102 protein-coding genes and 6 pseudogenes (1 of these 108 running past the window's edge) are annotated in these 115,343 nt (G+C 71.2%); 61 read left to right on the forward strand and 47 right to left on the reverse strand.

Going from position 1 to position 115,343, the window contains the following annotated elements:
- Positions 1–4: 4 nt before the first annotated feature.
- On the reverse strand, positions 5–817 hold the full coding sequence (locus B207_RS36800) for a transposase family protein (RefSeq protein ID WP_018635919.1): 813 nt from the start codon (positions 815–817) through the stop codon (positions 5–7).
- Positions 818–1,067: 250 nt separating this feature from the next.
- On the opposite strand from B207_RS36800, the pseudogene B207_RS33365 reads away from it, so the two are divergent.
- From B207_RS33365 to B207_RS38180, 24 genes and pseudogenes are all read left to right on the forward strand, one after another.
- A pseudogene (locus B207_RS33365) lies at positions 1,068–1,484 on the forward strand (DNA-binding response regulator); the annotation flags it as partial.
- Positions 1,481–3,205 carry a sensor histidine kinase gene (locus B207_RS38170; RefSeq protein ID WP_230204954.1) on the forward strand — a complete coding sequence of 575 codons (1,725 nt, stop codon included), beginning with the start codon at positions 1,481–1,483 and terminating at the stop codon, positions 3,203–3,205. The pseudogene B207_RS33365 and the gene B207_RS38170, both read left to right, overlap by 4 nt.
- Positions 3,144–4,142: a TolB family protein gene (locus B207_RS41275; RefSeq protein ID WP_230204955.1), complete on the forward strand. Its 999-nt coding sequence runs from the start codon at positions 3,144–3,146 to the stop codon at positions 4,140–4,142. Before B207_RS38170 ends, B207_RS41275 begins: the two co-directional genes overlap by 62 nt.
- Before the next feature lie 21 nt (positions 4,143–4,163).
- Positions 4,164–4,679, forward strand: a complete 516-nt coding sequence (locus tag B207_RS41280; RefSeq protein ID WP_018636426.1) for a hypothetical protein — start codon at positions 4,164–4,166, stop codon at positions 4,677–4,679.
- Between the two features lie 165 nt (positions 4,680–4,844).
- The gene (locus B207_RS0110205; RefSeq protein ID WP_018636427.1) at positions 4,845–5,660 is read left to right on the forward strand and encodes a mycofactocin-coupled SDR family oxidoreductase; all 816 of its coding nucleotides are present in this window, start codon (positions 4,845–4,847) and stop codon (positions 5,658–5,660) included.
- 138 nt (positions 5,661–5,798) lie between these two features.
- The gene (gene mftA / locus B207_RS33380; protein WP_018636428.1) at positions 5,799–6,026 is read left to right on the forward strand and encodes a mycofactocin precursor MftA; all 228 of its coding nucleotides are present in this window, start codon (positions 5,799–5,801) and stop codon (positions 6,024–6,026) included.
- A 7-nt stretch (positions 6,027–6,033) separates the two neighbouring features.
- Complete coding sequence (gene mftB / locus B207_RS0110215) at positions 6,034–6,348, forward strand: mycofactocin biosynthesis chaperone MftB (protein ID WP_018636429.1); 315 nt, start codon at positions 6,034–6,036, stop codon at positions 6,346–6,348.
- A complete protein-coding gene (mftC, locus tag B207_RS0110220) occupies positions 6,345–7,670 on the forward strand; it encodes a mycofactocin radical SAM maturase (RefSeq protein ID WP_018636430.1) in 1,326 nt (441 codons plus the stop codon). The genes mftB and mftC overlap by 4 nt, the downstream gene beginning before the upstream one ends.
- A 49-nt stretch (positions 7,671–7,719) precedes the next feature.
- The gene (gene mftD / locus B207_RS0110225) at positions 7,720–8,925 is read left to right on the forward strand and encodes a pre-mycofactocin synthase MftD (protein ID WP_026310907.1); all 1,206 of its coding nucleotides are present in this window, start codon (positions 7,720–7,722) and stop codon (positions 8,923–8,925) included.
- Complete coding sequence (gene mftE / locus B207_RS0110230; RefSeq protein WP_026310908.1) at positions 8,922–9,722, forward strand: mycofactocin biosynthesis peptidyl-dipeptidase MftE; 801 nt, start codon at positions 8,922–8,924, stop codon at positions 9,720–9,722. Before mftD ends, mftE begins: the two co-directional genes overlap by 4 nt.
- Complete coding sequence (locus B207_RS0110235) at positions 9,719–10,537, forward strand: mycofactocin-coupled SDR family oxidoreductase (protein WP_018636433.1); 819 nt, start codon at positions 9,719–9,721, stop codon at positions 10,535–10,537. Before mftE ends, B207_RS0110235 begins: the two co-directional genes overlap by 4 nt.
- Positions 10,534–12,045, forward strand: coding sequence for a mycofactocin biosynthesis glycosyltransferase MftF (mftF, locus tag B207_RS0110240; protein WP_018636434.1), 1,512 nt, complete (start codon positions 10,534–10,536; stop codon positions 12,043–12,045). Before B207_RS0110235 ends, mftF begins: the two co-directional genes overlap by 4 nt.
- Before the next feature lie 39 nt (positions 12,046–12,084).
- Complete coding sequence (mftR, locus tag B207_RS0110245; RefSeq protein WP_018636435.1) at positions 12,085–12,687, forward strand: mycofactocin system transcriptional regulator; 603 nt, start codon at positions 12,085–12,087, stop codon at positions 12,685–12,687.
- A gap of 297 nt (positions 12,688–12,984) precedes the next feature.
- Positions 12,985–13,860 (forward strand): FAD binding domain-containing protein, encoded by an 876-nt coding sequence (locus B207_RS0110250; protein WP_018636436.1) that lies wholly within the window; start codon positions 12,985–12,987, stop codon positions 13,858–13,860.
- The gene (locus B207_RS0110255) at positions 13,853–14,323 is read left to right on the forward strand and encodes a (2Fe-2S)-binding protein (RefSeq protein WP_018636437.1); all 471 of its coding nucleotides are present in this window, start codon (positions 13,853–13,855) and stop codon (positions 14,321–14,323) included. Before B207_RS0110250 ends, B207_RS0110255 begins: the two co-directional genes overlap by 8 nt.
- Positions 14,320–14,490, forward strand: coding sequence for a hypothetical protein (locus B207_RS39660; RefSeq protein ID WP_154675260.1), 171 nt, complete (start codon positions 14,320–14,322; stop codon positions 14,488–14,490). Before B207_RS0110255 ends, B207_RS39660 begins: the two co-directional genes overlap by 4 nt.
- Positions 14,491–14,504: 14 nt before the next feature.
- Positions 14,505–15,296 (forward strand): SRPBCC family protein, encoded by a 792-nt coding sequence (locus B207_RS0110260; protein ID WP_018636438.1) that lies wholly within the window; start codon positions 14,505–14,507, stop codon positions 15,294–15,296.
- Positions 15,297–15,349: 53 nt separating this feature from the next.
- Positions 15,350–16,246 (forward strand): AAA family ATPase, encoded by an 897-nt coding sequence (locus tag B207_RS0110265; protein ID WP_018636439.1) that lies wholly within the window; start codon positions 15,350–15,352, stop codon positions 16,244–16,246.
- A 3-nt stretch (positions 16,247–16,249) separates the two neighbouring features.
- Positions 16,250–17,389: a vWA domain-containing protein gene (locus B207_RS0110270; protein ID WP_018636440.1), complete on the forward strand. Its 1,140-nt coding sequence runs from the start codon at positions 16,250–16,252 to the stop codon at positions 17,387–17,389.
- Entirely contained in the window at positions 17,382–18,584 is a 1,203-nt protein-coding gene (locus B207_RS0110275) for an XdhC family protein (protein ID WP_018636441.1), read from the forward strand. The genes B207_RS0110270 and B207_RS0110275 overlap by 8 nt, the downstream gene beginning before the upstream one ends.
- The gene (locus B207_RS0110280) at positions 18,581–20,914 is read left to right on the forward strand and encodes a xanthine dehydrogenase family protein molybdopterin-binding subunit (RefSeq protein WP_018636442.1); all 2,334 of its coding nucleotides are present in this window, start codon (positions 18,581–18,583) and stop codon (positions 20,912–20,914) included. Before B207_RS0110275 ends, B207_RS0110280 begins: the two co-directional genes overlap by 4 nt.
- Positions 20,915–20,945: 31 nt before the next feature.
- On the forward strand, positions 20,946–21,806 hold the full coding sequence (locus tag B207_RS0110285; protein WP_018636443.1) for a nitroreductase family protein: 861 nt from the start codon (positions 20,946–20,948) through the stop codon (positions 21,804–21,806).
- 33 nt (positions 21,807–21,839) lie between these two features.
- Positions 21,840–21,986, forward strand: a pseudogene (locus B207_RS42800) (PPOX class F420-dependent oxidoreductase); the annotation flags it as partial.
- A 199-nt stretch (positions 21,987–22,185) separates the two neighbouring features.
- Positions 22,186–22,338: an SDR family oxidoreductase gene (locus tag B207_RS38180; RefSeq protein ID WP_018636444.1), complete on the forward strand. Its 153-nt coding sequence runs from the start codon at positions 22,186–22,188 to the stop codon at positions 22,336–22,338.
- Positions 22,339–22,441: 103 nt separating this feature from the next.
- On the opposite strand, the gene B207_RS0110295 is transcribed toward B207_RS38180, so the two are convergent.
- The 3 genes from B207_RS0110295 to B207_RS0110305 form a co-directional block, all read right to left on the reverse strand.
- Positions 22,442–23,062, reverse strand: coding sequence for a YdeI/OmpD-associated family protein (locus B207_RS0110295; protein ID WP_018636445.1), 621 nt, complete (start codon positions 23,060–23,062; stop codon positions 22,442–22,444).
- 102 nt (positions 23,063–23,164) lie between these two features.
- Entirely contained in the window at positions 23,165–23,788 is a 624-nt protein-coding gene (locus B207_RS0110300; RefSeq protein WP_195905272.1) for a permease, read from the reverse strand.
- 65 nt (positions 23,789–23,853) lie between these two features.
- Positions 23,854–24,516: a TetR/AcrR family transcriptional regulator gene (locus B207_RS0110305; RefSeq protein WP_018636449.1), complete on the reverse strand. Its 663-nt coding sequence runs from the start codon at positions 24,514–24,516 to the stop codon at positions 23,854–23,856.
- A 296-nt stretch (positions 24,517–24,812) separates the two neighbouring features.
- Here B207_RS0110305 and B207_RS33385 point away from each other — a divergent pair, with 296 nt between their 5' ends.
- The 5 genes from B207_RS33385 (at position 24,813) to B207_RS0110330 (ending at position 32,034) form a co-directional block, all read left to right on the forward strand.
- Positions 24,813–27,041, forward strand: a complete 2,229-nt coding sequence (locus tag B207_RS33385) for a PKD domain-containing protein (protein WP_230204957.1) — start codon at positions 24,813–24,815, stop codon at positions 27,039–27,041.
- Positions 27,042–27,351: 310 nt separating this feature from the next.
- Positions 27,352–28,398 (forward strand): NAD(P)H-dependent amine dehydrogenase family protein, encoded by a 1,047-nt coding sequence (locus tag B207_RS0110315; protein ID WP_018636453.1) that lies wholly within the window; start codon positions 27,352–27,354, stop codon positions 28,396–28,398.
- 114 nt (positions 28,399–28,512) lie between these two features.
- Positions 28,513–28,785, forward strand: a complete 273-nt coding sequence (locus B207_RS0110320) for a DUF6059 family protein (RefSeq protein ID WP_154675261.1) — start codon at positions 28,513–28,515, stop codon at positions 28,783–28,785.
- 87 nt (positions 28,786–28,872) lie between these two features.
- The gene (locus tag B207_RS0110325; protein ID WP_026310909.1) at positions 28,873–31,095 is read left to right on the forward strand and encodes a WD40 repeat domain-containing serine/threonine protein kinase; all 2,223 of its coding nucleotides are present in this window, start codon (positions 28,873–28,875) and stop codon (positions 31,093–31,095) included.
- Between the two features lie 66 nt (positions 31,096–31,161).
- A complete protein-coding gene (locus tag B207_RS0110330) occupies positions 31,162–32,034 on the forward strand; it encodes an NAD(P)H-binding protein (RefSeq protein ID WP_018636457.1) in 873 nt (290 codons plus the stop codon).
- A 3-nt stretch (positions 32,035–32,037) separates the two neighbouring features.
- Here the strand turns inward: B207_RS0110330 and B207_RS33390 are convergent, their stop codons facing one another.
- A complete protein-coding gene (locus B207_RS33390; protein WP_018636458.1) occupies positions 32,038–34,062 on the reverse strand; it encodes a prolyl oligopeptidase family serine peptidase in 2,025 nt (674 codons plus the stop codon).
- A gap of 85 nt (positions 34,063–34,147) precedes the next feature.
- Positions 34,148–35,086, reverse strand: coding sequence for an oxidoreductase (locus B207_RS0110340; RefSeq protein WP_018636459.1), 939 nt, complete (start codon positions 35,084–35,086; stop codon positions 34,148–34,150).
- A gap of 811 nt (positions 35,087–35,897) precedes the next feature.
- Between B207_RS0110340 and B207_RS0110345 the strand changes: the two genes are divergently transcribed.
- The 4 genes from B207_RS0110345 (at position 35,898) to B207_RS36805 (ending at position 40,226) form a co-directional block, all read left to right on the forward strand.
- Positions 35,898–37,481, forward strand: a complete 1,584-nt coding sequence (locus B207_RS0110345) for an ABC transporter substrate-binding protein (RefSeq protein ID WP_026310911.1) — start codon at positions 35,898–35,900, stop codon at positions 37,479–37,481.
- Between the two features lie 130 nt (positions 37,482–37,611).
- A complete protein-coding gene (locus B207_RS0110350; protein WP_230204960.1) occupies positions 37,612–37,926 on the forward strand; it encodes a DNA glycosylase AlkZ-like family protein in 315 nt (104 codons plus the stop codon).
- A 116-nt stretch (positions 37,927–38,042) separates the two neighbouring features.
- The gene (locus tag B207_RS0110355; RefSeq protein WP_195905273.1) at positions 38,043–38,639 is read left to right on the forward strand and encodes a hypothetical protein; all 597 of its coding nucleotides are present in this window, start codon (positions 38,043–38,045) and stop codon (positions 38,637–38,639) included.
- 51 nt (positions 38,640–38,690) lie between these two features.
- Entirely contained in the window at positions 38,691–40,226 is a 1,536-nt protein-coding gene (locus tag B207_RS36805; RefSeq protein ID WP_154675262.1) for a TIR domain-containing protein, read from the forward strand.
- A gap of 86 nt (positions 40,227–40,312) precedes the next feature.
- Here B207_RS36805 and B207_RS0110365 read toward each other — a convergent pair whose 3' ends face one another.
- Complete coding sequence (locus B207_RS0110365) at positions 40,313–41,503, reverse strand: cytochrome P450 (protein ID WP_018636464.1); 1,191 nt, start codon at positions 41,501–41,503, stop codon at positions 40,313–40,315.
- A 200-nt stretch (positions 41,504–41,703) separates the two neighbouring features.
- Between B207_RS0110365 and B207_RS0110375 the strand changes: the two genes are divergently transcribed.
- Together B207_RS0110375 and B207_RS0110380 are read left to right on the forward strand one after the other, a co-directional pair.
- Positions 41,704–42,486, forward strand: coding sequence for a neutral zinc metallopeptidase (locus tag B207_RS0110375; protein WP_018636465.1), 783 nt, complete (start codon positions 41,704–41,706; stop codon positions 42,484–42,486).
- Positions 42,487–42,561: 75 nt separating this feature from the next.
- Positions 42,562–43,239 (forward strand): uracil-DNA glycosylase, encoded by a 678-nt coding sequence (locus B207_RS0110380; RefSeq protein WP_018636466.1) that lies wholly within the window; start codon positions 42,562–42,564, stop codon positions 43,237–43,239.
- Positions 43,240–43,313: 74 nt separating this feature from the next.
- On the opposite strand, the gene B207_RS0110385 is transcribed toward B207_RS0110380, so the two are convergent.
- The 4 genes from B207_RS0110385 to B207_RS0110400 all read right to left on the reverse strand — a co-directional run bounded on the left by B207_RS0110385 (position 43,314) and on the right by B207_RS0110400 (position 47,660).
- Complete coding sequence (locus B207_RS0110385) at positions 43,314–44,510, reverse strand: ABC transporter ATP-binding protein (RefSeq protein WP_018636467.1); 1,197 nt, start codon at positions 44,508–44,510, stop codon at positions 43,314–43,316.
- Between the two features lie 8 nt (positions 44,511–44,518).
- The gene (locus tag B207_RS0110390; RefSeq protein ID WP_018636468.1) at positions 44,519–45,433 is read right to left on the reverse strand and encodes a carbohydrate ABC transporter permease; all 915 of its coding nucleotides are present in this window, start codon (positions 45,431–45,433) and stop codon (positions 44,519–44,521) included.
- Positions 45,433–46,308 (reverse strand): carbohydrate ABC transporter permease, encoded by an 876-nt coding sequence (locus tag B207_RS0110395; protein ID WP_035740474.1) that lies wholly within the window; start codon positions 46,306–46,308, stop codon positions 45,433–45,435. Before B207_RS0110395 ends, B207_RS0110390 begins: the two co-directional genes overlap by 1 nt.
- A 104-nt stretch (positions 46,309–46,412) precedes the next feature.
- Positions 46,413–47,660: an ABC transporter substrate-binding protein gene (locus B207_RS0110400; RefSeq protein WP_018636470.1), complete on the reverse strand. Its 1,248-nt coding sequence runs from the start codon at positions 47,658–47,660 to the stop codon at positions 46,413–46,415.
- Between the two features lie 620 nt (positions 47,661–48,280).
- On the opposite strand from B207_RS0110400, the gene B207_RS0110405 reads away from it, so the two are divergent.
- Positions 48,281–49,558 (forward strand): MFS transporter, encoded by a 1,278-nt coding sequence (locus B207_RS0110405; protein ID WP_018636471.1) that lies wholly within the window; start codon positions 48,281–48,283, stop codon positions 49,556–49,558.
- 57 nt (positions 49,559–49,615) lie between these two features.
- Here the strand turns inward: B207_RS0110405 and B207_RS0110410 are convergent, their stop codons facing one another.
- The 3 genes from B207_RS0110410 to B207_RS0110420 all read right to left on the reverse strand — a co-directional run bounded on the left by B207_RS0110410 (position 49,616) and on the right by B207_RS0110420 (position 52,098).
- The gene (locus tag B207_RS0110410) at positions 49,616–50,023 is read right to left on the reverse strand and encodes a hypothetical protein (RefSeq protein ID WP_018636472.1); all 408 of its coding nucleotides are present in this window, start codon (positions 50,021–50,023) and stop codon (positions 49,616–49,618) included.
- 141 nt (positions 50,024–50,164) lie between these two features.
- Positions 50,165–51,532: a PQQ-dependent sugar dehydrogenase gene (locus tag B207_RS0110415; protein ID WP_018636473.1), complete on the reverse strand. Its 1,368-nt coding sequence runs from the start codon at positions 51,530–51,532 to the stop codon at positions 50,165–50,167.
- A gap of 161 nt (positions 51,533–51,693) precedes the next feature.
- The gene (locus tag B207_RS0110420; protein WP_018636474.1) at positions 51,694–52,098 is read right to left on the reverse strand and encodes an SgcJ/EcaC family oxidoreductase; all 405 of its coding nucleotides are present in this window, start codon (positions 52,096–52,098) and stop codon (positions 51,694–51,696) included.
- Positions 52,099–52,363: 265 nt separating this feature from the next.
- On the opposite strand from B207_RS0110420, the pseudogene B207_RS41285 reads away from it, so the two are divergent.
- Positions 52,364–52,513, forward strand: a pseudogene (locus B207_RS41285) (MscL family protein); the annotation flags it as partial.
- A gap of 111 nt (positions 52,514–52,624) precedes the next feature.
- On the opposite strand, the gene B207_RS0110425 reads toward B207_RS41285, so the two are convergent.
- The 4 genes from B207_RS0110425 to B207_RS0110440 form a co-directional block, all read right to left on the reverse strand.
- Positions 52,625–54,166: an alpha/beta hydrolase domain-containing protein gene (locus tag B207_RS0110425; RefSeq protein WP_026310912.1), complete on the reverse strand. Its 1,542-nt coding sequence runs from the start codon at positions 54,164–54,166 to the stop codon at positions 52,625–52,627.
- A 230-nt stretch (positions 54,167–54,396) separates the two neighbouring features.
- Positions 54,397–55,149: an AraC family transcriptional regulator gene (locus B207_RS0110430; RefSeq protein WP_018636476.1), complete on the reverse strand. Its 753-nt coding sequence runs from the start codon at positions 55,147–55,149 to the stop codon at positions 54,397–54,399.
- A 62-nt stretch (positions 55,150–55,211) separates the two neighbouring features.
- Entirely contained in the window at positions 55,212–55,514 is a 303-nt protein-coding gene (locus B207_RS0110435) for a putative quinol monooxygenase (protein WP_018636477.1), read from the reverse strand.
- 204 nt (positions 55,515–55,718) lie between these two features.
- Positions 55,719–56,636, reverse strand: coding sequence for a glycoside hydrolase family 5 protein (locus B207_RS0110440; protein WP_195905275.1), 918 nt, complete (start codon positions 56,634–56,636; stop codon positions 55,719–55,721).
- A 1-nt stretch (position 56,637) separates the two neighbouring features.
- On the opposite strand from B207_RS0110440, the gene B207_RS40585 reads away from it, so the two are divergent.
- The 3 genes from B207_RS40585 (at position 56,638) to B207_RS0110455 (ending at position 60,537) form a co-directional block, all read left to right on the forward strand.
- A complete protein-coding gene (locus tag B207_RS40585; protein ID WP_195905276.1) occupies positions 56,638–56,976 on the forward strand; it encodes a hypothetical protein in 339 nt (112 codons plus the stop codon).
- 512 nt (positions 56,977–57,488) lie between these two features.
- Complete coding sequence (locus B207_RS0110450) at positions 57,489–59,546, forward strand: NAD(+) synthase (protein WP_018636480.1); 2,058 nt, start codon at positions 57,489–57,491, stop codon at positions 59,544–59,546.
- A 100-nt stretch (positions 59,547–59,646) separates the two neighbouring features.
- Complete coding sequence (locus B207_RS0110455; RefSeq protein WP_018636481.1) at positions 59,647–60,537, forward strand: helix-turn-helix transcriptional regulator; 891 nt, start codon at positions 59,647–59,649, stop codon at positions 60,535–60,537.
- A 46-nt stretch (positions 60,538–60,583) separates the two neighbouring features.
- Here the strand turns inward: B207_RS0110455 and B207_RS0110460 are convergent, their stop codons facing one another.
- The 6 genes from B207_RS0110460 to B207_RS0110485 all read right to left on the reverse strand — a co-directional run bounded on the left by B207_RS0110460 (position 60,584) and on the right by B207_RS0110485 (position 67,015).
- Positions 60,584–61,792 (reverse strand): aldo/keto reductase, encoded by a 1,209-nt coding sequence (locus B207_RS0110460; protein ID WP_018636482.1) that lies wholly within the window; start codon positions 61,790–61,792, stop codon positions 60,584–60,586.
- Between the two features lie 210 nt (positions 61,793–62,002).
- Positions 62,003–63,106, reverse strand: coding sequence for a VWA domain-containing protein (locus B207_RS0110465; protein ID WP_018636483.1), 1,104 nt, complete (start codon positions 63,104–63,106; stop codon positions 62,003–62,005).
- Positions 63,106–64,146 carry a VWA domain-containing protein gene (locus B207_RS0110470; RefSeq protein WP_018636484.1) on the reverse strand — a complete coding sequence of 347 codons (1,041 nt, stop codon included), beginning with the start codon at positions 64,144–64,146 and terminating at the stop codon, positions 63,106–63,108. Before B207_RS0110470 ends, B207_RS0110465 begins: the two co-directional genes overlap by 1 nt.
- Positions 64,143–65,030, reverse strand: a complete 888-nt coding sequence (locus B207_RS0110475; protein ID WP_018636485.1) for a DUF58 domain-containing protein — start codon at positions 65,028–65,030, stop codon at positions 64,143–64,145. Before B207_RS0110475 ends, B207_RS0110470 begins: the two co-directional genes overlap by 4 nt.
- Positions 65,030–66,154, reverse strand: coding sequence for an AAA family ATPase (locus B207_RS0110480; protein WP_018636486.1), 1,125 nt, complete (start codon positions 66,152–66,154; stop codon positions 65,030–65,032). The genes B207_RS0110475 and B207_RS0110480 overlap by 1 nt, the downstream gene beginning before the upstream one ends.
- Before the next feature lie 54 nt (positions 66,155–66,208).
- On the reverse strand, positions 66,209–67,015 hold the full coding sequence (locus B207_RS0110485) for a S1C family serine protease (protein ID WP_018636487.1): 807 nt from the start codon (positions 67,013–67,015) through the stop codon (positions 66,209–66,211).
- 227 nt (positions 67,016–67,242) lie between these two features.
- Between B207_RS0110485 and B207_RS0110490 the strand changes: the two genes are divergently transcribed.
- Entirely contained in the window at positions 67,243–68,214 is a 972-nt protein-coding gene (locus B207_RS0110490; RefSeq protein WP_026310913.1) for an aldo/keto reductase, read from the forward strand.
- Positions 68,215–68,269: 55 nt separating this feature from the next.
- A complete protein-coding gene (locus tag B207_RS0110495; protein WP_026310914.1) occupies positions 68,270–69,307 on the forward strand; it encodes an alcohol dehydrogenase catalytic domain-containing protein in 1,038 nt (345 codons plus the stop codon).
- A 154-nt stretch (positions 69,308–69,461) separates the two neighbouring features.
- Here B207_RS0110495 and B207_RS41290 read toward each other — a convergent pair whose 3' ends face one another.
- The 5 genes and pseudogenes from B207_RS41290 to B207_RS42810 form a co-directional block, all read right to left on the reverse strand.
- Positions 69,462–69,839: an SDR family oxidoreductase gene (locus B207_RS41290; protein ID WP_230204962.1), complete on the reverse strand. Its 378-nt coding sequence runs from the start codon at positions 69,837–69,839 to the stop codon at positions 69,462–69,464.
- Positions 69,840–69,862: 23 nt separating this feature from the next.
- A pseudogene (locus tag B207_RS41295) lies at positions 69,863–70,411 on the reverse strand (SDR family NAD(P)-dependent oxidoreductase); the annotation flags it as partial.
- Positions 70,408–70,821: an amidohydrolase family protein gene (locus B207_RS0110505; RefSeq protein WP_018636492.1), complete on the reverse strand. Its 414-nt coding sequence runs from the start codon at positions 70,819–70,821 to the stop codon at positions 70,408–70,410. The gene B207_RS0110505 and the pseudogene B207_RS41295, both read right to left, overlap by 4 nt.
- 113 nt (positions 70,822–70,934) lie before the next feature.
- Entirely contained in the window at positions 70,935–71,258 is a 324-nt protein-coding gene (locus B207_RS42805) for a class I SAM-dependent methyltransferase (protein ID WP_084692091.1), read from the reverse strand.
- Between the two features lie 29 nt (positions 71,259–71,287).
- A pseudogene (locus tag B207_RS42810) lies at positions 71,288–71,368 on the reverse strand (integrase); the annotation flags it as partial.
- A 335-nt stretch (positions 71,369–71,703) separates the two neighbouring features.
- On the opposite strand from B207_RS42810, the gene B207_RS33410 reads away from it, so the two are divergent.
- Positions 71,704–72,642 carry a bile acid:sodium symporter family protein gene (locus B207_RS33410; protein ID WP_018636494.1) on the forward strand — a complete coding sequence of 313 codons (939 nt, stop codon included), beginning with the start codon at positions 71,704–71,706 and terminating at the stop codon, positions 72,640–72,642.
- 9 nt (positions 72,643–72,651) lie between these two features.
- On the opposite strand, the gene B207_RS0110520 is transcribed toward B207_RS33410, so the two are convergent.
- Both B207_RS0110520 and B207_RS0110525 read right to left on the reverse strand, forming a co-directional pair.
- On the reverse strand, positions 72,652–75,852 hold the full coding sequence (locus tag B207_RS0110520; protein WP_026310915.1) for a BTAD domain-containing putative transcriptional regulator: 3,201 nt from the start codon (positions 75,850–75,852) through the stop codon (positions 72,652–72,654).
- A gap of 199 nt (positions 75,853–76,051) precedes the next feature.
- On the reverse strand, positions 76,052–76,750 hold the full coding sequence (locus B207_RS0110525; RefSeq protein WP_018636496.1) for an alpha/beta fold hydrolase: 699 nt from the start codon (positions 76,748–76,750) through the stop codon (positions 76,052–76,054).
- 318 nt (positions 76,751–77,068) lie between these two features.
- Here B207_RS0110525 and B207_RS0110530 point away from each other — a divergent pair, with 318 nt between their 5' ends.
- The gene (locus B207_RS0110530; RefSeq protein WP_018636497.1) at positions 77,069–79,315 is read left to right on the forward strand and encodes an MMPL family transporter; all 2,247 of its coding nucleotides are present in this window, start codon (positions 77,069–77,071) and stop codon (positions 79,313–79,315) included.
- Positions 79,316–79,417: 102 nt separating this feature from the next.
- A complete protein-coding gene (locus B207_RS0110535) occupies positions 79,418–82,738 on the forward strand; it encodes an ATP-binding protein (RefSeq protein ID WP_051102486.1) in 3,321 nt (1,106 codons plus the stop codon).
- A gap of 49 nt (positions 82,739–82,787) precedes the next feature.
- Here the strand turns inward: B207_RS0110535 and B207_RS0110540 are convergent, their stop codons facing one another.
- The gene (locus tag B207_RS0110540; protein ID WP_154675264.1) at positions 82,788–83,003 is read right to left on the reverse strand and encodes a 2TM domain-containing protein; all 216 of its coding nucleotides are present in this window, start codon (positions 83,001–83,003) and stop codon (positions 82,788–82,790) included.
- A 157-nt stretch (positions 83,004–83,160) separates the two neighbouring features.
- On the opposite strand from B207_RS0110540, the gene B207_RS0110545 reads away from it, so the two are divergent.
- Together B207_RS0110545 and B207_RS0110550 are read left to right on the forward strand one after the other, a co-directional pair.
- Positions 83,161–83,955, forward strand: coding sequence for an alpha/beta fold hydrolase (locus tag B207_RS0110545; RefSeq protein ID WP_026310917.1), 795 nt, complete (start codon positions 83,161–83,163; stop codon positions 83,953–83,955).
- 50 nt (positions 83,956–84,005) lie between these two features.
- Positions 84,006–85,247 carry an MFS transporter gene (locus B207_RS0110550; protein ID WP_018636501.1) on the forward strand — a complete coding sequence of 414 codons (1,242 nt, stop codon included), beginning with the start codon at positions 84,006–84,008 and terminating at the stop codon, positions 85,245–85,247.
- Between the two features lie 105 nt (positions 85,248–85,352).
- Here the strand turns inward: B207_RS0110550 and B207_RS0110555 are convergent, their stop codons facing one another.
- Together B207_RS0110555 and B207_RS40590 are read right to left on the reverse strand one after the other, a co-directional pair.
- Positions 85,353–87,227 (reverse strand): acetate--CoA ligase family protein, encoded by a 1,875-nt coding sequence (locus B207_RS0110555; RefSeq protein ID WP_018636502.1) that lies wholly within the window; start codon positions 87,225–87,227, stop codon positions 85,353–85,355.
- Positions 87,228–87,592: 365 nt separating this feature from the next.
- Positions 87,593–87,886 (reverse strand): hypothetical protein, encoded by a 294-nt coding sequence (locus tag B207_RS40590; protein WP_018636503.1) that lies wholly within the window; start codon positions 87,884–87,886, stop codon positions 87,593–87,595.
- A 175-nt stretch (positions 87,887–88,061) separates the two neighbouring features.
- Here B207_RS40590 and B207_RS0110565 point away from each other — a divergent pair, with 175 nt between their 5' ends.
- The 3 genes from B207_RS0110565 to B207_RS33415 all read left to right on the forward strand — a co-directional run bounded on the left by B207_RS0110565 (position 88,062) and on the right by B207_RS33415 (position 91,142).
- Complete coding sequence (locus tag B207_RS0110565; RefSeq protein WP_018636504.1) at positions 88,062–88,751, forward strand: response regulator transcription factor; 690 nt, start codon at positions 88,062–88,064, stop codon at positions 88,749–88,751.
- A 7-nt stretch (positions 88,752–88,758) separates the two neighbouring features.
- A complete protein-coding gene (locus B207_RS0110570; protein WP_018636505.1) occupies positions 88,759–90,252 on the forward strand; it encodes a sensor histidine kinase in 1,494 nt (497 codons plus the stop codon).
- Positions 90,253–90,407: 155 nt separating this feature from the next.
- Positions 90,408–91,142, forward strand: a complete 735-nt coding sequence (locus B207_RS33415) for a phosphatase PAP2 family protein (RefSeq protein WP_154675272.1) — start codon at positions 90,408–90,410, stop codon at positions 91,140–91,142.
- 24 nt (positions 91,143–91,166) lie between these two features.
- On the opposite strand, the gene B207_RS0110580 is transcribed toward B207_RS33415, so the two are convergent.
- The 6 genes from B207_RS0110580 to B207_RS0110605 all read right to left on the reverse strand — a co-directional run bounded on the left by B207_RS0110580 (position 91,167) and on the right by B207_RS0110605 (position 97,380).
- Entirely contained in the window at positions 91,167–92,216 is a 1,050-nt protein-coding gene (locus B207_RS0110580) for an aldo/keto reductase (protein WP_018636507.1), read from the reverse strand.
- Positions 92,217–92,236: 20 nt separating this feature from the next.
- A complete protein-coding gene (locus B207_RS0110585) occupies positions 92,237–93,424 on the reverse strand; it encodes a cytochrome P450 (protein WP_018636508.1) in 1,188 nt (395 codons plus the stop codon).
- On the reverse strand, positions 93,421–94,683 hold the full coding sequence (locus B207_RS0110590) for an amidohydrolase family protein (protein ID WP_018636509.1): 1,263 nt from the start codon (positions 94,681–94,683) through the stop codon (positions 93,421–93,423). Before B207_RS0110590 ends, B207_RS0110585 begins: the two co-directional genes overlap by 4 nt.
- Before the next feature lie 82 nt (positions 94,684–94,765).
- A complete protein-coding gene (locus tag B207_RS0110595; RefSeq protein WP_018636510.1) occupies positions 94,766–95,218 on the reverse strand; it encodes a pyridoxamine 5'-phosphate oxidase family protein in 453 nt (150 codons plus the stop codon).
- Positions 95,219–95,303: 85 nt separating this feature from the next.
- A complete protein-coding gene (locus B207_RS0110600; protein ID WP_018636511.1) occupies positions 95,304–96,128 on the reverse strand; it encodes an SDR family oxidoreductase in 825 nt (274 codons plus the stop codon).
- Positions 96,129–96,162: 34 nt separating this feature from the next.
- Positions 96,163–97,380 (reverse strand): CaiB/BaiF CoA transferase family protein, encoded by a 1,218-nt coding sequence (locus B207_RS0110605; RefSeq protein ID WP_018636512.1) that lies wholly within the window; start codon positions 97,378–97,380, stop codon positions 96,163–96,165.
- A 251-nt stretch (positions 97,381–97,631) separates the two neighbouring features.
- On the opposite strand from B207_RS0110605, the gene B207_RS0110610 reads away from it, so the two are divergent.
- Entirely contained in the window at positions 97,632–98,384 is a 753-nt protein-coding gene (locus B207_RS0110610; protein ID WP_407671400.1) for a TetR/AcrR family transcriptional regulator, read from the forward strand.
- 7 nt (positions 98,385–98,391) lie between these two features.
- On the opposite strand, the gene B207_RS0110615 is transcribed toward B207_RS0110610, so the two are convergent.
- On the reverse strand, positions 98,392–99,111 hold the full coding sequence (locus B207_RS0110615) for an alpha/beta fold hydrolase (protein ID WP_018636514.1): 720 nt from the start codon (positions 99,109–99,111) through the stop codon (positions 98,392–98,394).
- 163 nt (positions 99,112–99,274) lie between these two features.
- Here B207_RS0110615 and B207_RS0110620 point away from each other — a divergent pair, with 163 nt between their 5' ends.
- A complete protein-coding gene (locus B207_RS0110620) occupies positions 99,275–99,928 on the forward strand; it encodes a TetR family transcriptional regulator (protein ID WP_018636515.1) in 654 nt (217 codons plus the stop codon).
- A 166-nt stretch (positions 99,929–100,094) separates the two neighbouring features.
- On the forward strand, positions 100,095–100,805 hold the full coding sequence (locus B207_RS0110625; protein WP_018636516.1) for an alpha/beta fold hydrolase: 711 nt from the start codon (positions 100,095–100,097) through the stop codon (positions 100,803–100,805).
- 791 nt (positions 100,806–101,596) lie between these two features.
- Here the strand turns inward: B207_RS0110625 and B207_RS0110630 are convergent.
- Entirely contained in the window at positions 101,597–102,853 is a 1,257-nt protein-coding gene (locus tag B207_RS0110630; protein ID WP_018636517.1) for an ROK family protein, read from the reverse strand.
- Between the two features lie 67 nt (positions 102,854–102,920).
- Between B207_RS0110630 and xylA the strand changes: the two genes are divergently transcribed.
- The 3 genes from xylA (at position 102,921) to B207_RS0110645 (ending at position 106,079) form a co-directional block, all read left to right on the forward strand.
- Complete coding sequence (gene xylA / locus B207_RS33420; RefSeq protein ID WP_018636518.1) at positions 102,921–104,165, forward strand: xylose isomerase; 1,245 nt, start codon at positions 102,921–102,923, stop codon at positions 104,163–104,165.
- Positions 104,166–104,179: 14 nt separating this feature from the next.
- Positions 104,180–105,637, forward strand: coding sequence for a xylulokinase (xylB, locus tag B207_RS0110640; protein WP_018636519.1), 1,458 nt, complete (start codon positions 104,180–104,182; stop codon positions 105,635–105,637).
- A gap of 211 nt (positions 105,638–105,848) precedes the next feature.
- Positions 105,849–106,079, forward strand: coding sequence for a hypothetical protein (locus B207_RS0110645; RefSeq protein WP_018636520.1), 231 nt, complete (start codon positions 105,849–105,851; stop codon positions 106,077–106,079).
- 28 nt (positions 106,080–106,107) lie between these two features.
- Here the strand turns inward: B207_RS0110645 and B207_RS0110650 are convergent, their stop codons facing one another.
- Together B207_RS0110650 and B207_RS33425 are read right to left on the reverse strand one after the other, a co-directional pair.
- Positions 106,108–106,290: a hypothetical protein gene (locus B207_RS0110650; RefSeq protein ID WP_018636521.1), complete on the reverse strand. Its 183-nt coding sequence runs from the start codon at positions 106,288–106,290 to the stop codon at positions 106,108–106,110.
- A gap of 21 nt (positions 106,291–106,311) precedes the next feature.
- The gene (locus tag B207_RS33425) at positions 106,312–106,836 is read right to left on the reverse strand and encodes an SRPBCC family protein (protein WP_018636522.1); all 525 of its coding nucleotides are present in this window, start codon (positions 106,834–106,836) and stop codon (positions 106,312–106,314) included.
- A gap of 521 nt (positions 106,837–107,357) precedes the next feature.
- Here B207_RS33425 and B207_RS0110660 point away from each other — a divergent pair.
- On the forward strand, positions 107,358–108,044 hold the full coding sequence (locus B207_RS0110660; protein WP_018636523.1) for a TetR/AcrR family transcriptional regulator: 687 nt from the start codon (positions 107,358–107,360) through the stop codon (positions 108,042–108,044).
- 413 nt (positions 108,045–108,457) lie between these two features.
- Complete coding sequence (locus tag B207_RS0110665) at positions 108,458–109,372, forward strand: ABC transporter ATP-binding protein (protein ID WP_018636524.1); 915 nt, start codon at positions 108,458–108,460, stop codon at positions 109,370–109,372.
- Between the two features lie 64 nt (positions 109,373–109,436).
- On the opposite strand, the gene B207_RS33430 is transcribed toward B207_RS0110665, so the two are convergent.
- The 3 genes from B207_RS33430 to B207_RS0110680 form a co-directional block, all read right to left on the reverse strand.
- Positions 109,437–110,216 (reverse strand): TetR/AcrR family transcriptional regulator C-terminal domain-containing protein, encoded by a 780-nt coding sequence (locus B207_RS33430; RefSeq protein ID WP_018636525.1) that lies wholly within the window; start codon positions 110,214–110,216, stop codon positions 109,437–109,439.
- A 198-nt stretch (positions 110,217–110,414) separates the two neighbouring features.
- Complete coding sequence (locus tag B207_RS0110675; RefSeq protein ID WP_018636526.1) at positions 110,415–111,647, reverse strand: ABC transporter substrate-binding protein; 1,233 nt, start codon at positions 111,645–111,647, stop codon at positions 110,415–110,417.
- Between the two features lie 511 nt (positions 111,648–112,158).
- On the reverse strand, positions 112,159–112,740 hold the full coding sequence (locus B207_RS0110680; RefSeq protein WP_018636527.1) for a TetR/AcrR family transcriptional regulator: 582 nt from the start codon (positions 112,738–112,740) through the stop codon (positions 112,159–112,161).
- Between the two features lie 145 nt (positions 112,741–112,885).
- Between B207_RS0110680 and B207_RS33435 the strand changes: the two are divergent.
- From B207_RS33435 to B207_RS0110695, 3 genes and pseudogenes are all read left to right on the forward strand, one after another.
- Positions 112,886–114,078: pseudogene (locus B207_RS33435) on the forward strand (acyl-CoA dehydrogenase family protein).
- Positions 114,075–115,106 (forward strand): phosphotransferase family protein, encoded by a 1,032-nt coding sequence (locus tag B207_RS0110690; RefSeq protein ID WP_018636528.1) that lies wholly within the window; start codon positions 114,075–114,077, stop codon positions 115,104–115,106. Before B207_RS33435 ends, B207_RS0110690 begins: the two are co-directional and overlap by 4 nt.
- On the forward strand, positions 115,103–115,343 hold the 5' end (the start) of the coding sequence (locus tag B207_RS0110695) for an SDR family NAD(P)-dependent oxidoreductase (protein ID WP_018636529.1). Its footprint extends 533 nt past the window's final position; only the first 241 of its 774 coding nucleotides appear in the window; it begins with the start codon at positions 115,103–115,105; its stop codon lies beyond the right edge, outside the window. Before B207_RS0110690 ends, B207_RS0110695 begins: the two co-directional genes overlap by 4 nt.

The following is a 115,343-nucleotide window of genomic DNA, read 5'->3' on the forward strand; positions in this document are numbered from 1 at the left end:
GAAGTTATTCAGAAACTCTCTTGATCCTCTCGAAGCTCAGTATTCGTTCGGATTGCTGTTCGTTGATTTTCTGGAGGCCGACGGCAGCCTGGACGTCGGCATCGATGCGACCGAGTTCGCTGCGGTGGCGGGTGGTGAGGATCCGCCAGTTCTTCGTGTGGGCGACTCCCCATTCGGCGGCGACCCGGACGGACGCGAACGCGGTGTTGAGCTGCTTCTGCCAGCCGGGCAGGGGTGTTCCGGGCTTCTTTTTCAGCGGGGTGTGGAGGGTGGGTTCGCCTTCGTAGCCGAGGTCGGTCAGGCAGCCACCGGAACGGTGTACCACCCGTGTCCAGCCGGCTTCACGGAAGCAGTGCACATCATGCCAGCTTCCCGGGAAGGCACGGCTGGCTCCGAGGAGCCGCCCGTGCAGGTCGACGGCGAGTTGGACGTTGACGCCGTGGCGGCGGTGCTTGCCGGACAGAAGATCGTCGCGATGGTGCCAGGCGAACGTCGGGATCAGAGTCCCGTCGATCAGGCAGACCAGGCCCTTGACCTGCCGGGACAGGGCCTCGGTGGTGGTGCCGAGAGCGTCGGAGAGGAAGGTGACCATGATCTGGTGGTAGGTCCAGGCGGTACTGATCCCGATCCCGAAGTCCTCCGCGAGTTCCTGGTAGGTGGCGTTGCGCCGCAGCCGGCACAGGGCCAGCCGCAGAGCACCGACCAGATCGAGACCGCGGGGACGGCCCTGGGCACGATGCCAGTCGGGGAAGTGTCTCTCGGCCATCGCGACGACGACGTCGGCGGCTTTCAGGCTCAGCCCGGGAAGTCGATACACTGGGAGCACCCTCTTCGTGGTCGATGTGTTTTCTTTGGTAAGACTCACATGCCACGAAGGGGGCCTCTCATGCCGGTACCGGGCGCGAGCTCCAGAAATCCTGGACGGAACGCGTAAGGATTTCCGGTTCGTTGCCGCCAGGGGGTTTCTGTCCGGGTTGCCCGTTTCCTGTTCCGGCGGAATTTTGGGCAGGGTCTGATCGAACCAGCTGATTATCGCATGCGAAACCGACTATTCCGAGTTTCGGAAAAACTCCAACGTCTCCGAACGGGTGGAAGGGCTGATGCTCGGGGCGGACGACTATCTCCCGAAGCCCTTCGACATGCGGGAGCTGGTGGCACGGCTGCGGGCCCTCGGCCGGCGAACCCAGCGCGCGGCGCCGCCGGTGCTGCGATGGCGGGACATCGTGTTGGACGCGAGCCACCGAACGGCCCTGCGCGGCGACCGCGACCTCCGTCTCACCAACCGCGAGTTCGCGCTGCTCGAAACGCTGATGCTCGCGGACGGAGCCGTCCTCAGCGCGGAGCAGCTCATGGAGAGTGTGTGGGACGACCGGCTAGATCCGTTCAGCAACGCGGTCCGCGTCACCGTGCTGACCCTGCGCCGTAAACTTGGCGATCCGCCGGCCATCATGAACATTCCCTCCGCCGGATACCGTCTGAAATGAAGATCAGAACTCGGATCACCGCTATGATCTCCGCCGCGCTGGTCGTCGCCGGATCATCAACCCTGGTAGTCGACACGATCGCGCTCAGGCATGTCGAGTACCCGTCCGTCTACTCCCTCAACAGCGCGCTGCTGGATGAGCTGAGCATTTCGCAGTCAACCGTGGTCCAGCACATTCGGCAGCATCCGGAGGAGCTTTTCGCCTCGCAGTTCGCCGAACAACCGCTGCCGGATGGCAGGACGGTCGGCGAGGTGGCGCGCACCATCCAGCAACGCCCCATGGACGATGCACTCGCGAGCGCGCGGCGCTGGTCGTTCGTCGGTCTGGCCGCCGTGCTCGTGGGGGCGGTGGGAGCCGCCTGGGTGTTGGCGGGAAGCATCCTTCGGCCGATCCGGAGGATGACCGTCCGCGCACGATCGGCGTCCGTGTCGGACCTCGGGACGCGTGTGTCGGCCGGTGGTCCGAACGACGAGATCAGGGAACTCGCCGACACCTTCGACTCGATGCTCGATCGGCTCGCCCTGGCGTTCGACGCACAGCGCCGCTTCGCCTCCCAGGTCGCGCACGAGCTTCGCACGCCGCTGGCCACCACCCGGACCGAGATCGCGATGCTGCTCGACGACACGACCGACCGTGACACCGTCCGCCGGCTGGAGGCGGTCCGCGACGCCGTCGACCGCGGTGAGCGCCTCGTGGCGCGGCTGCTCGTGCTCTCCCGCGTCGACCTGCGCGCGCTCGAGAAGTCGAGGTTCGCGCTCGACGAGCTTGTCGGCAACGTCCTGGGCCGGGTCGTCGAGGGGCCGGCGTTCGCCAGGCTGCGCGTCGACGTGGACCTGCGGACCACCGAGGTCGCCTGCGACCGCGCGCTGGTGGAGAGCCTCGTGCAGAACCTGCTGGACAACAGTGCCCGGCACAACCGGGCGGCCGACGGGTGGGTACGGGTCGAGGTCGCACCCGACCCGGAGAGCGGCACAGCACGGCTGGTCGTCGCCAACTCGGTCGCCGCCCCGACCGAATCCTTCAGCCGGCCGCCCGGCCAGGACGCCGGCCCTGCGCCCTCCCCTCCCGGCGGGGCCAGCGGGCCCGGCGAGGCCGACAGCGACGCCCCCAGCAGGCCCGGGACAGGGCTGTCGATCGTGAACGCGGTGCTGCGTGCCCATGGCGGCGCCATCGCATGGACCCGCTGCCCCGGCGAGGTCACGGCCCACATCACGATTCCCGCCGTGCGGGCAACGGAGGTCGCAGTGGTTACTCGGCTGCCTGGCCGCGGTCCTGGTGGCGGTTCCGGCGTGTTCGGACTCGCAACCGGACAGGCCGGCCGACACCGGGAGGCCGGCCGGCGGGGTTCCCGCACCGCCGGCGCCGGAGCCGATCTCCGTCCGGGAGCTGCCACTGCCGCCGGTCGCACCCGGCACCGATCCGGGTGCGTGCACGGCTGCCGCCAACCCGCGCCGCACAGGATGCATCAGCAGGAGCGAGGGCTTCCAGTCGGGCGGCTACCTGCCGGACGGCGCTTATGTCACAGCCCGGGTCTCCTTCGCCGGCGCACCCGCCGCGCCCGACCCCGCGAGCATCTACAGCGGCGATCAGTTGATCATCGTGCGGACCGACGGGAGGACCTTCCCCAACGGGGACGCCTGGAAGTGCGTGACCTGCGGGGTGCCTGCGGCGAACGCGGTCGGCACCAACGAGGCGAAGGACTACCCCCAGCCGTTCCGTGACGGGAAGCGGGTGCTCCTCGGCACCAACATCGTCGACTGCGGGGACCATCAGCTCACCGACGAGGCCTGTACCCCGGCCGAGACGCACATCTATCCCATCCGGTGGAACAACACCGCCGACGACTCCGGCAAGGGCGGGAGCCTCCGCGAGCTCCGGATCCATCCGGACGACGTCCACCTGGGCTTCAGCAGCTTCACCATCGGGAACGGGCGGTTCGGCCAGTTCTCCTATCTCGGGCGTCTGGAGTTCAACCCGACGCCGGCCACCGGCACCCCCACGGGCCCGCGTTACGACGTGGTCGCCGTGAGCCGGTTGTTCGACCCGGCCGACACCCAGCCGATGTCCGTCGACCCGAAGGACCCGGCCCGGCTGGTCTACGAACGCGAGGCGCTGTCCGTCGGTGAGCTGCGCGGTTTCAGCGCGGACGGCCGGGAGGTCACCTACATCGGGTATCCCGAGGAGTCGTCCAACATCGACGTGTTCGCCGCCGATCTGAGCACGGGCAAGGTCCGCCGGCTGACCTCGAATCCGGAGTACGTCGACCCGATCGACCTCTCCCCCGACGGCGCGTGGAGCGTGGCCATGGACACCCGCGGCTCCGACCGCCAGATGTTCGTGGCCGGGATGCGCGGTATCCCGCCGATCACGGACATGATCACCACCAGTGCGACCTCGTCGACCCGCAACAACGGGCCGCGGCGGTTCTTCCAACCGATTCTCATCGACAGTTTCGGCGACCGCGGCGACTACCAGGGCCAGCGGATCAACGCCGCCGGCGACGGCAGCCCGGGCAGCGTCAACGACCCGAACTGGAACGGCATGGCCGATCCGAAGTGGTCACCTGACGGCACCGGCATCGTCTACTGGCAGGCACTGGCCATCCCGCCCGCCTGCGGCGGGGAGAACCCGCTGCGGTGCGAGACGTCCACCGCGTAGGGCGGCCGGACCTACCGCCTGATGATCGCCGAGCTGACCAGCCGGACACCCGCCCCGGCGCCGACGGTCGCGCCGATCTCGGACGACGTCCCGTGGGGGGTGGAGTACGAGCCGGGCAGCGCGATCCCGGCCCGGCCGCACGTGCCGGCGGGGACGTACACGCTGGCCGGTGGCAGCGGCGGCTCGGCGACGGTGGTGGTCACCGAGAGCTCCGACCGGATCGCGGTCGAAACCGTCGTCGTCACCTACACGGACTTCACCGACGACGGCGTCAGCACCCTGAACGGCACCGAGAAGGTGACGGTAACCATCCCAGCGCTGACCACCTCCAAGGTCGACTGGTACTCCGACCTCACCCAGACCGTCCGCGCCGCGGACGGGTCCACGACGACGAACACGAAGACGAAGACGAAGACGACGAGTCCGGACGGATTCCACCTCACCATCGACGTCCTGACCAACATCTTCGACGCCACCGGCACGCTCACGACCACCCTCGACGGCAGGGCCTACCGGCAGCCGGCGAACCGGACGTAGCGACCGGACTTCCGCGACGTGACATGCCCAAATCATTGAACTAGTGTTCAAACACCAGCGTACTGGGACGCTTCCCCCTTCCGGCAGTGGCCGGGGGAGGCGGTCACGGCGTGGGGGGCGGTGATGCGCTCCTCCCGCATCACGGGCACCAGCCGAGGAGATCCAGTGGGAAAGCTTGACGGCAAGATCGCGTTCATCACCGGGGCGGCTCGCGGCCAGGGCCGCAGCCACGCGATCCGTTTAGCCCAGGAGGGCGCGGACATCATCGCGGTCGACATCTGCGCCCAGATTGCCTCGGTGCCCTACCCGATGTCCACCCCGGAGGACCTGGCGCAGACCGTGAAGGAGGTGGAGAGCCTGGGCCGGCGGATCGTCGCCAGGCAGGCCGACGTCCGCGACCTCCCCGCCCTGCAGCAGGTCTTCGACGACGGCACCGCCGAGCTGGGGCCGGTCGACATCGTCCTGGCGAACGCCGGCATCGGGCCCGGCGGAATGGCCACGGAGGACGACCAGTGGGCCGACGTCATCAGCGTCAACCTCACCGGCGTCTGGAACACCGGCCGGGTGGCGATCCCGTCGATGGTCGAGCGCAACCAGGGCGGTGCGATCGTGCTGACCAGCTCCACGGGCGGCCTGATCGGTGTGGGCCTTCCCTCCGCGGGATTCCAGGGCTACACCGCCGCCAAGCACGGCGTCGTCGGGCTGATGCGGTCGTGGGCCAACTACCTGGCCCCGTACAGCATCCGGGTCAACAGCGTCGCCCCGACCACGGTGAAGACACCCATGGCCGCCAACGGAGACCTGTCGGTCATCACGGCGGGGTCGCCGGAGCTCGCCCGGGTGCTGGCCAACGCGATGCCGGTCGACGCGGTTGATCCGGTCGACGTCTCCAACGCCATCCTGTGGCTGGTGTCGGAGGACGCCCGGTACGTCACCGGCACGGTCGTCCCGGTGGACGCCGGTCAGCTGAACAAGCGCTGACCCGCGCGGAGGGGCCCGTACCGGCGGCACAGACCGCTGGTACGGGCTCGCCGCAGCGCGGGGACCGACAGCGGCGTCGAGGGGTCACCGACCGAGTTCGTCGCGACCTAACACTTTATTTTGGCGCTCGGTGCCAATATGGTGATTCGCACGGTCCCCGGCTTCCCGACCGCGGCGGCCACGACGTCCGCGGCGGCGGGAGACGACGAAGGAGACATCGTGCAGACACCGATCACACCCGCGGTCGCAGGGCAGTCCGGCGGGGCCACCGACCTCGGGATCGATGACACGACCGCGCAGGCTCCGCTCGAGGAGGACGCGCTGATCGAGGAGGTCTCGATCGACGGCATGTGCGGCGTCTACTGACACCGCCGTGCTGCCGGGCGCTGCCGCCGACCAGGTGGACACGATCCTCGACGAGGCGTGGGAGCTGTCACGGGTGGTGGCCCTGCGCCCCGAGCCGTTCGGGGCACTCGCCTACCACTTCGACAACCGCCGACTGATCTTTCTCAAACGCCCGGAACTGGTCGAGGTCGTGCGCGGTCTGGGCGCCGCGCCGGACGTGCGGACCGCGCTGACCAGGGCGGGTGTACCCGCGGGCCAGTGGGCCGCCTACGCCCGCGCGCTGCGCGGCCTCGCCGACGCCGATGTGATCCGTCATCGCGAGACCCCGGGAGAGGCCCGATGACCACCCTGACCGACGCTCCGGCGGGCGGGACGTCCAGTCCCGCCGCCGTCTCCCTGGTGCAGCGGTTCGAGCGCGGACTGGACGCGCCGATCTGTCTGACCTGGGAGCTGACCTACGCCTGCAACCTGTCGTGTGTGCACTGCCTGTCGTCCTCCGGTCGTCGTGACCCACGCGAGCTGAGCACCGCGCAGTGCGAGGCGATCATCGACGAGCTCCAGGCGATGCAGGTCTTCTACGTCAACATCGGCGGCGGGGAACCGACCGTCCGCCCGGATTTCTGGCACCTGCTGCAGTACGCGGTCGACCGCCATGTGGGCGTGAAGTTCTCCACGAACGGCGTGCGCCTCGACCGGGCGCGGGCCCGGCAGCTGGCCCGCACCGACTACGTGGACGTCCAGGTGTCGCTGGACGGCGCCACCGCGGAGGTCAACGACCGGGTGCGGGGCCGGGGATCGTTCGCGATGGCCCTGCGGGCGCTGGACAACCTGGCCGAGGCCGGGTTCCGGGACGCGAAGGTGTCCGTCGTGGTGACCCGGGAGAACGCCGGCCAGCTCGACCAGTTCCAGCGCATCGCCGACGACCACGGTGCGACGCTGCGGCTCACCCGGCTGCGCCCCTCCGGGCGCGGGGCGGACGTCTGGGACGAGCTGCACCCGACCGCGCGGCAGCAGCGGGACCTCTACGACTGGCTGGTGGGGGCGGGCGAGAAGGTCCTGACCGGGGACTCCTTCTTCCACCTGGCCGGCTTCGGCGAGAAGCTGCCCGGCCTGAACCTGTGCGGGGCGGGGCGGGTGGTCTGCCTCATCGACCCGGTGGGTGACGTCTACGCCTGCCCGTTCACCATTCACGAGACCTTCCGGGCCGGCAACGTCGTCGCCGACGGCGGCTTCGCCCCGGTGTGGCGCACCAGCGAGCTGTTCCGGGAGCTGCGCGAGCCGCAGAGCGGCGGTGCCTGCGCGTCCTGCGGGTTCTACGACTCCTGCCGGGGCGGCTGTATGGCGGCCAAGTTCTTCACCGGCCTGCCGCTGGACGGCCCGGACCCGGAGTGTGTGCAGGGCTACGGGCAGCAGGCCCTGGCCGATCCCGGGCGCACCGTGCCGGCGGCGGACCACGACCACTCGCACCGCACCGGCCGCAGGGCGCGGTCCGCCGGCGAGCCGGTACTGCTCCAGATCGGCCCCCCGCCGACCGCGGGGGCGGCTGCGCCGATGGCGGGGGCGGCTGCGCCGATGGCGGGGGCGGCTGCGCCGATGGCAGTGATGGCACCGCCGGTCCCGGCGTGCGCCGAGAACCCGTTGGCGGGCTTCACACCCACGGGCTGAGACGTGATCGGACGCGGCTGCTCCCACAGCGGAGCGCCGCGAGAGGTGGATGATGAGCAACTCATGGTTCGAGTCGGTCGCCGAGGCACAGCGCCGGGCCCGCCGACGGCTGCCGACGTCGGTGTACAGCGCGTTGCTGGCCGGCTCGGAGGCCGGTGTGTCCTACCGGGACAACACCGGGGCGTTCGAGGAGCTCGGCTTCGCCCCGCATGTGGCGGGGCTGTCGCCCAAGCGTGACCTGCAGACCACGGTGCTGGGTCAGCCGATCTCCCTGCCGGTGGTCATCTCGCCGACCGGGGTCCAGGCGGTGCACCCCGACGGCGAGGTGGCGGTCGCCCGGGCGGCTGCCGCCCGCGGCACGGCGATGGGCCTGTCCTCCTTCGCCAGCAAGCCGATCGACCAGGTCATCGCGGCCAATCCACAGACCTTCTTCCAGATCTACTGGATGGGCTCCCGGGACTGGATGATCCGGCGGATGGAGCACGCCCGCCAGGCCGGCGCGGTCGGCCTGATCGTCACGCTGGACTGGTCCTTCTCCCACAGCCGGGACTGGGGCAGCCCGTGGATCCCCGAACGGCTCGACCTGAGAACCATGGCCAGGCTGGCGCCGCAGGGCATCACCCGGCCGCGCTGGCTGTTCGAGTACCTGCGCACCGGGCACCTGCCCGACCTGAGCGTGCCGAACCTGGCCGAACCCGGCGAGCAGGCCCCGGTCTTCTTCGGCGCGTACGGCGAGTGGATGCAGACACCGCCGGCGAGCTGGGAGGACATCGCCTGGCTGCGGGAGCAGTGGGACGGGCCGTTCATGCTCAAGGGCATCTCCCGGGTCGACGACGCCCGCCGCGCGGTCGACGCCGGGGTCAGCGCGATCTCGGTCTCCAACCACGGCGGCAACAACCTCGACGGCACCCCCGCCCCGATCCGGGCCCTGCCGGCCGTCGTGGGCGCGGTCGGCACCGAGATCGAAGTGCTCATGGACGGCGGGATCCGCCGGGGCAGTGACGTCGTGAAGGCACTCGCCCTCGGGGCGCGGGCGGTCATGATCGGCCGCGCGTACCTGTGGGGGCTGGCCGCCGGCGGGCAGGCCGGCGTCGAGAACGTCCTGGACGTCCTGCGCAACGGGATCGATTCGACGCTGCTGGCGCTCGGGCGTTCCTCGGTCCACGAGCTGACCCCGGACGACGTCCTGGTGCCCGCGGGCTTCACGCGGACGCTCGGCTCGCTCGGCTCGCTCGGCTCCGCGGCCGGGCGATGACAGCCAGGCCACCGGCGCCCCCGGGTCTGGCGGAACGCCCCTGGCCGCTCGTCCCCCGCAGGCCGCTGCTCCTCGTCCCGGTGGGGGCCGTCGAGCAGCACGGGCCCCACCTGCCGCTGGCCACCGACACCACGCTCGCCGTCGCGGTGACCGAGGGCGCGGCGCAGCGTCTGCACGACCGGCGTCCCGACGAACCGGTACTGGTCGCGCCCGCGATCGCGTACACGGCCAGCGGGGAACACCAGTCGTTCCCGGGCACGATCTCCATCGGTGGCCAGGCCCTGCACCTGATGCTGGTGGAACTGGTCCGTTCCGCGGCCACGTGGTGCGGACGGGTCGTGTTCGTCAACGCGCACGGCGGCAACCTGCGTTACCTCTCCGCGGCCGTCGCCCAGCTGCGCCGCGAGCAGCACGACGTCGCGTGGGTGCCGTGCGGAACCGGAACCGGAACAGGAACCGGGGCCGGGGCCGGCACAGGAACCGGGGCCGGCGACGCGCACGCGGGGTTCACCGAGACCTCGCTGATGCTGCATCTGGCTCCGCACCAGGTGGACATGACCAGGGCGGCCGCGGGCAACACCGCGGGCCTCCCCGAGCTGCTGCCGGCCATCAGGACGGGCGGGGTGGCCGCCGTCTCGCCGTCCGGGGTGCTCGGCGACCCCACCGCCGCCACCGCCCGCGACGGGGAACGCCTCCTGGATCGCATGATCACAGAGGTCTGCGAACTGGTGCACGGCGGGGCCGTCGACACCGACGGCCGTCTCCGCGCGCCCCTGCCCGCGGCGGCGCCGGTATGAGCCCGCCGGTCGAGCCGGGCCGCGTCGCGCTGGTGACCGGGGCGGCCCGCGGGATCGGCGCGGCGACCGTCCGCGTGCTGTGCCGGCAGGGGTACCGCGTCGTCGCCGTCGACAGCTGTGCGGGGGAGGCCGCGGAGGCGGACCTGCCGGGTGTCGCGTACCCGCTGGCCGACAAGGACCAGTTACAGGCGCTGTGCGACGACCATCCCGGCCAGGTGGTCGCGGTCGTGGCCGACGTGCGCGACCGTGCGGCGATCGATACCGCCGCGGCCACCGCGGTCGAGCGCTTCGGCCGGCTGGACGCCGCCGTGGCCGCGGCGGCCGTCATCGTCGGGGGCCGCCCGCTCTGGGAGACACCGGCCGCCCACCTGCAGACGCTGTGGGACGTCGACGTCGCGGGCGTCTGGAACACCGCCGCGGCCACCGTGCCCCTCATGCTCGGCGGCCCGGACCCCGCCGGCTGCCGGTTCGTCGCCGTCGCCTCGGCCGCCGGCGCACGCGGCCTGTTCCACCTGACCGCCTACTGCACGGCCAAGCACGCCGTGGTCGGCCTGGTGCGGGGCCTGGCAGCGGACCTCGTCAACACCGGCGTCACCGCCGTGGCCGTCGCCCCCGGCTCGACCCGCACCTCGATGCTGGACGCCACGGCGTCGCTGTACGAGCTGGCGGACGTCGAGACCTTCGCCTCCTCCCAGCTCACCGGCAGGCTGATCGAGCCGGCCGAGATCGCCGAGACCATCGCCTTCTGCTGCTCCCCCGCCGGGGGCGTCCTGACCGGCTCCGTGGTCAGTGCCGAGGGCGGCTTCCGCGGATGAGCCCCCACCAGCCTCCCGGCCCCACCGTCGGACACGGATCCACCGTCGGACACGGCCTCGTCGTCGAGCTCGGCCGCGACGTCCGCGTGTACGACGGCGGCCGGACGCTGGTCGGCGGCGCACCGCCGCGGCTGCTGCGGCTGCGGGAAAGAGCCGCGCAGCGCCTGGTCGACCGCCAGGTCCACGTGGTCGACGACCTGTCCGCGAAGCTCGCCGACCGACTGCTCGCCTGCGGTGCCGCCACCCCGGTGCTGAGCGCGCTGCCACCGGCCGACCCGTCCCAGCTGACGGTGGTGGTTCCCGTCCACGATCGCGAGCGGGCCCTGGACCGGCTGCTGGCAGGCCTCGGCGGCGGCCTGCGGGTGGTCGTCGTCGACGACCACTCGCGCGACCCCGCGGCCATCGCCCGGGTGGCGGTACGGCACGGCGCCGAGGTGGTGGCGCTCCCCCACAACCGTGGCCCGGCCGGTGCCCGCAACGCGGGGCTGGCGGCGGTCGCCACCCCGCTCGTCGCCTTCGTGGACTCCGACGTCGTCGTCGCCGCGGACAGCCTCGTGCTGCTGGCGCGGCACCTCCACCTCCCCCGCGTCGCCGCTGTCACGCCCCGGATCCTGGGTCTTCCCACCACCGGGAGACCCAACTGGATCTCCCGCTACGAGAACGCCCGCTCGTCACTCGACGCCGGCCCGGACGCCGCGCTGGTGCACCCGCACTCCCGCGTCGGCTGGGTTCCCGGTGCCTGCCTGGTGGCCCGGGTCGACGCCCTCGGCGACGGCTTCACCGACAGCATGCGCGTCGCCGAGGATGTCGACCTGGTCTGGCGACTGGTCGCGCAGGAACGGCAGGTCCGGTACGAGCCCGCCGTCACCGCCTGGCACGACCACCGGACCCGGCCAGCAGCCTGGCTGAACCGCAAGGCCTTCTACGGGACGGGCGCGCAGCAGCTGGCCCGCCGGCACGGCGCCGCCGTGGCACCCGCGGTGCTCACTCCCCTGGCCGGTGTCACGGCCGCGGTGCTGCTGGCTCAGCGGCGGTGGTCGGTCCCCGCGGCTCTCACGCTGGTCGCGGTGATGTGTGCCCGGCTCACCCGCGTGCTGCCCCGCGACGGTGACCGCGCGCGGCTGACCGCCGACCTCGCCGGCCGCGGTCTGGCCGCCACCGCCAGCCAGACCAGCGCGCTCCTGCTCCGCCACTGGTGGCCGCTGAGCCTCCCCGGCGCCCTGGTCTCCCGCCGCCTGCGCCGTGCGGTCCTGACCGCGGCGGTCCTCGACGGCCTCCTCGACTACCACCGGTCCGCTCCCGCGCTGGACCCGGCGCGCTTCGTCCTGGCCCGCCGCCTCGACGACCTCGCCTACGGCGCGGGCCTGTGGGCCGGCGCGCTCAGAGGCCGCTCGCCCCGCCCCCTGCTCCCCTCGTCCCCGCCGCGCCGCGACCGGGCGCCGGCACGCCGCGACCGGCGACCGGGACGTGACGGGAACGCTCCCGCGAGGGGAGGCACCGGACCCTGACAGCCCGCCGCCCGGCCGGGTCAGTAGATTTCGAGGTCTATGGCCGACCTGCCGAGGCGCCCGAAGGGCCGCCCACCCGTCACCGATCACGGCGCGATCGAGCGGGCGGCATTCGCCGCTTTCGCCGAACGCGGCTTCGACGCCACCACCCTGGATGCGATAGCCCAGGCCGCCGGTATCGGAAGGAGGACCCTACTCAGGTACTACCCGTCCAAGAATGATATTCCGTGGGGCCGGTTCGACGAGAGTCTCGCCGGGCTTCAGGCCTCCCTGGAGGCGATGCCGCATGACATCCCGGTGTTCGAAGCGGTACACCGGGCGGTGCTCGCGTTCAACCTGTTCCCGACCGAGGCCATTGCCCAGCACCGGCAGCGAATGATCCTGCTGCTCAGGACGCCCGCCCTGCAGGCGCATTCGGCGCTGAAATACCGGCAGTGGCGTGAGGTCATAGCCTCCTACGTCGCTGCGCGGCACGCCGTGGACCCCGGCGACCTGCTGCCGCGTACGGTGGGCCAGGTAACACTGGCGCTGGCTCTCTCCGCCTACGAGCAGTGGCTCGACCACGAGGACGGAACGATCGGAGATTTTCTCGACGAGGCACTGTCCGGGCTTCGGCTGTACTTCGCCGACCAGCGTCCCTGACGCGTGTACGTACGGGCGGGCCATCGATAGGCGGTACGCGGATCATATGCTGACGCCCGTGCGGATCTGTGCTAAAACGAGTGTTCAGCAGGCCGGTTCGGACTTCCCGTCCACTGATAAACACGACGCCCGAGAGCGTCGGTACGAGCACGTTGACGCGAACACGAAGGGGCGCGGGAACGCGATGTTACGGTGGCCCAGGCAGGATGCAGGCAATCACCTCGGGCGCACACAGGTGCGGCTCGGCTGGAGGGGCGCGGGCGGCGCCGCTCCCGGTGTTCCGGAGAGGTCGCTCCCGTGAAACCGGCGCCGTTCGCCTACCACGCGCCAGCCAGCCTCGACGAGGCTGTCGCGCTGCTCGCCGAGCACGGCGACGGTGCCAAGGTCCTCGCCGGCGGGCAGAGCCTCGTTCCCATGCTCGCCCTGCGCCTCGCGGTCTTTGATCATCTGATCGATCTCGGGCGCATACCGGAGCTGCGGGGTCTCGAGCACCGGGGCAACACGATCCGTCTCGGCGCCGGTACCACCCACGCGGCAGTCGGCTCGTCCGCCGAGGTCGCCGAGGCGGTCCCGCTGCTGAGCCGGGCGACACCCTTCATCGGTCATTTCCAGATCCGCAACCGCGGCACGATCGGCGGTGCGATCGCCCACGCGGACCCGGCTGCCGAGTATCCGGCAGTCGCGCTGGCGCTGGAGGCGGAGCTGGAGACGGTGTCGCCCCGCGGGCAGCGCACCATCCCCGCGGCCGACTTCTTCACCGGCACCTGGACGACGGCGCTCGCCGACGACGAGATCCTGACCGGCGTCACCTTCCCGGTCTGGGGCGGCCGCAGCGGGCATGCGATCGAGGAGCTCGCCCGGCGCCACGGTGACTTCGCCGTCGCGGGCGCGACCGTCGCCCTGGAACTCGACGACGACGGGCGCGTCAGGCGGTGCGCGATCGGTCTGCTCGGCCTCGGCTCGACACCGGAACGCGCCACCGCCGCGGAGGCGACCGCCACCGGCACGGCCATCGCCGACGTCGACGCCCAGGGCGTCGGCGAGGCGGCGATGGCCGCCCTCAGGTCCGTCCCGGCCGACCTCCACGGGTCGGCCGACTACCGCAGGCGCGTCGGCGCCGCGATGGTGGCCCGTGCCTGGCGGCGCGCGGCGCAGGAGGCTCTCCATGAATGAGATCGAGATCGAGACGCGCGTCAACGGCCTCGCGCGCCGCGGGCGGGTCGAACCACGACTGACGCTGGCCGACTACCTGCGGGAGCACTGCCACCTCACCGGGACACACCTCGGGTGCGAGCACGGGGTGTGCGGGGCGTGCACGGTCCTGCTGGACGGCGCGGCGGTACGGGCCTGCCTCGTCCTCGCGGTGCAGGCGGACGGCGCCGAGGTCACCACGATCGAGGGGCTGGGTGAGCCTGACGCGCTGTCGCCCGTGCAGGAGGCGTTCCGCGATCACCACGGCCTGCAGTGCGGCTTCTGCACGCCGGGCTTCGTCGTCTCGGTGACCGCGTTCCTCCGTGACAACCCCGACCCGTCCGACGACGAGATCCGCGCCGGCCTGTCCGGCAACATCTGCCGCTGCACGGGCTATCAGGGGATCATGAAGGCCGTGCGGGCCGCGGCGCGCAGCACGCCGTGACCACTCTCGGGCCGTCGGCGGCGCACCCGGGCCCGGGTGCGCCCGGGCTGGCACAGCTGCCCGCGGCCCGGGCCGCGGACCCCGGCCGCGGCCGTTCTCCCCACGACGACCTCTACCGGGCCCCGAGGCAGCGGCGGGCCCGCCGCGCCCGGGTTCGCATTCTCTAGGAGACGGATCATCCATGGAACTGACCAACGAGTTCCGCGTCGCCGCCAGCCCCGCCACCACCTGGGCGGTTCTCACCGACCTCGAACGCATCGCACCCTGCATGCCGGGCGCGCAGCTCCTGGAGGTCGCCGGCGAGGAGTACCGCGGTGCCGTGAAGGTCAAGGTGGGCCCGATCACCGCCCAGTACAGGGGAACAGCGACCTTCCTCGAACGTGACGAGGCGGCGCACCGCGCGGTCCTCAAGGCCGACGGCAAGGAGACCCGCGGCCAGGGCAACGCGTCGGCCACCATCACCGTCACCCTCGCCCCCGACGGCGACGGCACGAAGGCCGTCGTGCTGACCGACCTGCACATCACCGGCAAGGTCGCCCAGTTCGGCCGCGGTGTGATCGCCGACGTCAGCGCCAGCCTGCTGGGCCGCTTCGTCGACTCCCTCGAGTCAACCGTGCTCAGGGGCGACGACGACACCGCTCCGCCCGCCCCCGAGCCCGTGCCGGCGGCCGTGGAGACCTCCGCGGCGGCTCCGGCCGCGTCCGCTCCCGGAGTCGCTGCGGCTCCCTCGGCCGGATCCGCTGCGGCTCCCGCCGCCGTTCCCGCCGCCGCCGTCGTCGACCCGGCCGGAGCCGCGGCGCCAGCGAAGCCGGTGACGCGTGTCATCAACCAGCCGGTGGCCGAGCCCGTCGACCTGCTCGGCACGGCCGGGGCGCCGGTGCTGAAGCACTTCGCCCCGCTGTTCGCCGCCTTCCTGGCGGGGTGGCTGCTGAACACTCTGCTGCGCGGTGCACGGCAGCGGCTCTGCGGCTAGAGATCCCGCTCCGTCCGCGTTCCTGCACGAGTTGAGCGGTGGTAGCTCCCGTCATGTCGTTCCCCGACTTCGCCGATCCGACCGCCGTGGCGGACGCCCTCGAAGCGGCCGGCTATCTGCCGAGCCCGGGGATCGCCACCGCGGTGTTCCTCGCGATGAGGATGCACCGGCCGTTGTTCGTGGAGGGCGACCCGGGAGTCGGCAAGACCGCCCTGGCGCACGCGCTGACGGAGATCTGCGGCGTCCGGCTCCTGCGCCTGCAGTGCTACGAGGGCATCGACGCCAGCCAGGCGCTCTACGACTGGGACTTCCCACGGCAGATCCTGCACCTGCGCGCCGCGGGCTCCGACCCCACCGCCGGCGCTGGCGGTGCCGGTGACCGGGGGGATCTCGAGGCGTCCCTGTACGACCGGCGGTTCCTGATCGCCAGGCCGATCCTGCTCGCTCTCGAGCAGAGCCCCGCCGTCCTGCTCATCGACGAGATCGACCGCGCCGACGACGAGTTCGAGGCGTTCCTGCTGGAGGTGCTGGCCGAGAACGCCGTGACGGTGCCGGAGCTCGGCACCATCACGGCGGACGTCCCCCCGCTGACCGTGATCACCTCGAACCGCACCCGCGAGGTGCACGACGCGCTCAAGCGTCGCTGCCTCTACCTGTGGCTCGCGCACCCCGACTTCGACCGGGAGGTCGCGATCGTGCGGTCACGGGTACCCGACGCGGCGGTACGGCTCGTCGCCGACGTCGCCCGGACCGCGGGCCGGCTCCGCACGGCCGACCTCCTCAAGCCACCCGGCGTGGCCGAGACGATCGACTGGGCGCACGCTCTGCACACCCTCGGCGCCAGCCGCCTGGACGAGGAGGCGGCGCGGGCCACCCTCGGCGCGGTGGTGAAGTACCGCGAGGACTTCGTCCGGGTGGAGCGCAGCCTCGGCGAGTTACTCGGAGGCTGAGCCATGAACCTGGACCACGCCCCGACGCCACCCGACCCGGTGGTCGCCCTGACCGGCTTCGCCCGCATGCTGCGCGCCCAGGGTGTCCCGGCCGACACCAGCCGGCTGGCCGCCGCGGTCGAGGCGGTCGCGCACCTCGACGCGACGGATCCCACGGCGGTGTACTGGGCCGGCCGGCTGACCCTGTGCGCCGAGCCGGACGACCTGGCTCGGTACGACACCCTGTTCGAGGAGTGGTTCGGCCCGGCCGCGCGCGCCGGCGGCCCCCCGACCCCGCCACCACCTCCGCCGGCGCGGGCCGGTGCGGTCCGCGCGGCGCGCGCGTCGTCCCAGACCCCGCCGGGCCACGACGCCCTGGGGGAGGAGGACGAGCTGGCGGTCGCCGCCAGCGAGGCCGAACGCCTGCGCCACAAGGACGTCACGCAGCTCACCACGGCGGAGCGGGCCGAGGTGAACCGGCTCGTCGCACTGCTCGCTCCCCGGGCGGGGGTGCGCCGCACCCACCGCTGGCAGCCCGGCCGCGGCCGGCGCCTCGACCTACGGCGGACGGTGCGCGGCATGGTCCGCGGCGGCGAGCCCCTGCGGCTGCCCACACTGCGCCGCCGGGTGCGTGCCCGCCGGCTGGTCCTGCTCATCGACGTCAGCGGTTCGATGGCCCCCTACGCGGACCTGATGCTGCGCTTCGCCCACGCGGCGGTGCGGGTGCGACCCGCCGGCACCGAGGTGTTCACCGTCGGTACCCGGCTGACCCGGCTGACCCCGCACCTGCGCCTGCGCGATCCGCAGGAGGCCCTCGACGCGGCCGGCAGAGCCATCCCGGACTGGAGCGGCGGCACCAGGCTCGGTGAGTCCCTGCGAGCGATGCTGGACCTGTGGGGTCAGCGCGGCGCCACCCGGCAGGCCGTCACCGTGCTCGTCTCGGACGGGTGGGAGCGTGGTGACGTGACCCTGCTCGGCGAGCAGACCGCCCGGCTCTCCCGGCTCTCCCACCGGGTCCTGTGGGTGAACCCGCACCGGGGGCGGGAAGGGTTCGCACCGGTCGCGGCCGGGATGGCGGCCGCCCTCCCCCATGTCGACGAGCTGCTGGCCGGGCACACGTTCGACGCACTCCAGGAACTGGCAGAGGTGATCCTCCATGCGTGATGTGCTCGAGGAGCTCCATCGGTGGTGGTCGGCCGGTGAGACGGTCGGCCTGGCCACCGTCGTGGGCACCTGGAAGTCCGCGCCGCGCCAGCCGGGCGCCGCGATGCTCGTCGCCCCCGACGGCACCGCCGCGGGCAGTGTCTCCGGCGGATGCGTCGAGGGCGACGTCTACGAACTCGCCGGCTCGTGCCGGACGACCGCCGCCCCGCAGCTGCGGCGCTACGGCGTCAGCGACGACGACGCGTTCTCCGTCGGCCTCACCTGCGGCGGGATCATCGACGTCTTCGTCGAACCCGTGAGCCAGCAGACCTTCCCCGACCTGGGTGAGATCGTCGACGACATCCGGGCCGGACGTCCGGTGGCGGTGGCGACCCTCGTCAGCGGGGTCGCCGACAGCCCGGTCGGGGCCCGGCTCGTCGTGCGGCCCGACACCGTCGCGGGCTCACTCGGCGGGCCCCGTCTCGACGACGCCGTCCGCGACGACGCCCGCGGCCTGCTGGAGCGGGGAACCACCGCGGTCCTGCGCTACGGCCCGCGCGGGGAACGGCGCGGCACCGACGTCGCCGTCTTCGTCGCCGCCTACGCACCGCGCCCGCGGATGATCGTGTTCGGCGCGATCGACTTCGCCGCCGCGGTGGCCCGCATCGGCACCTTCCTGGGCTACCGGGTCACCGTCTGCGACGCGCGGGCGACCTTCGCGACGCGGGCGCGGTTCCCCGATGCCGACGAGGTCGTCGTCGAGTGGCCGCACCGGTACCTCACCCGCACCGAGGTCGACGAACGCACCGTCGTGTGCGTCCTCACCCACGACCCGAAGTTCGACGTCCCGCTGCTCGAGGTGGCGCTGAGAATGCCGCTGGCCTACCTCGGTGCGATGGGATCGCGGCGCACGAACGACGACCGCCTCGCCCGCCTGCGGAAACGCGGGTTCACCACGGCGGACCTCGCCCGGCTGCGCGCCCCCATCGGCCTCGACATCGGCGGCCGAACCCCGGAGGAAACCGCCGTCTCCATCGCGGCGGAGATCATCGCGTCCCGCTGGGGCGGGTCGGGTGCGCAGCTGAGCTCCGTCTCGGGCCCCATCCACCACGATCCTGTGACCGGCCCCGACCCTGGGACCGGCTCCGCTGTGACCGACTCCGATGCTGTGACCGACTCCGATCTCGAACTACTGCCACTGTGGAGGAAAGCATGACGGATGTCGCCGTCACGACGGCCGCTGCCCGTTACACCGGTGCCCGGGTACGGCGAGTCGAGGACCCGCGGCTGCTGACCGGGCAGGGCACGTTCGTCGACGACATCACGCGGCCCGGGATGCTGCACGCGTGCTTCGTGCGCAGCCCGTTCGCCCGGGCGCGCATCGTCGGCATCGACACGTCGGCGGCGCTCGCGCTCGACGGGGTCCATGCCGTGTTCGTCGCCTCGGACCTCAATCCCGGCGTCCACGAGCAGTGGCACGCAGTCGTCGGGCGCGACGTCCCGGACACCCCGCGGCCCGCTCTCGCCGAGGGCGAGGTGCGTTTCGTCGGCGATCCCGTCGCGCTCGTGGTCGCGGTCAACCGCTACGTCGCCGAGGACGCGATGGAACTCGTCGACGTCGACTACGACCCGCTGCCCGCGGTCGCGAACTACGAGCAGGCGCAGGCCTCCAGTGAGCGCGTGCACGAGGCCTACGCCAACAACGTCGCCGGAGAACTGCGCGGGGCGCCGCCGGACGAGATCGACGAGGTCTGCCGGACCGCCGCCCATGTCGAGACCGGGACCGTCTACCAGCAGGCGTACGCCCCGGTACCGATGGAGACCCGGGGCATCGTCGTGGAGTGGTCGGGCGGGGAGCTCACGATCTGGGCGACGTCGCAGGCGCCGCACGAGCTGCGGGCGTTCGCCGGGCGGCTGCTCGGCATGCCGGAGCACCGCGTCCGGGTCATCATGCGGGACGCCGGTGGCGGCTTCGGGCAGAAGGTCCAGGCGCTGCGCGAGGACATGTGCATCCTGCTCGCCGCGAAGAAGGTGCCGGCGGCGCTGAAGTGGATCGAGGACCGGCGCGAGAACCTCATGGCCGGCAACATGGCCCGCCATGAACACGGCCTGGCGCGCATGGCCTTCGACGCGGACGGCACCATTCTCGCCGCGCAGATCGACCATGTGCAGGACGTCGGGGCGTACCCGACGCCGTGGCCGGTGGGCACCTCGGTGGCGGTCTGTCTGATGTTCCCCGGCCCGTACCGCGTGCCGCTCGCGACCTGGTCGACGACGTCGGTGTTCTCGAACACGCTGGGCCGCGGCGCGTACCGCGGGCCGTGGCAGTACGAGTCGGTCGCCCGGGAGGTGCTGCTCGACAACGCGGCCCGGCACATGGGCATCGACCCGATCGAGCTGCGCCGGCGCAACTTCCTCGCCCGCGCCGACATGCCGCACGTGAACCCCTGCGGGATGCCCTACGACCACATGTCGCCCCGCGAGGTGTTCGAGGAGGCACTGACGCTGCTCGACTACGACGCCTTCCGCCGCGAGCAGGCCGAGGCCCGCGCGAACGGGCGCTACATCGGCGTCGGCACCTGCAGCTACGTCGAGCCGACCACCGCCGGCATGCCGTACTACGCGACCGAGGGCGCGACCATCCGCATCGAGCCGACCGGCGCCGTCAACGTGTACGTCGCCGGCGGCTCGACCGGCAACAGCCTGGAGACCACCGCCGTCCAGGTGGCGGCCGACGTGCTCGGTGTGGACATCGACGACGTGAACAGCATCCAGGGCGACACCGCCGTCACGCCCTTCGGCGGCGGCACCGGCGGCAGCCGCAGCGGCTCGATGATCGTCGGTGCGGTCGGGTCGACGGCGGAGATCCTGCGCGAACGCATCATCGCGATCGCCGCGCACCGGCTGGAGGCAGCGGTCGACGACATCGAGCTCGGGAACGGCCGGGCGACCGTGCGCGGCACCCCGACGGTCGGCCTGTCGATCGCCGAGATCGCGAACATCGCGTACTTCGAGTCCGGCAGCCTGCCGCCCGGTGTGCAGCCGGGGCTGGAGGCGAGCGGCCGGCACCAGGCGCAGGCCCCGATGCTCTGGGCGAACGCCACGCACGTGTGCACCTGCGAGGTCGACACCGTGACCGGGGTCGTCACGTTCCTGCGCTACATCGTCAGTGAGGACTGCGGGCCGCGGATCAACCCGAACATCGTCGAGGGCCAGATCGACGGCGGCACCGTGCAGGGCATCGGCGGTGCCCTCTACGAGGACCTCGCCTACGACGACGACGGCAACCCGGTCGCGACCACCTTCATCGACTACCTGCTGCCCACGATCGCCGAGGTTCCCGAGATCGAGCACGTCCACCTGGAGACGCCGGGCCCGGGGCCCGGCGGCCACAAGGGCGTCGGTGAGGGCGGCGCGATCGGCGCGCCCCCCGCCGTCATCAACGCGGTGGCCGACGCGCTCGCCCCGTTCGGTGTCACCATCACCCACCTGCCGCTCACCCCGGCCTCCATCGTCACGCTCCTCGACGGTCGGACGGCCCCGTAGCCTGGCGGCGGCGAGCAGGAGGGTCTGATCGATGACCAGGCGGGAGACGGACGTGGCGCAGGAGGCCGACGCCGGTGAGGTGAGCGCCGGTGAGGTGAGCGCCGGTGAGGTGAGCGCCGGCGGGGAGGGCGGTACCGCGGAGACGACCTGGGCGGCACCGCTTCCGGCGGACACGGTGGGCCTGCTGGAAGGGCTGACGACCACGCGGGCCATCCGCCGGTACACCGACGAACCGGTGCCGCGCCAGGCGTTACGGGCCATGCTGTTCGCCGCCACCCGGGCGCCGAGCGGCTCCAACCGGCAGCCGTTCCGGTTCATCGTGCTGACGGACGGCCCGAAGGCTGCCGCGGCGAAAGCGTTGATCGGGCAGGCCGCCCGGCGGGTCTGGAACGGAAAACGCCAGGCGGACGGATACGACAGCGGCTCAGGGAGACAGACCGACTCGCCCAAGGCCCGGACGGCGCGCGCGATGCAGCAGTTCGTCGACGAGTTCGAGCGGATCCCGGTGGTCGTTCTCCCGTGCCTGGTCCGGTACCGCGACCCGACGCCGTCCGAAGGTGCCTCGGTGTATCCGGCCTGTCAGAACCTGCTGCTCGCCGCCCGCGCGCTCGGTTACGGCGGCGCGTTCACCGGCTGGAACTTCGCCGTCGACGCCGAGCTGAGAGACCTGTTGGGAGTGCCGGCCAACACCTTCGTCGCCGGCACGATCACGCTGGGCAGGCCGGCGGGCCGGCACGGCCCGGTGCGCCGGCGCCCGCTGGCGGAACTCGTGTACGAGGACGAGTGGGGCGGGGTGGCGGACTGGGCGCTCGACCCGCCCGGAACGGAACACACCTCGGCGGGCCCGCCCCGGCCGGCAACGCCCGCACGGCGCGGCGAAGGGCCGCGGTGACGACACCGACCGCAGGGGGAGGATCTCGATCCCATGTCGTTCACGGACCAGGAAATCGCGTACCTGCGATCGCAGCCGGTTGCGCGACTCGCGACTCTTTCCTCCACTGAACAGCCCGATGGGGTCCCCTCGCCTTCGAATTCGACGGGACCTACCCTCTGGGTGGGAGGTTCCGGCCCCCTCCGGCGGGCGAGTCAGCCTGCGCGGCGGGAACCGCAGCGGCCCCAACGGCCGGCGGCAGGGCAAGGACGGCCGCGAGCAGAACACGGCCCGGGCGGGGAAAAAGGCGCATCAGTACTCCGCATCGGCAGATGTCGGACGGAATCTGGCGCCGGGCCTGCATGTCACGGACACCATCCGCCAGGAGTTCACCCCGCAGATGATCGAGGGCCACCGGCACCACCAGTTCCTCGATCTGGAGGGCAACGAGCAGGACATCGTCGACGCGATGCTCTACCTCTGCTCGGCGAAGGCGCGTTTCGTCACCGGCGAGACGATGCGCGTCACCGCCGGCTATGCGAGCTCCCTCTGACTCGACCTGCGCCCTCGAGACCGAGCACGCTCGTGCGAGAGCCGTCAGTGCCGTCAGTGCCGTCAGGTCCCAGCGCCGTGGCCGAGAGCGGTGTTCGTCCCGGTCACTGGGGGTGCAGCGGCTCCCCGCGTTCGAGCATCGCGACGAGTTTCGCCAGGCGGTTCACCCGACTGGACGGACTCGGCGCTGCCAGGATCCGATGCAGAACGGCGTAGCGGTCTCGGCGGTTCAGTTCCGCGAACGCCGACCCGGCAGCCGGTGACGCGGCCAGTGCGGCAGCCAGGTCGTCGGGCACCGTCGCCGTGGCCGCTCCGGCGTAGGCCCGATCCCATCGTCCGTCCGCCTTCGCGCGGTCGATCTCGGCGTGCCCGCGGGGACGCATCCGACCCTCCTCGATCAGGCGCGCCACAAGTCCGGTGTTCCGCAGGGACCACAGCGAGTTCCTGCGGCGTGGGGTGAACCGCAGGCGGAAGGTCGCCGCGTCGACGCTCTTCTTCTGTCCGTCGATCCATCCGCTGCACAGCGCCTCATGCAGGGCGAGCTCGTAACTCAGCGACGTCGGAGAGGTGGTGCCCTTCTTCGCCAGCAGCAGCCACACCCCGTCGGAGACGGCCTCGTTCACGTCCAGCCAGGCCCGCCACGCCGCGACATCGGCAACTGTCAGTATCTCGGGCTGGGCACCGGTGCGCGGCTCCGCCCCGGCCGTCCCGTCGCCCTCGCCCATGACTTCCAGCCTACAAAGCCCGACCTGAGCGGAGGCGGGACAGCGCCGCAGCATAGGCGGTCGGATCGGCCAGTGCCCTGTCGACCTGAATTCGGCACGGGATCAGGGCAGGGGGTGGCCGTGGGCGGCGAGTTGCTCGCGGACAATGTCGCGAACGCGCTGCGCGTGGCGCTCGAGCCGTCCTCGGGGTACGTCGTCGAGCTGTGGTGGGGCGTTCGGGGTCGGCGGCCGACGCTCGGGAAAGGTGATCGGCAGCCGGCGGGTCCGCAGGTTCGCCCGCCGCCATCGGCGGTAGTCCCCGAACCGGGTCGGGGCGTCGTCCAGTGTGACGGGCGGGCCGCCGCGGCGCGGGCGCTGGACCACGACACCCGCCCACCGTTCCCGGTCGCCGCTTTCGGGGTCCGACGTGTTGGCCCACGTCGCGTGGACAACCTCGGACCAGGCGATGCGACGCCGGGACCAGGGACGGGTGACGACGAGCTGCGCGGGCTCGAAGCGGATCGACGTGCCCCACCACAGCAGCGGGGTGAGAAGCAGCCACCCGACCGCCGCGATCCCCGCCCCGGCGTCGCCCGACAGGTCCAGGGTCAGGGCCAGTACCGTTCCGACCAGGACAGCGGGCAGGAGTGCGACGCCGAACGCCTCGGTGAACTGCCCGGGCAGCGCCCGCACCGTCACGGTGGGCGCCGGTGGGTCGTCGGATGACGGATCATGCGCCGCGCTCACCGGCCCAGTGTGGCCGTGGCGGCCGCGCGGCCGCTGTCGAGCAGCGGACACCGCCTCACGGAGGCTCAGAGGCCGGTCGTCGGCTCCAGCATGGCCCGGGTCGCATCCATCCAGTTCTGGCCGGAGAGCCTGCGGAACGCGCTGACGAGGGTGGCTCCGAGATCGAAGTCCCGGGCGATGAGCCACTGGGCAGCAAGCCCGTCCCAGGTGGCGACGAACTGCCGGGCGACCTCGACCGGATCGAGGCCGGGGTGGGCCTGCCCGCTGCGTTGACGGTCGGCGACCAGCCGCGCGTAGGTCTCGACGGCGATCTGCCGGTGACGGCCGAGGAAGTCCTCCGCGGGATGGCCGGGGATCGCGGCGAGGCCGCCGAGCACGACGCGTAGACGCATCACCGGCTCCCTCGCGAGCGCGGCCTGGACATGGGCGCCGAGCGCGTCGAGGTCGAGCCCGGGCAGGCCGGCGTCGGGCGGCACTCCGTTGCGTTCGGCCTCGGCGACGGCCAGCTCGTTGTCCCGCTCGACGGCGGCGACGAGGAGGTGATCCTTGCTCGGGTAGTGGTAGAGGACGGTGGCCTCGCTGGCGCCGGCGCGCCGGGCGACGTCGGCGATCGTCACCTGCGAGTGCCCCTTCTCCAGGACGAGGTCGAGGACCGCCTGCGCGATCTCGCGCCGGCGGCCGGTCGTCCGGGCGTAGCGACCACGGGCGCGGCCGGCTGTCGATGCCATGCAAGGAGCATCTCTCATGCCGAGTTCGAGTGAACATGAAACATCGTGACGCTGTATGCCCGAAATGCTCTATTTAACCAGATTTGACTCCTTGCGATGCGCCAATTTCTTATGATTCACTCAGTTTTCGCATCGAACGAAGATCGTCAAGGGCGGCACTGGTCCGCCACACCGCTGATCGCGGCCAGGGGCACGGGCGGGCCACGAGTCGCGAGGCCACCCGCTGCCGGCAGGCAGTCCGTCCGGACGCCACCGAGACGCGCCGAGAAGGCGCCCGAAACGAAGGAAGCATGCTGATGGCGCTGTTCGCTCCAGCACCCGGCGGTACGGAGCGGGGCACCGCCTCGCCACCAGAGAGGCGGAGGCCAGGGGGCGCCGTCGGCGCCAGTCGCCGGCGCCAGCTGCTGGTCGGACCGGCGATCGTGCTCATCGCCGGAGTGCTCGCGACCGCCTGCACCTCCGGAGGGGAACCCGACGCGAACGATCCGGCCGCGGCCGCTCAGCGGACCTGGAAGACCGACGTCGGCAGCCCTTTACAGATCGGCGCGACGCCCCTGGCCGGCAGGCCGTGTACAGCCAGGGAGGACGGAACTCCCGTGGTCACCGGCTCATGCATCGACCCGAAGCTGAACCAGCCCTACGTCGACAAGGACGAGCGCCGGTCGGTCACCGATCCGGACACGAAGGTCACGGTCGGCTTTCGGTACGTGCACGGCGGATTCCGCGGAACGGAGGCGACGTTCGCCTTCTACTTCCCGCAGCGGTACGCGGGCCGCTTCTTCCAGTACACCTATCCGACTCTGACCACCGACGAGGCCGGGGCCCAGACAATAGCCTTCGCTCTCTCCAACGGCGCGTATCTCGTGCGCACGAACAACGCCGGCGGCCTGCCGAAGGCAGCGGAGCTGGGAGGCTACCGCGCCAACGCGGCGGCGGCGGCCTTCTCACGGGTCGTGGCGGCCCAGGTGTACGCCGACTCGGCCCGCCCCCGCGGATACATCTACGGCGCAAGCGGCGGTGCCTACCAGACCATCGGCGCGCTGGAGAACACCGAGGGCGTGTGGGACGGTGGCGTTCCCATGGTGCCGGGTACACCCAACGCCATTCCGAGCAGCATGACCGCGCAGCTGCTGGCGCTGCGCGTTCTGCGTGACAAGCTTCCCCAGATAGTGGACGCGCTGGAACCCGGCGGCAGCGGCGACCCCTATGCGGGCCTCGACGAGGAGCAGCAGTCGGTACTCCGCGAGGTCACCCGCATCGGGCTGCCGCTCCGCGGCTGGTGGGACCACGCCGAGATGGACGGCGGGGCCTTCTACGCGGTGGCCGGTGGCGTCCGGATCCTCGACCCCACCTATGTCGACGACTTCTGGACGAAGCCCGGCTACGCCGGCACCGATCCCACGTCGTCGGTCAGCGCCGCGCGGATCCGCCACGACGAGGAGGTCACCGGTCTCGTCGGGGACCCGCCGACGGGGCTGCGGCTCTCGGGTGTGCCAGCCGGTGACCTGACCGGGGCGGACCTTGTCATCACCAGCGGCACGGCAGCCGGCGCATCCGTTCTGGTCGGCGGCGTGAACGGTACCGAGGTGACCTTCCGGAGCGACGCGGATCCTGGCACGACCGGCTCGATCAGGCCCGGCGACCACGTGCGCCTGGACAACTCCTGGGATCTCGCGCTGCAGTACTACCAGCGCCACCAGGTGCCGTCGCAGGACATGTACGGCTGGAACCAGTACCGCGGCGCCGATGCCACGCCGCTGTACCCCCAGCGGCCCATGCTGGCCGGGCCGACGTTCGCCCAGGCCGCGAGTGGTGCGGTGCCGACCGGCACGTTCCACGGAAAAATGATCATGATCGCCTCCACGCTGGACGTCGAGGCGTTTCCCTGGCCCGCGGACTGGTATCGCACACAGGCACAGAACACACTCGGCGCGGAGCTGAACAACAACTACCGCCTGTGGTATGTGGACAACGCCGTGCACAGCTCGCCCCGCGATGCCGCCGCCGGGACGCATGTCGTCAGCTACGGCGGTGAGTCCCAGCAGGCGCTTCTCGATCTGGATTCCTGGGTCACCACCGGAACAGCGCCGCCGGCCACCAGCGGTTACACCGTCGACGGCGATGCGCAGGTACATCTGGCACCCGACGCCCACAACCGCCTGGGTGTACAGCCGGTCGTTGACCTGACCGTCAGCCGGGTCGGAACCCGCGATGTCAGGCCACCGGCGGTTCGCGTCGACGCGAAGGCCGGCGAGCCCGTTGTTCTCTCCGCGACGGCGACGGTACCCCCGGGCGGAGGAAAGATCGTGCGGGTCGAATGGGACTTCGACGGCAGGGGTGGTTACCCGGAACAGTCCGCGGTCGACAGCGCCGCGGAGTCGGTACGGACGACCACGACACATACCTTCGCCGGAAGCGGCACCTATTTCCCGGTGGTCCGGGTGACCTCCGCACGCAACGGTGACGGGAAGGCACCCTACGGACTCGTCCAGAACATCGCCCGCGTCCGGGTAGTGGTCGAATAACCAACCTTTTCGGCAGCAGCCGCTGCCGGGACATCCGCCGGCAGGCCTGCTGGGGGATGTCCCGGCAGGCCTGCCGGAGGGCGGACCGCAGACGGATCGCAGCAGGACGAACCTCGACACATCCGCACAGCCAGGCCGGACGCGCTCCCGTGGGTGCCGGCCCGCCCCAGAACGCACCGGCTCACCGGCCCGCCGGCCGGCCGTCAGCCAGCCAGGACCCAGGCTTTGCGGAACCCCTTCCCGACCTACGCCTCGCCGTTATACAACTGTTTAGCAGCAGGGTGCACCAGGCGAGAGGACGGGCAGGCGTATGGAAAAGCTCCGCGTCATCCAGTGGACCACCGGCAAGGTCGGCAAGCTGGCCTTACGGGCGATACTCGACGACCCGCGATTAGACCTTGTCGGTGTATACGCCTGGTCACCGGACAAGGTCGGCACCGACGCGGGAACGCTGTGCGGCCGGCCACCGTGCGGCGTCGCGGCGACCGATGATGTCGACGCCCTGATCGCGCTCAAGGCGGACACCGTCATCTACACGCCTTTCATGGCCGATCTCGACCATGCCCTGCGGCTGCTTGAAGCGGGTGTGGATGTGGTCAGCACCAACCTCTTCTTCAACGTCGGCGGAGTCAAGGGCGAGACGAAGGAGCGGCTGGAGGCGGCCTGCGCAAGCGGGGGCAGCTCGCTCTACATCACGGGCATCAGCCCCGGGTGGATCAACACGATGGTGACGGCCATGACCGGCGTGTGCCGGGACGTCCGGAAGATCTCCATCCTGGAGTCGGCCGACTGCTCCGTCTACGAGTCGAAGGAGACCTGGGAGGCCATGGGCATCTCCCGCACCGGCACCACACCAGAGATCGCCGAGATGGCGAAGCTGTGGATGATGCCGGCGGAGGAGGCCGTGCAGCGCATGGCGCACGCCCTGGAGTACACGCTCGACGACATCGAGTTCTTCCTCGCCTACGCCACCGCCTCGCAGACGGTCGACCTGGGCTACATGACCATCGAGAAGGACACGAACGCCGCGGTGGAGGTCGGCTGGAACGGCAGGCTGGATGGCAACACCATCATTCAGATGAAGTTCCGCTGGTACCTGACCAAGCATCTGAACGAGGGCTGGGAGTTCAGCGACGACCAGTACCGTGTGCTCATCGACGGCGAGCCCGGGATCGACACCCGGATCCGCTTCCTTCCGCCCGACCACTGGGGCAACCACGAGTGGGACACCATGACCGCCCTGCCCGCGGTCAACGCCGCCTTCAACGTCAGGGACGCGAGACCCGGAATCCTGCACCTGGCCGACGTGGGCCTGCCCCGCGCGCCAGCCGGTCAGTGGCACGCCGCGCGGGAGTGAAGCCCGGCGGGGCGGTGTGACGGATCATCGGCGCCGGGGGCCCGACGGCGTGCCCCCGGCCGGCGTTTCTCGCCACGCAAGTCTCCCATAAGCACCACCCCTGAGCATCTCTGCATGACCACTGGGATGCGGCGTCTGCTGGCAGCGATCGGCCGTGAGCTCGACGCCATCGGAGCGATGACGGCTTACGCCTACACCGGCGTCCGGTACGAACTACCGGCGCGAGACCGGCCCACGCCTCGGACTCCTCCCCGTCATCCCGAGCAGGTCCGCCCGGACCTGCCCGCGTCACCTGTCGAACAGCTGCTCTGGCGCCAGCTCTCCGACCTTGCCGAGCCGCCCTCCGCCGCCCGCACCCGTGACGGGAGGCGACGGCTGGCTGGCTAGAGTTTGGCGCCATGCGCTGGCAGAGAGGCGGACCGGAGCCGGTCACGCGCGATTGTCGCCCACGTCTCGGCGAGGAGACCCCGGGCCATGTTTCTTGACCGGGCGCGAGTGGCGGCGGCGCTGCCCGGCTACGACCTGGGTGACGAGATCGGGGCGGGATCCTTCGGGCTGGTGCTGGCTGGCTGGCATCGCGGCCTGCAACGCGAAGTAGCGATCAAGGTGCTGGCCGCCGGCGGGCCCCACCGGTCCTTCGGCTCCAGCGAGGCGCGAATCACCGCCAGCCTCGACCATCCGCACATCGTCCGTGTCCACGACTCCGCCCACACCCATGATCTCGATGTGATCGTCATGGAGATGCTCGCCGGCGGGAGTCTTTCCCACCGGCAGGCGGGCATGGGGCAGGAGGAGTTCTGCGCGGTCGGCCTGGCGGTCGCCGGGGCCCTGGCATACGCCCATGCGCGTGGAGTTCTGCATCGTGACATCAAGCCCGACAATGTGATGTTCGACTTTGCCGGGCAGGTGAAGGTGGTGGATTTCGGGATCGCGAAGCGGGTGTTCGGGTCGGCGGGCACCGCGAGCGCGGTCATCGGTACTCCGCTGTTCATGGCGCCCGAGCAGATCGCGCGCGGCCGGCTTGGATCAGCCACGGATCTGTACGCGTTGGGCATGATGCTCTACCTGTTGCTGGCCGGCAGGTCCCCCTTCGAGGGAGACCTGGCCGAACCAGTGCCCGGCGAACGCCCGGCACCTCCGTCCGATCGCGGCCTTCGACGCCCGGCTGGAGTCCCGCCGGCGGTCGCCGACGTGATTCTGCGGGCACTGGCGACGGACCCGAAGTCCCGGCCACCGTCCGCAAGGGCGTTCGCGATCGATCTCGCCGAGGCGGCCGCGGACAGCTACGGAACGGGCTGGCTCGGCAAGTCGGGAATCCGAGTCCAGTTGGACGACGACGTCCGGGCTGCCGCAGAGGGCCGCTTCGTCCCCCCGACCGCCGTGGCGGCGGCCCCAGCCGCGGTCGCGGATTTTCCCGCAGCGATCGAGAGCGATGACGGGTCGGCTCCGTCCCGGGTAGGACGGCGGCGGGCCACCCGGCTCGGGCAGCCCACGCGCTCACACCGCCGCTCCACCCGGCCACGTCTGCACCGGCGTGGCGTCGCCGCCGCCACCGCGCTGCTGCTCCCGCTCGCCGCCGTCCTTCTCATCGCCGCCGCTGATCAGGACGCAGGGGGCCCCGCGTCCTGTCACGCAGGGGGCCCCGCACCCGGTCAGGGCACGGCGAGCACCACACCCAGTCAGGACACGAGGGACACCACACCCAGTCAGGACACGGCGAGCACCGCGTCCCGCCAGACAGGTCTTCTGACGGGCCACACCGACTGGGTGACGTCGGTGGCCTTCTCCCCGAACAAGCGCATACTTGCCAGCGGTGCTCTGGACAGGACAGTACGGCTGTGGGATGTGAGTGATCCGTCCCATGCGCACCAGGTCGGCGCCCCTCTGCGCGGACACAGCTGCGGGGTCACCGCGGTGGCGTTCTCCCCCGACGGGCTGACCGTGGCCTCAGTCGCCAAGGACGGCACAGTACGCCTGTGGGATGTCACGGACCCGTCCCATGCTCATTCTCTCGGCGCCCCGTTGGCGGGGGACGCGAAATCTCTGCACGCGGTGGCGTTCGTGTCGCACGCCGGTCGCGCCACAGATCGTCAGGTCATGGCTGTCGGCGGCGCCGACGGCACGGTGCAGCTGTGGGATGTTACCGACCGGGAGGACCCTGATCCGCTCGGTGAGCCCCTCCCTGCGCATGAGGACCTGGTGTTCTCGGTCGCGCTGTCCTCGGAGGGAAGAACCCTGGCCACCGGCAGTCTGGACGGTAGCGCGAAGCTGTGGGACGTGCGCGATCCGGCTCGTCCTCTCCCACACGGCGCGCTACCGGAAGGTCATGACGGCGTCTACACGCTGGTGTTCTCAAGGGATGCCCGGACGCTCGCCACCGGGGGGAAGGACGCACTCGTCCGCCTGTGGAATGTGACAAACTCCGCCAGACCACAGCCTTGGGGGCGACCGCTGACCGGTCACACCGGCATTGTCTGGGCGGTGGCCATCTCTCCGAACGACCACACTCTGGCGAGCGCGGCCGGCGACGGGACTGTGCGGCTGTGGGACATCACCGACCCCGCTGATCCCGACCCTCTCGGGCCGGCACTGACCGGGCACTCCCACTTCGTTGCGTCACTCGCGTTCTCCCCGGACGGGCACACCGTCGCCAGCGGTAGCTGGGACAGGAGCATCCGCCTGTGGGAGGTGCCGTAGCTCCGACCGGATGAGCGCCGCGGTGACGCCTGGCTCCCAGGGGACCGGTCGGCGAGGATGGCCGCCATGACCAATATCGCGGGTTCGACCGACCATCCCCCGTCCGCCAACGAGACAACAGCAGGCGCAGTTCTCGTGCTCGGCGGGACAGGGAAGACCGGCCGGCGGGTGGCGGCGAGGCTGAGCGCTCGTGGGTTACCGGTCCGCATCGGCTCCCGGTCCGGCACACCGCCGTTCGACTGGACCGATCCGGCGACGTGGGCAGCCGCGGTGGCGGGGATCGAGGCGATGTACGTCGTCTATTCGCCGGATCTCTCGTTTCCCGCGGCGGCTCCGGCGGTCCGTTCCGTCTGCGAGACGGCGGTCCGGGCCGGGGTGCGCCGCGTCGTGCTGCTGTCACAGCGCGGTGAGGACGCGGTGCTGCCCAGCGAACGTGCCGTCCAGGAGTCGGGCGCGGCGTGGACGATCCTGCGGGTGAGCTGGTTCGACCAGAACTTCAGCGAGGACTACCTGGACGGCGCTGTCCGACGCGGCGAGGTCGCCCTGCCCGCGGGCACGGTGGCAGAGCCGTTCATCGACGCCGACGATATCGCCGACGTCGCGGTCGCCGCCCTCACCTCGGACCAGCACTCAGGCCGGATCTACGACCTCACCGGCCCCCGTCTGCTCACCTTCGCCGACGCCACGGCGGAAATCAGCCGCGCCGCGGACCGGGAGATCACCTACCGCCCCCTCACCACCGAGGCCTACGCGGCGGGTCTGGCCGCCGCGGGCATCCCGGCGGACTACGTCACCCTCGTCACCGAGCTGATCTGCCACGGCCTGGACGGGCGCAACTCCTACACCACCGACGACGTCCAGCACGTTCTCGGACGTCCCGCGACGGACTTCACCGACTACGTCCGGACCACCGCGGCCACCGGCATCTGGAGCACCTGACCGCTACTCGGCCACAGCCGGGGCGGGACCGAGGGTGCGCCAGAGGAACTCGTAGATCAGGGCCGACCGGTGGGCGGCCTGTTCGTTGTCGGCTGCGCCGCCGTGACCACCTTCGATGTTCTCGTAGTAGCGGACGTCGTAGCCGAACTCGCGAAGCCGTGCGACCATCTTGCGCGCGTGCCCGGGATGGACGCGGTCATCCCGGGTCGAGGTGGTGATGAACACCGGCGGGTAGGGCCGTCCGGGCTGGGCGTTCTGGTACGGGGAGTACTCGCTGATGGACGCCCAGGCAGCCGGGTCGTCGGGGTCCCCGTACTCGGCGATCCACGAGGCTCCGGCGAGCAGCTGGTGGTAGCGGCGCATGTCGAGCAGCGGTACCGAGGAGACGACGGCGCCGAACAGTTCCGGATAGCGGGTCAGCATCACGCCGGTGAGCAGGCCGCCGTTGGAGCCGCCCTCGACGCCGAGCCTGGCCGGGGTGGTGACGCCACGGTCGACGAGGTCCCCGGCGACGGCGGCGAAGTCCTCGTAGGCGCGCAGCCGGTTCTCCCGGAGGGCCGCCTGGTGCCACTTCGGCCCGTACTCGCCGCCACCGCGGATGTTGGCGACGACGTAGGTACCGCCGCGGGCCAGCCAGGCGCGCCCCACGGTGGCGCTGTAGCCGGGTGTCAGCGACACCTCGAAACCGCCGTACCCGTAGAGCAGCGTCGGCCCGGGTTCTCCGGTGCCGATGGCGAAGTAGGGGATGCGGGTTCCGTCGGCCGACACGGCGAAATGCTGGCTGACGGCAAGGCCCTCGGCCGGGAAGAAGGCCCTCGCCTGTCTGAGGATCTCGGGCTCCGCGCCGATGTCTCCGCGGTACAGCGACGCCGGCTGGAGGTAGCCGCTGACGTTGAGGTAGTACTCGTCGTCGACGTCGGGGTTGGTGTCGAAGATGTCGGCGGAGCCGGTGTCCGGGAGGTCGGCCAGCGGCGCCGACGTCCATCCCTGCGCTGTCGGAGTGCGCACGGTCAGCCGGCTCTTCACGTCCTGCAGCGTGGCGACGATCAGATGGTGGCGGGTCCAGGCGTGGCCGGCGAGCGAGGTGCGCTCGTCCGGTTCGAAGAGGACTGTGAGCTCCCGTCGCCCGGCGAGAAAGGCGTCGAAGTCGGCGGCGAGCAGGGCGCCGGCCGGGTAGGTGTCCTCGCCGATGACCCACTCCGACCGGGTGACGATGAGCAGCCATTCCCGGTGGACCGAGGTGTACGCGTCGTCCGGGACGTCGAGACGGACCAGCCCGGTCGGGGTACGCAGGTACGTCTCGTCGCGGTAGAAGTCGACGCTGCGGTGGACGAAGTCGCGGGCGAAGCCCTCGGTCGGGTCGTGGTAGGCGCCGACCGAGACGTCGTCCGGCTCGCCCTCGAACACGGTGACGGCATCCTCTGGCGGAGTGCCACGCTGCCACTCCCGGACGACCCGCGGATAGCCGGACGACGTCAGGGAGCCCTCACCGAAGTCGGTGCCGACGTAGATCCGGTCCTCGTCGATCCAGCCGACCATGCTCTTGGCCTCGGGCAGGAGGAAGCCGTCGTCCACGAACGCCTTGGCGACCAGGTCGAACTCGCGGATCACCCCGGCGTCAGCACCACCGCGGGAAAGCTCGACCAGCGCCAGCCGGTGGTCGGGGCGCAGCACCTGCGCGCCGTGCCACACCCAGTTCTCGTCCTCGCGGTCGGCGAGCGCGTCGACGTCGAGCACGATCTCCCAGTCCGGGGCGGCCTCCCGGTAGGACGCCAGCGTCGTGCGACGCCACAGGCCACGCGGATGGGCCGTGTCCCGCCAGAAGTTGTAGAGATATCCGCCCCGCGTGACCGGATAGGGAATCCGGTCGTCCGCGTCGAGCACCTCGCGGATCTCGTCGCGCAGCGCGGTGAAGGTGCCGGAACGGGTCAGCTCGGCGAACGCCTCGGCGTTGCGCTCCCGCACCCAGGCGAGCGCGGCGTCCCCGCCGACATCCTCGAGCCAGCGGTACGGATCATCGTCGGTCACCCGTCAAGTCTGCCTCATGGCGGACCCCGCCCCCGTCGCCGCTGCAGCGGCGACGGGGGAGCCCGAAGACCGATCTGGGCACGCCTCAGAGCGAGTAGGTCACTCCGGTCAGCCGCTCCGAGTGCTCCCACAGGCGCTCGGCGGTCTCGGTGCTGCGTGACGCGGTGCTCGGCCTGACCAGGACGGGCGGGCCGGTCATCTTGAGCAGGCCACGCGGGCCGTAGTACTCGCCGCCCTTCGACGCCGGGTCGGTCGCCGCGCGCAGGGTGGGCAGGGCGCCCATGTGCGCGGAGTGCACGATCGGGTTGGGGATACGGTCGGCCACCCGCTTGAGCCTTCGCCTGACCGGGCCGACGGACGGCAGGATCTCCGTGTTCGCGCCACCGGGGTGGGCGGCGAGGGATCGGGCCGAGGAACCCGCCGCCTCCAGGCGGCGCTGCAGGTCGAACGCGAAGAGCAGGTTCGCGAGCTTCGAGCGTGCGTAGCCCCGCAACGGCCGGTAGCCCTCCGCGAAGTGGAGATCGTCGAAGTCGATCTTCCCCATGCGGTGCGCGTTGCTGCCGACCGTGATGATCCGCCCGGCCTCCGCGGCCAGAACGGCGTCCAGGACGATCCCGGTGAAGGCGAAGTGGCCGAGGTAGTTGACTCCGAAATGCAGCTCGAAGCCGTCCGCGGTCAGGCCGTAGGGCAGTAAGGTCACGCCCGCGTTGTTGACGAGCAGGTCGATGACCGGCCGCTCGGCACGCAGCGCCTCGGCAGCCTTGCGCACCGAGGCGAGGGAGTTGAGATCCATCTCCAGCACGGAGACGTCCGCCTCGGGGGTGGCAGCCCGGATGGTGTTCAGGGCCTCCTGCGCCTTGGCCGGGTTACGGCAGGCCAGCACGACCGTCGCCCCGCGGGCGGCGAGCACCTTGGCGGCCTCGAATCCGATCCCGGAGTTCGCGCCGGTGATGACGGCCGTCCGCCCACTCAGGTCCGGGACGTCATCGGCACTCCAGCGCCGCCGTCTGGGTTCTTTCACCATGGGAACTCCCGATCCGTGACGGCGAGGACTCAATCCTCCTCGACCGAGGTTGTACCAGTGTTCAGTGTCCCGAGCAGCCGGGGAGCACGTACCCAGGACAGTTTCTCCAGCATGCGCTCTGACCCTGACCGAACCGGCGGTCACATGCACCGGGCCGTCGGACGTCTCGTGCCCTCGGGCCGGCGTGGGTCATCGGGCGCCCGCCTGCGCCGGGCGATCGGAGAAACAGCCACGAAGGCCGCGGTGATCGTCGCAGTGAAGGGCTGACGGACGCAGAGGAGCCGCTCCCGGGCCGCCCCCGTGGCGACTGGCCCACCGCCATGGGGCCTCGCCGAGGACGCCTCGCCGAGAGCGCATCGCCGAGGACGCCTCGCCGAGAAGCAGCCACCGCTCGACCGGAGGCGTGACCTGACCTGCCCGTTCCCGGCGCAGGACAGCACTGCCGCCAGGGCCGTCACCGGATGGGAGCCCTCAGTGCACCTCGATGTAGAACGACGTTCTTGCAGTTCGAGCTAGCTAGTCATGCGCAAAAGTAGACTTTGACTTCACCAAAAACGCGTGACACACTTCACTCCCCACGGCCCTGGAGGCGCATCCGACCGATCCACCCGTGCCCCGCGACTGGCGAAACGCCACGGCAACCGCGTTGCCCCGCCCCGGCCGAGGCGGGGCAACGCGGTTGCCGGGAGGCATGGGGTGGATTGCGCGCGGGCGACCCCCGTGCCGGCTCGTGGCGGTGGCTGCCCTCACACCGCCCGGAGGCGAGCGCCGTTTCGACAATCCGGACATCCAAAAACTGGAGAGGACGACAATGATCCGTACGAGGCGATTACTCGCCACCGCCGCCATGTGCTGCATGGCGCTGTTCCTGGGCGCGTGCGGTGGTGGTGGCGATGACAGCGGTGGTGACGAAGGCCCCGCCACCACCTCGGGCGCCGCCGGGGACCCGGTGGCGGGCGGGCACGGGCGGATCCTCATGCTGGCCGAGACGAGCAGCCTGGACCCGGCCAAGCTCGGAAACGCCTACGCGGCGACGGCTGTCCTGGGTAACGCCCTGTACGGCACGTTGATGATTGACGACGAGAAGGGCGAGGTCGTCTACAAGATGGCCGAGTCCTTCACGACCAGCGACAACGGTTCCACCTTCGAGCTGCGGCTGCGTCCGGGGCTGGTCTTCTCCGACGGCAGCCCGTTCGACGCAGCCGCGGTCAAGGCCAACTGGGAACGCCACAAGGACCCCGCGGTCGGTTCGGTCTACCGCGGGGACGCCACGAATATCGCCTCCACGGAGGTGGTGGACGCCACCACCCTGAAGGTCTCGATGGCCGCCTCGATGCCGAACTTCCCCGATGTCGTCCTCGGAACAGGACTGAACTGGGTCGCCTCCCCCGCGGCCCTGCAGGGTGGCCCCCAGGCGTTCGAGACGAATCCGATCGGCGCCGGTCCGTTCACACTGAAGAAGTGGACCCGGCAGGCCGACATCGACCTGGTGAAGAACACCCGCTACTGGGACGCGCCGCGGCCCTACCTCGACAGCCTCACGATCCGGTCGGCTGTCGACGCGAGGCAGCGCTACAACACCCTGCTCACCGGAGGCGCGGACATCGCCGTCGAATCCGACTGGGTCAACCTCCACAAGGCCGCCGACGACGGCCTGCCGAGCATCCTCAAGCCCGTCAACGGCGGTATCCTGATGACGCTCAACATGCGCCGGGCACCCTTCGACGACATCCGGGCCCGTCAGGCGGTCGCTGCGGCGATCGACCTGGAGTCGCTCAACCTCGCCGTCTACGAAGGCGACGGGCAGCCCGCCGAGACGCTGTTCGACGACTCCTCCCCCTTCTACTCGGAGGAGCCGCTGCGGCACTTCGACCGGGAGCTCGCGCAGCGCCTGTTCGACGAACTGGCCGCCGAGGGCAAGCCGGTGTCCTTCACCTTCACCAGCTTCCCGAGCTCCGAGAACCGGGCGATCGCCGAGAACGTGCAGGCCCAGCTCAGCAGCTTCAAGAACGTCAAGGTGGAGGTCAAGGTCGTCCAGCTCGCCGAGATCGCCAAACTGCGCGTGACGAACGACTTCGACACCTACGTCACATCGGCGTTCTTCCAGGACCCGGAGCCGCGGCTGTGGTCGGCCTTCAACGGCAGTTCGGCCACCAACGTGCCCGGTGTCAACGACCCCGAGCTCAACGAGGCTCTGATGACCGGTCGGACCTCGACGGTGGAGGCTGAGCGCCGGAGCGCCTACGAGACCGTCCAGCAACGGCTGGGTGACGTCACGCCGGGGGTCTTCCTCCAGCGGGTCGCCCTCGGCGCCGTCTCGGGCGAGAAGGTCGGCGGTCTCACCCAGTACGGCCTCGGCTCGCTGCTCCCCGAGGAGCTGTGGATCCAGAAGTAGTTCCCGTCCAGGTTCTCCACTGATCATGTAGTTACGAGGAGCCGGCAGGCGCCAGGCCTGCCGGCTCCACCTGACCGGCCTGGGGAACGGTCTCGTCGACCTGCGCGAACGGTCGGGGCCGGCAGGCAGGCTGAGTGCGGAGCCAGAGCCAGAAGGGCCAGAGCCGGCTCCGGCACCCGCCCTGCCTGCGCCGAGGTTGCTGGGCAGCTTTGATCCGGTCCTGCACGGCTGGGTCTCACGGGACTGGATCGTCGGTGGGCACCAGTCGGTCGTCACCACCAACGGCATCTTCCGGCCGATCGCGCTGGTCGACGGCAAGGCGGTCGCCACCTGGGCGATGCCGGGTGGCACCGTCGAACTCACCCCGTTCGCCCCGCTGTCCGACGAGGTCACCGCCTCGCTCCGCGCGGACGCCGCCGACGTCCGACGGTTTCTCGGCCACTGACGTCCAGCCGAACAAGCCCCTTGCCCGGCACCACACTTCTGGCAGCACCGCGGCCGCGCATGCACGGCGGTGGAAAACGGTTCGCCAGCCGGCGGGCGGGGCTTCAGGCTGACAGCATGCGCGTGAGTTTCCGCCGGCTCGACGGCCCGAAGGGTGGCGAAGGCGGTTCTGTCGCCACCGTCGAACGCCCGGACGGCGTGTCGCTGCGGATGCACTCCTACGACCGGACGTTCAGCGTGCCGCACGACCTGGCGCACTTCGTGGCCGAACACGAGTTCAGGCTGCGCCGGGGCGTCTGGGGCAGCATCGCCGCCGGGGCGATGTTCGGCAGCATGTCCGTCGTGGCCGGCCGGCTCCGCCACGACGGTCACCAGCGTTCCCGTGACCTGAAACGAGCCAACCAGCGCGAGATCCGGCTCGCGGAGATCGTCGCCGGCGCCGTGCACGGCGCGGTCGAGCAGAACGTACCGCCGAACCCCGCCGACATCGCGTCAGCCTGGCAGGTCTACCGCACGGACGCCCCGTCCTTCCCGCCGGACCTGCCGGCGCGCGCCGCCGCTCGGCTGAACGTCCTTCGGGCGGACTGGCAGGCTCTGCGCCCGGACGAGTCGATCGATCTGGTCTGGACGCTTCCCGTCGAGCCACTTCGCGGGCCGGCGGTACGATCACGCCGATCGCGACCGGTGCGTCACGCAGCCGACCCGACGGTGTGACAGCTGGCGGTGGGCAGCAGGCGCGTCGTCCTGGCATGCACGGGGGTTTCCATGACAGACGAGGTGAGGCGGCTTCGCCGGCTCCGGGGGGAGGACGTCGCGGAACTCGCGAACGTCTTCTACGAACCGCGGACCGCCGACCAGTTGCTCGCGCAGGCCGGTTTCAGCAGGGGCTCCCTGCCGGCCGGTTACACCGCGGCCGCCCGCTGGGAGGCGGTGAACGACGCCCTGGGCGACGGCCTGGTGGAAGGCGGCCGGCTGCGGATTCTCGAGCTGGCGCAGCGGTCCTACCCGGCGAACACCGTTTTCGCGGCCGGCCTGGCCGCGGCCCGGCGCGCGGCGGTCCGACTCGCGGCCGGCAGGACCGAGGCCGACACCGAGGCCGACACCCAGCCCGCGAGGCCCGAGAGCCGCTACGGCACCCGCGGCCGGCTGCCTCTGCCCGGCACCGTCATCGTGCTCGATGCCGTCGGCTACAGCCGCAACGGTGTCATGGTGCAGCTGGGAATCCGCGACGGCCTTCGCGCCATCGTCGACGACGCGCTTGCCGACGCCCGGATCCCCGCGTCGGCCGTCACCCGCCAGGACACCGGCGACGGCCTGGTGGCCGTGGTCTCCGGCGACGTTCCGAAGGCGGTGATCGCGGCGGATCTCGTCGAGGAGGTACGCCGTGGCCTGCGCAGCTACAACCGGACGCGCAGTACGTCCGGCCGCATCCGGCTGCGGCTGTCCCTTCATCACGGCGACGTCGTCGAGGACGGGACCGGCTGGGGTGGGGACGCGGTCATCGTCGGCAACCGACTGATCGACTCACCGCCCATCCGCGCCGTGTTCACGGCCAACCCCTCGGTGAATCTCGCGGTCATCATGTCGTCGGAGTTCTACGGCGACACCGCGGCCCAGGAACTGCTCGGGCTGGATCCGGGCTCCTATCGCGAGGTGGACGTCCGGGTCCCCAAGTTCAGCGGAAAGGCGTGGCTCACCGTTCCCGGCGAGACCAACTGGACGCTCGAGGTACCCGATGACGGAGCCGACGTCGCCGCCCCCGCTCCCGCCCCGGCCCCGGCCCCGGCCCCGGCGACGAGTTTCGCCGGGGCGGACAGCGGCGACGCCCTCCCCGACGACGCGGTCCGCTGGGACTTCCTGATCGCGGCGGCCGAGGAGGACGAGGGCTGGGGCGCGTGGATCGCCCACGCGCTGGAGAAGGACAAGGCCTACAAGGTCCACATCGAGACCTGGGACATCCAGGCGGCGAACAACGTCACCTGGCAGCTCCAGGAGGCCATGGCGGTGGCGGAACGGACCATCGTCATCGTCTCGGCGAACCTCGAGGCCCGCCCGCGGGCCCAGGCCGTCTGGATGGAGGCCTGGCGCAACGACCCCGCCGGGCAGGGCCGCTCGGTGGTCCCGGTCATCGTCGGCGACTACCAGCCGGCGGGTTTCCTCGCCGGGATCAAGCCGATAAGGCTCAGCGGCAGGGATCCCGACGCGGACGAGAAGGAACTCCGCAGGCAGATCCAGCGGGTCGTCGACGGCCACTACCGACCGCCCACGCAACCCCCCTACCCCGGTGTGACCACTACCTGACGCGACCCACTCGGCCTGCGGCTGACCGACTGACCGTTCAGGCGCCTGGTCACGAAGGCCGGCCGGGTGCTCTCGGTCTGGTGATGTCAGGCGGGTGAGCAGGTGACGACCGCGCCGCGCAGCTCGTAGCTCATGAGCCCGTCGCACCAGGTCATGTCCGGGGCGCGTTCGAGGCGGATGCCGGGCAGGCGCAGAAGCGCGTCCAGGAACACCCGGGTCTCGGCGATCGCCACCTGCGCGCCGGGGCACCGGTGGCTGCCGTCGCCGAAGCTCATGTAGGAGCCGACCACCTTCTGCCGGCCGGCACGATCGGGGTCGAGGGCGTGCGGGCAGGCACCCACCGTCTCCGGGTCGACGTTGGCGGCCCGGATGTTGACCGCGACCAGCTCTCCCGCCCTGACGGCGTCCACTCCCAGGTCGGCGTCCTCGGTGGCACGCCTGTGCAGCATCGCGGCGACCGGCTCGAGGCGGAGGATCTCCTCGAGGATCGCGACCTGGTCCGCTTCGTCGCCGGCGACGAAGCGGGCGCGCAGGGCGTCGTCGTCGAACAGGTGCCAGGCGCACATCACGATGAACTCACGGGTCGTCACCATGCCGGCCACGGCATAGGTCATGCACTCGATGAGGATCGCCTTGTCCGGGTAGCCCTCCTCGATCAGGTGGGAGATCACATCCTCCTGCCGCCGCTCCCGGCGGGCTCTGATCGCGGGGCGCACGTCACGGAGGAGGAACCGGATCCCGTGCACGGCGGTCACGGCCTGAGCCCCGAAGCGGACGACGGGATGCATGCCGCGTAGCCGGGTGCCGAGCAGGGTCGCCTGGATGCGTTTCGCCATACCGGCCTGATTGCTGTTCGTCAGGCCGACGATCTCCGCGGCGACCGCGACGGCCAGCTTGTAGCTCAGCTCGTCGAGCCGCCCCGTCCCGTCGGCCCGCACCCTGGTGAGCAGCTCGTCGGTGGTGCGCTCCATGACCAGGCGGTGGCGGGAGCTGATGGCCTTCGGGGTGAAGAAGCGGGCGATCGACGTCCGCCGCCGGCGGTGGGTGTCGCCGTCGAGGAAGAAGACCGGGCAGAACTCGTCATCCGGATCCATCTGGTCGGAACCGGCACCGGCCTGGCGCATCTGGGCGCTGCGCAGGATCTCCCGGCCCACCCGGAAACTGCCGACGACCCGCGCCCCGGCATCGGCATGCACACGCCGGGCTGCCAGGGCAGCCGACTTGCGGTCGTCGCGCGTGGGATCCAACGGACCCGCGGAGAGCTCCGAGGTCGTCACAGCCGCCTCCAGAAGGTGCCGAACCAGTGGATGTCACCGATGACAGTCGCACCGCCCGCCATTTCATGCAAGAGGTCTTGCATGAGATGGTGACCGGTGTGGGCCCCTGGGGCAGCCCCGGCCTGGCCGCCACCCGGCCCGGATTGTCCAGGCGCCGACGAATCGGACCATCCGCCCACTCGAGCCCATACGGTGGCGGTATGGGGGTCAGGCGCACGGTCCTGGCGAGCATGCTCGCCGCTGTACTCGGAAGCAGTCTGCTGGCGGGATGCGCCGGGCTGGAGTCGACGACCGCCGGAGACGGCGCCGCGTCCGTGGGCCAGCAGGCACCCGCCGGGAGCTGTGGAGGCCCCGTCGAGACGGTTCAGGACGTCGAGGCGATCATCTCCGAGCCGGCGGGCTGCCCTGGTTCGGTGAACACCTACTGGACCGGCGAGCTCGGCGGGCGGTGGACGGCGCCCCGCTACATCGCCTACCGCGACGGCGAGATCCCGCCCATCGCCTGTTCGGAAGGCGAGTCAGACCCGGCCGCGTTCGCCAGCAACGCCCTCTACTGCACGGCCGACGACACCATCGCCTACAGCGTCGACTTCATGACCGAGCTGCACGACGTCGGCGGCCCGTCCTACCCGATGTACGTGATCATGCATGAACTGGCCCATCGGGCGTCCACCCTTTCCGGCCGCGTCGGAGTCGTGTCCCGCGCGGAGGAGAACCAGGCCGACTGCCTCGCCGGCAGCCAGGCACGCCTCGCCACCGACGCCGACCGCCTCGACCTCGGCGACGCGTTCTCCGGCGCCCTGCTGTTCTTCAACCTCGGCGACACCCGCGACCGCGGCTGGTTCGACCGCGAGACCGCCACCTCGGAGGGCGCCCACGGCACGCCCCGCCAGCGCGCCCAGGCGTTCGCCTTCGGCTACCTGCGTGACAACGACACCTGCTTCCGCCTCGGCGAGTCACCCACCGGCAGCGTCACCTTCTGATCGCCGGGCAGCATCGTCAGGCAGCGCGACACGGCCCCGCATCGGGGCGCGGCACCCCCGATAGGGTGATCGGTCATGCCGGCGCAACCTCTCCAGGACATCCTCGAACCAGGCTGGGCGAAGGCCCTGGAGCCGGTGGCGGACCGCGTCGCCGCCATGGGTGACTTCCTGCGCGCGGAGATCGCGGCGGGGCGCAGCTACCTGCCAGCGGGCGAGCACGTGCTGCGGGCCTTCCAGCAGCCCTTCGACGACGTCCGCGTCCTCATCGTCGGGCAGGATCCCTACCCGACCCCGGGCATGGCCATCGGGTACAGCTTCGCGGTGGCACCCGAGGTGCGCCGGCTACCGGGCAGCCTGGTGAACATCTTCCAGGAGCTGTCCGCGGATGTCGGCGTGCCCAGGCCCACGAACGGTGACCTCACGCCGTGGACCCGGCAGGGGGTGCTGTTGTTGAACAGGGTGCTGACGACGGCGCCGCGCCAGCCTGGCGCGCACCGGGGCAGGGGCTGGGAGGACGTCACCGAGCAGGCGATCCGTGCCCTGGCGGCCCGCGGCACCCCGCTGGTCGCGATCCTCTGGGGCGCCGACGCGCGTAGCCTGCGCCCGTTCCTGCCCTCCACCCCGACCATCGAGTCCGCCCACCCGTCGCCACGCTCCGCGGACCGTGGCTTCTTCGGTTCCCGGCCGTTCAGCCGCGCCAACGACCATCTGGTCGCCCAGGGCTCCGAGCCCGTCGACTGGCTCCTTCCCTAACGTCCCTGGCGGGCCTGGCGGGCCTGGCGGGCCGAGGGCTGCCTGGGGTGGCCGGGCCCAGGCGCCCGGCCGCGTCAGGCCGTGACCGGGGCATCCAGGTTGCGGCCGGTGTCCGGGTCGAACAGGTGCAACTGGTGGGCGTCCAGCCACAGCTCGGCCTTCTCGCCCTCGCGGATGCGGCTGGCCGCGTCGAGGCGGGCGACGACCTGTTCCGCCCCGCTGGACAGCTCGACCGTCCCGGCGTCGTGGGCCAGCTCCTCGAGGTCGGCGGTCCGGGCGCGCCCGCCCTGGAGCGTGAAGTAGGCGTAGCTGTCCGAGCCGAGCCGTTCCAGCACGTCCACCGTGACCGTGCACCGCAGTCCCGGACGGTCCTTCACCGCCTCCAGGGCCGCGTCCTCGAAGTGCTCGGGCCGCACCCCGACGATCAGTGACCGGCCGCCGTCCGCCGTCCCGTTCCAGCCGTCGAGCAGCCGCCGCTGCCGCTCGTCCGGGACGATCGCCCCGAGGGGGGTGCGCAGCTCGCCCTCCTCGAGGGCCGCCGGCACGAAGTTCATCCCGGGTGAGCCGATGAAACCGGCGACGAACACGGTCGCCGGCCGGCTGTACAGGTCGGTCGGCGTGCCGATCTGCTGGATCCGCCCGGCTCGCAGCACCGCCACCCGGTCGCCCAGCGTCATCGCCTCGGTCTGGTCGTGGGTGACGTACACCATCGTCGTGCCGAGCCGGTTCTGGATGCGGGAGACCTCGGTGCGCATCTGTACCCGCAGTTTGGCGTCCAGGTTGGACAGGGGCTCGTCCATCAGGAACGCCTTCGGCGAGCGGACGATGGCGCGGCCCATCGCGACCCGCTGCCGCTGCCCACCGGAGAGCTGGGCCGGCCGGCGGTCCAGGTGCTCGGTGAGGTCGAGCACCCGGGCGGCCTCCTCGACCTTCCGGTTGATCTCCTCCTTCGGCCTTTTCGCCAGCGCCAGCGCGAAGCCCATGTTCCTGCGCACCGACATGTGCGGGTACAGCGCGTAGCTCTGGAACACCATGGCGATGTCGCGGTCCTTCGGCGCCAGGTCGTTGACCACCTTCCCGCCGATCCGCAGCTCTCCGGAGGAGATGTCCTCCAGGCCGGCGATCATGTTCAGGGTGGTCGACTTCCCGCACCCGGACGGGCCGACGAGGATGACGAACTCGCCGTCCGCGATGGAGAGGCTGGCGTCGTCCACCGCGAGCCGGCCGTCGGGGTATCTCTTGGTGACGTGGTCGAGAACGATGTCCGCCATGGCCGGGCCTATCCCTTCACCGCGCCGGAGGTCAGCCCGGCGACGATCCGACGTTGGAACAACAGGACGAAGACGATGATGGGGATGGTGATGACGACGGCCGCCGCCGCGATCGACCCGATCGGCTGGGCGAACTGCGACGCACCGGTGAAGAACGCGATCGCCGCCGGGACCGTCCGCGACTGTTCCGTCGACGTCAGCGAGATCGCGAACAGGAAGTCGTTCCAGCAGAAGATGAAGACCAGGATCGCGGTGGTCACCATGCCCGGTGCGGCCAGCGGGGCGATGACCCGCAGGAACGCCTGCCGCGGGGTGGCCCCGTCGACCTGTGCGGCTTTCTCCAGATCCCAGGGAATCTCCCGGAAGAAGGCCGACAGGGTGTAGATCGCCAGCGGCAGGGAGAACGTCAGGTAGGGAATGATCAGCCCGATCCAGGTGTCGAAGATACCGATCTGGCGCCACAGGTTGAACAGCGGGCTGACCAGGGAGATCTGCGGGAACATGGCGATCAGCAGCGCCAGGCCGACGAGCAGTCGCTTGCCGGGGAAGGCGAGCCGGGCGATCGCGTAGGCGGCCATCGCGCCGAGTGCCACCGCGAGCACGGTGGAGATGAGCGCGATCCCCAGGCTGTTCAGCAGTGCCCGGGTGAAGAGGGACTCTCCGAAGATCTCCCGGTAGTTCTCGAGGGTCCACTCCCGCGGGATGAAATGGCCGTCGGTGATGCTGCCCGGGGTCTTGAAGGACAGCGATACCAGCCACAGCAGGGGTATCAGCGACAGGGTGACGATGACGAGGTTCGCCGCCGACCAGCCCGCCAGCGCGGTGCGGTCCCGTGACGGGCGCCGGGCGGCCCCCGCCCGGCGGCCGGCGGTGGAGGCAGGGGCGGGGGTCGAAGCGGCGGCGGACGAGGTGACGGTGGTCATCAGCGGTGGTCCTCCCCACCCGGCGCGGCGGCTCCGAATCCCCTGACGAACACGAACGCCACGAGCGCGACGACGAGGAAGATGAGCACCGACAACGAGGAGCCGACACCCAGGTTCAGCGCCGTGAACAGGTTGTCGTAACCGAGAATCGACACCGACCGGGTGTCGTACGCCCCGGCGGTCAGCACGTAGATGCTGTCGAAGATGCGGAAGGCGTCCAGGACCCGGAACAGCAGCGCGACCAGGATCGCCGGTTTCATCAACGGCAGGATCACCCGGATCAGCCGCTGCCAGGCGGTGGCCCCGTCCACCTTCGCCGCCCGCAGCAGATCCTCCGGGACGAGCGCCAGCCCGGCGAGCAGCAGCAGCGCCATGAACGGCGTCGTCTTCCACACCTCGGCCAGCACGATCACGCCGATGCCCTGGGCCTGCTCGGTGAGCGGGGCGGCGTCCCCGAACAGACCGGACAGGTAGCCGGTGTCCGGCGTCCACGCGTACCGCCAGCCGAAGGCGGCGACCACGGTCACGATCCCGTACGGGATCAGGATCACCGTCCGGATCAGACCGCGGCCGATCATCGCGCGGTGCATCGCCAGCGCGAGCGCCAGCCCGAGCACGAACTGGATCGCCACCGAGATGACGGTGATGACCGCCGTCACCGCGAGGGCCTGCCACCACAGCGACGAGGAGAGCACCGTCCCGTAGTTCGCCAGCCCGACGAACTCGGAGTCGGCGGGGAACCGCAGGTCATAACGCTGTAGTGACAGGTAGACCGCGTACCCGACGGGATAGGCGGTCACGGCCAGGATGACGATGACCGCCGGCGCGCACAGCGCCCAGCCGAGCCGGCGTTCGGCCCGCGCCCGCGCTGACAGCGGCGCTCTCCCCCGCCTCCCCCGCCTCTTCGCCTCGTTTCCCTGTCTCTCCGCCTCGTTCGGACCGGGCCCGTTGCCGTGCTCCGCTCCGTTCACAGCCACGGTCACGGCACCAGTCCCTTCGACTCGAGGGCGTCGGCGATCGCCCCGCGCAGCTGCGAGAGCCTGCCGGTACTCGCCGAGGACGGTGGGGAGAGCGTGTGCGCGATCTGCAGCGACACGCTCTGGTAGGCCGGCGTCTGCGGCCGCACGCTGGCGTTCTGCAGCGCCGTGTAGATGGCCGCCGCGAACGGGTAGCCACCGTCGATGAAGCGCTGGTCGGTGTACAGGTCCTCGAGGGTCGGCGGCAGCCCGCCGTCGATCGCGTTGCGGATCTGGTTGTCCCGGCCGGTGATGCACGCGATCGCGTGGGCCGCCTCGGCCTGGTGGCGGCTGTGGGCGCCGACCGCCAGGTTGTAGCCGCCGATCGTGCTGTGCGACGGCTGCCCGGGCACCAGCGTCGGCCACTGCGTCCAGCCGATCTGCTCCGCCAGCTCCGGGTTGTTCTGCCGCGCCGACGGATAGATGAACGGATAGTTCAGCTGGAAGGCGGCCGAACCCGTCTCGAAGGCCAGCCTGTTGTCGTCCTCCCGCTGGTTCGACCAGGACGGGTCGGCGGCCGGCGAGTCCGCCAGCGCCCGGATCGCCTCGACGGCCCGCTCCGCCGGTGCGCCGAGCTCCACCTCGGTGCCGTCGTCGTTGAGGATCTGCCCGCCGGCCGATGCCACCAGCGAGTTGAACAGCACGGTGTAGCCCTCGTACTGCGCGCCCTGCACCTCGACGTAGTGCGGTTTGCCCTCCTCCGCCAGCCGCCGGGCCGCCGCCAGCATCTCGTCCCAGGTGCGCGGCGGCTGCGGAACCAGGTCCTTGCGGTACCACAGGAGCTGGGCATTGGTGTTCAGCGGCACCGCGTAGAGCTGGTCCTCCCAGGTTCCGGTCTCCACCGCGGCCGGCAGCATCCCGTCGGTGAGCGTCCTGGCCTGCGCCGCCGGGAACGGCATCGCCCAGCCGGCTTCGGCGAACTCGGCGGTCCAGGTCACGTCCAGCGCGAGGATGTCCATCGACGGGTCCTCGGCGGCGAGCCGCCGCACCAGCTGCTGGCGCTGCCCGTCCGAATCGTTCGGCAGCACGTTCACGCCGATCGTGTACCGCCCGGCCGACCCGGCCGAACAGTCGGCGGCCGCCTTCGCGAACGCACCGGACGACTCGTTGTAGACGTACCAGGTCAGCCGCACCGGGCCAGCGTCGCCGCCAGCACCGGAACCGCCGCAGGCGCCCAGGGCCAGCACCGCCGCCAGCACCAGCGCTCCCACCCCGACCAGCGCGGACCGACCGCACCGGCGGTTCGGGATACCGCTGCACGGAGCAGCACGGCTCGGGGCACCACCGGCGGATCCGGCCGTTCCCGGGTCACGGCCGGGACGCCGGCAAAGATCCCGGCCGACCTCATGAGTTTCACAGGGTCGACGGGCTTGTCTGATTCCCATAGGCCGTTTTCACCACCCCACATCGAGCCGCCGAAAGCGACTCGTGGACAGCAGACACGCAAAGCCGGACGGCGCCCGGCCGCCGCACCGACAGTCGCATCACGTCGGCCCCGGACCGTGCATCCACAGGTCGCATCCGCAGGTCGGACGACCTGCGGTGAATCGGCCATTCCCGGGCGCATGACGACGTAAACGTGCCGTCCCGGGAGCATTCCGGAGGCATACTTCCCGCCGCATTGTGCGGATCGCACGGAAGCCCGTGTCGGAGCCTCCTTCGGGCGGCGACGTCACGTTGTCGGACGGACCGGACCGGCGGTCGGGAGGCCCGCGCCGCGGGCAGCCGGCCGGTGGCGGCCGGTGGCGCCCAGGGCCCGCCGGAGTCCCGTCAGGTGACCGACAAGGCAGGACCTGTCCCCCGCCGACGGAAAGCACCGTACGATCCCGGCGTGTCGGTTTCGCCTCCCGCCGCGCCGCGAGGCCGCGCAGACAACAAGCCTCCCGCCGCCCCCGCAACGAGCCCGCCCGCCGCCGCGGCAGGTCAGGGGCCGGCGTCGCTCGCCCACACGCGGCTACCGCTGCTGTTCTCCGCCGTCGGGCTGGAGAGCACGACAGCGGTCGTCGCACCGTTCATCGCCGGAACGTTGGGCGCCGCGCCGATCGCACTCGCCGGCATCGAGGCGGCGGGGCGCGCCGGCGGCACCGCGGCCCGGGCCGGCGCGACGAAGCTCTCCGACCGCCGGCCCGGGCTGCGCGGGCCGTTCGCCATTGCCGGGAACGCCGGGCTTGCGCTGGCGGCCGCCTTCCTGGCCGGCAGCAACGCCGTGTGGCAGGCCGGAGCGTGCCGGTCGGGATCGTGGGTGGCCCGCGGGCTGGGCACCCCACCGCTGCTGGAGGTGGCGAGCTCGACCTCCGCCCCGGGCCAGCTCGGCGCCCGGCTCGGCTTCGAGCGCTCCGTGGGAGCCCTCGGCGCCGCCTTCGGCGCGCTCGTGGCAGCGCTGCTGCTGGCCTTCGTCGAGGTGCGGACAGTGATCCTGCTCGCGCTGGTCCCGGTGGTCGCCGCGATCGCGGTGAGCGCACACGGCACGCTGAGCGGGCGGAACGCGCTCGACCACGGTGCCGCGGCCCAGACCCGGCCCGAGCTCGCGCTGCTGCGCCAGCCGGCTCTGCGCCGGCTCACGCTCGGCATCGTCTGCTACGAGGCGTCCAACATCGCGGCCGTGCTTCTGCTGCTGCGCGCCACCAAGCTGCTGCCCGACGGCGCCGGGCGGCTCAGCCAGCTCCAGGCGGTGGCCGTGCTCTACGGCCTGTTCCACCTCTCCTGCGCCGCCGCGGCCGTGTGGGGCGGCCGGCTCGCCGACCGGTTCGGGGCCGGCCGGGTGATCGCGACCGGCGCGGCCCTCCTGCTCGGCGCCTACGCCGGTTTCGCCTTCGCCGGCGAGGGTGACCTGACCACGATGACCGTCTGCTTCCTGCTCGCCGGCACGGCCGCCGGCGCGGTCGACGCCGCCGAGTACACCGGCGCCGGGCGGCTCACCCCGCCGGAGACGCACCGGGCGGTGTTCGGCGCGCTCGCCGGGCTGCAGAGCGCCGGCCGGGTCGTCGCGACGATCACCGCCGGCGGACTGTGGACGCTGGTCGGGCCCGAGGCCGGGCTGCTGGTCTGCGGGCCACTTCTCGTGCTGTGCGTCGCCCTGTTCACCCGAGGCACCGACCGCCCGCGGTGACGGGCTGCCGTGCGCCCGCGCCCGCGCCCGCGAACCGGGCGCGGGCGACAGCCGCCGCTACGGCGCGAGCAGTGCGACGACGTCGGCGGCCCGGGGGGTCCGTAGCCGCACCTCCACGGCGCCGGACCTGACCGGGCTGAACTTCCCGGCGTCGTAGGCGAACCGCACCTGGTTCGGGGATTCGAGACCGATCTCGATCGCGGCCAGAAACGGCCCGGCGAGTGGCACGTCAATGTTCTTTCCTCGCCCGGCCCAGACCACAAGACGGAGGGCGGTCACCGCGATCGCCCCGGTCACGGCCTCCTTTCGCCAGTTGGACCGCTGCCCGGGCGCCCGATAATGCCGATAGGTGATCGATCCGGGCAGGCCCTCCGCCAACAGAACAAGCTTTTCTGCTTCGAGTTCGTCGCGCAACGGCGCGGGCAGCTGACCCGCGCCGAGCAGAATGCGGCGCAAGGGGTTCATGCGCACATCGTAGGCGGTGCGGTGAACGACGTCTCCCCGTCGGGCGCCGCTTCCCCGTCCGATACCGCTTCCCCGTCCGATACTGCTGCGCGCTGCTGCCACGCTCACCGCTGTCCTTCGAGGAAGCGCACCGCGGCTCGTTCAGCCTGCGGGGGGAGCAAGCCGGTACACGGCGCCGGCGGCGTCGTCGGTGATGTAGACCGCGCTGTCGGGTCCAGCGATCGCGGCGACCGGGCGGCCCCAGCGGGAGCCGTCCGCGGCCTGGAATCCGCCTACCAGGGTCTGCTGCCCGCCCAGGTCGCCGTCGCGCCAGGGAAAGAACGACACCTCCGGGGCCCGCGGCGGCGACGCGTTCCACGAGCCGTGTACGCCCACCAGCGCGCCGGAGGCGTAGTCGCCCGGGAGGTCTCCGTCGACGAACGACAGGCCGAGCGGTGCGGAGTGGCCGGGCAGTGCCTGTTCGACCGGCGGGAGTGCCGCGCAGTCGAGCAGCTGGCCGTCCGGGTTCAGCTGGATGTCACGGACGAACGGCACGTCGGAGAAGTCCTGACGCGAACCGCGGACACCGGGGTCGACGTCGGCGTCCGGGTTGCAGTAGGGCCAGCCCAGGTTCCGCCCGGGGGTGAGTCTCGCGAAGGGCTCCACCGGATGGTCCCGGACATACTCTTCGATCACTCGCCCCTGCGCTGATCCCGAGTCGTCGCCGTAGGGGCGGTCGTACGGGAACGGGATGTTGTCCCGGTTGTTGACCGCGGTCCAGACCGCCCCGTCGGGTGCGACGCCGAGGGCGGTGCCGTTGCGGACACCCACGGCGAACGGCTCCGGCGGCCCGCCGCCCGGTGGCACCCGCAGGATCGAGGCCCGCGGTGGTGTCGCCGTCAGATCGTCGACGCTGATGTTGCCGGTCGAGCCGACCGAGACGTAGACCGACCCGTCCTGGCCGACGGCGACGCTTTTCAGCGCGTGGGCATATCGCCCGCGCAGGTCCGGGCTGCGGGCGTTGGGCAGGTCTGTCGCCACCGGACGCGGGTTCGTGGCCTGTCCGTCCGCGTAGGTGTAGGCGTCGACACGGTCGCTCTGTGCGACGTACAGGGTCGAGTCGGCGAACGCGAGGCCGTGCGGCTGGTTCAGTCCGGTCAGCAGCTCGGACACGGCCGCGGTGCCTCGTCCGTCGGGCACCAGCCGAACGACGGTGCCGTTCTCCGGCACGGAGACGAGCAGGGTGCCGTCCGGGGCCCAGGCCGCATGCCGGGCCGACGGGACCCTGGCGAACACGGACAGTGTCCAGCCGGGAGGCACGAGCGCCTGCCGCTGCGTGTCCAGCGGAGCGGCGTCCATCCCCGCCGGGACGGCGAGGGTCACTGACTCCAGCCCCGACGCGGCGACGGAAGGGGTCGCCACCCCCACCTCACTGCCAGTGCTCGGAGCGGGAGGAGACGAGTCCGACCCGCAGGCCGCCGCGAGAAACGCGACAGCCACCGCCAGCACCGGAAGGCGCCCGATCGTCATGCAGACTCCCTTTGACGGGGCTGACGGCAGCCAGCCGCCGACTACGCTAGAGCCGCCATCCGACGACTGGGAGATTCCCCTGGGACCCCCTTCCGGATGCCTGGCGCCGGAGTCGAGGCGGGGCGCCGGTGCGCTGCACCGGAGTGGGTGGGACCGGCGCCTTACGGACGGGTGACGGGAGTGTTCTGACCGACTCGGATCCGCCAGGGCCCGCCGTTCATCGTGAGAACGACTGTGAACATCGCTTCCATCGGGTCCGTGTCAGTCTCGACAAGGGCACCATCCGCCGCGAGGGAACGTTGCCGTGAGTGGACCACGGCCACGTCGGTGGACAGAAAGATCGTGCTGAGCACGAGGTACCGCACGCGCACGTGTTCGAGAGGCCCGCCTGGCCCGAAGACGAACTCCTGGGCGCGGTAGAGGTCCGCCTTGCCGTGGACGAGCTGCCCACCGAAGTTGACAAAGACGGGTTCGTCGGCGAACAGGTCGTTCATCGCCCGTGCGTCGTTCGTGTTGAACGCGTGCTCGTACGCGCCCAACAGGGCCGAGGGGTCGTTCGCCGCCACGGACTCTCGCTGAGGATTCGTCACCGGACCAGTCCAGAACCTCAAGCATGGTCGAGGTCAACACCCCATCGAACGAAGATCGGAGATCCTGGGTCGCACCGGTGCCCGCCCAGTTCGGCAGGTGGTCGGGCTTTCGCGGGCGGCGGCTACCACCAGCAGCGGTTAGATCCCGCTTCGCCGGAGATAACCGGACTCGGCACCGACCTCGGCATCCGCCGAGGTCCTGCCCCGCCGGAATGTCCCCTCGGGAGGTCAGGGAGCGCCCGTGTTCGGTCTCAGGAGGTTCGTCGACCACGGCCGAGGGGTCGTCGAACCGACCACCCGGCTCATCCGGCCCGGCCTCACCGGGTTCAAGCAGTTCCTCATGCGGGGCAACATCGTCGACCTCGCGGTCGCGGTCGTCAGCAGCGCTGCGCACCGTTCGCCACGGCCGGACAGCCGTCCTCGACGGTGGACTGCCGGCGGGTGTGCCGACGGCAGTCCACCGTCGCAGGCCTGGCCTGCTTCCCGGTACCGCAGGGCCCGGTCAGCCGCCGATGGTGGAGTTACTGGCCGCGGTGACGATGGTCCTGGCATCCGCAGGCGTCAGGAAGCCTCGGAGCACCGACGTCCACGCCGCCGCCCGCACCTTGTTCACATAGTCGGCGTGGGTCGGATAGAGCTGGCTGAGCACCGGCTCCGCGGTCTGCGGCGCGGTCGGGTTGGACGGGTCGCCCGCGTCGTGCCTGTCCCAGGGGTCGGTGTCGCCGTTCCAGGGGTCGGTCGCACCGAACAGTCCGCAGAACAGGGCCGCCAGGCCCTCGGCGTGGCGCTGTCCGGACAGGGTCCTGGTGGGCACCGTGACGTCAGGAAGCCGGACGCCGCCGCGGGCGAGCCCGGTCGCGGGGTCACGGACCGGTGTGCTGCCCTCCATGGCGAGGAGCGCGCCGGTGGCCGGCGCTGGCCCACCGCGTATCCACCGGTTCATGGCCGACAGTGCGGCGTTCAGGGAGTAGTGCGCCGGGCCGTCGTTGATCGGGGCCGTGTTCGCCCCGCAGTCCCGGGGCGGAACGGGCCTGCCGAACATGCGCTCGTACACGGGCTGCCCGGTGGTGAGAAGCCACTGGTCGGCATGGGAGGTGCCGGCGAGCTCCCAGGTGTGCACAGTCGCCGAGTCCGGCTGCCGGGCTGACACATGGAGTGTCATGTCGGTCTCGGTCAGCACGACGAAGGTCGGCACCCTCAGATCGGTGCGGATGAGGGTCGGGTTGGGCATCCTTTCGGACGGGTCGGCGCTCAGCGGCGTCGGTACCGCCATGTTGCTGTGGATGAGATACCCGTCGTACACCCGGGCCACCGGAGCCACCGCGTTGACGTAGGTCGTCAGGCGCATCGCGGACTGGGACTCGCCGACCCCGAGCAGTTTCCTGAATTTCAGTGTCCCCAGCGGGTTCGGCCCGTTCGGAGTGCGCAGTGCCTGCGCCGCCTGCGAGAAGATGTCGTACGAGTACTGGTCGCCGGGGTGGTTGAGGGTTCCGTATCGAGCCTGGTCCCAGGCTTTGAGGCCGGGGTATTCTCCCGCCGCGTTGATGCCGAGCTGCTGGGCGGAGACTCCGACGTAGGCGTAGCCGGAGCGCAGGATCTCCTCGCGCATGGTCGTCCAGTCCACCTGCGCGTCGATGCCGCCGCTGACGTTGAACCACTCGACCAGGACGGTCCCGTTGAACTTCGCCGGGTCCGCCGGATAACGGACCAGCATGCGGCTCTGATAGGGAGCCTGCGTGCCTGGAGTCACCTGCCAGCGCCCATCCGACCCGAACGCGCCGTTCCTGTTGTAGGCGGTAGCCGTGCCACCGAACAGGAACTCACGCTCCACGTACCCCTTGGCAGCGAGAAGCGCCGGTTCCTCCGCCTGGAACGGGAAGCCGTGGCTACCGGCCGCCGGCACGGTGATCGCCGGGGACGCGACGGCGCCCGCCCTCGGGGCCGCGTGTGCCGACGAGGCGCAGACCGCCAGCATCGGAATCGCGCATGCTGTCGCACCGAGGAGCGCGGTAAAGCGCCTACCCAGTAATCGCAAATATGACATCCGGACCTCCATCGAATTCGGTGTCGAGATTGGAGGCTCTCATTCTTTCGTCGAGATGATCCGGATGTCGCGGAAGTCCTCGCCGCCGGCACCGAGGTGCCACCGTTCCGGGCACCGATGAAGTGGAACAGAAAGGCTTCACCCCGTCGGGCGTACGTGGCGTCCGACAGGCGAAGGAATCTCGCCGGCGTGTCAGGACACGCGGGCCACCTCGGAGGCGCGGACTTCGTCTACGGCCGGAAGCTGGCCCGGTACTGCGTGGGGGTTCGGCCGGTGAGTTCCCGGAAAGCGGCGTTGAACGCGGACAACGACGTGTAGCCGACCCTGAAGGCGATCGTGGTCACGGCGGTGTCGTCCGCGGCAAGCTGCTCGATCGCGGACATCACCCTCATCCGGCGCAGCACCGCCCGCCAGCTCATACCGGTCTCGGCCTCGAAGCGCCGTGCCAGTGACCTCGGTGTGAGGCCCACTTCCGCGGCGACGTCCTCGAAGCGGATCTCGCCGCCCAGCCGCTCCTCGGTGAACCGCAGGGCACGCCGCGTCTCCAGGGAACGCCCCGCCGGGACGGCGACCGGGCTGGGGCGCGCCGCCAGCCGCCAGGTGACCGCGGCGAGCGCGGTGAACATCGTCCTCGCGTATGCCGTGAGCGGTTCCTCCCCCTCGCCCCACATGCCGCACTCGGCAACCAGTGCGTGTGCCAGCGGGCTGAGGTCGAACACCGCCAGCGGCGCTGGCGGTGTCGGGACGAATCCCGTGTCGAACAGGATCGACGCGCTGGTCACCGGCTGCGGGATGCTCACCCGGATCGGCCGGCCCGCCTCGATCAGCGCGGCCCGGGCTGGTGGCAGCACCCACGTCCGGCCCCGCGCCTCCAGCCGCAGGGCCCCGGTGGAGGCGCAGAGCAGGTAGTGCCGGTCCAGGCAGAGGTCGCGGACGGCTTCCGGCGCGAGCGCACGGACGAAGCCGAACGCCTCGCGGGTCACCGAAAGCCTCGCACCGGGCGATCGTAGGAGTCGGTCGTAGCCAGCAGCGCAGGGCGCTTCCGTCAGGCGACCGTCTCCAGCAGCTCCGCGCGAAAGCGCCGGCTCACCGGTGTTCCGGTCATGATCGGTCGAAGCACCGCACCGGTCCGCGCGAAGCACTCCGACCGCTGGTAACCGGCGAACGACGCCTCGTCATCCCACTCGTGGACAACGGTGGTCCGGGTCTGGTCATCACGCGACGCGTACACCCGGAACGCTCGATTTCCCGGCATCGAGCGCACCTGGTCACACTCGTTGTCGAGGTGGGCGAGGGCCATCGGGCGGTCAGCCGCGGCGGTGTCGAAGTCGACGATGGCGATGAACATGGAGGTACCTCCTGGATCGGGCGGTGTCCGCCGGGTCTGGAACGCCCTCGATTCTCGGCCGGTGCCCGCCCGACCGGCCTCCGTCAACCGGACGCGTTCACGCTCCCACCGGACGGATGTGCCCCGGTGGCGGTCCGCGGACGGGGCGCCGCGACGCGAGCCCACCCGGCGCCGGGTGGGCTCGCGTCGCGACATGAGGAGTCATCACAGGGAGAGCAGGTGCGTCCGCAGGCCCTCCCCGTAGGCGGTCGGTGTGCCCGCGTAGTCCCTGATCAGCGCGGGGAACCCGCTGCAGTCGTGGGTGTTCCACGCCCAGCCCAGGTAGCTGTCACTGTGGGCGTCGAGCCAGGTCATCGTCTGGTCGCTGAAGGAGTGGTTGCAGTCGCTGTCCCCGAACTCGCCCGCGACCAGCGGGACGGCGGCGGAGACCGGCGCGATCTGGGCGTCGAAGCAGGACACCGTCACGCACCCGCCGAAGTCGTACATGTGCCAGCCCGCGGCCAGGTTGCCGGTCGGGTCGGTCGGCCTGTTCGCCAGCCAGCCGGTGAGGTCACCACCCCAGCCGTTGCCGGTTGCCAGGACGATGTTCGTGGCGCCGGTGCTGCGGACAGCGTCGAGCATGTCCTGCATACCGGCCACCTGGTAGCCGATGCCGCAGTCGCCGCCGTCACGCCAGCAGGCCCAGGAGATGTCGTGGGGTTCGTTGTAGAGGTCGAACAGGACGGACGAGTTTCCCCTGAACGTCGTCGCGACCGACCGCCAGAAGTCGGGGGCGTGGTCGGCGTCGGCCATCTGCCGCTGACCCGTCGCATGCTCCGTCCCCGGAGCAGCCCAGTGCAGGTCGAGAACAGCCGCCATACCGTGAGCGTTCAGCCGGCCGACGAAATCGACGATCGCCTGCCGGTAGACCGCGCCGGAGTACTGCGCGGGCGCGCCGTTGATACCGAGCCAACACGTCTCGTTCAGCGGGATCCGCACGGCGTTGGCCTTCCAGGACGCGATGGCCGCCACGGAGGCGTCGTCGCTGGGGCCGTCGAACAGCCCCCAGCCCTGGATACAGGCGTATTCGGTACCGGATCGGTTCACGCCGAGCAGTCGTACCGGCGCCCCCGAGCGATCCACGATGGAGGTGCCGGAAACCCGCAGACCGGTGGGAGTCCCCGCACCAGGACCAGTCGGCGGCGCAGTCGTCGCCGCTGATGCCGGGCTGGAGGTGGATGCGGACGGCGTGGTGGTGGCCGGGAGCGAGGTGGTCACCGCCGACGGGGACGCGGTGGGTGAGGAGCCCGCAGGCGCCGTCGTCGAGACAGGCCCGCCGGGAGACTGCGGCCCAGTGGTGGTCGCGGTCGGGCTGGCGGTGGGGCCGGAACCGCCGCCACCCGCCATGGGTGTACAGCCGGCGACGACCATCAACGCGGCGCAGGCGATACCGAGGACTCCGGCTCGCCGGAGCATCGGCTGATGCCGCTCCGTCGGACCGCGTCGGACAACCGGTGTTCGGTTCATCTGTGGCTCCTCGGAAAACGTGTCGACCTTTTCGGACGTCAGCCGACAGAATCCGGATACCTGAACCGCCCACCGGTGGTGAACAGTCCCGGAGGCAACCGGAGCCGTGTCGGCTTTATCGCCCCCCGGCGCGAGCCCCACAGAATCTGTCGCTGGGACGGTCGAAAGGGTTGCCGGTCATTCCGAAAAGTCACGAACTACATCTGTCCTCCGGACAGCGAACGAACGGCCGGCCCGCACCCGCACAAGCACCCGGACCTCCTGCGCCGCCGGCGAGGGACGATGCGCCCGGCCAGGTCGGCCTCGCCGACGGTCTCCGCCGCAGCACCACCGGCCGGTGCCGGGGCGAGGCGGCATGCTGCCCCTGGTCGCTCCCGACGAGGGGCGGCAACCGCTGGGCGAACTCCGAGGCCCGCGGACTCTAGCCTCGTAGACACGCACAACAGGTCGATTGATCCAGGAGGCGCTGTGCGGCTGGGAGAATTCGGGGCGATCCACAGTCACGGTCTGGTCCGGGTCGCGGCGGCGACGCCGGTCGTCGCGACCGCCGACCCCGCGCGCAACGCCGCAGCGACGATCGCGCTGGCGCGGCAGGCCGACGCGGAGGGCGTGGACCTGGTCGTCTATCCCGAACTGGGTCTGTCGTCGTACGCGATCGACGACCTGCTTCTGCAGGACGCCCTGTTGGACGGCGTGGAGGAGGCGGTGTCGACTGTCTGTGAGGCCACCCGCGACCTCGGCCCCCTCCTGCTGGTCGGTGCTCCCGTCCGTTGCCGGGGACGGCTGTACAACACCGCGCTGGCGATCTCCCGCGGGCGCGTCCTCGGCGTGGTGCCGAAGTCGTTTCTGCCCAACTATCGCGAGTACTACGAGAAGCGGTGGTTCGCGCCGGGAGCCGGTGTCACCGGCCAGGACGTCACGATCGCCGGGCAGACGGCGCCCTTCGGCACCGACCTGATCTTCGCCGCGACGGACCTGCCGGAGCTCGTGGTCGGCGTCGAGATCTGTGAGGACTACTGGGCGCCGATCCCGCCCTCCTCCTACGCGGCGCTGGCCGGCGCGACGCTGCTGGCCAACCTGTCGGCGTCGAACATCGTCGTGGGCAAGTCCGCCGACCGCGCCCACCTCTCCGCGGCCCAGTCGGCGCGTGCGATGGCGGTGTACGTCTATTCGGCTGCCGGCACCGGGGAGAGCACCACCGACCTCGCCTGGGACGGGCAGGGCACCGTCCACGAACTCGGTGACCTGCTCGCCCAGTCGGAACGGTTCGCCGAGGGCGCCCAGCTTCTCGTCACCGACGTCGACCTCGCCCGCGTGCGGCTCGAGCGGATGCGGACCGGGACGTTCAACGACAGCGCCGTTGCCCATGACCGTCCGGAGCGTCACTTCCGGACAGTCCGGTTCGAGCACCGGCCACACCGGCGTGATGTCGGGCTGCGGCGCTCCCAGCGCCGGTTCCCGTTCGTTCCCGACACCCGCGAGCGCCTCGACCTCGACTGTTACGAGGCTTTCAACATCCAGGTGCACGGCCTCGCGCGGCGGTTTCAGGCGACCGGCGGCGGCAGGATGGTGATCGGTGTCTCCGGCGGCCTCGACTCGACGCACGCACTGATCGTCGCGGCCAAGGCCTGCGACCGGCTCGGTGTCCCGCGTACGTCGATCCTCGGGTACACCATGCCGGGTTTCGCCACCGGGCAGGAGACCAGGGCGAACGCCTGGGCGCTGATGCGCGCGCTCGGCATCGAGGCGGCGGAGATCGACATTCGTCCCGCCGCCCGCCAGCTGCTCGCGGATCTCGGGCACCCGGCGGCGCAGGGCGAGCCGGTGTACGACATCACGTTCGAGAACGTGCAGGCCGGTCTGCGCACGGACTACCTGTTCCGGCTGGCCAACCAGCGCGGCGGTTTCGTCGTCGGCACCGGTGATCTCAGCGAGTTGGCACTGGGCTGGTGCACCTACGGCGTCGGCGACCAGATGAGCCACTACGCCGTCAACGCGGGGGTGCCGAAGACCCTGATCCAGTACCTCATCCGGTGGACGGTGTCCACGGGCCAGTTCGACGAGGCCACCGGCAGCCTGCTGACCGCGATCCTCGGCACGGAGATCTCGCCGGAGCTGGTGCCCGCCGACGAGGAGACCGGCGCGATGCAGAGCACGGAGGACCGGATCGGGCCGTACGAGCTGCACGACTTCTTCCTGTTCCACATTCTGCGGTACGGGTTGCCGCCGTCGAAGGTGGCGTTCCTGGCCTGGCACGCGTGGCGTGAGGCCGACGCGGGCCGCTGGCCGGCCGGCTTTCCGGCAGAGGGGCGGCACGCCTACGAACTGTCGACCATCGTCCACTGGCTCGAGGCGTTCCTCACCCGCTTCTTCCAGCTGTCGCAGTTCAAACGCTCGGCGCTGCCCAACGGCCCGAAGGTCTCGGCGGGCGGCACGCTGTCACCCCGAGGGGACTGGCGCGCACCGTCGGACGCCAGTGCCGCCGTGTGGCTGGCCGAGCTCAGAGCGAACGGGCCGGCGGTCTGAGGCACGCCCCGGAGCCCCGGGTCCGCCCCGGTCCGCACGCGACCACGGCAGGACCCGAACCTGCCGGAACTGTGCCCGGAGCTGTACCTAGCCTGGAGAGATGGACAACCGCAGCGAGGCCCGCGCGTTCCTCACCTCACGCCGGGCGCGGATCAGCCCGGATCAGGTCGAGATCCCCGCGCACGGGAACCGTCGGGTCGCCGGCCTGCGCCGCGGTGAGGTCGCCGCGCTCGCCGGCGTCAGCGTCGAGTACTACACCCGCCTGGAACGCGGCAACCTCGCCGGGGTCTCCGCCACCGTCCTGGACGCCGTCGCCCGCGCGCTGCGGCTCGACGAGATCGAACGCGCGCACCTGCACGACCTGGCCCGCGCCGCCAGCCCGGTCGCGGCGCGCACCCGCCGGCACGGCGGCACACCGACGATCCGGCCGGCCGTCCGCCGGGTCCTGGACTCGATGACCGGCGTGCCCGTCATCCTGGCCAACCACAGCTTCGACATCCTCGCCGCCAACCCGCTGGGCCACGCCCTCTACTCCCCCATGTTCACGGCCGCGACGCGGCCGGTGAACTCCCTGCGGTTCGTCTTCCTCGATCCACGCGCCCGGGTGTTCTACCCGGAATGGCAGCAGGTGGCCCGTCAGTCCGTCGGTGCGCTGCGGATCGCGGCCACCAGGGATCCGCACGATCCGCAGCTGATGAACCTCGTCGGTGACCTTTCCCGGCGCAGCGAGCCCTTCCGCACCTGGTGGGATTCCCATGAGGTCTTCGTGCACCGCCATGGCACGAAACGCTTCCGCCACCCCGCGATCGGCGAGCTCGAACTCGCCCATGAGGCCTTCGAGCTTCCCGGCGAGGAGACCCTGATCATCGTGACCTACACCGCCGAGGCGGGAACACCCTCCGGTGACGGTCTCGAACTGCTGGCGAGCTGGGCCGCGGCGGCGCGGGACGACGGTGCGAGCAGCGCCCGGGTCCACGGCCAGGCGGACTGACGCACCAGCGAAGGCCGGGCCCTTCGAGACCCGACCGCCCGGGGCGTCAGGGGGCGGGTGCCTCGACCCCCGACATGGCGAGTACCGGTGCCGGCAGCCGCTCGCCGTGAATGGTGATCGCGTCGAGGGCGGTGGTGAACTCCCGCAGCTCGTCGCCGCTGAACGTCACCTCCTCCGTTCCGATGTTCTCCAGGAGATGGGATGTCCGGGTGGCGCTCGGGATGGGGACGATCCACGGCTTCTGCGCCTGCAGCCAGGCAAGAGAGATCTGGGCGGGCGTTGCTCCCCTGCGCACACCCCAGTCCTGCAGCAGCTGCACCAGGGGCATGTTCTCCGGCATGTTCTCCGGCGAATGGCGAGGCACGGCCGCCCGGAAGTCACCCTGGGCGAACCGTGTGTAGGGGTTGATCGTGCCGGTGGTGAACCCGTACGCGAGCGGAGCCCAGCACACGAACCCGATACCCAGTTCCTCGCACAGCGGGATGATCTGCTGTTCTGGTCCCCGCCACATCAGGTTGTACTCGTTCTGGACCGCGGCGAGCGGCTCCACGGCGTGCGCACGGCGCACGGTCTGCGGGCCCGGCTCGGACAGGCCCCAGTGCCGGACCTTCCCCGCGGAGATCAGGTCCTTCACGGTGCCCGCGACGTCCTCGATCGGCACCGTCGGATCGACGCGGTGCTGGTACAGCAGGTCGATCCGGTCCGTCCGCAGGCGCTCCAGCATGCCGTCGACCGCCTGCCGGATGTTGTCCGGACGGCTGTTGAGACCGCCGCGCCGCTGGCCTGTCGCCGGGTCGATGTCCCACCCGAACTTCGACGCGATCACGACCCGGTCCCGGACCGGTTCGAGGGCTTCCCCGAGGATGCGCTCGGACTCGAACGGGCCGTACGCCTCGGCGGTGTCGAACAGGGTCACGCCCTGGTCGACGGCCGTCCGGATGATCGTGACCATGTCCGCCCGGCTGCTCACCGGGCCGTAGAGGTTACCCGGCATGGTCTGACAGCCCAGGCCGACGCTGGAGACCTCCAGGGAGCCGAGCCTGCGACGAGCGGCCAACGTGGTCGCCGTCGTCGCGGTGCTCGCCGCCCGGCCGTCCGGTGTGGGCGTACCCGCAGCCGCGGAGGCCTCTCCGTCGGAGGAGCAGCCGACCAGCCCGGCGACAAGCGGAGTCGCCAGCCCGGCCGCGCCCAGCAGGAACCCGCGGCGGCCGTGGCCGGGTCGACGGCCCGGCAGGATGTTGCTGTCCTCAGGCACTGGTCACCCTCTCGTCGACGTTGCCGATCGTGTGACTCGCGTGGGCACGAGCCCGCACGGTGACCGCGCCCCGCCGGGACGGCGCTGGCGTCAATGTGCGGCGACTACTCCCGGCGACGCGGCCATCGCCTCAGGAAACCCGAGTCGCGGGTACACAGCGAGTCCTTGCTGAAAGGGGTAACAGCAGGGACTCCCAGATCGCCGGTGATGTCACCTCGGACGGCCCGAGGCGACGGGCGGTGGGCTGCGTACCCGGTTCCACCACAGGGAGAGAGCGAGGGCCGCGGCGACGAGGAGGCCGCCGATGCCGGCGAACCAGGCGGCGATGTCCCGGTGCTCGTGCGTCACGGTGATGGTGCGGGGCAGGGCGGTCAGGGCCTCCTCGAGCTGGCCCGCGTTCTGCGCGCGATAGTACGTACCGCCGGTGGCTCCCGCGACCTGCCTCAGCGCGTCCTCGTCGATGATCAGCGGGTTGCGGTCGAAGCGGCCGCCGCCCCCGCCACCGAAACCACCGCCACCGAAACCGCGGCCGCCGAAACCGCCGAAGGCGTCATCGCCCAGCTGGGAGCTGTCGCACACCATCGGCGCCGGCGTCGCCGTGCCGAAACCGATCGTGTGGACCCGCAGGCGGCGCGCCGCGGCCTCCGCCGCGGCGGTCTGCGGGTCCACGCCCTGGGTGTTGGCACCGTCGGTGAGCACGACGATGACGTCCGCCGCGTACTCGCCGCCGGCGGCGGCCGGGCCGAGGTTCGTGCCGGTGGGGGCGACCGACGGATCGACGTCGGCGATCGCGTCGATGGACGTCAGGATCCCCTGGCCGATGGCGGTGCCGCGGGACGTGGTCAGGCTCGTCAGCGCCGCCAGCAGCCGGTCGCTGTCGTCGGTCGGAGGGACGAGCAGGCCGGCGACGCCGGCGAAGGTGACCAGGCCGATGCGGGAACCGCCCGGCTGGGCCCGGATGAAGTCGGCGGCCGCCTCCTCCGCCGCGGTGAGGCGGTTCGGGGCCACGTCGGTGGTGCACATCGAGCCCGAGACGTCCAGCGCCAGCAGGATCGTCGTCGCGTTGGCCGCGACCGGAACGCTCGCCTGCGGGCGGGCCGCGCCGACACCGAGCGTGGCCAGTCCCAGCACGAGCAGCGCGGCGGGAACGCGGCGGCGCCAGCGCGTCCGGCCGGGCAGCGCGACCCGGACCAGCGCGAGTGACGTCACCCGGACGGCGGCGCGGCGCCGCCGTCGCCGGCCCCACCAGGCGACGGCGGCCAGCAGCGGGAGGGCCAGCAGCGTCGCCAGCGCCCAGGGCCAGGTGAGGGACATCAGACGACCCTTCCGGTGCGCAGGATCGTGAGGACTCCGCCCGCCGCCAGGAGCAGCAGCGCGAACGCGGTGAACGCACCGGCCAGCGGCAGATCCTCGTTGTGCGTGGTCAGCCGCAGGTCGATGGCCGAGGCGACCCCGTCAAGCTCGGAGGCCTGCTCGGCGGGGTGGTAGGAGCCGCCGGTCGTGCGGGCGATACCGGTGAGGGTCTCCTCGTCCAGCGCGGTGTGCAGCTGGTAGCCGTCGACCTCGACGGTTGCGCCCGCGGCGGTGCCGACACCGACCGTCTCGACGTGCACCCCGGCGGCCTGGGCAGCGATGGCCGCCGCCTCGGCGGTGCCCCCGGCGGGACCGGCGGCGCCACCGGTGCCACCTCCCCCACCGGCACCCCCGCTGGCGGTTCCGCCGTTGCCGCTGTCCTCCCCGTCGGAGAACAGCACGATGGTCGCCGAGCTCCAGTACCCGAGGTCGGGCACGGTGCCGTCCGGGCCTGGCCGGACAGTTCGGCCCGTGATCGCTGACAGCGAGGTGAGGATCGCGTCGGAGAGGGACGTCCCGCCGGCGAGGCTCAGCCGGTTGATCGCCGCCGCGGCGGCGGCGTGGTCGGCGCTGGGCTGGTGTGTGGTGAGCGCGCCGTCCTCGAAGGCGACCACGCCGACGTCGACGCTGTCAGGCTGCGCCTCGACGAACTCGACCGCGGCCCGCTTCGCCGCGTCCAACCGGGTGGGCGTGAGGTCGGTGGCGCCCATGCTGTTCGAGACGTCGATGGCGACGATCACCGTCCCGGCCGCCCGGGAGACGGGGACGGAGGCCGCGGGCCCCGCCGCCGCGACCGCGAGCACGGCGATGCCCGCGAGGCTGAACCAGACCCCGGCCTGCGGGCGGCGCCGGCCGGACGAGGCGTTCACACCGGGCGAGGCGTCCACGCCGGCCGCGGCCAACGCCGCCCGTCGTCGGCGGGAGGCCCGCGTCACGGCGACGGCGAGTGCAGCCACGACCGCCACACCGACGACGAGCAGCCAGGGAGTGGAGAGGGTCACACCTGCCTCCGTCGGGTGCTGGCCACGACCCCGACGAGGGAGGAGAGCAGGTCGCGCCCGGTGTCGATCCGGTGCAGCGGGACCCCGGCGCGACGCATGCCGGCGGCCAGATCGGCCTCGCGTTCCGCCACGGCGTCGCGCAGGCGGGCGCGCAGCAGCGGGTCGCTGGAGTCGATGAGGATCTGCTCGCCGGTCTCGGCGTCCTCGACGAGGACGAGCCCCGCGTCGGGCAGGTCGTCGTCAGCCGGGTCCACGACGCGTAGCGCCACGACGTCGTGCCGGTGCGCGAGCTGGCGCAGCGGCCTGTCCCACTCGCCGGTGCCGATGAAGTCGGAGATGACGACCACCAGCGAACGGCGCCGGGCCAGCCGTGCGGTGCCGGCCAGCATCGCGGCGACGTCGGTGGTGTCCGTAGCCGGTGGTGCCGCGGCCGTGCGCTCGAGTTCGCGGCCGATGCGCAGGACCTGCCCGCGGCCGGTACCCGGGGGCACCACCCGAGTCGTGGCACCGTCGTGGAGCAGCGCGCCGACCCGGTTGCCGCCGCGGCCGAACAGCCGGGCCACGGTCAGCGCCAGCTCGGCGAGGACGTCGTGCTTCGCCCGGCCCGGGGCGCCGACCGTCATGGACGCCGACCGGTCGAGCACCAGCCACAGGGTGAGCTCACGGTCCTCGTGGAACTGGCGCACCTGCGGCTCGTCCAGCCGGGCGGTGGCGTTCCAGTCGATGCGGCGGGCGTCGTCCGCCTCGTCGTAGGCTCGCAGGCCGGCGAAGTCGAGGCCCGACCCGCGGTCCGCCGTGCGGAACGCACCGAGCACCCGGCCGTCGAGGCGGCGGACCACCTGCCACTCCAACCGCAGCAGCAGGCGGTCGGGCGCGCCCGCCATCAGCGGTCCCGCAGCGGGACCTCGGGCATCGGCACGGCCTGCAGCACCCCGGCGACGACGGTGTCGGGCGCGACGTCGTCGGCCAGTGCCTCGTACGACAGGGAGACACGGTGCCGCAGCACGTCGGGAGCGAGCTCGCGCAGGTCCTCCGGCACCGCGTAGTCCCGCCCGCGCAGGAGGGCCAGCGCCCGGGCGCCCAGCACGAGGGCGATGGACGCGCGCGGGCTGGCGCCGTGGGTGACGTACCTGTCGAGGGTGCCCAGCCCGACCGTTCCCGGCGACCGGGTCGCGGCGACGACCCGTACCGCGTAGTCGACGATCGCCGGGTCGACGTACACGTCCTGGACGCCGGCCCGCAGCCGCACCAGATCCTCGGGGGCGAGGATCGCCTGGGTCGCCGCAGGCGGCCGCAACGCCCGGTCGACGATGGCGTGCTCCTCCACCGGGGACGGGTAGCCCACGAGGACCTTCATCATGAAGCGGTCGACCTGGGCCTCCGGCAGCGGATAGGTGCCTTCGGACTCGATCGGGTTCTGGGTGGCCATGACCAGGAACGGGTCGGGGACGGCGAAGGTCTCGCGCCCGATGGTCACCTGACGCTCCTGCATGACCTCCAGCAACGCGCTCTGCACCTTCGCCGGGGCACGGTTGATCTCGTCTGCCAGCAGCAGGTTGGCGAAGACCGGGCCGAGCTTCGTCTCGAACTCGCCGCTGTGCGGGCGGTAGACGCGGGTGCCGACCAGGTCGGCGGGCAGCAGGTCCGGGGTGAACTGGATGCGCTGGAAGGTCCCCCCGACGGCGGCCGCCAGGGACTTCACGGCCAGTGTCTTGGCCAGCCCCGGCACGCCCTCGACGAGCAGGTGGCCACCGGCGAGCAGGCCGACCGCCATCCGCTCCAGCAGCACGTCCTGGCCGACAATCGTGCGTTTGACCTCGAACAGCAGCTGCTCGAGCGGGCTGCCCGGAACGGAGGCACGGGGTACCTCGGCTGCCGCGGGCGCTGCGGGTGCCATCGGCGATGCGGGAGCCGCGCCGGCTCGCAGGCCGGCGTTGCTCCCCGCCCGTCCGCCCGCACTGCCACGAGGGCTGCCGCCCGCCCACCCGGCCTGGTTGTTCGGTGTCATGATCCTCCCGCTACCTTTCCTCGCCTCTGTTGGCGTCAGGTCCGCGTGCTGGCGTCAGATCTGCGGCCCGCGGCCCTCGCCGGAACCGCCCCCGCCGAGGGCGCTGCCGATGGGCACGGCGAAGGCGATTCCGGCGAAGGCGTCGTCCTGTCCGGGGTCCGCGATGGAGACGACGATGCCGACGACCAGGCCCTCCGCGTCCAGCAGTGGGCCCCCCGAACTACCGGCGTTCACCGAGGCGTCGAACTGGATCAGGCCCGTGAGCGTGCCGCTGTCCGTGGTCGCGGTGCGGCCGACACCGGAGATGACACCGGACGAGACACTGTGGGCCAGCCCCAGCGGGTTGCCGACCGCGACCACCTCGCCGCCGACCGCCACGCGGCCGCCGAGCGTCGCCGGCACGACCGGCTGCGGCAGGTTCGCCGGGACGAGCGTGGCGATGTCCGTCTCCCGGTCGGCCGAGGCGACGGTGGCGGTGGAGCGGGTGCCGTCGGCGAACAGGAGGCTGACCGCGCCGCCGTCGGCGATGACGTGGTTGGCGGTGAGGACCGTGCCGTCGTCCGCCGCGATCACGCCGGAACCCAGCGAGCCGCGGTCGGTCCGCACCATCACCACCGAGGGCCCGATCCGCTGGTAGATCTCCGCGACGGCGGGCGCCGCGCTCGGGCCGGGACTCGGCGACGCCGCAGCGGCGGGGCCGGCATCCGGTGCCACCGGGCCGCCCGCGGGCCGCACCGCCAGCACGGCGACCGCGACGACCAGCGCGACGATGACGACACCGCCGGTGACAGCCAGGATTCGGGCGCCACGCGACCCGAACGCCTGCCCGTCGGCTGTGTGGGGCTCTGACCCGGATGACACATCCTGAAACTAGGGGCCGCATCTGAACGGAGCCTGAGCAATTGCTGTGTATCCGGCAAGGCCGGGCCTTATGTCCCCGCCGGGTGCAGCCGGGGGCGGGAAGGGGATACCGCCGTTACCTGGCAGGGCAGGCCCTCCCAGGGACGGCGAGGCTGCGGAAGAGTCGGTGCGGCCACGGCACCGACCACCGCACGGCACGGCGCGACACCGGAGAAGGAGAAGCGACCATGAGGCACGTCAGACTGGGCACGTTGGACGTCTCCCGCATCGGCCTGGGCGCTATGGGGATGTCCTTCGGCTACACCGGCGCGGGCAGCGACGACGAGGAATCCATCCGGACCATCCACCGGGCCCTGGAGCTGGGTGTCACCCTCGTCGACACCGCCGAGGTCTACGGGCCGTTCACGAACGAGGAGCTGGTCGGCCGAGCGCTGAAGGGGCGCCGCGACGGAGTTGTCCTCGCGACGAAGTTCGGCATGATCTCCCACACCGGCCGCGCCGGCCTCGACAGCAGCCCCGCCAACATCCGCGCCGCCGTCGAAGGGTCGCTGCGCCGCCTGGGCACCGACTACATCGACCTGTACTACCAGCATCGCGTCGACCCGCGCACTCCGATCGAGGACACCGTGGGCGCCCTGTCCCAGCTGGTCTCCGAGGGCAAGATCCGTCACGTGGGCCTGTCCGAGGCCGGTGTCGGCACGATCCGCCGCGCGCACGCCGTCCACCCGATCACCGCGCTGCAGTCCGAGTACTCGCTGTGGACCCGTGATCCCGAACCGGCGGTGCTGCCGCTGCTGCGCGAGCTGGGCATCGGTTTCGTGCCCTACTCACCGCTGGGCCACGGCTTCCTGACCGGCCACCTCCGCTCGGTCGACCAGCTCGACGACAGCGACTGGCGCAGGACCAACCCGCGGTTCACCGGGGAGAACTTCCAGCGCAACCTGCGTATCGCCGACGAGGTCGCGGCCGTCGCCACCGAGGCCGGCGCCACCCCGGCCCAGGTGGCGATCGCCTGGCTGCTGGCCAGGGGGGACGACATCGCCCCGATCCCCGGCACCAGGCGGGCCGCCCGCGTCGAGGAGAACACCGCCGCGGACAGCCTGACGCTCACCCCCGCGCAGATCGAGCAGCTCGACCGGCTCACCCCGCCGGCCGGAGACCACCACAACGAGGAGCAGATGCAGATGATCGACCACTGACCGTGGCGGTCCAGCCGCACCACCTCCCGATCTCGATCACAAAGGAAACCCCATCATGCGAGCAACGTTCATGTACGGAGCCGGTGACGTCCGTGTCGAGGACGTCGCCGACGCCAAGCTGCACGAGCCGACGGATGCCGTGGTCCGGGTGGTACTGGCGTGTGTGTGCGGGTCCGACCTGCACCCCTACCGCTCCATGGCCGCGACCGACGACGGCGTTCCCATGGGGCACGAGTTCCTCGGCGTCGTCGAGGAGGTCGGCAGGGAGGTGACCGGCCTGGCACCGGGTGACTTCGTCGTGTCCCCGTTCGCGGTCTCCGACAACACCTGCGCGTTCTGTCGCGAGGGGTTCCACACCGCCTGCGTGCACGGCGGCTGGTACGGCGCCGGCGGGATCGGCGGCGCGCAGGCCGAGGCGGTGCGGGTCCCGCAGGCCGCCGGCACGCTCGTGAAGATCCCCGGCGGCGTCGACGAGGCGCTGTGGCCCTCACTGCTGACCCTGTCGGACGTCTACCTCACCGGCTACCACGCTGCGCACATGGGCAGAGTGGGTCCGGGCAGCACTGTCACCGTGATCGGCGACGGTGCGGTCGGCCTGTCCGCGGTCCTCGCCGCCAGGCAGCTCGGCGCCGAGCGGATCATCCTCATGGGCCGGCACACCGCCCGCACCGACCTGGGGCGCGACTTCGGCGCCACCGACGTGGTCGCCGAACGCGGCGACGAGGGCGTCGCGAAGGTCCTGGAGCTCACCGGCGGCGAGGGCAGCCACATCGTGCTCGAGGCCGTCGGGCACATGCCCGCCTACGAGCAGGCCTACGGCATCGTGCGACCGGGCGGGATCATCTCCCGGGTCGGCGTGCCCCAGTACGAACAGGCACCGGTCGGGTTCGGGTCGCTGTTCGGGAAGAACGCCACCCTCACCGGCGGCCCCGCCCCCGTACGCGCCTACATCGAGCAGGCGCTGCCCCTCGTCCTCGACGGCCGCATCGACCCCGGGCGGGTCTTCGACCGCACCGTCGACCTCGACCACGTCGCCGACGCCTACCAGGCGATGGACTCCCGCGAGGCGCTGAAGGTCGTCGTCCGTCCCTGACCCGGCACCGCACCGCACCGCAGCACCGTGAGGCGGCACCGCAGCCCAGGTCGTCGACCAGGTTCTGAGCCGCGCGGGAGAGCAGCCCTCCGTTACGCCCACGAACGCCTGGTGGCCGGGCGGTGCGCTGGCCACCAGGCATCCGGCCGGCCTGTCAGACGGGCAGCAGGGTGTGCCCGGCCTGGGTCGGGTTGAGCCCGACGCTGAACCGCTCGGCGCGTTCTCGCAGCGTCGCGGCGGCAGCGTCCCGGCCGAGCATCAGGCAGTACTCGCCGGCCTGGATGCCGCGCAGGACGTCGTCGGCGAGTTCGTCAAGCGGCTGGATCGGAATCTCGGTGCCGGCCCTGGCCGCCGACTCGACAAGAGTCGCCACCGTCGTCGCCGGTGTCGCCCGCGGTTTCTCCCGAGCCAGCTCCGCCGGCCGGTTGCGGTCGGAGGTCCACAGCCCGGTGTCGAGCAGGCCCTTGCCGGACGGCAGGAACAGGGACACGCCGATCGGGTGGCCCTCCTCCCGAGCTGCGCGCCGAGGCACTCGGTCAGGATCGACACCGCCGACTTGCTCGCCGCGTACACTGACGCGCTCGGCATCGGCGCGACCGCGCCGTCACCGGATGATGTGTTCACCACGTGCCCGGGCTCGCCCGAGGCGATCATCCGCGGCACGAAGGCGCGGATGCCGTTCGCGACACCGTAGACGTTGACCCCGAAGGTCCACCGCCAGTCGTTCGGCGTCGTCTCCCAGACCTTGGCCGACGGCGGCCCGACCCCGGCATTGTTCACCAGCACGTGTGTCCGGCCGTGCCGGCGGAACACCTCCTCGGCCAGTGCCTCCACCGAGTCGGCGTCCGACACGTCAGCGACCATGCCGCTGATCTCGGCGCCGGTCCGCGTGCGCAGCGCCTCGACGGTGGCGTCGAGTGCGTCCTTCTCGATGTCGGAGAGCACGAGTACGGCACCAGCCCAGGCGAAGGCCTCGGCCAGCGACCTGCCGATGCCGGCCGCGCCACCGGTGATCACGACGATCTTCCCGGCGAAGTCCGTGATGGTCGGGCGCGGCGCGCGGCCAGTGCCATCGGCCGGGGCCGGAGTGGCTGCCGCGCTCACGCTGCCGCCCCCTTGCCGTGGACGCCCTCGACCGTCATCCCGATGCGCTCGACCACCGGCGCGAGCTTCTCGAGGTCGAAGCCGTACAGCTCGGCGGCGTTCAGTCCGAGGATGCGCCGGGTGTCGGCCTCCGGCACGTCGCCGAACCGGTTCCGAAGCCATTCGCGGGTGTGCGGCCAGGTTCCTTCCGGGTGGGGGTAGTCGTGACCCCACATCAGCCGGTCGACACCGATCTCGTGGCGCCGCGACACCTTGATGTCGCCCATGACCGACGACGCCATCCACACGTTGCGCCTGTAGTAGTCGGACGGCTTCATGCTCATGCCGTCGCGGAAGGTCTTCGGCCCGAACTTGCGGATCGAGTGGTCGCCCTCCCACTTCGCGTCCATCCGGGACAGGATGTCCGGCACCTCAGAGCCGCACGCCTCCGGTACATCGGACCGTGCTGACGGGTCAGACGGTGCCGGAGAGCCCGCAGGAGCGGCAGCCCGCTCCGGGGCCGCCAAGGATCGCGGTCAGCGCACTACTGAACTTTAATGCGTGGAGTCACGCTGACCACAGATCCTCCCAGGCCAGGCCGGTTTCGGCGAGGAATCCCAACAGCAGCGCGGGTCGGTACTGCAGCCGTTTCAGTCCGTTTTTTGGCCGCAGCCGCGAGCATGCTGTCGGAGCTGTCGACGGCGACTACCTCGGCATCCGGAAATCGTTCGAGAAGAGCCTCGGTGACTCGACCAGAACCACATCCTGCATCGAGCACCCGCGTGATCGGCGTACCGGAAATCCTGTCGAGAACATCTAGGCCCCACCGATGCTGGGGGGCTCGCAACCGTGCCATAATGCTCACCATTCCACACGTCAGCAACACTCCTTCGCCTGGTTCGCGTTGCTCGTCGCGAAGGTCCGCAACGGTCCGAACTGGGCCTCGATCGGGTTCACCCACGACGCGTTCGTCGGGGTCGACTGCCTCAGTTGACGACGAGTGAATTGCTAGTGGACCCGTTTGCGGCAGGATGCCGGGAGGCATTCAGTATCCGTCAAGTACTCGGCTCCAAACTGATTCCTGGCGACGGCGACGGTCATGAGAAACCGATACTGAACGGTACGCCAGGAAGGGCTCACCTCGATGACGTGCTCCTCGGCGATGTGCCGCCGCGACCGCCGCCCGATGCCAGCCGGCCAGCGACCGAGCGACGTGTGCACGCCGCGGGAGCCGTCCGGCGCCCCGGTACGGCGAGCCGCGGAAGCACCGGCCCAGTCTGCGATCCGGCCACGGCATACTCGAGGAGGTCGCCATGGTTCCCACATTGATCCTGGAAAGTCTGCCCTTCGCCCTCGGAACCGTCATGCTCGGTCTGGGGCTCGGCCTGACCCTGGAAGACTTCCGGCGGGTAGGCCGGCATCCCAAGGCGGTCGGGGTCGCGCTGTTCTGCCAGGTCGTGCTGCTGCCGGCGATCTGCTTCGGCCTGGTGCTGGCCTTCCGGCTCCCGCCGGAGCTGGCGGTCGGCTTGATACTGGTCGCGGCATCGCCGGGTGGCCCAACAGCCAACCTGTACAGCCACCTGTTCGGCGGAAACGTCGCACTGAACATCACGCTCACCGCAACCAACTCGCTACTGGTGGTAGTAACCCTGCCGATCGTGGTGAACCTGTCGGCCGGGTACTTCCTGGCCGACGCGGCCGCGATCGGGCTACAGTTCGACAAGATTCTGCAGGTCTTCGCGATCGTGCTCGTGCCGGTCGCGGTCGGGATGCTTGTGCGCGCGTGGGCACCGGAGGTGGCGCGGTGGCTCAGCCGCCCCGTCCAGGTGCTGTCCGTCGTGGTCCTCCTCGGGGTCATCTCCGCTGTGCTGTACGGGCAGCGGGACAACCTCGCCGACTATTTCCTTTCGGTCGGGCTGGCCGTGTTGGTCTTCAGCATCGTGAGCCTGTTGATCGGCTACGGAGTGCCGCGCCTGGCCGACGTCGACCACCGCGCGGCCATCGCGGCCGGGTTCGAGATCGGCATTCACAACACCGCGCTCGCCATCACCGTCGCGCTGAGCCCAGCTTTGTTGGACAGCGCCGAGATGGCCATCCCGGGTGTGGTGTATGGCATTGTCATGTTCTTCACGGCGGCCGGGTTCGGCTGGTTGACCACCCGTCGAACTCAGCCAAGCCTGTCGACGCCGCGTCGGTCGAATGCCAAGCCAGCCGCCAGGAATACCGGCGGCATTCGGCGTTCTTGGTCCTGAGCCGCGCGGTCAAAGCTCGGCTAGGAACTTCTCGGCGCGGCGGGCGAAGAGGTAGGACTCGCGTTCGTCGGACCGCTCGCGGGCCTTTCCAGCGGCGGCTCGGACGTCGTCAGCGGGTTCGCCGCGGGCATGGAGCAGGCGCGCCCGCAGCAGCAGGACAAGTCCTTCGGCGTAGCACTGGCCGTAGGCATCGAGGGCCCGATCCGCTCGGCCGAGGGCGTTGCCCGCCTCGTCCGGTCTGCCCGCGACCAACCACATTTCGGCGATCAGTGCGTGGTAGTACGCGACGCCCCATCGCGGTGGGTCAACCAGCGTCCCGGCCAGGAGCTGTTCGGTCTCCGCCGCGATACCGGCCGGGTCGTCGCCCGTGAGGGCACGGGCCCAGTACCAGTTCAGCCGGATGTAGTTCTCCTGCTGGATGGCGGCGCGGCCAGGGCCTACAGCCACCCACCGCTCGATCGTGCGCATCACCCAGCCCGCGTCGCCGGCCATCGACGCGATGGTGGTGATGTAGTACGCCCAGGTCGCGACCGCGTACGGGTCTTCGGGGCCGTTCCACTTGGCGATCAAGGATCCCGCCGTGTCGACGTCACCGTGGAGCGCGGTCACGACGGCCAGCCAGCCGGGCCACTCACCCGAGACGTCACGCCGGATCGGCGTCTCGCTATGCGGCGAGACAACCCCGTCGAGAAGGGCGGGGTTGTTCCTCCTGAAGCAGCGGTATGCCTCGCCGATGTTGCCACAGTCCCACTGATGCAGGCCCCAGGCTTGCCGTCCGTACACCTGGACGACCGGATCGGATGACGCCTCTCCTTGTTCAGACAGCCGGCGGACCAGGCGTTCGCGGTCCCACTCGAGGAAGGTGTAGGCCCCGAACAGACGAGCGAAGAGAAGGCCGGCGGCCTCGACCTCCCGGCCGAGCTGGCGCGCCAGGAGTTCCGCACGCTCCAGCAGATCGAACGTCGTGCCGCCGAAGCCGGCTTGCCGACGCGGGGCGATGGCGAGCAGCGAAAGGGCGGACAGCTCGAGCTCCGGCAGCCCCGCGGCTCGTGCGATCTGCGCGGCCGATTCAAGGTGCCGATCGGCGGCCGCGAACGCGAGCCTGGTCGCGGCGCGGCGGCCGGCGCGCTTCAGCGCCTCCACGGTGCGAACCGGGTTGGCGAGAGGGCCGGCGGCAGAGAGGTGGTAGGCGAGGCGTTCGGCGATCGACTCGTCGTCGGTTTGGCTTTCCTCGAGCGCATCCGCGACGCGTAGGTGCAGCCGGACGGCCTGCTGATGCGTCGTCGTCTCGGTGACCGACTCGCGAACTATGTCGTGCGCGAAGCGCCACGAGAACGAGTCCTGCGAGTCCGACACGAGCAGTCCGAGCGCACGCAGCGGTTCGAGGCGTTCGAGGCAGTCCACGATGTCGACGCCGGCGACACAGGCGAGCAGGCCGAGGTCGACGTCACGGCCGATGAGCGCGGCGACTCGCAGCAGGTCGCGACCGTCGTCGTCGAGACCCGCCATCCGATCGCGGACGACATCTCGGACGGTGGACGGTACCCCGGCGCGGGCCGACGCGTCGCCGCCGAGCGCGCCGCGGCCGAGGAGGAGCCGTGAAAGTTCGCGGACGAAGAAGGGATTGCCGCCGGTGCGCACGTGGATGGTACGGGCGACGTCCGCGCCGGGTTCGTGGCCGGTCTCGCGACGGATGAGCTCGGCCACGTCGGTCAGGCCGAGCGGGCCGAGTCGGATCCTGCGGTGGCTGGACAGCCGGCTGGCGGAGGCCAGTACTCGCGAAAGGTCGGAGCCGGGCACAGGTGCGCGGTCGCGAAGGGCGCCGATGATCGCGGTGCGGGCGGGCAGCCGGCCCGCCAGATGGCCGAACAACTGGAGCGAGGCGGCATCAGCCCATTGAAGGTCGTCCATGACGAGCAGCATCGGCCGTTCCGCGGAGGCCTGGTCAATGACGGTGACAACCTGCTCGAACAGATGGAACTGGGCCCGGCCGCCGGAAACCGGCGGTGCGGCGTCGTCATATCGAGATTCGAGGAGACTACCGACTTCGCTGGTCAGCCATTTCTCCCGCGTCGGCGCGGGCAGACTGTCGAGGACAACAGTGAGCGCCTGCTCCCACGGCCACATTGATGGGGTTCCGTCGCCTTCCAGGCAGAAGGCCCAGACGACGAGCGCTCCACGCTGGTCCGCGGCGGCAGCGGCCTGCTCCAGCAGGCGCGTTTTACCCACCCCCGGTTCACCCTCGACAATGGTGAGCCCGATGCGGCCGGCGAGCGCCTCCTCGACGGTCCGCCGCAGCACGTCGAGTTCCTCGCCCCGGCCGACCAGGCCGGCCGCCCGCCTCGCCGATGCGCGTTCGTCCTCGCCCTCCCGGCTCGCCACCACGGTCGACCGCGGGGCCGGCGTCAGCACTCGCAGGTGCGCGGTCCGCAGCGCCGGTCCGGGGTCGATGCCGAGCTCCTCGGCGAGTCGGTCGCGTACCGCGTGAAACACGGACAGCGCCTCCGCCTGCCGTCCCGCGGCGCCGAGGGCGGTGATGAGGCTGGCCTGTACAGGTTCGTGGAACACGGCCATCGACGCGGCCAGTTGCAAGGGCGGGATAACCCGCATCGGTTGACCCAATGCCACTGCCAGTTCGGCCGCCGCCACGCACGCGGCCTGGAACTCGTCGTCGAGGGCCGTCAGGACCGGAGGCGCGGCCGATCCGTGAAAAACGCCGTCCCCGGCGGGGCCCTGCCAGAGGCCGAGCGCTTGGACGTAGTGTTCGAGCGCCACTTCGCGGGATTGCTCGGCGAGAGCCGCCCGGGCCGCCTTGCCGAGTTCCCGGAACGTGACGAGGTCCAGCGTGCCGGGGCCGGCGGTGAACACGTACCCGTTTCCGCGGCGGTGCAGGTACGTTCCAGCTTCCCGGGCGGGCAGCCCGGGTTCGAGCACCCGCCGCAATCCCCCGATGTATTTGTGGATGACGTTGAGCGCGCTGGCGGGGACGTCGTCGGCCCAGATCAGGTCGATCAGTTCACTCGTGCTCACCGGACGGCCCGCGCGCGCCAGAAGCAGCGTCAACAGTTGCGCCTGCTGACGGGGGCCAACGTCGAACTCGACGCCATCACGCCAAAGCCGCAACGGGCCGAGAATCTGCAGGCGTGACGAGCCGGCGTCGACCGGCGGATTCCCGCCGTCGGGCCGAACGGGAAAGGCTGGCCCAGCCACGTCCTGTCGACTCCCGGATGGCCTGACGGCTCGGTCTGCTCGCAACCTGGTCTGCGCGAGACTCGGTGTCTGCGCGAGACTCGGTCCGCTCGCGATCTCGGAAGGACCGCGACGCGTCAAGCTTATCCGGCCTGTCGCGCGGAGGCGCGCCGCCTGGTCGTTCCCAGGCGCGCGCGACCGCCCGCGTCGGCGCGTCAGACTACCCGCTGACCGACCTGACGACCGTCCTGATCAGGTCGGTCACCAGCGCCGGCTGGGAGAACATCACCAGGTGTGACGAGTCCACCTCGACCGTCTCGATCCCCGCGCGCCGGTAGGCGAAACGCTGGACGTCCGGGTTGATGGTGTGGTCCGCGGCGGCGACGACGCCCCACGCCGGCCTGCTGTGCCACGCGGCCGCGGGCGCCTTCTCGCCGAACACCGCCGCGGACAACGGCCGCTGCGACACGGCGAGTACCACGGCGATGGCCGGGTCGACGTCGTGGGCGAAGACCGTCGGGAACTTCTCGACGTCAACCGACAGCTCGACGGTGTCCTGGAAGGGAGTGGCCTCCAGCGCCTGGCCGAGGTCGGAGTCGGGGAAGTAGCCCTGCAGCTCGCCGAGGGACTCGCCCTCCTCCGGGACGAAGCCGGCGAGATAGACCAGGGCCACGATGTTCTCGGCGACACCGGCCACGGTGGCCACCGCGCAGCCGTACGAATGGCCCACGAGGACGACGGGGCCGTCGATGGCCGCGAGAACGGCACTGACGTATTCGGCGTCGCCGACGAGAGAGCGGTTCGGCACCGCCGGCGCCACGACCCGCAGCCCGTCGGCGAGCAGGCCGGGAATCACCGTGGCGAAGCTGGAAGCGTCAGCGAAGGCACCGTGGACGAGGACGACGGTGGGCTGCGACATGTGTTTCTGTCTCCCTGGTCGAAGTTGTGAGCCCGAGTGCAACACCCGTTAGTTGACGATCTGTGTAGCACCGCTCCACTTCTCATCAAGAGCGTCGCCCTACGGTGACCGAAAGCAGGTGGACACGGCTGGGCCTGGCTCGCCGCCGTTGATTCGTGCCGCTGCGGATCTGTCCCGCCATGGGCTCGTCCTGCCATGGCCGCGCGGCGGTGCGGAGAAACGATATCCAGTAGTGCGGCGCCCGTGGGTCCGTCCGCCCTTCAATTCCTCGTTTCCGCAGCGCGACCCGGGTCGCGCGGAATGCCCGAGGGGGCAGCGATGTTCGAACGGCTCGGACGGACCGTTTTCCGTCGACGGTGGTGGGTGCTAGGTCTGGCCGGAGCGTTCATGGCTTTCGGTGGCGTCTGGGGTACACAGGTGTTCGGCGTGCTCGGCACCGGAGGATTCGATGACCCAGCCAGTGAGAGCTTCCGCGCCGTCGAACAGGCCGAGGCGACGCTCGGCCGGACGGGCAACGACCTCGTCGTGCTGTACCGCAGCCCGGACATGACGGTCGACGACGCGGCCTATCGGCTGGCCGTGACCAACGCGTTGGAGGTGCTCCCGCGCGACGTGGTGACCAGGACGATCACCTACTGGGGGACGGACAGCCCGGCGCTGGTCAGCCATGACCGGCGTTCCACCTACGCGGTCCTGACGCTGGCCGGCGACGAGCAGCAGCGGATCGAGAGGCTGGAGGACATCGAGGACGAGCTGGCCGCTCCCGGCCTGCAGACCCAGGTCGGTGGCATCACGGCGGTCAGCCGCGACATCCGGGAGCGGGTGGGATCGGACATCGCCCGCGCCGAGATCATCTCCACGCCGGTACTCCTCGTCCTGCTGGTGATCGTCTTCGGCGGCGTGGCCGCAGCGAGCCTGCCGCTCGCGATCGGCGGCCTGGCCATCCTCGGGGCGTTCACCGCGCTACGTGTGCTGAGCTATGCGATGGACGTCTCGGTCTTCTCGATCAACCTGGTGACGATCCTCGGGCTCGGCCTGGCGATCGACTACGGCCTGTTCATGGTTGGACGATTCCGGGAGGAGATGTCGCGCGGGCTCGACGTCGAGGACGCGGTCGTACGCACCATGGCCACCGCGGGCCACACCGTCGCGGTCTCCGGCGTCACGGTCGCGGTGTCACTGGCCGCGCTGTTGATCTTCCCGATGGGCTTTCTGCGCTCGATGGGCTTCGGCGGCCTGTCCGCCGTCGTGGTCGCGATGCTGGCGGCGCTGACCGTGCTGCCCGCGCTGCTCGGTGTTCTCGGCACGCGGGTGAACGCGCTTTCCGTGCCCGGGCTCCGCCGCGCGCCACGGCCGGCTTCGTCAACGGGCGAACCGGAGCACGGGTTCTGGTACAGACTCGCGCACAGCATCATGCGCCGCCCGGCTCTGTACGCGGTGGGCGTGCTCGCGGTCCTGCTGCTCGCCGGCGCGCCGTTCCTACGCGCCGAGTTCGGCGGCGTCGACCCCAGGGTGCTGCCCGAGGGCACCGAGAGCCGCGTGGTCTCCGAGGTGACTGACCGGGAGTTCGTCCAGAACAGTCAGCTGCCGATCGAGGCGATCGTGACCTCCCCCGACCCGGCGGGCCTGGAGCGGTATGTCGCCGCGGTCCAGGGTGTCGACGGGGTGAGCGCGGCCGCGGTCACCAGGCAGTCCGGCGACGTCTCCCGGGTCACCGTCAACTACGAGGGCGACCCGATCTCGGCCCAGGCGCGGGACCTGGTAAGCCGGATCCGGGACGTTCCGGCGCCGCCCGGCGGCGAGGCACTCGTCGGCGGCTTCACCGCGGAACTGGCCGATCAGCTTCACACCACCGCCCGGCTGCTGCCCTGGATGGCGCTGATCATCATCGGCGCCACATTCGTCCTGCTGTTCCTCGCCTTCGGTTCCGTGGTGCTACCGATCAAGGCGATCGTCATGAACGTGCTGTCGCTGGGCGCCTCGTTCGGCGCCCTGGTCCTGATCTTCCAGGACGGCCACCTGTCCGGCCTGCTGGACTTCACCTCCACGGGGACGTTGGAGGCCACCCAGCCGATCCTCGTCCTCGCGATCGTGTTCGGGCTGTCGACGGACTACGAGGTCTTCCTCATGTCCCGGATCCGCGAGGCGTACGACCGGACTGGCGACAACACCACCGCGGTCGCGATCGGCCTGCAGCGCAGCGGCCGCGTCATCACCAGCGCCGCAGTCCTCATCCTGGTTGTGATCGGACTGTTCTCGACCTCCGGCGTTACCTTCATCAAGCTGATCGGCGTGGCGATGATCATCGCCGTCCTGGTCGACGCGACCATCGTCCGGGCAGTGCTCGTCCCGGCCACGATGCGACTGCTCGGAAACGCCAACTGGTGGGCACCGGGACCCCTGAAGCGCTTCTACACCCGCCACGGCCTCCACGATGCGGAGGACACGTCCCCGGCCGCGGCCCCGCCGCGTCCCACTCCGATGCGGACAGCGGGCCTGGCGGAACGGGTAGTCGATACCGCGCAGCCATGCGATGATGCCGTCGGCGATGTCGGCAATCTGTAGGTGCGGCGATCTTTAGGTGTGCGGCTCGGCACCGGTCCTCCTGACCATCCCGCGCGAGTCGCCGATCGGTCTCGTCACGTCGGGAGTGGAACAGGGGTGGCGATGTCACCGCCGCCTGTCCGTCCGGGTAGCCATGGACAACCCGCCCTCGGCGGAGATCTGACTGTCCAGATTCTCGGTCCGTTGCGGCTCTGGCGGGACGGCGTCGAGCTCGATGCCGGACCTCGGCAACAGTCGTACCTGCTTGCTCTGCTCCTCGTTCGCGCGGGACGGCCGATCAGCACGAGCGAGCTGATCGATCTCATCTGGGGCGACGACGTCCCGGCCTCGGCGCTCAACATTCTCCAGAAGTACATAGGTGCGCTGCGGCGCCTGCTGGAACCCGCGCTGTCGGCCCGCGAAACCGGCTCCTACCTGCAGCGACGCGGCAGCGGATACCTGTTCGCGGTCGGCGCCGGGACGCTGGACCTCATCACCTTCCGGAAGCTGGTCGACGCGGCCAGGACGGACCTCGCCCAGCAGCGCCTCAATGCGGCGCTCGACCTCTACGCGCAGGCGCTGGATCTCTGGCACGGCCCCGCCGGCGACGGGCTGTCCCACGGCTCGACCGCCTTGTCCCTCTTCGCCGCGCTCAACGACGAGTTCTTCGATGCATGTGTGACGGCGGCCGAGCTCGCGGTCACGCGGCGCCGACCGGAGCGTGTGCTGCAGTCCCTGCGCCTGGCCGCGGGATTGGCGCCGTTGCATGAGACCGTTCAGGCGAGTTTCATCGTGACCCTGGCCGCCGTCGGTCGGCAGACGGAGGCGCTGGCGGTGTTCGGGGGGGTCCGCGCTCGGCTCGCCGACGAGCTCGGCCTCGATCCCGGACCCGTGCTGCGGGCCGCGCATCTGCGCGTGCTGAGTCAGCCTCCGCGTTTCACCGAGTCGGCTGGCGCTGACGGTGATGGACCGGACGGGATGGCTCGTGGGCCGCTGCCCGTTCGGCGGCCGCCCGAGCCACCGACGCTCGTCGGTCGCGCCGAGGCGAGGCCGTTCGAGCGGCAGCAGGCATCCGTCCTCGACGCGCCGCGGGCCGACGGCCTGATAGGTCGAGCCGACGAGCTGGCGGTACTGCGGTTCGCGGTGAACTCGGCGTTCACCGGCGGCACGGGATTCGTCGTCGTCGAAGGAGAGCCCGGGGTGGGCAAGACCCACCTGCTGGAGGAGGCGAGCACCGAGGCGGATCAGCGCGGCGCGCTCGTCGTCTGGGGCCGCTGCCTGGACGGCGACGGGACCCCGTCGATGTGGCCGTGGGTGCAGGCGGTCGGCGCGGTCCTCGACGGCTTGCCCGCCGCGGAGCGGGAGAAGTGGCACACGGGCGAACTCAGCCGCTTCCTGGCGCCACGCGGCGACTTCCTCGCCGGACCGGGATCGCCGGACGGCGGCGCCCAGTTCCGCCTGTTCGAGCGGATCGTCGCCCTCCTCGGCCAGATCTCGGCCCGGCGGCCGGTGGTACTCGTCGTCGACGACCTCCAGTGGGCCGACGTCGCCTCGTTGGAGCTGTGCAGTCACCTGGCGGCCCGGCTGCCTCGCGGCGCCGCCATCATCGGTGCCCTTCGCGACCGCGCGCCGGTGCCCGGCTCGGAGCTGGCGCGGATGCTGGCCGCGGCCAGCCGCGTGCCCACGCACCGCCGGATCCGGCTCGGCCCGCTCGACCCGGCCGAGGTGGCCGAGCTCGTTGGCCGCGAGACCGGTCAGGTCCCATGCGCCCGCGTCGCCCACCGGATCCACATCCGCGCTGCCGGCAACCCGTTCTTCGTCCGGGAACTGTCCCGGCTCCTCGCCGACGGCGGGGTGCTCACCGAGAAGGCCGCCGCCCGGGCCGGTGTGCCGTCCACCGTCCTGGACGTCGTGCGGGATCGGATGGCCGGCCTCGACGACGACAGTCGAGGCCTGGTGCAGATCGCCGCGCTCATCGGCCGGGACGTCGAGGTCGGCCTGCTCGCGGGCGCGGCCGGCCTTGACGCGCAGACCTGCATCGACCGTCTCGAGCCCCTGGACGCGCTCGGCCTGCTCGCGCCTCCACCGGGGGACCCGTTCTCGTTCCGCTTCGCGCACGACCTGGTCCGCGAGTCGGTCGTCCGGACGACGCCGCCGCCCCGCGCGACCCGGCTGCACCTGCGCGTCGCGGACGCGCTGGAGCGCTCCGTCCTGGACGGCGAGGCCGTCGCCGAGCGCCTCGCCCACCACCTGTGGGCCGCCGGCCCGCTCGCGGACCCGGCCAGGACCGCGGCCGCGCTGATCCGCGCCGGCCGCCGCGCCGCGGCCAGGTCCGCGTTCGAGACCGCCTCGCGGCAGCTGGAGTCGGCCGCGCGAGTGGCGCGGACGGCGGGTCTGGCGGAACTGGAACTGTCCGCCCTGTCGCTGCTCACCGCGGTCGTCGGAATGCGGTCCGGGTATGTCGGCTCCGCGGCCGACCTGCTGGAGCGCGCCGAGCACCTGGCGCTGGGTGCTGGCCGGAAACGGGAGGCCGCCGACTTCCTGTTCTCCCGGTGGCTCGCCCACGCCCAGGGCATCCAGCTTGACCAGGGCGGACCGCTGGCGCGCCGGCTGCTCGAGCAGGGCGAAGCGTCCGCCGACCCGGTCGTATGCGCGTATGGCCGACACGCCTGGGGCATCCATCAGTGGGGTGTCGGCAACATCGGCGAGGCGTTTCGGTACCTGAACCAGTCCGCCTCGACCATGCGCCTGGCCCAGCGCGAGGAGGAACCGCTCCGGCACGACCTGCAGCTGCTGTCACCCGTGATGCTGGCGTTGAACACCGCGTTGCACGGTGATGTCGAGAAGGCGAGGGCACTGCTCGACCGGCTGGAGGCCGCGGCCGGCGGCGACCCCTATGCGGTCACGGTCTGGTCCGCTTTCGCCGCCACGGTGGCGGCGCTGGCCGGGGACCCGGCCTGGGCGCGGCGCGCGGCGGAGCGGGGGATCGCGGTGGACCAGGAGTTCTCCTACGGATTCCTCGGCAGTTACCCACGGCTCGCGCGCTGGTGGGCGCGTGCCATGACCGGCGAGGATCCGGCCGGCGCGGCCATGGCGGCCAAAGAGATCATCGACGCGAGCCTGCTCGACCCTCCCCGCTCGTGCCTGGCCTCCTGGTACGGCCTGCTCGCCGAGATGTGGTTGGCGGCCGGGTTGGTGGCCGAGTCCGCCGCCACGCTCGACCGCGCAGAGGATTTTCTCGACGCCTACGGCGAACGATATGCCGAAGGCCACATACTCCTGCTGCGCGCGCGGCTCATGCGGGACCGCGGCGAGCCCACCGCCGCGGTCCGGGCCAAGGCCGAGCGGGCTCGCGCGCTTTCCACCGAGCGCGAGGCCCATCTGTTCGCCCACCGCGCCGAGGAACTGTTGGCTGGCTTGGCGGAGGCGTCGTCCGGCGACTGATCGCCGCGACAGGACAGGACATCGCCGTCTCGCCAGAGCGTGATGTGCGTCAGTGTCTGGCCTTCATTCTGGATGACGAGTAGAAGGCCCAGACGTGGAACGCCAGCCCGATGCCCCAGGCCAGTATTGACCAGAGCGGCCAGAAGAAATGGTCCCGCGTGAGGGTCGCCCACAGCGCGACCTGGGCGAGGTTTGCCAGGGCATACCAGAGAACGTGGACCCGCAGGCCCCACTTCCTGGCGTTTTCGCTTTTTTCGTGCGTCATGATCGCAGCGTAGGCCAACGCACTTTACGTGGAGTGGACTGCCTGTTTATCGGCCGCCGAGGCGCGTACCAGCCTGGTTCAGTGCTCGTCAAGAATCCGGCTCTACATTGAGCCCTGATCGCCGCCGACAACAACGGACATTGAAGGGTCTACATCGATGACGACAACTCGCCGGACCGTGCTGGTCGGATCCGCCACGGTCGCGACCGGCGCCCTGGCCGGAGTGCCCGCCGCGCAGGCACTCACCCAGCCCGCGCCCCGGCAGCGTCCCACCGTGGTACTCACGCACGGCGCGTTCGCCGACGCCTCCGGCTGGAACGGCGTCGCCGCCCGGCTCATCCGCGACGGCTACCCGGTCATCGCCCCGCCGAACCCGCTGCGCGGCGTGGCCGCCGACTCCGCCTATCTGGCGAGCATCCTCGCCACGCTCAGCGGTCCGCTCGTCCTCGCCGCGCACTCCTACGGCGGAATCGTCGTCACGAACGCCGCGACCGGCAACGCGAATGTGAAGGCGCTGGTCTACGTGGCCGCATTCGTTCCCGATCAGGGGGAGACGCTGCTGGGGCTGCAGACGAAATACCCCGGAAGCAAACTCGACGAGACGGCGCTGGACATCCGTCCCTACGGCGGGGGCGTCGACGGATACATCAAGAAGGATGTCTTCCGCGACGTGTTCGCCGGAGACCTGCCGCGGGCGGCCACCGACCTGATGTGGGCAAGCCAGCGGCCGAGCGACGTGCGCACGCTGCAGGAGCCGTCCGGCGCTCCGGCCTGGAGATCCATTCCGTCCTGGTACCTCGTCGCCCGCAACGACAACGTGCTTCCCGCCGCGGCGCAGCGGTTCATGGCGCAGCGGGCCGGCGCGCGCACCGTCGAGGCCAGCGCCTCGCACGTGGCGATGATCGCGCAGCCCGTCGCGACAGCGGAGCTCATCAAGCGCGCCGCGGGCTGACGAAGCCCCGTAGCGGGAGCGAGGCCGCGCAGAGTCCATGAGGAGGGACGATGCATCAACGCGCATATGAAGGCCAGTGCGCCGCCGAGGAGAAGCGGCACACCTCCGCCAGATCACTGGTCCGCAGGCCGCTGCTGACGTTGTTCGCGCTGGGGCTGGGCACCTTCGCGATCGGCACCGGCGAGTTCGGTAGCAATGGCATCATCCAGCTGTTCGCGTCCGATCTGGACGTGTCGATCCCGGTCGCGACGTACGCGGTCACCGGATACGCCTTCGGAGTAGCGATGGGCTCTCCGGTGATCGCCCTGCTTGCCGCCCGGGCCAACCGGCGCACGCTGCTGCTTGGCCTGGTGGTGCTGTTCCTGGTCGGTAATGGGCTCTCCGCGCTGGCACCGAACATCACGCTGCTCGTCCTCTTCCGGTTCGTCGCCGGCAGCGTGCAGGGCGCGTTCTTCGGCGCCGGCGCCGTCGTCGCCGCGTACGTCTACGGCCCGGGTAAGGGCGGCAGGGCGTTCGCCACCGTGATGGGGGGACTCACCATCGCCACCGTCGCCGGTTCGCCGCTGGCCACCTTCGTCGGCCAGAACGCCGGCTGGCGGGTCATGTACTGGGCCGTGGTCGCCGTCGGGCTGCTCGCTGGCGCGGCCCTGGTGACCTGGCTACCCCACTCCGACGAGTTGCGCGGCACCTCCGTCACGAACGAGCTGGGCGCTCTCCGCCGGCTCAACGTCTGGCTGATGGTCACCGTCGCGGCCCTCGGTATCTCCAGCATCTTCGCCGTCTACACGTTCATCGGTCCGTTCATCACCGACGCGGCGCGGCGGGACGCCTCGCTCATCCCGATCGCGCTCGCCATCTTCGGCCTCGGCATGGCGGCCGGCAACCTTCTCGGCGGGCGTCTCGCCGACCGGTACGAGAACCGCGGACTGGTCTGGGGTTACGGCGGCGTACTGGCGCTCCTCGTGCTGATCGGAGTGGCCGGCAGCAACCTGGTGGTCCTGCTGCCCTGCCTGTTCGGCGTCGGCGCGACCATGATGGCCGCGATCCCCACCATCCAGGTCCGGCTGACCGGCCTCGCGCCGGACGCCCCGACTCTGATGGGCGCGCTCAACCTGGCCGCCCTCAACCTGGCCAACTCACTCGGCGCGATCGGCGGCGCCATCGCCCTCGACGCCGGCTGGGGAACTCTGTCCACCGTCTGGGCCGGCTTCGTTCTCACTACCGCCGGTCTGCTCCTTTACGTCGCGACCGTCGCCCGGGTAAAGCCGTCACCCGTCCCGGTGCCCGCCTGATCGTTTCAGCCCAACCGATACTCCGGCAGGAGATCCGCCCCAAGGGCCCGGCATCGCCGAGGACCGCATCAGCGACCCCTCTGGGCACCGGGCCGGGCGCGGGTCCTACCCGCGTACGACGAGGGCGTCGACCGCGACAACACCCAGGCCCTGCGGGCGGACCATGATCGGGTTGATGTCCAGCTCCGCGATCCGGTCGCCGAGGTCCACCGCCAACGCCTGAAGCCGCATGACGACGACGACGCCGTCGACCCGGGCCTGCGGGGCCGCAGCCGCCGCCGTCACGGTGAGCCGCTTCCAGGTGTCGCGGACGGCGTCCGCGTCCGCGACACCGACGGCCACCAGGCCCAGGTCGGACTTGTGCGCGATGTCCGCGGAGGCGATCTTCAGCACGACCGGGAAGCCCAGTTCGGCGGCGGCCGCGACCGCCTCCTCGGGCGAGGTGATGAGCCGTTCGGCCACCGTGGGAATGCCGTACCCGGCGAGCAGCCGCTTGGAGTCGACCTCGTTGAGGGTGCCGGTACGGGCTTCGGCGAGCAGGGACTCGGCCGCGGCCCGCGCGGTCTCCGACGCCAGCGGTCCGGCGCCAGCGGCAGGTACGGCGCCCTCGGCAGGTACGGCGCCTCCGGCGGGTGCGGCGTTCACGGCGAACGGGCTGCGGTACTCGCGGACGAACGTCGAGTACCTGCCGAGCTCGCCGAGGCCGCGCACGGCGGCGCCGAACGAGTGGAACAGCGGCATGCCGGCCGCGCACAACGCCCGGTAGGCGTCGTCGTCGCGGATCGGCGAGGTCCACGCCGCCACCACCGGCTTGCCCTCCCCCGCGACCGCCCGCTGGTGCAGCGCGATCAGGTCCCGGGCGAGCGCGGCGCTCATTCCCGGGAACACCCCGGTGATCGGCGCGAACAGCACGTCCACGTTCGGGTCGTCGAGCATGATCTCGAGGACCCGCCGGTTCTCCGGGCGGGCGGTGATGACACCCCCGGCGTCGACCGGGTTGTCCCGCTTCAGGTACCAGGGCACGAACTCGCCGAGTGCCTCGACCGTCTCGGGGGCGAACGTCGGCACGGGCACGCCGGTCGTACCGCACAGGTCGGCGACGTGCGACGCCGTGCCGCCGGACATCGCGTAGACGGCCACCCCGCCGGGCCCGTCGAGCAGCCCGATGTGGCAGAACATCCCGGAGATCTCGATGACCTCGTCGATGTCGTCCACCCGGATCACCCCGTACCGGTCGAACACGGCGTCGTGGACCGCGTCCGGCCCGGTCAGGTGGCCGGTGTGGGCGGCGGCCATCACGCGCCCCTGTTCGCTGCGCCCGACCTTGATGGCCACGATCGGAACGCCCGCCCGCGCGCACGCGTCGGCGGCGAGCATGAACGACCGGCCATTCTGGAAGCCCTCGACGTACGTCGCGATCGCGCCGACGCCCGGCCGGCCGGCGAGGTGGCCGGCGACGTCCGCCCATTCGATGTCGGTCTCGTTGCCCAGGGTCGCCCACAGTTCGATCCCGATGCCCAGCACCTGGCCCTGGGTGATCGGCCGCCCCTGGTAGCCGGACTGGCTGATGATCGCGAGCCTGCGGCCGGGCAGGCCCTGCTGCCAGGGCTCGAAGATGTTCAGGTTGGTGTTCGGGCCGATGATCCGGGTCGCGCCCGCGGCGAGCTCGCGCAGGCGCACCTCGGCCGCGTGGCCCTCGGCGGTGCCCAGCTCGGCGAAGCCGGCGGAGAACACGATCACGAAGCCGGCGCCGCGCGCGACCGCCTGCTCGACGACCGGCAGCGGGTCGCGGACCAGGACCACCACCACGTCCGGATCCTCCGGCAGCTCCGCGACACTCGGGTACGCCTTCACCCCCTGGATCTCGGCCTTCTTCGGATGCACCGGCACCACGTCCGCGCCCAGCGCGCCCAGCCGCTCCCGCACCTGCATCCACTGGGCCCGCTGCGGGCTCCTCTCGCTGTCGGTCGCGCCGACCACGGCGACGACCCGCGGCGAGAACAGGCGACCAGTCGATCGGTCGAAGTGTCGGCTCGGTCGGGCCGGGGTCGGATCCGGACATCGCTAACCTCCTCAAAGAGCTGCGCGGGCGCCGGATGAACCACGGTGTGCCCACGGCGGTGACGGTGTGCGTGGCGGCCGGGCCGGTCTGCCCCGCCGGCCGGCCGGCCCGGCTGACCGGCAGGTCAGCCGGTCAGAAGCCGCGGAACCGGGTCGGGCGGCGCTCGACGAAGCTGGCGACGCCCTCGGTGGAGTCCACCGTGTTCGACAGGACCTCGACGATCCACGCCTCCGCCTGGGCGAGCTGGTCCCAAGACCGGGAAGTTAGATGGGGCTGGTCGGTGTCAAGTCCCCACTGGGATGATCTCGATGGCGAGGGTCGCTTGGTAGCTGGGGCCGTGGATGCGGCCTTTGCGGGTGTTGGCGGCGTAGTTGGAGATCGCGCGTTTGACGACGCGTGGGCTGACGCGCAGCCGCCGGTCGGGCATGGGCCGGGCCAGGACAGCCCTGCCGATCGTTCCGACAAGGTCGATGACACTGTCTGCGATCACGCCGGCTGCCTGGATGAGCTGGTCTCGGGCAGTTTCCAGCGCGATGGTGAAGCTGGCATGGTCGGGATCGAGGTCTGGTGTGGACACGGCTGATGACAGACTCGGCAGACAGCGGAGCTCCCGGGAACAAGGGATCGGTCTTGGCGGACTGCCCTCCTACCGGAGCTCCGCTGTCTGTTTCAGCCCGACACGCCGGGCACCACCAGCCCTTGACAGACCATTGCTCCCACTAACTGCCCGGTCTTGGATCTAGCGTGGGTCCATGCGGGTACTGGTGGTCGAGGACGAGACGCGGACCGCAGCCCTGCTACGCCGCGGTCTGGTGGAGGAAGGGTTCGCCGTCGACGTCGTCGCGGACGGCCTCGAGGCGGTGTGGCAGGCCAGCGAGGTCGCCTACGACGTGATCGTCCTCGACCTCATGCTGCCGGGCATCGACGGGTTCGAGGTCTGCCGGCGGCTCCGCGCGGCCCGGCGCTGGGCGCCGGTGCTGATGCTCTCCGCCCGGGGCGAGGTCACCGACCGGGTCCGCGGGCTCGACGTCGGTGCGGACGACTACCTCGCCAAGCCGTTCAGCTTCGACGAGCTCTCCGCCCGGATTCGAGCGCTCATCCGCCGTGGGTCCCACGAACGTCCGGTCGTTCTGGACGTCGACGGGTTGCGGCTCGACCCCGCCGGCCGCACCGCGAGCCGCGACGGCACCGACCTCGACCTCTCCCCGAAGGAGTTCGCGCTCCTCGAGTACCTGATGCGCCACCCCGGCGAGGTACTCAGCCGCACCGCGATTCTCGAACACGTCTGGGACTTCGCGTACGACGGAACCTCGAACGTGGTTGACCAGTACATCGCCTACCTCCGCCGGAAGATCGACAGGCCGTTCGGGACGTCCCAGCTGGAAACGGTCCGCGGCGCCGGGTACCGGCTGCGCGTCGCCGCCAGCGCGCAGCCGGGCTGACCGGCCGATGCCGCTACGCATCCGCCTCGCCGCCGTCTTCGCGCTCGGAACGCTGTTCGTCCTCGCCGGGCTGGGAGTCCTGTTCTACGTCCTGCTGCTGACCAGCCTCCGGAGTTCGCTGGACGAGGGGCTCTCCGCACGCGCCGAGGCCCTGCGTACCCGGCTGACCGGGACAGGCCCTCCCTTCGCCCGGGAGCTGGCGTCGGCGAGCCCGTTCACGCAGCTGATCGGCGCCGACGGCCGCGTCCTCGCCTCGTCGCCGCCCGCTCTGACCGATCCGCTGGCCGACAGCGCGCTCCTCACGGCCGGCCGCGCCGGTGAGACCTTCGGCACCGGGCTGCTCAGGACGGACGACGAGGACGACGACGAGGCGGATGAGGAGAGGGAGGAGGAGAGCGACGAGGAGCGGGTGCGCCTGGTCGCCGGGCCGGTTCTCCTCGCCTCCGGCGAGCGGGCGGTGCTCGTGGTCGCCTCCCCCACCGACATCACCGATCTCGCCGAGGACCGCGTCCGCGACGTGATCGTGCTGGCCGGCACCCCCATGGTGCTGTTGTCCGCGCTCGCCGCCTGGGTGCTGTCCGGCTCGGCCCTGCGCCCGGTCGAACGCATGCGCCGCCAGGCGGCAGCCATGGAGGCCGCCGACATCGGTGGCCGTCTGGAGGTCCCGCGGACCCGGGACGAGATCGCCGCTCTCGCCGCCACCATGAACGGTCTGCTCGACCGCCTGCAGGCGGCGCGTGCCCGGGACCGCGCCTTCGTCGCCGACGCGGGTCACGAGCTGCGCACCCCGTTGACCAACCTGAAGGCCGAGCTCGAGTTGGCGCTGCGGCCCGGCCGCTCCCACGGGGACCTCACCGAGGCGGTGTCCGCGGCCGCGTTCGAGACCGAACGGCTGATCCGGCTGGCGGAGGCGCTGCTGGCCCTCGCCCGCTTCGACGCGGACCCCGTGCAGTTCGCGAGCCGCGAGACCGTCTCGGTGCGGGATCTTCTGGACCGCGCTGTCCGCGCGGCCACGCCGGCCGCCCAGGCGCGCGAGACGCGGCTGCGGCTGCACACCGACGGGCCGCTGCTGGTCGACGTGGATCCCGACCGTGTTCGCCAGGCCGTCGACAACCTGCTCGGCAATGCGATCCGGCACGCACCACCCGCCACCTGCATCGACGTCGACGCGGGCCTCACGCCGGACCCGCCTGCTCCCATGGACGGATCCGAGAGGGAGGACGAGTCGGCGGCCGGGCAGGAAAGACGGGCCACTGTACGGATCACCGTCCGCGACCGGGGCCCGGGCTTCCCCGCGGACTTCCTGCCACGGGCCTTCGAACGGTTCACCCGAGCCGACACCGCCCGCAGCCGCGCCCAGGGCGGAACCGGCCTCGGCCTCGCGATCGTCGCCGCGATCGCCACCGCCCACGGAGGCCAGGCCAGCGCTGCCAACCATCCCGAGGGTGGAGCTGTCGTCTCGGTGTCCCTGCGGGTGCGCCACCCGCGGGACGAAGCCTGACCAGCGATCGCCGACGCGGCGACGCGGCGACGTCACATCGTTCTCACACGAACCGGGTTCTAGCCTGCACTCCGGTGACCTGCACGACCTGCGTGGCAGTGTCCGCGCCCGGGCCGGACGGAGAGGGAGTTCGCGTGAGCGGCGGGGTTGAACGGGTGACAAGTCTTCGGCCCGGACGGTGGGTGAAGGACCCGGCAACCGTCCGTCTTCTTGTCGCCGTGCTCGCGGGCGGGCTGCTGACGGCGCTGCTGTGCGCCGTCGCCCTCAGGAACGCGGCACCGTTCGCCCTCGACCTCCACGGGCATCGCTGGGCTCTGGGGCAACGCAGCCACGCGCTGTCCGACATCGCCGTGGCGGTCACGAACACCGGGGTCGGTATCTGCGCCTACGCTCTCGCCGCGGTCAGCGGGGCCGTCGCGGTGGCACGGCGCGCGCTGTGGTGGCTGGGCGCCGTCGTCGGGATCGCGGCGCTGATGACAGGCCAGCTGCTTCGCACCGGTCTGGCGACGGTGATGGGCAGGGCACGGCCGCCGACAGTCGACTGGATCACCCACCCGTCGGGCTTCGCCTTCCCCTCCGGGCACACCACCACCTCAGCCCTGGTTGCCCTGGGGGTTGCCGCGGTGCTCTACCGCCGCGCCCGCCGGCCCGCCGCTCGGGCCGCGGCCGTCGCCGTACCGGGCCTGTGGGCGTTCGCCGTGGGCGTCAGCCGGATCTATCTCGGCGTCCACTGGCCGTCGGATGTCCTCGCCGGATGGTTGTTCGCGCTCCTGCTGGCCTGCGTCTGCCTGCCGCCGCTGGCAGTCCTGCTCGGAAGGGTCGGGCAGGACGGGTCAGGCCCGCCCAGACCAGTCCTGGCCCGGGACCAGCATGGCACCCCCCCGGCCTGAGCTTGTCCGCCTCGTCGGTGTCGGCTACGCCGAGACGCGCGATGTCCGGCGGCGGGCGGCGGGCTGGAGGGACGGGTACTGGGTGAAGTGGTCGACCCCGGGCAGGTCGGTGCCAGGTGGCACCACCTCGTCGACGGCGTCGAGCACGTCCTCGCCGAGGTCGACGTCCGCCGCGTTCAGGGCGTCCTCGAGGTGTTTCATCGTGCGGGGCCCGATGATCGTCGAGGTGATCGCGGGATGGCTGGCGACGAAGGCCATGGCCAGCTCGGTGAGGGTGATGCCCGCCTTGTCGGCGATGTCGCGCAGGGCATCCACGGCGTCGAACCGGACGGGCGCGGCGCGCTCGGCGGCCGAGGTGACGGTTCCCTGCATGAAGGGGCTGTCCGGGTCGTACCGCGATCCCGCCTGCGGCTCCTGGCCACGCTGGTACTTGCCGGTCAACCAACCGCCGGCGAGGGGGCTCCAGGGGATGACCGCCATCCGGTGCCGCTGGCAGGCCGGCAGCACCGCCTGTTCCACCGACCGCGCGAAGATCGAGTACTGCGGTTGTTCGCAGACGAACCGCTCGCCGTTCCGCCGGGCCGCCGCCCACTGGGCCTCGACGATCCAGTCCGCGGGGAACGACGACGAGCCCAGGTAGAGGACCTTGCCCTGACGGACGAGGTCGGTCAGGGCGCCGAGCGTTTCCTCCAGATCGGTGTTCCAGTCGAGCTTGTGGATCTGGTAGAGGTCGATGCGGTCGGTGCCCAGCCGGCGCAGACTGCCCTCGACGGCCTGGGTGATCCAGCGTCGGGAGGATCCCCGCTGGAGCTGGCCGCCCATGGGGAAGAAGCACTTGGTCGCGAGCACCACCTCGTCCCGGCGTGGGCCCACCGCCTGCCCGACGATCTCCTCGGCCTGGCCGCCGGAGTAGACGTCGGCGGTGTCGACGAAGTTGATTCCGCCGTCCAGCGCCCGGCGGATGACCCGCACGCTCTCGTCGGCATCGACGTTGCCCAGCCGGCCGAAGTTCATCGTGCCCAGACACTGGGTGCTGACCTCGACACCGGTCGTGCCGAACCTGCGATATCTCATGAGTCTCCCTCAACCCCGAGCTACCCGGAAATGGGCAGCCTCTGGTAGCCGCGGACGGTGCTGGTGTGCAGGCGTACCGCGTTGTCCCGATCGACCTCCCAGGTCGGGAAGCGGCGCAGGGTCTCCTCCAGCGCGATACGCCCCTCCATCCGGGCGAGTGCCGCCCCCAGGCAGAAGTGCGCCCCGCGGCCGAAGGCGACGTGGCTGTCGACCCGCCGCCGGATGTCGAAGCGGTCGGGGTCGTCGTACCTGCGCCCGTCACGCCCGGCGGACGCGGTCAGGAGGATGATCTTCGACCGTGCCGGGATGGTGGTGCCGTGGAGTTCGACATCCCGGGTGGTGACACGGCCCTGCACCGGGGACGGCGATTCGTACCGCAGGGTCTCCTCGACCGCGTTCCCCAGCAGCGACGGGTCCGCGGCCAGCTCCGCCCGCTGGTCGGGGTGCGTCTCGAGCACGTCACACGCCCAGCCGAGCAGCCGTGCCACGGTCTCGGTGCCGGCGGCCACGAGCAGCGCGGTGAAGTCGGCGGCTTCGGAGGTGGTGAGCCGGCGGGTGCTCCCGTCGGTGTCGATCTCCGCCTGCACGAGGGCCGTCATCATGTCGTCCCTGGGCGCGGCCCGCCGCGCCTCCAGCTGGTCGGACAGGTAGGCGTGGAACCTGGCGCTGGCCGCCATCGCGATGTCGTTGACCATCCCCTTCTCCGGATCGTGGTGAAAGGTCTCGTCGATCGTGTGGCGGATCTCCTCGCGGTCGGCCGGGTCCACGCCGATCAGCTCGGAGATCACCATGGACGGGAGCAGCGCGGCGAAGTCCTGGATGTAGTCGAACCCGCCACCGCCGACCTGCCGGTCCAGCAGTTCCGCGCAGATCTGCCGGATGTGGCCCTCGAGCCCGCCGACCCGACGCGGCGTGAACGCCCTCGAGACCAGCACCCGCAGCATCGTGTGCGTCGGCGGATCCATGAAGATGATCTGCCCGGTCTTCATCGGCTCGGGCGACATGAGCTCGAGGACCGTGCCGTACGCCGAACTGTACGTCGTGGTGTCCAGATGGGCCGCGTCGACGTCCGCGAACCGGGACAGCGCGTAGAAGTCCAGCTTCTCGTTGCGGTACACGGGCGCCTCGTCGCGCAGGCGTCGCCATACCGGATGCGGGTCGACGTGGAAATCCCGATCGAACGGGTCCCAGTAAAGATTCTCCGTCATGCGGTCTGGCCCTGCTTCTCCGCGTAGAGGCGGGCCCATTCCCGGCGGGAGCGAATGGTCGTGTCGACGTCGGTCGCGATCGCACGGCGGGCACCTACGGTCGCCCGCTCCCTGGGGATCTCGGAGAACGGGTCCCAGTTGAAGAACCGGCAGGCGTTCCGCCAGGTGATCTTGTCGATTTCCTCGTCGGTCGCACCCACGTTGTTCAGCTCGTTGAGCACGAACTCCGGTGCCTCGGGCCAGATCGAGTCGGCGTGGGGGTAGTCGCACTCCCACGCGATGATGTCGATGCCGATCTCGCGGCGCAGCTTCAGCGAGGTGGGGTCGGTGACGTAGCAGGCCAGCGAGTGGTCGCGGAACACGTCGCTGGGCAGCTTCCCGCCGAAGTCACGGCGCAGCCACTTCTGGTTGGTGTAGTGCCGGTCGCAGCGGTCCAGGTAGAACGGGATCCAGCCGATGCCGCCCTCGGAGAACGCGAACTTCAGGTCGGGGTAGCTGCGCATCGCCGGGCCCCACAGCAGGTCCTGCACGGCGAGCGAGGAGATCTGGCAGGCCAGGATGATCAGGTTGTCGATCGGGGCGTCCGGGGCCAGCTTGAGCGCGCCGAAGCCGGTGCCGATGTGCAGGCACATCACCATGCCGGTGTCGGACAGGGCCTCGAACACCGGCGCCCAGTAGGTGATGTCGTGGTAGCTGGGCAGGCCCTCCAGATGCGGCAGCTCGGGCATCGTGACCGCCCGACAGCCCTTCGCCGCCACCCGGCGGATCTCGTTCACCATCAGCTGCGGGTCCCACGTCGGAAGCAGCGCCAGCGGGATGAACCGGCCCGGGTACGTCCCGGCCCACTCGTCGATGTGCCAGTCGTTGTACGCCTGGATCATGATGACGGTGAGCGGATCCTTGAAATGGTTGAGATGCCCGGCGCTGAACCCGGCGAACGTCGGGAAGCACATCGAGGCCAGGATGCCGTTACGGTCCATGTCCCGCACCCGGTCATGGATGTCGTAGACGGCGGGGCGCATCTCCGCGAAGCCAGCCGGGTCCTTGGCCCACTCCTCCGGCGGCCAGGTGACCACCGCGTTGAGACCGCTGACGCCGGTGACCCGGCCCTGGTAGATCCACCGGTCCACCCCGGACTCGTCGGTCTCGACGTGCGGGGCCTGGTCGGCCAGGTTCGCCGGAAGATGGTTCCTGAACATGTCCGGCGGCTCGACCACGTGGTCGTCGATGCTCACCAGCACCATGTCGTCGACGTTCATGACCCTCCTTGAAGGGTGGGGTGGCCCGACAGCCGTCCGGCCCGGGCATCTGTGGTCCGTTCCCCGGCTGCACCGGCAGTTCTCACATCTTGCGGAAATCCCAGCTTGTGACTTTCTCCGGGGTCAGCCGAAGCCAGGCGTGCCGCCCGTCGTAATGCATCTCGTCGCGGCCGGTGTACTTCCGGGCGAAAAGAAGCTCGGGGGTTTCGAGCTCGGGGTTCGGAGTACTGGTACGGGGGGCCTCCCCCACGCTTTCGAGCTTCCCGCGGAGCTCCACCCCGTGCAGCTCGTTGAAAGCATGCCCGCCGTCCACCAGGACGGCCACCCGCGGGTCGCGGGCGATGTCCGTCCAGCGCTGGCTCTTCACGACCGAGTTGAGCCACAGCGCGGCACCGTCCCACACGAACCACAGGGGGGTCAGATGCGGCCCCTCCAGGCTGGACGTCGCCACCCGGCAGGTCCGCTCCTCGGCGAGGAAAGCATCGATCTCGGTCGGACTCATGGCGATCCGGCGGCCCCGGCGCTGCTCTTTCATCGTCTTTTTCGTCCTTCGTAAATGTCGCATCGCTACTGAACGGTGGGCCCGCGCAGCCAGGGCAGCGGGCAGCGCTTCGGTCAGGTCACCGGCCGAGAAGGAACTTCACGACGGGTGTGGCCGGTGGGAAGGACTCGGCGATGCCGGCGCTGAAGTAGCCCGAGTCGGCCGTGAGGGTGATGCCGTTGACGGCGGAGGCGGCGTCGCTGCAGAGGAACAGCAGCGGGTAGGCCTGCTCCAGCGGTGTCGCCGGCTCGGTGCCCACCTCGGCGCGGTAGTCGGTGCCGAAGCCGAGCCATCGGTCCTCGTTGGCCCGGGCCAGGGGGGTGTCGGTCGGGCCGGGGCAGATCGCGTTGATGCGCACACCCTGCTTCAGCAGCGGCATCGCCTGGGACGCGACATAGGCGCAGACGGCCCGCTTGCTCCACATGTAGTCGGCCTTGCCGTGGTCCACCGCCCACTTCGTGGCCTCGTCGAAGTCGGTGATGGCCAGGTACTCCTTGAGCAGCGGCAGGTCCGACTCCCAGCCCAGGCCGGCGGCGGAGGAGATGAAGCCGATGGCCGAGCCGCGGGGCAGCAGCCCACCTGCGAGAAGGCGGTCGATGAGGTAGCGGTGGCCGATGAAGTTGATGCGTTCGATACCGGGAGTTCCGTCGGCGACGCCGGCGGCGAGCAGCAGGGCGTGGACGGGGCCGCCGAGCTGGTCGACGGTGGTGTCGATGGAGGCGGCGTCGGCGAGATTGACGTGGATGGCCCTGGCACCCGAAAGCGTGACCTCGGCGTGGTCGGCGACGACGACCTCTGCGCCGGCGCTCTGCGCGAGTTCCGCGGCGGCGGCGCCCATGCCGGTGGCACCGCCCACCACGAGAACCCGCTTCCCGTCGAACCGGAAGGCGTCGAACAGCGTCATGTCAGGATCTCCAGGCTCTTCGTCGGCAGCGGTGTCACGCGACCACACCGCGGATCTTCAGGTCGAGGACGGCGTCGGTGTCGAGACCGAGCTCGGCGAGGATCTCGTCGCCGTGCTCGTTGAACAGCGGCGCCCGGCCCGCCGGCGAGGGCCGCCCGCCGTACTGGACGGGGGCGGCGGCGAGACGGAACGGGATGCCGGCGGCGGTGGTGCAGTCCTGGACGTACCCGTTGGCGACGGCCTGCGGGTCCGCGGCGGCCTCCAGGGTGTCCTGCACGACGGTCCACTGGCCGACGAAGCTCGCCAGCCGCTCGCGCCACTCGGCCAGCGGGTGCTGGGCGAAGGTGGTCTCGAGGATGGCGATGGCCTCGCGACTGTTCGCCATCAGGGCGGCGTGGTCGGCGAACCGGGGATCGGTCGCGAGTTCGGGGCGGCCGATGACCTCGCACAGGGGTGGCCAGTACCTGCCGGCCTGCAGGCAGGTGAAGGACAGCCAGCGGCCGTCGCTGGTCCGGTAGTTGCCGGTGAGCGGGTTGGAACGCGGCGCGTCGACGGGCGGCGGGGTCCACGGGATGTCGAGCAGCAGGGAGAGGGCGAGGGCCTGGCCCATCGCCCACATCCCGGTCGCCATGAGGGAGACGTCGACCTCGGTGGCCTCGCCGGTGCGCTCGCGGTGGAACAGCGCGCCCATGATCCCTCCGGCGATGGTCATGGCGCCGATGGAGTCCCCGAACCCGGGCGCGGGCGGAACCGGGACATGGCCGTACTCGGGGCGCATGACACCCACCGCGACGCCGGCGCGGGCCCAGAAGGCCAGGGAGTCGTAGGAGCCCCGGTCGGCCTCCGGCCCGCGCTCACCCTGACCCGTCCCTCGGACGTAGATGATGTTCGGATTGTGTGCGCGGATGTCCTCGACGTCGATGCGCAGTTTGGTGCGTACTCCGGGCAGCTTGTTGGTCAGGAAGACATCGCAGGTCGCCGCGAGCCTGTAGAGGACGTCGCGGCCCGCCTCCGAGGTGAGGTCGAGACCGAGGCTGCGCTTGCCGCGGTTGGAGTGCTCCAGCAGCACGTGCACGTCCTTGGGAACGACCGCGACACCCGAGGACGCCAGCGCGCGCATGGCATCCCCGCGCTCGACGTGCTCGATCTTGATCACGTCGGCGCCCCAGTCGGACAGCAGCGCGGACGCGGCGGGTACGAACGTGTGCTCAGCGACCTCGAGAATCCGGACACCCTGCATCACCGCGGTCATGACCACTCTCCCCAGACGAAGACACGATGGCGGTGGACAGGAGACGGTCCGCGCTGTAATCGTGGCCGCACTCCCACTCCTTATGCGACCGACGGTCGCTTACCAGTGGATGAGTATGCGGGCGATGGTCGCATATCGTCAAGACGGAACCGGAGGGCAGCGTGACACCTTCACCACCCGTGGTGACCGATGGTCTCCAGTCGCCTGAGCACGACGACAGGGCCGTGTCGGCCGTGGAGACGGTGTCGGCCGTGGGGACGGTGTCAGCCGAGGAGACGGCGGTTCCCGCCGATCCCGGATCCGCCCGCTGGTGGGCCGAGCGCTCCCTGGCCGACCGCCGGCGCCGGCCGCGCGCCGGTGGCCTGTCCACCGAACGCATCGTCGAGACGTCCCTGGAGGTCCTCCGTGAGGAAGGACTGGACGCCATGACGGTACGTTCGGTCGCCGAGCGGCTCGGCACCAGCAACGCCTCGCTCTACCGGCACATCGCCAGCCGCGACGAGCTGATCGCCCTCATCGCCGACCACGTCATGGGCGACATCCGACTCAAGCGCACCGGCCGCGGCTGGCGTGCCGACGTCGAGGCGCTGATGCTCGAGATGCGCAGGGTCATCCTCAGCCAGCCGCTGCCTCCGTCGGCCGGGCGGAGCCAGTCGGGCTCCGGGCCGAACATGCTGCGCCTCGTCGAGTTCGCCCTCACCCTGTTCCGCGAGGCTGGACTGACCGACAGGCAGGCCGTCTACACGACCATAACGATGATCGAGTTCGTCGGTGGCTCCGCCAGCATCCGACGCAGCCCCGCCGGCCGCGGCTCGAACGGAGTGGCCGGAGCGGCTGGAGCGGCCGGCCTGCGCCAACTCCTCGACGGACTACCCGCTGACGACTTCCCGGCGCTACGTGCGGCCGGGAATCTTTACACCACCGCGTCCGCCGACGACGTCTTCACCCACGGCATGGCCCTCTTCCTCGACGGCGTCACCAGCCAGCTCCCCGGCAGTCACTGAGTGCTCGTCAGGCGGCGGCGACCTCGTGGAGCGCGTCAGCGACCGCCCGCGGCTCGGTGATCATGAGGTCGTGGCCGGTGTCGATCTCCCACAGGCGGCCGGCCGCGTGCGCCTTCTCCATCAGCTCCGCGTCGCGGGTGGCCAGCGTGGAGGTGCACACGATGTGGTATTGCGGGATCACCCAGAGCGCCTCCTCGTTGGTGAGCGTCAGCGGCTGCTCGAAGCACCGCCACGGGTGGCCGGTCAGGCGATCGTCCATCCAGGCGAGGTCGGCGGGATCGGTCACGCCGTAGAAGGCCCCCGCGCCCGGGGCCGGCAGGAGGACCAGCTCGACACCGTCGACCACCTGGCCGTGTGGCCGGGTCGCCTCGATGATCGGCCCGGCGACATCGAGGAGCGACTGGCCGTTCACGGGGTTCGCCGCGTCGAGGTAGACGAGGCGGCCCACCCGGTCGGCGGCCCGGTCGGCGACACCGGTGATGACCATGCCGCCGTAACTGTGCCCGACCAGGATCACGTCCCGCAGGTCCTCGTAGTGCAGCACCGCCACGACGTCCTGGATGTGTAACTCGAGGTCGACCGTCGGGCTCGCCAGGTGTGACCGCTCCCCCACTCCGGTGAGTGTGGGCGCGTGCACCTCGTGCCCGGCAGCCCGCAGCAGACGAGCGACCGGCTGGTAGCACCAGCCGCCATGCCCGCCGCCATGCACCAGGACGTATGTGGCCATGCAGGTCCTCCTTCACCGTGACGGCAGTGCCGGCCCGTCCTCCAGGCCAGCCAGCCGCCCCTGAGCGTGCAGAACACGCGGATATCCCAGATATCCGGATAACCAGGATATCTGGGATGATGTCCTGAGCAAGGCCTGTCGGCGAACACGAGAGAGGAGCCGGGTGCCCGGATCCCCGTCAGGCGATGCCGTCCTCCGCGTGGTTCTCGAGCTGCTGGAGTCCGGCGGCCATGACGCCGTCCAGATCCGTGAGGTGGTCCGCCGCGCACACGTCTCGCCGCTGACGATCTACAAGCTGTTTCCCAGTCGGGACGAGCTCGTCGTGGCCGCGCTCCAGCAGTGGCTGACGGTCAACAGCTGCGCACCGCTGGCACCGCCAGCTCCCGGCGAATCCCTCTACGACGGCCTGATGCGGGTGTTCCGGCACGTCTTCGAACCGTGGGAACGCAACCCGCGCATCCTCGAGGCCTATCACCGGGCGCGGAACGGGCCGGGCGGACGAAAGCTCGACCAGCAGGCCATGGGCGCCATCGAACCGGTCGCGCGCGCCATCCTGGTCGGCGGCGACCCCACCTACATCGACGACATCGGGCTGATCCTCACCAACATGGCCTACGCCGTGGTCGGTCAGTTCGCGAACGGCGAGCTCGACATCACCGCCATCCTCCCCGCACTCGAGCGGGCCGTCTTCCGCCTCACCACCAACAACGAGCCCGCCGCGACGCAGGCGCGACGGGCGCGGCACAGCCTGTACCCCACCTCGCCCGCGCAGCTCGACCGGCAGGACCCGACCGACCCGGGCGAATCACGGCGTTGATGCTCTTCGAGCGGAGCGGGACCGGGCGCAGCAACCCACCCCCAGCGGATACCTCATCCGAGACCGACAGGGAGAGCCGCCAGACGGCCGGGCGGCGGCTGCCGCACCGATGAGACGCGTCCGGAACCGAGGTCTACCGAGGACATCGAGGAAGGGCGGGGACGAGATGATCGAGCTGGACGAGCGGGCACCGGGAAGGCCGCGCGTCTTCGCGCTGATCCCTGGCGCCGGTGGTGCGGGGGTCTACTGGCATCGGCTGGCACCATTGCTGCGGGCCGCCGGCCACGAAGCGGTCGCCATCGACCTGCCCGGAGACGACCCGAGCGCAGGCCTGTCCGAGTACGCCGCCCTGGTCGGCGCCGCGGTGGGCGGACGACGCGAGGTGGTACTGGTCGCGCAGTCGCTCGGCGGGTTCACCGCGCCCCTGGTCGCCGAGTCGGTCCCGGTCAGCGCGATCGTGTTCGTGAACGCGATGATTCCCGTTCCGGGCGAGACGCCGGGCGCCTGGTGGGACAACACCAGGCAGTCCCAGGCCTGCGCCGCCGCGGCCGAGCACGGCGGCTACAGCACCGAGTTCGACCCTGACACGTACTTTCTGCACGACGTGTCCCCCGAGGATGCGGAAGCGATCCTGAAGGATCCCCGTTCCGAGGACGATGCCGTGTTCGGCTCCGTCTGTTCGTTCGGCTGCTGGCCGCGTATTCCGATTCACGTGGTGGCCGGCGCCGACGACCGGCTCTTCCCCGTGGAGTTCCAGCGCCGGGTGGCCCGGGAGCGGCTGGGTGTCGAGGCCGACATCCTGCCGGGAGGTCATCTGATCGCCCTGTCGGAGCCCCACGCGCTCGCGCGCCACCTCCTCGGAACATGCGGAACGTAGCTGTGGATGCTTCGCGGCGCCGACCCGGCGGGCACCGGGCAGGCGTCAACCGGGCCCAGACCGCCCGCCTCTCCGGACCACCGTGTCAGCTCCAGCCCGCGGCCCGTGCCGCCGCAGGCCGGTACTGCGCGGGTATCGGCTGTTGCCCATCCGCGGGCCACGTTCCAGGCGCGAGCGGTGACGGCAGTACTGCCGTTGGCGGCACCGGCGCCAGGGCGGGCCATGATGGCGGCAGCGATGCCGGTGCCGACAGCACCGTCTCACCCGCGGTCCGCCCGGCACCGGTGACTGCACGCCTCGCCCGCGATGCCCCCGCGAGCCCCGTCGGCACCGTCGGCACCGTCGGCACCCGACGTGAGCTCAGCCAGTCCTCGACTGCGTCCATGACCACCGTCATTGCCATGTACGCGAGCGGAAACAGCAGAACGATAAAGATCACCTTGCGGATACCTCACAGTACGGACGAAATCCTGGGATCGTGAAGGGATAGCCCAGATGTGCTAGCCCGTTCGGGTGGCCCTATTTCCGCAGCGGCAGGTTACGAGCTCTGACCGATCGAAGGGACAACCTGGCATAGGCGCAGGTGTCAAGCCCACCGGCGGCTACGGGGACGGTGCGCCGACGCGCCCGACGGCAAGATCTCTATCCGGTTGTGGTGGTCGAGCCGGAAACATTCCCGCTGCCCACGTTTCCGGAATCCTTGAGGAGCGCTGCTACACGGCGGATTCCAGCGCCTTGCCAGCGACCACCTGGATGCGCCGGCCGGGGCCAACCCCTGCCGGTCACAGCACTTACCCGCCGGGCGGCCGGCCGGTCCAACGCGCCGGATCGGCGATCACCGCTGCCAGCTCGGCGAAGGCCGCACCGGTGGCACCGGGGGCGGAGCCGGGCTCGGCCGCGACGATCGTCGGCGCGACCCAGCGGGCCGAGAGCACGCGGGCCCGCAGTGCCTGTTCCAGGTCCGCACGCAGCAGGCCGGCGATCTGGCCCAGATACCCGCCGAGGACGACGGTCGGAACGTCGAACATGTTGACGACGCTGGCCAGCGCGATACCGAGCGCCCACGCGGCCACGCCGACGGCCTGACCCGCTTCCCGGTCGCCGGCCGCCACCCGCTCGGCCAGGAGTTCGGGCGGGGCCGTGGGGTCCAGCCCGGCCGCGGCGAGGATCACGTGCCGCCCGGCGTAGCGCTCCAGGCAGCCGGTCGACCCACACGGGCAGCCCGGGCCGTCGGGGTCGACACAGACGTGCCCGATCTCGCCGGCCCAGCCGTGGGAGCCGGTGATGACCGCGCCGTCCCGGACCACGGCGCCGCCGATGCCGATCCCGCCCGACAGGTAGACGAAGTCCGGCACCGGGCCCGGCCGGCCCGGCGCGTTCTCGGCGACGGTCCGCGCGGCCAGGTCGGCCTCGTTGCCGATCGTCAACGGCAGGCCGGCGAGCGTCCCGGAGGCCAGCAGGCCGGCCGGCCGGATGTCCGACCAGCCGAGGGTCGGTGCCCGCAGCAGCAGCCCGTCCTCCACCGCGACGATGCCGGGCAGCGCGAGCCTGGCTCCGATGAGGGCGGCACCGCCGGGCACCCGGGACAGGACGTCGCGGCCGGCGGCGTCGAGGCGACGCAGCACCTCTCCCGGCGGGCTCGCGACGAGATCTCCGCTTTCGACCCACTCGGCGAGAACCTGGCCGCGCAGGTTGATCACCCGGGCGGCCAGGAAACCGGCGTCGACCTGGAGACCCAGAGCTGCGATCCGCGAGCCGGGGGCCAGTGGTGTCGCGGGGCGCCCCCGGCGGGGCGCGGGCCGGTCCAGCTCCCCCGGGCCCCGCTCGGCCGGGCCCAGTTCGTCCACGATGCCGCCGGCGACGAGCGCGTCGACGAGGCGTGAGGCGGTGGCGCGGGTCATCGAGGTCGCCCCGGCGATATCCGCCCGCGAAAGGTACGCGGGCGCCGACGCGGCGACGGTGCGGGCGACCAGCGCGAGGTTGCTCTCTCGCAGGGTCGCCTGCCGGGCCCCGCTCGTCGGTTGCGGACCGGACAGCTCCAGGGGCACGGGTTGACGCTACCGCGGCCGCGAATTATGTTTCACCGCGATACTAAAGACGCGGATCGGAGCAGCGATGCCACGACAGCCCATCCCCGCGGACAGGTTCTCCTTCGGCCTGTGGACGGTCGGCTGGACCGGCACCGACCCGTTCGGCCTGCCGACCCGGACAGCCCTCGACCCGTGGGAGTACGCCGACCGGCTCGCCGAGATCGGCGCCTGGGGCATCACCCTGCACGACAACGACGTCTTCGCGTTCGACGCCGACGAGGCCACCACCCAGCGGGCGTGCCGCCGGCTGAAGGACGCCACCGACGCGTCCGGCCTGGTCATCGAGATGGTGACCACGAACACCTTCACCCATCCCGTCTTCAAGGACGGCGGGCTGACGTCGAACGACCGCGGCGTGCGCCGGTTCGGCCTGCGCAAGGTGCTGCGCGCGGTGGATCTCGCGGCGCAGCTCGGCGCGACCACGTTCGTGATGTGGGGCGGCCGGGAGGGCAGCGAGTACGACGGGTCGAAGGATGTCTTCGCCGCCCTGGAGCGCTACCGGGAGGGCCTGGACACCGTCGCCGGCTACATCAGGAGCCAGGGCTACGACCTGCGGATCGCGCTCGAACCCAAGCCGAACGAGCCACGCGGCGACATCTTCCTGCCCACCGCCGGGCACGCCCTGGCGCTGATCGCCGAGCTGGAACACGGCGACATCGTCGGGCTCAACCCGGAGACCGGGCACGAGCAGATGGCCAACCTCAACTACACCCACGCGCTCGGCCAGGCACTGTGGAGCGGGAAATTGTTCCACATCGACCTCAACGGGCAGCGGGGCCTGAAGTACGACCAGGACCTGCTCTTCGGGCACGGCGACCTCGTCTCCGCGTTCTTCACCGTCGACCTCCTCGAGAACGGCTTCCCCGGCTACCCGGACGGCCCTCGCTACACCGGCCCCCGCCACTTCGACTACAAGCCGTCGCGGACGGAGGGCATGACCGGCGTCTGGGAGTCGGCACGCGCCTGCATGTCCACCTACCTGCTGCTCGCAGAGAGGGCGGCGGCGTTCCGCGCCGATCCCGCCGTCCAGGAGGCGATGGCCTACGCCGGGGTGTTCGAGCTGGCCAAGCCCACCCTCTCCCCCGGCGAGACCGCGGCCGACCTGCTCACCGCCGACGACGACGACTTTGACCCGGCCAGGGCGGCCGAGCGGGACTTCGGTTTCGTCCGGCTCCAGCAACTGGCGATCGAGCACCTCGTCGGCTCGCCGGCCCCGGCCCCGGCCCCGACCGCGGCCGGTGCCAGGGCCGCCGCCCGCTCAGCTGGCTGAGCCGGCCCGGCGGCATGGTGCTCGTCGCGGGGATCGACTCCTCCACCCAGTCGTGCAAGGTGGTCATCCGGGACGCCGCCTCCGGCGTTCTCGTCCGCCAGGGAACGGCTCCGCATCCCCCCGGGACGGAGATCGACCCCGAATGCTGGTGGACGGCCCTGCTCACCGCGGTCGAGCGGGCCGGCGGCCTCGGCGACGTCGCAGCCGTCTCGGTCGCCGCCCAGCAACACGGGATGATCGCGCTCGACCGCGGCGGACGGGTCATCCGGCCCGCGCTGCTGTGGAACGACACCCGATCCGCCCGCGCCGCGGACGACCTCGTCGCCGAGCTCGGCGCCGAGCGGTGGGCGGCCGCGGTCGGCCTGGTCCCGGTCGCCTCGTTCACCGTCACCAAGCTGCGCTGGCTCGCCGACCACGAACCCGACGCGGCGGGCCGGATCGCCGCCGTCGCGCTCCCCCACGACTGGCTGACCTGGCGCCTGTCCGGCGCCCGGTCGCTGGACGCCCTGCGCACCGACCGCTCCGACGCCTCCGGCACCGGCTACTTCGACGCCTCCGGCGGCGCCATCGGCGCCTACCGGCGGGACCTGCTGGCCCTGGCGCTGCGCCGCGAGCCCGGTGACGTCGGACGGATCGTCCTCCCGACCGTCGCCGGCCCCGAGGACACGGCGGGACGGGGCGACACCGCCAACGGCTGGGGCCGCCTGCTCCTGGGGCCGGGATGCGGCGACAACGCCGGGGCGGCCCTCGGGCTGGACCTGCGGCCGGGCGAGGCGATGATGTCCCTGGGGACCTCGGGCGTCGTCGCCGCGGTCGCCACCGCCGCCACCCGGGACGCCACCGGCTCGGTGGCCGGCTTCGCCGACGCGACCGGCCGCCACCTGCCGCTCGCCTGCACCCTCAACGCCAGCCGCGTCCTCGACGCGACGGCAGCCCTGCTCGGCGTCGACCACGACGAACTCAGCCGGCTCGCCCTCAGCGCCCGACCGGGTGCCGCGGGCCTGGTGTTCGTGCCCTACCTCGAGGGCGAACGCACCCCGAACCTCCCCACCGCCACCGGCTCCCTGCACGGCCTCACGCCAGCATCGATGACCCCGGCCAATCTCGCCCGCGCCGCTGTGGAAGGCGTGCTCTGCCTGATGGCGGGCTGCCTCGACGCTCTGCGCGCCCAAGGCGTGTGCGTCGACCGGGTGACACTCGTCGGCGGCGGCGCCCGGTCATCTGCCGTCCAGGAGATCGCTCCCGCGATCCTCGGGGTGCCGGTAGCCGTGGCCGCGCCCGGCGAATACGTCGCCGACGGCGCCGCCCGGCAGGCCGCGACGGTCCTGGCCCGCGCGAACGGCGCCGCGCCGCCGTCCTGGCCCCGCGCCGCCGCCGTCACCCGCACGGCCGAGCCGCTCCCCTCCGTCCTCGACCGGTACCGGGAGGTGGCGGCGATCGTCGCTGCCACCATCGAGAGCAGACGTGGGTAGGGATCTACCGGCACCGGCTAATTACGCGGATGTGGGCGACGCCCTCGGTGGCGAGACGTTCGTCCAGGCCCCCCGCCCAGACCGCGCGCTGCCGCGCTGCCAGGGTCCGAACCAGAGGGTAATATCGAACTCGAGCAACAGCCACCCGGGTCATGACCCGCGAGCCACGCCCATCCCGGGCGTGCCTGTGGCCCTTTTACGGAGCGACCTGATGGACTCCGACCACTCGCTCACCGCGATCCAACCTGAACCGGCCGCGCTCGGCCGGTACTACGGCTCCTGCGACGGCAAGGCCGCCCTCGCCCGCGAGACCAGCCCCGGCAGCTGGCAGGTCAAGGTCCGCGACCCGATCAACCGCCTGGCCGGCCACGACGGCTGGATGATGCTCGGCACCGGCTGGAGCACACTCGCCGAGGCACGCGCGGCCACCGGGCTGTCCTAACCCCAAACCATGTGGCCCGTCGCTCCCCTCACGGGCGGCGCGGCCGCCGCGCGGGCCTCGGGATCCGGGCCATCATTGCCGGCTGGAGCAGGGTCTCCGGCGTGTCGACGAGATTCGCCAGGCGCATGAACGCCCGGGCGACCGCCGGGTCCACGCTGGCGGCCACGTGCGCGCGCCGCACGTAGGCGTTGACGCAGCGAGCCACGACCACCGACCGCCGCTGCGCGCCGAGTCAGCGCCCCTCCAGAGGCGTCGCCGAGCGCATCGCCGATCCCTCCCCGAGAGCCGCCGTGAGCCCGTTCAGGTGGAGTCCCGTGCCCCCCCGCAGGTGCGCGACGTCGTCCGCGCCGTCCCCGGTCATCACCAGCAGAACGTACTGCTCGGTCCACGTCAGCTTCGTGCCTGCCGCCCGCTCCCGGCTGTCCCGCAGCCCAACGCTGACCAACGACACCCACCGCACCTGGTCGTTGACGACCGCCTCGTAGGTGAAGACAACCAGCCGCCCGGGAACCAACTGGAGGGTGTGCGTACGACGCTCGATCCGCTCGACCGAATCCCCGATCCGCATGGTGCTGCGCAGAAGCTCGGTACCACCGAGGCTGACGTCATACCGGTTACCCGGGTCGGCCTTTCCCGGCAGACGCACCCACCGGGCACGCCGGTCCGATTCCGCGAAAGCGGCATAGACCGCCACCGGCGGCGAACCCAGCTCGCGGTCGAGGACGAATGTGCCATGGAGGGGCTCGTCTGCAGTCACAGCCGAAAGCCTATTCCCGCAGCTGCGGGCCACCGCCGCCCCTGATGGCCCTCGCGATGCGGCCGTGGTGGTGACATGCCCGGGCGCGTGCCTGGCGGCGGCACACCTCGAACCGGCGGCACACCTCGAACCGGCGCCAGCACTGAACCGGCGCCAGCACTGAACCGGCCTCCGGCGGTCGGGCCTGAGCACCAGGTGGCGTCTATCCGAGGCGGGTCTCACCCGTGGCAGGCATCACACCCGCGGCATCGTCACACCGGGAACCTCGATGTCAAGGTCGACGTCGAGCTAAATGTTGGTGCAACATGACACGGACATCGTGAGAGGTGGAGCGAGCGTGGCCCGGAAGCGCAGGCGTGTCGGACCTGCCGTCCGACCTGCACGGCTGGGGCAGGAGCGGCGGGATCTGGGCCTGGCCGCGTCGCCACGAGGTGGCAGCAGCACCCACCAGACCCGCCACCGCTCGCCGGGTTCCGGCGCGAGCCGGCAGAGCCGGTTGACATGCGCCGAGAGGACCGACCGTGCCTGAACGTACCCAACAGGGGACCGCGCTTCCCAACGCCCCCCGCGCACGCCGCGACGAGGTCGAAATCGGGAAGCGTCGTGGTACCGGGCGTACCCGCCGGGGTCGGCAGAGCCGGAGCCAGCTCGTCGACGCGGCCCGCATCGTGTTCGAGCGTGACGGCTTCCTCCACGCCAGGGTGGCCGACATCTGCGATCTGGCGGGTTTCTCCCACGGGTCGTTCTACACGTACTTCGTCTCCAAGGAAGAGATCTTCCGGGAGGTTGTCGACTCGGTCGAGCTTGATCTTCTCACTCCCGAACCGACCGGCTCCGTCACCGATCCGGTCGAACGCATCCGCGCGGCCAACCGGCACTATTTCGAGACCTATGCCGCGAACGCCAAGATAATGCAGGTCATTCAGCAGGTCGCCACCTTCGACAACGACGTTCTCAAGATCCGCCTGCAACGCCACGAGGTCTTCGCTCACGCCATCGAGCAGCGCGTGCGGGCACTCCAGGACGCCGATCTCGCCGACCGCAACGTCGATCCCGCGTACGCCGCGCAGGCGCTCGGCGGCATGGTCGCCTACTTCGCGGACCTTCTGTTCAACACCGAGAACAGCTCGAACTTCGATCTCGACACCGCGGTGCAGCAGCTCACCGTCCTCTGGACGAACGCGCTGGGAATTCGCCCGGAGCTCTGACCCTCGACCAGCAGGAGCATCCGGTGAGCGGATGCCTTGTTGACAGCCGAGGGCCGCCGCGGCCGGTCCGAACGAGGCCCGGGCAGGCGCAGCTCGGGCCTCGTTCGGACCGGCCGGGGCGACCTCCTGGAGGCAGCGCCAACGGCGCCTCGCCCACCGCCCGGCCACCCCCTCGGACCCGTTTCCAGGGGCCACGCCCGCCGCTGGGAATGGTGACGAGTGCGCGATGCCGCCGCGCCGATCAGCCTCCCGCCCCGGCCTCTCGGGTACCGACAGACCCCTTGACCAACGGCTGCCCGTATCTTAATTTCTCCCGGCAGGGAAAAACTGGAGAGACCGCCGTCTGCCCACTGGTGCCGCAGGCGAGAGAAGCCTGGCACGCCGTAGAATCCACGCTTCCGAAAGGCCGAGATGTGAGCACGCTGCTCGATGTCGAGGACCTCGTGGTCGACTATCCGGTCAGAGGTTTTCACAGGAACCCGGTCCGAGCACTACGGGGCGTCTCGGTCGACGTCCGTCCCGGCGAGTGCTTGGGCATCGTGGGCGAGTCCGGATCCGGCAAGACCACGCTGCGCCGCGCGGTGCTGGGGCTCGCACCGGTGGCCTCAGGTTCCATCCAGCTCAAGGGGCAGAACATCGTCCGGCTGTCCCGGGGCGGGCGGCGCCGCCTCGCGGACAAGATCCAGGTTGTTCTCCGCGACTCCGACAGGTCGCTGAACCCGACGCTGACGGTCGAGACGGCGCTCGCCGAACCGCTGCGCGCTCAGCGGGTCCCGGCCGCCGCGGCTGCCAGACGGGTGCGCGAGCTGTTGGACCAGATCGGTCTCCCGGCCAGTGCGGGACGGAGGCTGCCGCGTGAGTTCACGGATGGGCAGCGTCAGCGCCTCGCCGTCGCCCGGGCCATGGCACTGTCTCCGGAGCTGATCATCTGCGACGAACCGGTCGCGGCTCTCGACCCGTCCTCCCAGGCGACGGTTCTCGACCTGCTCGTGGAGCTCCAGAACACCACCGGCGTCGCCTACGTGTTCATCTCCCACGACCTCGCGTTGGTACGGCAGGCGTCGCATCGCGTCGCCGTGATGGAGCATGGAGAGATCGTCGAGCAGATCGAGGGCGACAGGGTTCCCGGCCCGCGGCACGGGTGCCCACCACGGCAGTTCCCGACCGCGTCCGTTCCGGAGCCGACGCCGCGGGGATGCCGTTCCGGACCTCTGGGGCAGGACCGGTGCTGCGCCCGGGCCCGCGGGCGCGGGCCCGACCGGCCCACGACACCGCGGTCAGGCTCGCGGCGAGGAGGCCGCCCGGCCCGTCGCCCCCGCTGGAGCTGACACCCGTACCGGGGCCCCGCGTCCGGGGCTCCGCGTCCGGGGCTCCGCGTCCGGGGCTCCGCGCTCAGTTCGCCGGACGGCGGGCCGTGGAGTTCGCCGCACCGGTGCTTCTGGCCCGCAGGCGCTCCAGGCCGGCCACGATGAACTCGAGCTCGAGCTCGAAGGTCGACTCCTGGGCGTCCCCCGGAGACGGTGTGTCGCTCGGGGGCCTGGTCTCGTCCAGGGACCACTGCCGGGCGGAGACCCGCCGCAGGTGCGGAAGCCGGTCGGCGGGAAGCTCGGCGAGAATGCGCTGTACCTCGGTGACCGTCGGGTGCCGGGCGAAGCGCGCGGCGAAGAGGATGTCCTTGGCGTTGCTGAACACCACCCGGGTGATGAGGGTGAGGGCGTGGCTGGCGCGGTCCTCGTCGAAGCCCGCGTCGAGCAGCCTGGCGAGGAGCGCGTCGGCCGGGACCAGGACGCCCGCTCCGGGAAGCCTGTCGATCAGGAGCGACAGCGAGGCCTCGCGCAGCAGCACCCGACGCACACCGCGCGCGTAGACGCGGACGGCCTCCTGCCAGCTGCCCTCGGGGATGTGCAGGTGCTCCAGCTCCGCTGCCAGGGCCTGCGCGGTGACGAGCTCGAGGAGCTCCTCCCGACCGGACACGTAGTAGCTGACCGCCTTGCGGTCCGCTCCGAGGCGGTCGGCGACCGCCTGGAGCGTCAGAGTGCCGGGATCCAGGGCGATCGCGGCGTCGATGACCATCTGCCGGCTCAGGCGCGGTGGCCGGCCGGGGCGGCGGCGGGGCGGCTCGTGTCCGGGCGTCTGGCCGACGCCCCGCGTCGCGGGGTGGGTGCTGTCCACTACCACCTTCTACAGGTTCCGGGGCGCCTGAGCCGGCGCAGTGCGTACTCCCCGCGGGTGACGGCCCCGGGCCAGGTCGCCGGCCCGGCTGCCGGTGGGGCCGTCAGGGCACGGCTGCGCTGCCCAGCCGGGCAGCCGGGCCACGCCGTGCAGCCGTGTAACCATCGGGCACGGGCGCCCGTGTGCTCCGCGGCCCGGTCAGTCCGGGATGGGCGAGCTCGCGACCACCCTGAAGTCGGTGGACTGACCCTCGTTGTCGAGGACCGTCGTCAGCCCGCCTCGCACGCAGACCGCGGGCGTCTCGGGGAAGGCCTTGCCGTTGCAGCGGAATCGCAGGCCCCCGGCGCCCGGCAGCTCCTTCTCCGGCATCGCGCTGATGGCGGCGGCGGCTGTCGCCGGGGTGACGTCGCCCGTGATCCCCTCGAGCGCCACCGCGAGTCCCGCGAAGGTCACGAACATGCCTCGACCGGTGGACGAGCTCGGGTCGATGTCCTTGCCGTAGGTCTCGAGCACGGCGTTGTAGAGGATAGTGGACGGGTCGTCCCCACCGGTCGGCATCGAGGCGGCGACGGTCATGCCGTCCAGCACGTCGCCCGGTACCGCATCACGGGTCGCGTCGGTGATGCACTGCGAGATCGCGCTGATGGGGCCGTCGAAACCGACGGCCTTCAGACCGTTGAAGGCGCTGATGCAGAAGGAGTCGTTGCCGACGACGAACGCCATGCTCGGGTCGTCGCCGACGACGCCTTGCAGCAGCGGCGTCATGTCAGCCGTGCCGGGCGGGACCCGGACGAGCTGGTAGTCGAGCCCGGCCTCCTCCATCAGTCTCGGCGCGACCTCCTCCACGTTGTGGAGCAGGGCGGGCACGTCGATCACCACCGACGTCACCTTGTCGAGCTTCTCAGCCTTCGCGATGGCGATCGGCAGCTGCTGGATCCCGAAGTTCGGATCGCTCACCGTGAAGGTCGTCGGGTCGGAGAGGACGGCCGGGTTGGTCGCGCCGTACAGCATCACCGGCACATCGGCGGCAGCCAGGGGCTCCCAGACGCTGTCGCCGACCCCCGACTCGCCGACCGCGACCGCGACCACGTCGTTCTCGATCATCTGGTTGCCGCAGTCGGTGGCCTTCGCCGGGTCTGCCTGCGTCTCACATGTCACCAGCTCGACGGGTCGCCCGCCGATCCCCCCGCGGTGCTCGTTCAGGTACTTCGCGGTCGCCTCCGCCACGTCGAACTGGACCGAGTTGTCGATCGCGGCGGACCTGCCGTCGGAGACGATACCGATCTTGACGGGCGCTCCCGCCGCCGCCCTGGCCGGGCCGAGCGCGCTGGCGGCCGCGGCCGAGTCCACCGGGCCGGGCTCACTCCCGTCGTCGTCCGAACCGCACGCGGCGGCGGACACGAGCAGTGTCAGGGACCCCGCTAAGAGCATGCTCGCCGAACGTCGACGGTGTCTCCTCGCCGCGGAACGGCCGTCCAGGACTACCGTGTCGTCCATATCTCTCCCTATCTCACCGTTCGTCTGCCCGCAGAACTCTTCGCCACGGCGGGCCGCCCGGGCCGACGACGGCCACCATCCCGGCTGGCAGTCACCCCTGGCGGCCGTCACCCCTGCCGAGCAGCGCACCGTTCCGCCGGGGCGGAGCCTCGGCTGGTGCCACCGTCGACGGACTACGGCGTTGCCCGCAGATCTGGGTCGTCGCTGACCGACGAGCACGATCGCGCCACTGTGACCTCCGTACGGCGCGCCACCCCGCGCCAGAGAAACTCTGTCACCCGGAGAAACTCTGCCACGTTTCCAAACTCGATGTCGAGTTTGAGTATAGCGTGACGCGCTGACGGGACATCATCACCCATATGACCACATGGGCGCCTTCAGCCCTTCAGTCCCGACGATCTCGGCGCGGAGGTTCCGCGCGGCACGGCATGCCGGCGGGAGCCGGTCAGCGCGCGTTCACGATGCGGAGGGCGAACTGGCTGTACTGCCAGACCACGGCGTCCTCGGTCAGCTCGCCGTCGGCGCGGAACCACACGGCGACGCCCATTCCCAGGTCGAGAATGGCGTACGAGGCCAGCCTCGAGGACGCCACCTCGAACCGCCCCGCGCGGATACCGGCCTCGATCAGGTCACGGAAGCACCGCTCGTACTCCGCACGCAGCTCCAGTACACGTCCGCGGTGCGGCTGCACGAGGCTACGGATCTCACGGTTGCCGACGAACGCCTCCTGGTGGTGCCGCGCGTGGTACCGCACGTGCGCCTCGGTCGCCCGGCGCAGCCGTTCCACCGGTTCCTCGGTGGTGGCGACGGCTGCCCGGTGGGCGGCCAGGAGCGCCTCCATCGTGCCGGTCATGATCTGCGCGAGCACGTCCTGTTTCGATGCCACGTGCTTGTACAGACTGGGGCCGCGCATGCCGACGGCGGCGCCGATGTCAGCCATCGTGGTGGCCTCGTAACCGAGGCGCGTGAACAGGTCGAGGGCCGCGGCACGGATCTGCGCGGACCGTGCCGAGCCGGTCAGGACCACCTGTCTCCCCGAGCGCTAACGGACGATAGCGACGCCGCGTGTGCGCCGACGCGGCATTCTAGCCGAACCCCTTGCAGGCAACACGAAGCCATGACTAGCATCCGGCTAATGGTCGTTAGCCCAGACGGTCGCCGCAGGAGATCCGATGACTGTTGACCTCTCCCCCGAGCCCGCCGTCGCCGATCTTGCCCGGCGCACGGCGCAGTTCGTTCGTGAGGTGGTGCTCCCACTCGAGAAGCGGCAGCGCAGCGCCGCCCCCTCCGAGGCGGTACGCCGCGAACTGCAGGACGCCGCCCGGGCCGCGGGCCTCTTCGCCCCGCACGTCAGTACCGAGTACGGCGGCCACGGGCTGGACATGCGCGGCCGTGCCGCCGTCTTCGAGGAGGCCGGTACTCCCTGCTCGGCCCGCTCGCTCTGAACGTCGCCGCGCCCGACGAGGGCAACATGCACCTGCTGGAGGCCGTCGCGACCGACCGGCAGAAGGAGCGTTACCTTCGCCCGCTCGCCGCCGGCGACCTCAGGTCCTGTTTCGCGATGACGGAGCCCGCGCCCGGCGCCGGGTCCGACCCCCGGGCGCTGGTCACCCGCGCGGAGCGGACCAGCGGCGGCTGGCGCATCGACGGGCGCAAGTGGTTCATCACGGGCGCCGGCGGCGCGGGCTTCACGATCTGCATGGCCCGCACCTCCGGCAGCCCCGGGGACGCGGGTGGCGCGACGATGTTCCTGGTCGACACGGACAACCCCGGCATGAAGGTGGCCCGCCACATCGAGACGCTCGACGAGAGCATGTTCGGTGGCCATGCCGAGCTGGTCTTCGACACCTGCGAGGTACCCGACGACGCCGTTCTCGGCGAGGTCGACGAGGGCTTCCGGCACGCGCAGGTCCGCCTCGGTCCGGCCCGGATGACGCACTGCATGCGCTGGCTGGGCATCGCCCGTCATGCGCAGGACATCGCGACGAGGCGCGCCGGCGAGCGCGAGCTGTTCGGCTCGCGGCTGGGCGAGCTGGGCATGGTGCAGCAGATGATCGCCGACAGCGAGATCGACATCGCCGCCGCGCGGGGCCTCATCCTGCGTGCCTGCTGGGAGCTCGACCAGGGCGACCCGGCCGCCCAGTCCACCGCGATCGGCAAGACGTTCTGTGCCGAGGCGGTGTGGCGGGTGGTGGACCGGTCGCTGCAGATCTGCGGTGCCCTGGGCGTGTCCGGGGACGTCCCGCTGGGCAGGTTCCTGCGCGAGGTGCGGCCGTTCCGGATCTACGACGGCCCGTCCGAGACGCACCGCTGGGCGATCGCGCGGCGGGCACTCCGGCGGCAGGCGTCGGAGCTGGCCCGATGAGCACGGCCGTCGAGGGGCTGGACCTGCCCGCCCTGGAACGGTTCCTCGCCGAGCGGGTGCCGGGCCTTCGGGGCGGGCTGACCGCGACGCTGCTGCCGGGCGGCCGCTCGAACCTGACCTACCTGCTCACCGACGGGCGGACCCGCTGGGTGCTGCGACGTCCACCGCTGGGCGGGCTCACCCCGTCGGCGCATGACGTTCTCCGTGAGTACCACGTGGTGGCCGCGCTGTTCGGCAGCGGTGTGCCGGTCCCCCGCCCGGTCGTCGCCAGCGAGAACGGTCCGCTGGATGTGGCCTTCGCCGTGGTCGAACACGTTCCGGGGACGGTCATCCGTACCGAGGAGGAGCTCCACGCCCTCCCCCAGGCCGACATCGACCGGTGCGCCCACGCACTGATCGACGTGCTGGCCCGGCTGCATGCCGTCGACCCCGAGGCCGTCGGGCTGAGCACCTTCGGCCGCCCGCAGGGCTATCTGAGCCGCCAGATCCGGCGGTGGAACGACCAGTGGCAGCGTGTGCACACCCGCGACCTGCCCGACATCGACGCCCTGCACGCCAGGCTCGCCCAGGCCCACCCGACCGAAAGCGGCGCGTCGATCGTGCACGGCGACTTCCGCATCGACAACGTCATCCTGAGCCCGGACGACCCGGCCGCGGTGCGGGCGGTCATCGACTGGGAGATGGCCACCCTGGGCGACCCGCTCGCCGACCTGGGCCTGCACATCGCGTACTCGGATCCGGCCTTCGCCCCCGTGCTGGCCGGCTCGGCGGCGTCCACCAGCCAGCGCCTGCCGGATGCGGCCGCTCTCATCGAACGCTACGCCGCGGTCACCGCCCGGGACCTGAGCGCCTTCCCGTTCTACCTCGCGCTCGGCTACTTCAAGGTGGCGGTGATCGCGGAGGGCATCCACGCCCGGTACCGACAGGGCGCAACCCGCGGCGCCGGTTTCGAGTCCGTCGGCGAAGCCACCGCCCCGCTCGCCGCCGCCGGGCTGCGGGCCCTGCGCGCGGACCTGGAGAAGCGGTGAGCACCAGCAACGTGCTGGACCTGTTCCGGCTGGACGGCAGGGTCGCCGTGGTCACGGGGGCCAGCTCCGGTCTCGGCGCCGGGTTCGCCCGAGCCCTCGGCCAGGCCGGCGCGGATGTCGTCCTGGCCGCCCGCCGCGCCGACCGCCTCCAGGAGGTCGCGCGCAGTGTGCGGGAGACGGGCCGGCGGGCCCTCCCCGTCGCCACCGACATCAGCACACCGGACGAGTGCACCGCCC

The sequence above is a fragment of the Parafrankia elaeagni genome (assembly GCF_000374165.1).
Lineage (GTDB): Bacteria > Actinomycetota > Actinomycetes > Frankiales > Frankiaceae > Parafrankia > Parafrankia elaeagni.

Bases quoted from the DNA above. Each gene is read 5' to 3' on its own strand.
- B207_RS38170 (WP_230204954.1), top strand. From the start codon at position 1,481: ATGAAGATCAGAACTCGGATCACCGCTATGATCTCCGCCGCGCTGGTC.
- B207_RS41280 (WP_018636426.1), top strand. From the start codon at position 4,164: ATGATCGCCGAGCTGACCAGCCGGACACCCGCCCCGGCGCCGACGGTC.
- mftA (WP_018636428.1), top strand. From the start codon at position 5,799: ATGGTGATTCGCACGGTCCCCGGCTTCCCGACCGCGGCGGCCACGACG.
- mftC (WP_018636430.1), top strand. From the start codon at position 6,345: ATGACCACCCTGACCGACGCTCCGGCGGGCGGGACGTCCAGTCCCGCC.
- mftD (WP_026310907.1), top strand. From the start codon at position 7,720: ATGATGAGCAACTCATGGTTCGAGTCGGTCGCCGAGGCACAGCGCCGG.
- mftE (WP_026310908.1), top strand. From the start codon at position 8,922: ATGACAGCCAGGCCACCGGCGCCCCCGGGTCTGGCGGAACGCCCCTGG.
- B207_RS0110235 (WP_018636433.1), top strand. From the start codon at position 9,719: ATGAGCCCGCCGGTCGAGCCGGGCCGCGTCGCGCTGGTGACCGGGGCG.
- mftF (WP_018636434.1), top strand. From the start codon at position 10,534: ATGAGCCCCCACCAGCCTCCCGGCCCCACCGTCGGACACGGATCCACC.
- mftR (WP_018636435.1), top strand. From the start codon at position 12,085: ATGGCCGACCTGCCGAGGCGCCCGAAGGGCCGCCCACCCGTCACCGAT.
- B207_RS0110255 (WP_018636437.1), top strand. From the start codon at position 13,853: ATGAATGAGATCGAGATCGAGACGCGCGTCAACGGCCTCGCGCGCCGC.
- B207_RS0110260 (WP_018636438.1), top strand. From the start codon at position 14,505: ATGGAACTGACCAACGAGTTCCGCGTCGCCGCCAGCCCCGCCACCACC.
- B207_RS0110265 (WP_018636439.1), top strand. From the start codon at position 15,350: ATGTCGTTCCCCGACTTCGCCGATCCGACCGCCGTGGCGGACGCCCTC.
- B207_RS0110270 (WP_018636440.1), top strand. From the start codon at position 16,250: ATGAACCTGGACCACGCCCCGACGCCACCCGACCCGGTGGTCGCCCTG.
- B207_RS0110275 (WP_018636441.1), top strand. From the start codon at position 17,382: ATGCGTGATGTGCTCGAGGAGCTCCATCGGTGGTGGTCGGCCGGTGAG.
- B207_RS0110280 (WP_018636442.1), top strand. From the start codon at position 18,581: ATGACGGATGTCGCCGTCACGACGGCCGCTGCCCGTTACACCGGTGCC.
- B207_RS0110285 (WP_018636443.1), top strand. From the start codon at position 20,946: ATGACCAGGCGGGAGACGGACGTGGCGCAGGAGGCCGACGCCGGTGAG.
- B207_RS38180 (WP_018636444.1), top strand. From the start codon at position 22,186: ATGATCGAGGGCCACCGGCACCACCAGTTCCTCGATCTGGAGGGCAAC.
- B207_RS0110295 (WP_018636445.1), bottom strand. From the start codon at position 23,062: ATGGGCGAGGGCGACGGGACGGCCGGGGCGGAGCCGCGCACCGGTGCC.
- B207_RS0110305 (WP_018636449.1), bottom strand. From the start codon at position 24,516: ATGGCATCGACAGCCGGCCGCGCCCGTGGTCGCTACGCCCGGACGACC.
- B207_RS33385 (WP_230204957.1), top strand. From the start codon at position 24,813: ATGGCGCTGTTCGCTCCAGCACCCGGCGGTACGGAGCGGGGCACCGCC.
- B207_RS0110315 (WP_018636453.1), top strand. From the start codon at position 27,352: ATGGAAAAGCTCCGCGTCATCCAGTGGACCACCGGCAAGGTCGGCAAG.
- B207_RS0110320 (WP_154675261.1), top strand. From the start codon at position 28,513: ATGACCACTGGGATGCGGCGTCTGCTGGCAGCGATCGGCCGTGAGCTC.
- B207_RS0110325 (WP_026310909.1), top strand. From the start codon at position 28,873: ATGTTTCTTGACCGGGCGCGAGTGGCGGCGGCGCTGCCCGGCTACGAC.
- B207_RS0110330 (WP_018636457.1), top strand. From the start codon at position 31,162: ATGACCAATATCGCGGGTTCGACCGACCATCCCCCGTCCGCCAACGAG.
- B207_RS0110340 (WP_018636459.1), bottom strand. From the start codon at position 35,086: ATGGTGAAAGAACCCAGACGGCGGCGCTGGAGTGCCGATGACGTCCCG.
- B207_RS0110345 (WP_026310911.1), top strand. From the start codon at position 35,898: ATGATCCGTACGAGGCGATTACTCGCCACCGCCGCCATGTGCTGCATG.
- B207_RS0110355 (WP_195905273.1), top strand. From the start codon at position 38,043: ATGCGCGTGAGTTTCCGCCGGCTCGACGGCCCGAAGGGTGGCGAAGGC.
- B207_RS36805 (WP_154675262.1), top strand. From the start codon at position 38,691: ATGACAGACGAGGTGAGGCGGCTTCGCCGGCTCCGGGGGGAGGACGTC.
- B207_RS0110375 (WP_018636465.1), top strand. From the start codon at position 41,704: ATGGGGGTCAGGCGCACGGTCCTGGCGAGCATGCTCGCCGCTGTACTC.
- B207_RS0110380 (WP_018636466.1), top strand. From the start codon at position 42,562: ATGCCGGCGCAACCTCTCCAGGACATCCTCGAACCAGGCTGGGCGAAG.
- B207_RS0110385 (WP_018636467.1), bottom strand. From the start codon at position 44,510: ATGGCGGACATCGTTCTCGACCACGTCACCAAGAGATACCCCGACGGC.
- B207_RS0110390 (WP_018636468.1), bottom strand. From the start codon at position 45,433: ATGACCACCGTCACCTCGTCCGCCGCCGCTTCGACCCCCGCCCCTGCC.
- B207_RS0110410 (WP_018636472.1), bottom strand. From the start codon at position 50,023: ATGAACCCCTTGCGCCGCATTCTGCTCGGCGCGGGTCAGCTGCCCGCG.
- B207_RS0110415 (WP_018636473.1), bottom strand. From the start codon at position 51,532: ATGACGATCGGGCGCCTTCCGGTGCTGGCGGTGGCTGTCGCGTTTCTC.
- B207_RS0110425 (WP_026310912.1), bottom strand. From the start codon at position 54,166: ATGTCATATTTGCGATTACTGGGTAGGCGCTTTACCGCGCTCCTCGGT.
- B207_RS0110435 (WP_018636477.1), bottom strand. From the start codon at position 55,514: ATGTTCATCGCCATCGTCGACTTCGACACCGCCGCGGCTGACCGCCCG.
- B207_RS40585 (WP_195905276.1), top strand. From the start codon at position 56,638: ATGGAGGTGCCGGAAACCCGCAGACCGGTGGGAGTCCCCGCACCAGGA.
- B207_RS0110455 (WP_018636481.1), top strand. From the start codon at position 59,647: ATGGACAACCGCAGCGAGGCCCGCGCGTTCCTCACCTCACGCCGGGCG.
- B207_RS0110465 (WP_018636483.1), bottom strand. From the start codon at position 63,106: ATGTCCCTCACCTGGCCCTGGGCGCTGGCGACGCTGCTGGCCCTCCCG.
- B207_RS0110475 (WP_018636485.1), bottom strand. From the start codon at position 65,030: ATGGCGGGCGCGCCCGACCGCCTGCTGCTGCGGTTGGAGTGGCAGGTG.
- B207_RS0110480 (WP_018636486.1), bottom strand. From the start codon at position 66,154: ATGACACCGAACAACCAGGCCGGGTGGGCGGGCGGCAGCCCTCGTGGC.
- B207_RS0110490 (WP_026310913.1), top strand. From the start codon at position 67,243: ATGAGGCACGTCAGACTGGGCACGTTGGACGTCTCCCGCATCGGCCTG.
- B207_RS0110495 (WP_026310914.1), top strand. From the start codon at position 68,270: ATGCGAGCAACGTTCATGTACGGAGCCGGTGACGTCCGTGTCGAGGAC.
- B207_RS42805 (WP_084692091.1), bottom strand. From the start codon at position 71,258: ATGGTGAGCATTATGGCACGGTTGCGAGCCCCCCAGCATCGGTGGGGC.
- B207_RS33410 (WP_018636494.1), top strand. From the start codon at position 71,704: ATGGTTCCCACATTGATCCTGGAAAGTCTGCCCTTCGCCCTCGGAACC.
- B207_RS0110525 (WP_018636496.1), bottom strand. From the start codon at position 76,750: ATGTCGCAGCCCACCGTCGTCCTCGTCCACGGTGCCTTCGCTGACGCT.
- B207_RS0110530 (WP_018636497.1), top strand. From the start codon at position 77,069: ATGTTCGAACGGCTCGGACGGACCGTTTTCCGTCGACGGTGGTGGGTG.
- B207_RS0110535 (WP_051102486.1), top strand. From the start codon at position 79,418: ATGTCACCGCCGCCTGTCCGTCCGGGTAGCCATGGACAACCCGCCCTC.
- B207_RS0110540 (WP_154675264.1), bottom strand. From the start codon at position 83,003: ATGACGCACGAAAAAAGCGAAAACGCCAGGAAGTGGGGCCTGCGGGTC.
- B207_RS0110545 (WP_026310917.1), top strand. From the start codon at position 83,161: ATGACGACAACTCGCCGGACCGTGCTGGTCGGATCCGCCACGGTCGCG.
- B207_RS0110550 (WP_018636501.1), top strand. From the start codon at position 84,006: ATGCATCAACGCGCATATGAAGGCCAGTGCGCCGCCGAGGAGAAGCGG.
- B207_RS0110565 (WP_018636504.1), top strand. From the start codon at position 88,062: ATGCGGGTACTGGTGGTCGAGGACGAGACGCGGACCGCAGCCCTGCTA.
- B207_RS0110570 (WP_018636505.1), top strand. From the start codon at position 88,759: ATGCCGCTACGCATCCGCCTCGCCGCCGTCTTCGCGCTCGGAACGCTG.
- B207_RS0110580 (WP_018636507.1), bottom strand. From the start codon at position 92,216: ATGAGATATCGCAGGTTCGGCACGACCGGTGTCGAGGTCAGCACCCAG.
- B207_RS0110585 (WP_018636508.1), bottom strand. From the start codon at position 93,424: ATGACGGAGAATCTTTACTGGGACCCGTTCGATCGGGATTTCCACGTC.
- B207_RS0110590 (WP_018636509.1), bottom strand. From the start codon at position 94,683: ATGAACGTCGACGACATGGTGCTGGTGAGCATCGACGACCACGTGGTC.
- B207_RS0110595 (WP_018636510.1), bottom strand. From the start codon at position 95,218: ATGAAAGAGCAGCGCCGGGGCCGCCGGATCGCCATGAGTCCGACCGAG.
- B207_RS0110600 (WP_018636511.1), bottom strand. From the start codon at position 96,128: ATGACGCTGTTCGACGCCTTCCGGTTCGACGGGAAGCGGGTTCTCGTG.
- B207_RS0110605 (WP_018636512.1), bottom strand. From the start codon at position 97,380: ATGACCGCGGTGATGCAGGGTGTCCGGATTCTCGAGGTCGCTGAGCAC.
- B207_RS0110615 (WP_018636514.1), bottom strand. From the start codon at position 99,111: ATGGCCACATACGTCCTGGTGCATGGCGGCGGGCATGGCGGCTGGTGC.
- B207_RS0110625 (WP_018636516.1), top strand. From the start codon at position 100,095: ATGATCGAGCTGGACGAGCGGGCACCGGGAAGGCCGCGCGTCTTCGCG.
- xylA (WP_018636518.1), top strand. From the start codon at position 102,921: ATGCCACGACAGCCCATCCCCGCGGACAGGTTCTCCTTCGGCCTGTGG.
- xylB (WP_018636519.1), top strand. From the start codon at position 104,180: ATGGTGCTCGTCGCGGGGATCGACTCCTCCACCCAGTCGTGCAAGGTG.
- B207_RS0110645 (WP_018636520.1), top strand. From the start codon at position 105,849: ATGGACTCCGACCACTCGCTCACCGCGATCCAACCTGAACCGGCCGCG.
- B207_RS0110675 (WP_018636526.1), bottom strand. From the start codon at position 111,647: ATGCTCTTAGCGGGGTCCCTGACACTGCTCGTGTCCGCCGCCGCGTGC.
- B207_RS0110690 (WP_018636528.1), top strand. From the start codon at position 114,075: ATGAGCACGGCCGTCGAGGGGCTGGACCTGCCCGCCCTGGAACGGTTC.